General features: G+C 65.5%; 105 protein-coding genes and 1 tRNA gene (1 of these 106 cut by a window edge). 53 read left to right on the forward strand and 53 right to left on the reverse strand.

The annotated features are described in order from the left end of the window. The first annotated feature begins 33 nt into the window (after positions 1-33). On the forward strand, positions 34-3,651 hold the full coding sequence (locus tag GSH16_RS07335; RefSeq protein ID WP_160853568.1) for a hydantoinase B/oxoprolinase family protein: 3,618 nt from the start codon (positions 34-36) through the stop codon (positions 3,649-3,651). A gap of 2 nt (positions 3,652-3,653) precedes the next feature. Here the strand turns inward: GSH16_RS07335 and GSH16_RS07340 are convergent, their stop codons facing one another. Both GSH16_RS07340 and GSH16_RS07345 read right to left on the reverse strand, forming a co-directional pair. Next, entirely contained in the window at positions 3,654-4,742 is a 1,089-nt protein-coding gene (locus GSH16_RS07340; protein WP_160853570.1) for an ABC transporter ATP-binding protein, read from the reverse strand. A gap of 8 nt (positions 4,743-4,750) precedes the next feature. Beyond that, entirely contained in the window at positions 4,751-5,773 is a 1,023-nt protein-coding gene (locus tag GSH16_RS07345) for a substrate-binding domain-containing protein (protein WP_160853572.1), read from the reverse strand. Positions 5,774-5,942: 169 nt separating this feature from the next. On the opposite strand from GSH16_RS07345, the gene bglA reads away from it, so the two are divergent. From bglA to GSH16_RS07410, 13 genes are all read left to right on the forward strand, one after another. After that, entirely contained in the window at positions 5,943-7,613 is a 1,671-nt protein-coding gene (gene bglA, locus GSH16_RS07350; RefSeq protein ID WP_160853574.1) for a beta-galactosidase BglA, read from the forward strand. A 58-nt stretch (positions 7,614-7,671) separates the two neighbouring features. Continuing rightward, on the forward strand, positions 7,672-8,844 hold the full coding sequence (gene malE / locus GSH16_RS07355; RefSeq protein WP_160853576.1) for a maltose/maltodextrin ABC transporter substrate-binding protein MalE: 1,173 nt from the start codon (positions 7,672-7,674) through the stop codon (positions 8,842-8,844). A 58-nt stretch (positions 8,845-8,902) separates the two neighbouring features. Beyond that, a complete protein-coding gene (malF, locus tag GSH16_RS07360; RefSeq protein ID WP_160853578.1) occupies positions 8,903-10,468 on the forward strand; it encodes a maltose ABC transporter permease MalF in 1,566 nt (521 codons plus the stop codon). Then, positions 10,465-11,355 carry a maltose ABC transporter permease MalG gene (malG, locus tag GSH16_RS07365; protein WP_160853580.1) on the forward strand — a complete coding sequence of 297 codons (891 nt, stop codon included), beginning with the start codon at positions 10,465-10,467 and terminating at the stop codon, positions 11,353-11,355. The genes malF and malG overlap by 4 nt, the downstream gene beginning before the upstream one ends. A 120-nt stretch (positions 11,356-11,475) precedes the next feature. Continuing rightward, the gene (locus tag GSH16_RS07370; RefSeq protein ID WP_160853582.1) at positions 11,476-13,077 is read left to right on the forward strand and encodes an arylsulfatase; all 1,602 of its coding nucleotides are present in this window, start codon (positions 11,476-11,478) and stop codon (positions 13,075-13,077) included. Between the two features lie 67 nt (positions 13,078-13,144). Further along, positions 13,145-14,134: an HAD family hydrolase gene (locus GSH16_RS07375; RefSeq protein ID WP_160853584.1), complete on the forward strand. Its 990-nt coding sequence runs from the start codon at positions 13,145-13,147 to the stop codon at positions 14,132-14,134. After that, complete coding sequence (locus tag GSH16_RS07380) at positions 14,131-15,135, forward strand: AAA family ATPase (protein WP_160853586.1); 1,005 nt, start codon at positions 14,131-14,133, stop codon at positions 15,133-15,135. The genes GSH16_RS07375 and GSH16_RS07380 overlap by 4 nt, the downstream gene beginning before the upstream one ends. Before the next feature lie 41 nt (positions 15,136-15,176). Beyond that, positions 15,177-16,073 (forward strand): DUF58 domain-containing protein, encoded by an 897-nt coding sequence (locus GSH16_RS07385; protein WP_328803198.1) that lies wholly within the window; start codon positions 15,177-15,179, stop codon positions 16,071-16,073. After that, a complete protein-coding gene (locus GSH16_RS07390; protein ID WP_160853590.1) occupies positions 16,073-16,579 on the forward strand; it encodes a DUF4381 family protein in 507 nt (168 codons plus the stop codon). The genes GSH16_RS07385 and GSH16_RS07390 overlap by 1 nt, the downstream gene beginning before the upstream one ends. Next, the gene (locus tag GSH16_RS07395; RefSeq protein ID WP_160853592.1) at positions 16,576-17,547 is read left to right on the forward strand and encodes a VWA domain-containing protein; all 972 of its coding nucleotides are present in this window, start codon (positions 16,576-16,578) and stop codon (positions 17,545-17,547) included. The genes GSH16_RS07390 and GSH16_RS07395 overlap by 4 nt, the downstream gene beginning before the upstream one ends. After that, the gene (locus GSH16_RS07400) at positions 17,544-19,187 is read left to right on the forward strand and encodes a vWA domain-containing protein (RefSeq protein ID WP_160853594.1); all 1,644 of its coding nucleotides are present in this window, start codon (positions 17,544-17,546) and stop codon (positions 19,185-19,187) included. The genes GSH16_RS07395 and GSH16_RS07400 overlap by 4 nt, the downstream gene beginning before the upstream one ends. Continuing rightward, positions 19,184-20,482, forward strand: a complete 1,299-nt coding sequence (locus tag GSH16_RS07405) for a BatD family protein (protein ID WP_160853596.1) — start codon at positions 19,184-19,186, stop codon at positions 20,480-20,482. The genes GSH16_RS07400 and GSH16_RS07405 overlap by 4 nt, the downstream gene beginning before the upstream one ends. Then, positions 20,482-22,428 carry a multiheme c-type cytochrome gene (locus GSH16_RS07410; protein WP_235913076.1) on the forward strand — a complete coding sequence of 649 codons (1,947 nt, stop codon included), beginning with the start codon at positions 20,482-20,484 and terminating at the stop codon, positions 22,426-22,428. Before GSH16_RS07405 ends, GSH16_RS07410 begins: the two co-directional genes overlap by 1 nt. A 64-nt stretch (positions 22,429-22,492) precedes the next feature. On the opposite strand, the gene GSH16_RS07415 is transcribed toward GSH16_RS07410, so the two are convergent. Both GSH16_RS07415 and GSH16_RS07420 read right to left on the reverse strand, forming a co-directional pair. Continuing rightward, positions 22,493-22,873: a c-type cytochrome gene (locus GSH16_RS07415; RefSeq protein ID WP_160853598.1), complete on the reverse strand. Its 381-nt coding sequence runs from the start codon at positions 22,871-22,873 to the stop codon at positions 22,493-22,495. A gap of 243 nt (positions 22,874-23,116) precedes the next feature. Next, on the reverse strand, positions 23,117-23,641 hold the full coding sequence (locus GSH16_RS07420; protein WP_160853600.1) for a HugZ family pyridoxamine 5'-phosphate oxidase: 525 nt from the start codon (positions 23,639-23,641) through the stop codon (positions 23,117-23,119). Between the two features lie 256 nt (positions 23,642-23,897). Between GSH16_RS07420 and glmS the strand changes: the two genes are divergently transcribed. Together glmS and gndA are read left to right on the forward strand one after the other, a co-directional pair. Next, positions 23,898-25,721: a glutamine--fructose-6-phosphate transaminase (isomerizing) gene (gene glmS, locus GSH16_RS07425; RefSeq protein ID WP_160853602.1), complete on the forward strand. Its 1,824-nt coding sequence runs from the start codon at positions 23,898-23,900 to the stop codon at positions 25,719-25,721. A gap of 34 nt (positions 25,722-25,755) precedes the next feature. Beyond that, positions 25,756-27,174: an NADP-dependent phosphogluconate dehydrogenase gene (gene gndA / locus GSH16_RS07430; RefSeq protein WP_160853604.1), complete on the forward strand. Its 1,419-nt coding sequence runs from the start codon at positions 25,756-25,758 to the stop codon at positions 27,172-27,174. 4 nt (positions 27,175-27,178) lie between these two features. Here the strand turns inward: gndA and GSH16_RS07435 are convergent, their stop codons facing one another. Then, positions 27,179-28,126, reverse strand: coding sequence for an aldo/keto reductase (locus GSH16_RS07435; RefSeq protein WP_160853606.1), 948 nt, complete (start codon positions 28,124-28,126; stop codon positions 27,179-27,181). Positions 28,127-28,206: 80 nt separating this feature from the next. Here GSH16_RS07435 and GSH16_RS07440 point away from each other — a divergent pair, with 80 nt between their 5' ends. Next, a complete protein-coding gene (locus tag GSH16_RS07440) occupies positions 28,207-29,430 on the forward strand; it encodes a TCR/Tet family MFS transporter (protein ID WP_160853608.1) in 1,224 nt (407 codons plus the stop codon). Positions 29,431-29,482: 52 nt separating this feature from the next. Here GSH16_RS07440 and GSH16_RS07445 read toward each other — a convergent pair whose 3' ends face one another. From GSH16_RS07445 to uraH, 8 genes are all read right to left on the reverse strand, one after another. Continuing rightward, positions 29,483-30,562, reverse strand: a complete 1,080-nt coding sequence (locus tag GSH16_RS07445; protein ID WP_160853610.1) for a BMP family ABC transporter substrate-binding protein — start codon at positions 30,560-30,562, stop codon at positions 29,483-29,485. Positions 30,563-30,630: 68 nt separating this feature from the next. After that, positions 30,631-31,563, reverse strand: coding sequence for an ABC transporter permease (locus GSH16_RS07450; protein WP_160853612.1), 933 nt, complete (start codon positions 31,561-31,563; stop codon positions 30,631-30,633). Further along, positions 31,563-32,630 (reverse strand): ABC transporter permease, encoded by a 1,068-nt coding sequence (locus tag GSH16_RS07455; protein ID WP_160853614.1) that lies wholly within the window; start codon positions 32,628-32,630, stop codon positions 31,563-31,565. The genes GSH16_RS07450 and GSH16_RS07455 overlap by 1 nt, the downstream gene beginning before the upstream one ends. Continuing rightward, positions 32,617-34,128, reverse strand: coding sequence for an ABC transporter ATP-binding protein (locus tag GSH16_RS07460; RefSeq protein ID WP_407941063.1), 1,512 nt, complete (start codon positions 34,126-34,128; stop codon positions 32,617-32,619). Before GSH16_RS07460 ends, GSH16_RS07455 begins: the two co-directional genes overlap by 14 nt. After that, positions 34,115-35,083 carry a xanthine dehydrogenase accessory protein XdhC gene (xdhC, locus tag GSH16_RS07465; RefSeq protein WP_160853618.1) on the reverse strand — a complete coding sequence of 323 codons (969 nt, stop codon included), beginning with the start codon at positions 35,081-35,083 and terminating at the stop codon, positions 34,115-34,117. Before xdhC ends, GSH16_RS07460 begins: the two co-directional genes overlap by 14 nt. 47 nt (positions 35,084-35,130) lie before the next feature. Next, positions 35,131-37,425, reverse strand: coding sequence for a xanthine dehydrogenase molybdopterin binding subunit (gene xdhB, locus GSH16_RS07470; RefSeq protein ID WP_160853620.1), 2,295 nt, complete (start codon positions 37,423-37,425; stop codon positions 35,131-35,133). After that, entirely contained in the window at positions 37,422-38,837 is a 1,416-nt protein-coding gene (gene xdhA, locus GSH16_RS07475; protein WP_160853622.1) for a xanthine dehydrogenase small subunit, read from the reverse strand. The genes xdhB and xdhA overlap by 4 nt, the downstream gene beginning before the upstream one ends. Then, positions 38,837-39,184 carry a hydroxyisourate hydrolase gene (gene uraH, locus GSH16_RS07480; protein WP_160853624.1) on the reverse strand — a complete coding sequence of 116 codons (348 nt, stop codon included), beginning with the start codon at positions 39,182-39,184 and terminating at the stop codon, positions 38,837-38,839. Before uraH ends, xdhA begins: the two co-directional genes overlap by 1 nt. A gap of 126 nt (positions 39,185-39,310) precedes the next feature. On the opposite strand from uraH, the gene dnaE reads away from it, so the two are divergent. Continuing rightward, complete coding sequence (dnaE, locus tag GSH16_RS07485) at positions 39,311-42,763, forward strand: DNA polymerase III subunit alpha (protein ID WP_160853626.1); 3,453 nt, start codon at positions 39,311-39,313, stop codon at positions 42,761-42,763. 28 nt (positions 42,764-42,791) lie between these two features. Here the strand turns inward: dnaE and GSH16_RS07490 are convergent, their stop codons facing one another. Next, positions 42,792-43,010 (reverse strand): SlyX family protein, encoded by a 219-nt coding sequence (locus GSH16_RS07490; protein ID WP_160853628.1) that lies wholly within the window; start codon positions 43,008-43,010, stop codon positions 42,792-42,794. Next, on the reverse strand, positions 43,007-43,642 hold the full coding sequence (locus GSH16_RS07495; RefSeq protein WP_160853630.1) for a glutathione S-transferase N-terminal domain-containing protein: 636 nt from the start codon (positions 43,640-43,642) through the stop codon (positions 43,007-43,009). Before GSH16_RS07495 ends, GSH16_RS07490 begins: the two co-directional genes overlap by 4 nt. A 118-nt stretch (positions 43,643-43,760) precedes the next feature. Here GSH16_RS07495 and GSH16_RS07500 point away from each other — a divergent pair, with 118 nt between their 5' ends. The 5 genes from GSH16_RS07500 to panC all read left to right on the forward strand — a co-directional run bounded on the left by GSH16_RS07500 (position 43,761) and on the right by panC (position 48,597). Further along, positions 43,761-44,279: a flavin reductase family protein gene (locus GSH16_RS07500; RefSeq protein WP_160853632.1), complete on the forward strand. Its 519-nt coding sequence runs from the start codon at positions 43,761-43,763 to the stop codon at positions 44,277-44,279. Between the two features lie 75 nt (positions 44,280-44,354). Then, entirely contained in the window at positions 44,355-45,869 is a 1,515-nt protein-coding gene (gene hisS, locus GSH16_RS07505; RefSeq protein WP_160853634.1) for a histidine--tRNA ligase, read from the forward strand. Next, positions 45,853-47,019 (forward strand): ATP phosphoribosyltransferase regulatory subunit, encoded by a 1,167-nt coding sequence (locus GSH16_RS07510; RefSeq protein ID WP_160853637.1) that lies wholly within the window; start codon positions 45,853-45,855, stop codon positions 47,017-47,019. The genes hisS and GSH16_RS07510 overlap by 17 nt, the downstream gene beginning before the upstream one ends. After that, entirely contained in the window at positions 47,016-47,732 is a 717-nt protein-coding gene (gene hisG, locus GSH16_RS07515; protein WP_160853639.1) for an ATP phosphoribosyltransferase, read from the forward strand. The genes GSH16_RS07510 and hisG overlap by 4 nt, the downstream gene beginning before the upstream one ends. Next, entirely contained in the window at positions 47,725-48,597 is an 873-nt protein-coding gene (gene panC, locus GSH16_RS07520; RefSeq protein WP_160853641.1) for a pantoate--beta-alanine ligase, read from the forward strand. The genes hisG and panC overlap by 8 nt, the downstream gene beginning before the upstream one ends. Before the next feature lie 9 nt (positions 48,598-48,606). Here panC and GSH16_RS07525 read toward each other — a convergent pair whose 3' ends face one another. Further along, complete coding sequence (locus GSH16_RS07525) at positions 48,607-49,053, reverse strand: DUF1489 family protein (RefSeq protein WP_160853643.1); 447 nt, start codon at positions 49,051-49,053, stop codon at positions 48,607-48,609. 206 nt (positions 49,054-49,259) lie between these two features. Between GSH16_RS07525 and GSH16_RS07530 the strand changes: the two genes are divergently transcribed. Further along, the gene (locus tag GSH16_RS07530; RefSeq protein WP_160853645.1) at positions 49,260-51,542 is read left to right on the forward strand and encodes an adenosylcobalamin-dependent ribonucleoside-diphosphate reductase; all 2,283 of its coding nucleotides are present in this window, start codon (positions 49,260-49,262) and stop codon (positions 51,540-51,542) included. Positions 51,543-51,558: 16 nt separating this feature from the next. Further along, the gene (locus GSH16_RS07535; RefSeq protein WP_160853647.1) at positions 51,559-52,293 is read left to right on the forward strand and encodes a methyltransferase domain-containing protein; all 735 of its coding nucleotides are present in this window, start codon (positions 51,559-51,561) and stop codon (positions 52,291-52,293) included. Positions 52,294-52,302: 9 nt separating this feature from the next. Here GSH16_RS07535 and rlmJ read toward each other — a convergent pair whose 3' ends face one another. After that, complete coding sequence (gene rlmJ / locus GSH16_RS07540; protein WP_160853649.1) at positions 52,303-53,055, reverse strand: 23S rRNA (adenine(2030)-N(6))-methyltransferase RlmJ; 753 nt, start codon at positions 53,053-53,055, stop codon at positions 52,303-52,305. Between the two features lie 11 nt (positions 53,056-53,066). Next, entirely contained in the window at positions 53,067-53,660 is a 594-nt protein-coding gene (locus tag GSH16_RS07545; RefSeq protein WP_160853651.1) for a hypothetical protein, read from the reverse strand. Between the two features lie 241 nt (positions 53,661-53,901). Between GSH16_RS07545 and GSH16_RS07550 the strand changes: the two genes are divergently transcribed. The 3 genes from GSH16_RS07550 (at position 53,902) to GSH16_RS07560 (ending at position 55,882) form a co-directional block, all read left to right on the forward strand. Continuing rightward, entirely contained in the window at positions 53,902-54,450 is a 549-nt protein-coding gene (locus tag GSH16_RS07550; protein ID WP_160853653.1) for a peroxiredoxin, read from the forward strand. Between the two features lie 208 nt (positions 54,451-54,658). Then, complete coding sequence (rpsD, locus tag GSH16_RS07555) at positions 54,659-55,279, forward strand: 30S ribosomal protein S4 (protein WP_160853655.1); 621 nt, start codon at positions 54,659-54,661, stop codon at positions 55,277-55,279. A gap of 105 nt (positions 55,280-55,384) precedes the next feature. Continuing rightward, on the forward strand, positions 55,385-55,882 hold the full coding sequence (locus tag GSH16_RS07560; RefSeq protein WP_160853657.1) for an AAA family ATPase: 498 nt from the start codon (positions 55,385-55,387) through the stop codon (positions 55,880-55,882). A gap of 8 nt (positions 55,883-55,890) precedes the next feature. Here the strand turns inward: GSH16_RS07560 and GSH16_RS07565 are convergent, their stop codons facing one another. Continuing rightward, on the reverse strand, positions 55,891-56,535 hold the full coding sequence (locus GSH16_RS07565; RefSeq protein ID WP_160853659.1) for a class I SAM-dependent methyltransferase: 645 nt from the start codon (positions 56,533-56,535) through the stop codon (positions 55,891-55,893). A gap of 106 nt (positions 56,536-56,641) precedes the next feature. Here GSH16_RS07565 and GSH16_RS07570 point away from each other — a divergent pair, with 106 nt between their 5' ends. The 3 genes from GSH16_RS07570 (at position 56,642) to GSH16_RS07580 (ending at position 59,571) form a co-directional block, all read left to right on the forward strand. Then, positions 56,642-57,913: an MFS transporter gene (locus tag GSH16_RS07570; RefSeq protein ID WP_160853661.1), complete on the forward strand. Its 1,272-nt coding sequence runs from the start codon at positions 56,642-56,644 to the stop codon at positions 57,911-57,913. Between the two features lie 72 nt (positions 57,914-57,985). Next, positions 57,986-58,639, forward strand: a complete 654-nt coding sequence (gene msrA, locus GSH16_RS07575) for a peptide-methionine (S)-S-oxide reductase MsrA (protein WP_160853663.1) — start codon at positions 57,986-57,988, stop codon at positions 58,637-58,639. Between the two features lie 62 nt (positions 58,640-58,701). Then, complete coding sequence (locus tag GSH16_RS07580; protein WP_160853665.1) at positions 58,702-59,571, forward strand: 50S ribosomal protein L11 methyltransferase; 870 nt, start codon at positions 58,702-58,704, stop codon at positions 59,569-59,571. Positions 59,572-59,645: 74 nt separating this feature from the next. Here the strand turns inward: GSH16_RS07580 and GSH16_RS07585 are convergent, their stop codons facing one another. Further along, the gene (locus GSH16_RS07585; RefSeq protein ID WP_160853667.1) at positions 59,646-59,867 is read right to left on the reverse strand and encodes a DUF1127 domain-containing protein; all 222 of its coding nucleotides are present in this window, start codon (positions 59,865-59,867) and stop codon (positions 59,646-59,648) included. 259 nt (positions 59,868-60,126) lie between these two features. Between GSH16_RS07585 and ruvC the strand changes: the two genes are divergently transcribed. The 16 genes from ruvC to folD all read left to right on the forward strand — a co-directional run bounded on the left by ruvC (position 60,127) and on the right by folD (position 75,843). Continuing rightward, positions 60,127-60,639, forward strand: a complete 513-nt coding sequence (gene ruvC, locus GSH16_RS07590; RefSeq protein ID WP_160853669.1) for a crossover junction endodeoxyribonuclease RuvC — start codon at positions 60,127-60,129, stop codon at positions 60,637-60,639. Next, on the forward strand, positions 60,636-61,337 hold the full coding sequence (ruvA, locus tag GSH16_RS07595; protein WP_160853671.1) for a Holliday junction branch migration protein RuvA: 702 nt from the start codon (positions 60,636-60,638) through the stop codon (positions 61,335-61,337). Before ruvC ends, ruvA begins: the two co-directional genes overlap by 4 nt. A 16-nt stretch (positions 61,338-61,353) precedes the next feature. Next, on the forward strand, positions 61,354-62,388 hold the full coding sequence (ruvB, locus tag GSH16_RS07600) for a Holliday junction branch migration DNA helicase RuvB (protein WP_160853673.1): 1,035 nt from the start codon (positions 61,354-61,356) through the stop codon (positions 62,386-62,388). Then, positions 62,385-63,062, forward strand: a complete 678-nt coding sequence (locus GSH16_RS07605) for a hypothetical protein (protein WP_160853675.1) — start codon at positions 62,385-62,387, stop codon at positions 63,060-63,062. The genes ruvB and GSH16_RS07605 overlap by 4 nt, the downstream gene beginning before the upstream one ends. Beyond that, a complete protein-coding gene (gene ybgC / locus GSH16_RS07610; protein WP_160853677.1) occupies positions 63,059-63,460 on the forward strand; it encodes a tol-pal system-associated acyl-CoA thioesterase in 402 nt (133 codons plus the stop codon). Before GSH16_RS07605 ends, ybgC begins: the two co-directional genes overlap by 4 nt. 168 nt (positions 63,461-63,628) lie before the next feature. Further along, positions 63,629-64,333 (forward strand): protein TolQ, encoded by a 705-nt coding sequence (gene tolQ, locus GSH16_RS07615; RefSeq protein WP_160853679.1) that lies wholly within the window; start codon positions 63,629-63,631, stop codon positions 64,331-64,333. 1 nt (position 64,334) lies between these two features. After that, a complete protein-coding gene (gene tolR, locus GSH16_RS07620; RefSeq protein WP_160853681.1) occupies positions 64,335-64,808 on the forward strand; it encodes a protein TolR in 474 nt (157 codons plus the stop codon). An 11-nt stretch (positions 64,809-64,819) separates the two neighbouring features. Next, positions 64,820-66,019 (forward strand): hypothetical protein, encoded by a 1,200-nt coding sequence (locus GSH16_RS07625; RefSeq protein ID WP_160853683.1) that lies wholly within the window; start codon positions 64,820-64,822, stop codon positions 66,017-66,019. Beyond that, complete coding sequence (gene tolB, locus GSH16_RS07630; protein WP_160853685.1) at positions 66,019-67,365, forward strand: Tol-Pal system beta propeller repeat protein TolB; 1,347 nt, start codon at positions 66,019-66,021, stop codon at positions 67,363-67,365. The genes GSH16_RS07625 and tolB overlap by 1 nt, the downstream gene beginning before the upstream one ends. A gap of 78 nt (positions 67,366-67,443) precedes the next feature. Next, complete coding sequence (pal, locus tag GSH16_RS07635; RefSeq protein WP_160853687.1) at positions 67,444-67,953, forward strand: peptidoglycan-associated lipoprotein Pal; 510 nt, start codon at positions 67,444-67,446, stop codon at positions 67,951-67,953. Positions 67,954-68,006: 53 nt separating this feature from the next. Continuing rightward, entirely contained in the window at positions 68,007-68,936 is a 930-nt protein-coding gene (gene ybgF / locus GSH16_RS07640; RefSeq protein ID WP_235913077.1) for a tol-pal system protein YbgF, read from the forward strand. Further along, a complete protein-coding gene (tilS, locus tag GSH16_RS07645; RefSeq protein WP_160853689.1) occupies positions 68,927-70,243 on the forward strand; it encodes a tRNA lysidine(34) synthetase TilS in 1,317 nt (438 codons plus the stop codon). The genes ybgF and tilS overlap by 10 nt, the downstream gene beginning before the upstream one ends. Before the next feature lie 81 nt (positions 70,244-70,324). After that, positions 70,325-72,244: an ATP-dependent zinc metalloprotease FtsH gene (ftsH, locus tag GSH16_RS07650; RefSeq protein WP_160853691.1), complete on the forward strand. Its 1,920-nt coding sequence runs from the start codon at positions 70,325-70,327 to the stop codon at positions 72,242-72,244. A gap of 134 nt (positions 72,245-72,378) precedes the next feature. Further along, complete coding sequence (locus GSH16_RS07655; RefSeq protein WP_160853693.1) at positions 72,379-72,972, forward strand: MOSC domain-containing protein; 594 nt, start codon at positions 72,379-72,381, stop codon at positions 72,970-72,972. Between the two features lie 194 nt (positions 72,973-73,166). Next, the gene (locus tag GSH16_RS07660) at positions 73,167-74,843 is read left to right on the forward strand and encodes a formate--tetrahydrofolate ligase (protein ID WP_160853695.1); all 1,677 of its coding nucleotides are present in this window, start codon (positions 73,167-73,169) and stop codon (positions 74,841-74,843) included. Positions 74,844-74,949: 106 nt separating this feature from the next. Beyond that, positions 74,950-75,843: a bifunctional methylenetetrahydrofolate dehydrogenase/methenyltetrahydrofolate cyclohydrolase FolD gene (gene folD / locus GSH16_RS07665; RefSeq protein ID WP_160853697.1), complete on the forward strand. Its 894-nt coding sequence runs from the start codon at positions 74,950-74,952 to the stop codon at positions 75,841-75,843. A 2-nt stretch (positions 75,844-75,845) separates the two neighbouring features. On the opposite strand, the gene pdeM is transcribed toward folD, so the two are convergent. The 4 genes from pdeM to GSH16_RS07685 form a co-directional block, all read right to left on the reverse strand. After that, positions 75,846-76,520 carry a ligase-associated DNA damage response endonuclease PdeM gene (gene pdeM / locus GSH16_RS07670; RefSeq protein WP_160853699.1) on the reverse strand — a complete coding sequence of 225 codons (675 nt, stop codon included), beginning with the start codon at positions 76,518-76,520 and terminating at the stop codon, positions 75,846-75,848. 44 nt (positions 76,521-76,564) lie between these two features. Further along, positions 76,565-78,988, reverse strand: a complete 2,424-nt coding sequence (locus GSH16_RS07675; protein ID WP_160853701.1) for a ligase-associated DNA damage response DEXH box helicase — start codon at positions 78,986-78,988, stop codon at positions 76,565-76,567. A 48-nt stretch (positions 78,989-79,036) separates the two neighbouring features. Next, on the reverse strand, positions 79,037-79,831 hold the full coding sequence (locus GSH16_RS07680) for a crotonase/enoyl-CoA hydratase family protein (RefSeq protein WP_160853703.1): 795 nt from the start codon (positions 79,829-79,831) through the stop codon (positions 79,037-79,039). A gap of 75 nt (positions 79,832-79,906) precedes the next feature. Further along, positions 79,907-81,205, reverse strand: a complete 1,299-nt coding sequence (locus GSH16_RS07685; RefSeq protein ID WP_160853705.1) for an ATPase — start codon at positions 81,203-81,205, stop codon at positions 79,907-79,909. Between the two features lie 145 nt (positions 81,206-81,350). Here GSH16_RS07685 and GSH16_RS07690 point away from each other — a divergent pair, with 145 nt between their 5' ends. Beyond that, entirely contained in the window at positions 81,351-82,928 is a 1,578-nt protein-coding gene (locus GSH16_RS07690; protein ID WP_160853707.1) for a hypothetical protein, read from the forward strand. On the opposite strand, the gene GSH16_RS07695 is transcribed toward GSH16_RS07690, so the two are convergent. From GSH16_RS07695 to GSH16_RS07750, 12 genes are all read right to left on the reverse strand, one after another. Continuing rightward, the gene (locus GSH16_RS07695; protein WP_160853709.1) at positions 82,921-83,421 is read right to left on the reverse strand and encodes an A24 family peptidase; all 501 of its coding nucleotides are present in this window, start codon (positions 83,419-83,421) and stop codon (positions 82,921-82,923) included. The two genes, GSH16_RS07690 and GSH16_RS07695, sit on opposite strands and share 8 nt — an antisense overlap. A 10-nt stretch (positions 83,422-83,431) precedes the next feature. Next, complete coding sequence (locus tag GSH16_RS07700; RefSeq protein ID WP_160853711.1) at positions 83,432-84,301, reverse strand: tetratricopeptide repeat protein; 870 nt, start codon at positions 84,299-84,301, stop codon at positions 83,432-83,434. Between the two features lie 28 nt (positions 84,302-84,329). After that, positions 84,330-84,908 (reverse strand): tetratricopeptide repeat protein, encoded by a 579-nt coding sequence (locus GSH16_RS07705; protein ID WP_328803200.1) that lies wholly within the window; start codon positions 84,906-84,908, stop codon positions 84,330-84,332. Next, on the reverse strand, positions 84,905-85,885 hold the full coding sequence (locus GSH16_RS07710) for a type II secretion system F family protein (protein ID WP_160853713.1): 981 nt from the start codon (positions 85,883-85,885) through the stop codon (positions 84,905-84,907). The genes GSH16_RS07705 and GSH16_RS07710 overlap by 4 nt, the downstream gene beginning before the upstream one ends. Positions 85,886-85,897: 12 nt before the next feature. Then, complete coding sequence (locus tag GSH16_RS07715; RefSeq protein WP_160853715.1) at positions 85,898-86,860, reverse strand: type II secretion system F family protein; 963 nt, start codon at positions 86,858-86,860, stop codon at positions 85,898-85,900. Further along, positions 86,860-88,293 (reverse strand): CpaF family protein, encoded by a 1,434-nt coding sequence (locus tag GSH16_RS07720; protein WP_160853717.1) that lies wholly within the window; start codon positions 88,291-88,293, stop codon positions 86,860-86,862. The genes GSH16_RS07715 and GSH16_RS07720 overlap by 1 nt, the downstream gene beginning before the upstream one ends. A 20-nt stretch (positions 88,294-88,313) precedes the next feature. After that, entirely contained in the window at positions 88,314-89,540 is a 1,227-nt protein-coding gene (locus GSH16_RS07725) for an AAA family ATPase (protein WP_160853719.1), read from the reverse strand. A gap of 498 nt (positions 89,541-90,038) precedes the next feature. Then, the gene (locus tag GSH16_RS07730) at positions 90,039-90,668 is read right to left on the reverse strand and encodes an OmpA family protein (protein WP_235913079.1); all 630 of its coding nucleotides are present in this window, start codon (positions 90,666-90,668) and stop codon (positions 90,039-90,041) included. A gap of 6 nt (positions 90,669-90,674) precedes the next feature. After that, positions 90,675-92,093: a type II and III secretion system protein family protein gene (locus GSH16_RS07735; RefSeq protein ID WP_160853721.1), complete on the reverse strand. Its 1,419-nt coding sequence runs from the start codon at positions 92,091-92,093 to the stop codon at positions 90,675-90,677. A 162-nt stretch (positions 92,094-92,255) separates the two neighbouring features. Continuing rightward, the gene (gene cpaB, locus GSH16_RS07740) at positions 92,256-93,083 is read right to left on the reverse strand and encodes a Flp pilus assembly protein CpaB (protein WP_160853723.1); all 828 of its coding nucleotides are present in this window, start codon (positions 93,081-93,083) and stop codon (positions 92,256-92,258) included. Positions 93,084-93,184: 101 nt separating this feature from the next. Then, positions 93,185-93,385 (reverse strand): hypothetical protein, encoded by a 201-nt coding sequence (locus GSH16_RS07745; protein WP_160853725.1) that lies wholly within the window; start codon positions 93,383-93,385, stop codon positions 93,185-93,187. A gap of 101 nt (positions 93,386-93,486) precedes the next feature. Then, positions 93,487-93,690 (reverse strand): Flp family type IVb pilin, encoded by a 204-nt coding sequence (locus GSH16_RS07750; protein ID WP_160853727.1) that lies wholly within the window; start codon positions 93,688-93,690, stop codon positions 93,487-93,489. Positions 93,691-94,102: 412 nt separating this feature from the next. Here GSH16_RS07750 and GSH16_RS07755 point away from each other — a divergent pair, with 412 nt between their 5' ends. Continuing rightward, entirely contained in the window at positions 94,103-94,966 is an 864-nt protein-coding gene (locus GSH16_RS07755; protein WP_160853729.1) for a lytic transglycosylase domain-containing protein, read from the forward strand. Next, the gene (locus GSH16_RS07760; RefSeq protein WP_160853731.1) at positions 94,963-96,378 is read left to right on the forward strand and encodes a UbiA family prenyltransferase; all 1,416 of its coding nucleotides are present in this window, start codon (positions 94,963-94,965) and stop codon (positions 96,376-96,378) included. Before GSH16_RS07755 ends, GSH16_RS07760 begins: the two co-directional genes overlap by 4 nt. A gap of 12 nt (positions 96,379-96,390) precedes the next feature. On the opposite strand, the gene GSH16_RS07765 is transcribed toward GSH16_RS07760, so the two are convergent. From GSH16_RS07765 to GSH16_RS07795, 7 genes are all read right to left on the reverse strand, one after another. Then, positions 96,391-97,128, reverse strand: coding sequence for an SDR family NAD(P)-dependent oxidoreductase (locus tag GSH16_RS07765; RefSeq protein WP_160853733.1), 738 nt, complete (start codon positions 97,126-97,128; stop codon positions 96,391-96,393). Then, positions 97,125-98,399, reverse strand: coding sequence for an FAD-binding oxidoreductase (locus GSH16_RS07770; RefSeq protein ID WP_235913080.1), 1,275 nt, complete (start codon positions 98,397-98,399; stop codon positions 97,125-97,127). Before GSH16_RS07770 ends, GSH16_RS07765 begins: the two co-directional genes overlap by 4 nt. Before the next feature lie 28 nt (positions 98,400-98,427). Continuing rightward, on the reverse strand, positions 98,428-99,438 hold the full coding sequence (locus tag GSH16_RS07775; RefSeq protein ID WP_328803201.1) for a lysylphosphatidylglycerol synthase transmembrane domain-containing protein: 1,011 nt from the start codon (positions 99,436-99,438) through the stop codon (positions 98,428-98,430). Between the two features lie 42 nt (positions 99,439-99,480). After that, positions 99,481-100,110 (reverse strand): CoA transferase subunit B, encoded by a 630-nt coding sequence (locus tag GSH16_RS07780; RefSeq protein ID WP_160853737.1) that lies wholly within the window; start codon positions 100,108-100,110, stop codon positions 99,481-99,483. Between the two features lie 3 nt (positions 100,111-100,113). Further along, a complete protein-coding gene (locus tag GSH16_RS07785; protein WP_160853739.1) occupies positions 100,114-100,809 on the reverse strand; it encodes a CoA transferase subunit A in 696 nt (231 codons plus the stop codon). A gap of 92 nt (positions 100,810-100,901) precedes the next feature. Further along, complete coding sequence (locus tag GSH16_RS07790; protein WP_160853741.1) at positions 100,902-101,537, reverse strand: ParA family protein; 636 nt, start codon at positions 101,535-101,537, stop codon at positions 100,902-100,904. A 41-nt stretch (positions 101,538-101,578) separates the two neighbouring features. Further along, positions 101,579-102,937: an HTTM domain-containing protein gene (locus tag GSH16_RS07795; protein WP_160853743.1), complete on the reverse strand. Its 1,359-nt coding sequence runs from the start codon at positions 102,935-102,937 to the stop codon at positions 101,579-101,581. Positions 102,938-103,047: 110 nt separating this feature from the next. Between GSH16_RS07795 and GSH16_RS07800 the strand changes: the two genes are divergently transcribed. Both GSH16_RS07800 and GSH16_RS07805 read left to right on the forward strand, forming a co-directional pair. Then, positions 103,048-103,488, forward strand: a complete 441-nt coding sequence (locus tag GSH16_RS07800; protein ID WP_160853745.1) for a DCC1-like thiol-disulfide oxidoreductase family protein — start codon at positions 103,048-103,050, stop codon at positions 103,486-103,488. Next, positions 103,488-103,763 (forward strand): hypothetical protein, encoded by a 276-nt coding sequence (locus tag GSH16_RS07805; protein ID WP_160853747.1) that lies wholly within the window; start codon positions 103,488-103,490, stop codon positions 103,761-103,763. Before GSH16_RS07800 ends, GSH16_RS07805 begins: the two co-directional genes overlap by 1 nt. 6 nt (positions 103,764-103,769) lie before the next feature. On the opposite strand, the gene GSH16_RS07810 is transcribed toward GSH16_RS07805, so the two are convergent. The 4 genes from GSH16_RS07810 to GSH16_RS07825 all read right to left on the reverse strand — a co-directional run bounded on the left by GSH16_RS07810 (position 103,770) and on the right by GSH16_RS07825 (position 106,731). Beyond that, entirely contained in the window at positions 103,770-104,006 is a 237-nt protein-coding gene (locus tag GSH16_RS07810; protein WP_160853749.1) for a hypothetical protein, read from the reverse strand. Positions 104,007-104,075: 69 nt separating this feature from the next. After that, a complete protein-coding gene (gene rimO, locus GSH16_RS07815) occupies positions 104,076-105,458 on the reverse strand; it encodes a 30S ribosomal protein S12 methylthiotransferase RimO (protein WP_160853751.1) in 1,383 nt (460 codons plus the stop codon). Further along, positions 105,439-106,164, reverse strand: coding sequence for a sulfotransferase family 2 domain-containing protein (locus tag GSH16_RS07820; protein WP_160853753.1), 726 nt, complete (start codon positions 106,162-106,164; stop codon positions 105,439-105,441). Before GSH16_RS07820 ends, rimO begins: the two co-directional genes overlap by 20 nt. Before the next feature lie 108 nt (positions 106,165-106,272). After that, entirely contained in the window at positions 106,273-106,731 is a 459-nt protein-coding gene (locus GSH16_RS07825) for an Lrp/AsnC family transcriptional regulator (protein ID WP_160853755.1), read from the reverse strand. Positions 106,732-106,880: 149 nt separating this feature from the next. Here GSH16_RS07825 and hppD point away from each other — a divergent pair, with 149 nt between their 5' ends. Beyond that, positions 106,881-107,990 (forward strand): 4-hydroxyphenylpyruvate dioxygenase, encoded by a 1,110-nt coding sequence (gene hppD / locus GSH16_RS07830; protein WP_160853757.1) that lies wholly within the window; start codon positions 106,881-106,883, stop codon positions 107,988-107,990. Between the two features lie 39 nt (positions 107,991-108,029). Here the strand turns inward: hppD and GSH16_RS07835 are convergent, their stop codons facing one another. From GSH16_RS07835 to GSH16_RS07860, 6 genes are all read right to left on the reverse strand, one after another. Beyond that, on the reverse strand, positions 108,030-109,532 hold the full coding sequence (locus tag GSH16_RS07835) for a HoxN/HupN/NixA family nickel/cobalt transporter (RefSeq protein WP_160853759.1): 1,503 nt from the start codon (positions 109,530-109,532) through the stop codon (positions 108,030-108,032). A gap of 245 nt (positions 109,533-109,777) precedes the next feature. Further along, a tRNA-Glu gene (locus GSH16_RS07840) sits at positions 109,778-109,853 on the reverse strand. Between the two features lie 76 nt (positions 109,854-109,929). Continuing rightward, on the reverse strand, positions 109,930-111,681 hold the full coding sequence (gene recJ, locus GSH16_RS07845; RefSeq protein ID WP_160853761.1) for a single-stranded-DNA-specific exonuclease RecJ: 1,752 nt from the start codon (positions 111,679-111,681) through the stop codon (positions 109,930-109,932). Continuing rightward, positions 111,678-111,896, reverse strand: coding sequence for a hypothetical protein (locus GSH16_RS07850; protein WP_160853763.1), 219 nt, complete (start codon positions 111,894-111,896; stop codon positions 111,678-111,680). The genes recJ and GSH16_RS07850 overlap by 4 nt, the downstream gene beginning before the upstream one ends. Before the next feature lie 109 nt (positions 111,897-112,005). Further along, positions 112,006-112,971: a class II fructose-bisphosphatase gene (gene glpX / locus GSH16_RS07855; protein ID WP_160853765.1), complete on the reverse strand. Its 966-nt coding sequence runs from the start codon at positions 112,969-112,971 to the stop codon at positions 112,006-112,008. 53 nt (positions 112,972-113,024) lie between these two features. Beyond that, on the reverse strand, positions 113,025-113,915 hold the 3' portion of the coding sequence (locus tag GSH16_RS07860) for a homoserine dehydrogenase (protein WP_160853767.1). The gene runs 396 nt beyond the window's last position; 891 of the gene's 1,287 nt are visible here — the last part of the coding sequence; its start codon lies beyond the right edge, outside the window; the stop codon is at positions 113,025-113,027.

A 113,915-nucleotide genomic window follows, 5' to 3' on the forward strand; every position in this document is an offset into this window, starting at 1 on the left:
TAAAGCTGTGACCGTCACTAAAGGGAGCGAAACATGACGGCTTGGGATTTCTGGATCGACCGTGGCGGCACATTCACCGACATCGTGGCGCGCGATCCCGAAGGCCGGATATCAACGGCCAAGCTCCTGAGCGAAAATCCCGAGCTTTACGCCGATGCTGCCCTGCAGGGCATTCGTGACTTCCTGTCGCTCGATGCAGATGCGCCGATCCCGGCGGACCGGATCGGGGCGGTGAAAATGGGGACGACCGTGGCCACCAACGCGCTGCTGGAGCGCAAGGGTGAACCGCTGGCGCTCGTCATCACGTCCGGGCTTCGCGACCAGTTGCGGCTGGCCTATCAGGCGCGGCCCCGGCTCTTCGACCGGCAGATTGTTTTGCCCGAGATGCTCTATCGCGAGGTGATCGAGGCCGACGAGCGGCTTCGCGCCGACGGATCGGTGGAACGGCCCCTCGACGCGGACCGGTTGCGCACCGATCTGGAAGCGGCCCGCGCACGCGGGCTCGATGCCTGCGCGATCGTGTTCGTGCACGGCTATCGCCACACGGCGCATGAGGCAGAGGCCGCGCGGATCGCCCGCGAGATCGGTTTCGGGCAGGTCTCGGTCAGCCATGAAGTGTCGCCGCTGATGAAGATGGTGTCGCGCGGCGACACGACCGTGGTCGATGCCTATCTGACCCCGATCCTGAGGCGCTACATCGATCGCGTGGCGGCGGCCTTTGACGGGGACATGGGCGGCAAGCTCATGTTCATGCAGTCGAATGGCGGGCTGACCGACGCGGGCATGTTCCAGGGCAAGGACGCGATCCTGTCCGGCCCGGCCGGTGGCGTCGTGGGCTGCGTGCGCACCAGCCAGATCGCCGGCATGGACCGCGTGATCGGCTTCGACATGGGCGGCACCTCGACCGATGTGTGTCACTTCAACGGCGAATATGAGCGGGTGCTCAATACCGAAGTGGCCGGCGTGCGGATCACCGCCCCGATGATGAACATCCACACGGTCGCGGCCGGCGGCGGGTCGCTCCTGACCTATGACAATGGCCGATTGCAGGTCGGGCCGGAAAGCGCGGGCGCCGATCCCGGACCGGCGGCCTACGGGCGCGGCGGGCCGCTCGCAGTCACCGATGCGAACGTGCTGACCGGGCGGCTCGATCCGGATTTCTTCCCGGCGATTTTCGGCCCCGAAGGGGACCGGCCGCTTGATCTGGCCGCGACGCGGGCACGGTTCGACGCGCTCGCCCGAGAGGTCGGCAAATCGGCAGAGGAGATCGCCGAGGGCTACCTGACAATCGCGGTGGAAAACATGGCCAACGCGATCAAGACGATCAGCGTGCAGCGCGGCCATGACGTGACCGGCTATTGCCTGACCGTGTTCGGCGGCGCCGGCGCGCAATTCGCCTGCGCCATTGCCGACACGCTGGGGATGGAAACCTGCCTGATCCACCCGCATGCCTCGCTTCTGTCCGCCTACGGGATGGGGCTGGCCGATCTGCGCGCGTCCCGCGTCGAGGCGTTGGAGGAAGACCTGTCGGAGACGAGCCGGATGCGGGCAGCCGCGATCATCGACCGTCTGGGCTCGGCGGCGACGGACGAACTTGTCGCGCAGAATGTGGGTGAGGCCGACCAGACGCTGGTGCCGCGCCTGATGATCAAGGTCAAGGGCACGGACACGGCCCTGCCGATCCCCTTTGGCGACCTCGATGCGATGCGGGACGCGTTCGCGCAGGATCATCGCGCGCGGTTCGGGTTCGACCCGGGCGATGCGGCGCTGGTGGTGGAGAGCGTGTCCGTGGAAGCCGTCGGCGGGGCGGCCACGCTCGAAGAAGAGGTGGCGGACGAGATCGCGCGCGGTGAGGGCGACTACGCGGTGGCCAAATCCGCGCCCGTCTGGATTGATGGCGGCTGGGTCGAGACGCGGTTCATCCGCCGCGATGCCCTGCGACACGGCGACCGTGTCACCGGTCCGGCGGTGATCGTCGAGCCGCACACGTCCGTGCTGGTATCACCGGGCTGGCAGGCGCGGATCACCGGCCATGACCATGTGCTTTTGTCGCGGATCGAGGCGCGGCCAAGCCGCATGGCGCTCGGCACCGAAGCCGATCCCGTCATGCTTGAAGTGTTCAACAACCTCTACATGTCGATTGCCGAGCAGATGGGCGCGGTGCTGGAAAACACAGCAGCTTCCGTCACCATCAAGGAACGGCTCGATTTCAGCTGTGCCGTGTTCGACGCGTCCGGCGACCTGATCGCCAATGCGCCGCATATGCCGGTGCATCTGGGCTCCATGGGAGCGTCGGTGAAGACGGTGATCGCACAGAACCCGGGCATGGCACCGGGCGACGTGTTCATGCTGAACGCGCCCTACAATGGCGGCACGCATCTGCCCGACATCACCGTGGTTGCGCCAGTCTGGGACGATGCAGGGCAGGAGGTGCTCTTCTACACCGCTGCACGCGGGCACCATACGGATGTGGGCGGTCTGACGCCCGGATCCATGCCGCCCGACAGCCGCACCATCCATGATGAGGGCGCCTATATCGACAATTTCAAACTCGTCTCCGGCGGGCGGTTCCTGGAGGCGGAGACACGCGATCTGCTCCTGTCCGCCAGACATCCGGTGCGGGCGGTCGATGTGAATATTGCCGATCTGAAGGCGCAGGTGGCGAGCTGCGAGAAGGGCGCGCAGGAACTGCGCCGCATGGTCGGCCATTTCGGGCTCGATGTTGTCCGCGCCTATATGGCCCATGTGCAGGACAATGCGGAAGAATGTGTCCGCCGTGCCATCGAGACGCTGCATGATGCTGAGATCACCTATCAGATGGACCCGGATTTCGACGGCAACCCGCGCGAGATCCGGTTGAAGATCACGGTCGACCGCGCGGCGCGGCGTGCGACCATCGATTTCAGCGGCACCACGGGACAGCTTGCGACCAACTATAATGCGCCCGAACCGGTGACTCGCGCGGCGGTGCTCTACGTGTTCCGGCTGCTGGTGGACGACAATATCCCGATGAACGAGGGGGTGATGAAGCCGCTCGACGTCATCCTGCCGCGCGGCACCATGCTCTCGCCCGACTATCCGGCCGCTGTGATTGCCGGCAATGTCGAGACGAGCCAGGCCGTCACCTCGGCACTCCTGCTGGCGCTCGGTGTGCAGGCAGCGGCCCAGTCTACGATGAACAACACGACCTGGGGCAATGACCGCTACCAGTATTACGAGACCGTCTGCGGCGGATCGGGCGCGGGGCGGCTCGCGGACGGCTCGGGCCATCCGGGCACGGGCGGGGTCCACACCCACATGACCAACTCGCGGCTGACCGATCCAGAAGTGCTCGAATGGCGCTTCCCGGTGCTGCTGGAAGAATTCTCGATCCGGCAGGGCTCGGGCGGCGAAGGCGCGTTCCGCGGCGGCGACGGCACGCGGCGGCGCATCCGGTTCCTCGAACCCATGGTTCTGGCGATCCTGACGGGCCACCGCGTCGTGCCGCCGCCGGGGCTCGGGCAGGGCGGTCCGGGCGCGCTTGGCCGGTCGCGTGTCGTGCGGGCCGACGGCCGGGTAGACGAATTGCGCTCGGCCGACCAGACGCAGATGGCGGCCGGAGACCTCTACTGGCTCGATACACCGAGCGGCGGCGGCTACACGCCCGGCTAGGGTCAGATCCGTGCGCCGGTCTCGCTGTCGAAGAAGGCGAGGCCGCGCCGGTCCACCCGGAAACCCGCCTCGGCACCCGGCCGCAGTGCGGTCATCGGGTGCAGCCGCGCAATGAGTTTCGATGCCCCCTGCAGGGCGAGCGTCGCGAACAGGTCCGATCCGGTCTGCTCCACCTGCGTGACCGGCAGCGACAGGTCGCCCCCGTCCGGCGCATGATCGAGTGATTCCGGCCGCAGTCCGAGCTGGACCGGCCCGTCGGGCAGACGTGTCCCGGCGTCGAGCGCAATCTCGTGCGGGGCGCCGTCCGCGTCGGTCAGAATGGCGACCTGCGCGCCGCTGCGGCTCTCGATCCGCGCGGGCACGATGCCCATCGGCGGAGCACCCATGAAGCCGGCGACGAACGTATTGGCGGGATTGCGGTAGATCTCGTCGGGTGTGCCGACCTGCTGGACGAGCCCGCCGTTCAGCACGACGATCTTGGTCGCGAGGGTCATCGCCTCGATCTGGTCGTGGGTCACATAGACGATCGAGGCGCTGACCCGCTCGTGCAGCGCGCGGATCTCGGCCCGCATCTCGCCGCGCAGCCGCGCATCGAGGTTGGAGAGCGGTTCATCAAAGAGAAAGAGTTTCGGGTCGCGCACCAGCGCCCGCCCGATCGCGACGCGCTGCCGCTGGCCGCCTGACAAGGCGGCGGGCTTGCGGTCGACGAGCGGTTCGATCTGCAGGATGCGGGCGACTTCGGCCAGTTTCTCCGCCTGCGCGGCTTTACTCTCGCCGCGCACCTTCATCCCGAAGGTCACATTCTCGCCCACGGTCATGTTGGGATAGAGCGCGTAGCTCTGGAACACCATCGCGATGTCACGGTCCTTCGGGGCGACCGCGTTGACGCAGGCGCCGTCGATGCGGATCTCGCCATCGGTGACGGCTTCCAGCCCCGCGATACAGTTCAGAAGCGTCGATTTCCCGCAGCCCGACGGCCCAAGCAGCACCAGAAAGTCGCCCGGGTCGATGCTGACGGACACGTCATGCAGCACCTCCACGTCACCGTAACTTTTGCGCAGGCGGTCGATTTCCAGAATGGGCGTGGTCATGGCAGGGCTCACTTAACTGGCGGCGGCGCGGTCGAGCCGCGCACGATCAGGTCAACAGGTTCGAGATGGCGCAGCACCTGGTCCGGTTCGGCCACGAGGCGCTGCAGCATGTCGGCGATTTCAAGGCCCGCGCGGCGGATCGGCGCCCGGGTCACGGTCAGGGGCACGGAAAAATTCTCGGTCTTCAGCGACGACAGCCCGTCATCGTGGCTGATGACGGAGATGTCGCGTCCGATGGCAAGGCCGACATCGCGGATCGCGCGCTGCGCCCCCATGGCCAGAATCATTGACGAGCAGATGATACCGGTCGGCGGCGCGTCGGAGGCAAGCATGGCCTGCATCTCCGCATAGCCGGTTTCCTCGGTCATCGGGACCTGCACCAGCAGGCGCGGATCGTCCGGCAGGCCGGCAGCGCCGAGCGCATCGCGATAGGCGCGAAGCCTGTCGATGGCGAACATCGCGTCGGGCGTGCCGTTCAAAAACGCGATCCGCCGGTGGCCGAGTTGCAGGAGCAAGTCTGTCGCCTGCCGGAAGGCACCGTAATTGTCGATATCGTAGAAGCTGTAGGGCCGGTCGGACGCGCATTGCCCGTGAACGACAAAGGGGAAGGACAGGTCGAGCAGGGCCTCCACCCGCGGGTCGTGCTGCTTGGGCGCAGAGACGACAAACCCGTCCACCTTGCCGGTCTCGGCATAGCGGCGGAAGACACTGGCCTGCGCGTCCTGTGGTGCGGATGTCATGACCACATCGATCTCCGCCTCGGCAAGGCGGCGTGTCATGCCGGCCAGGAAATCCGCAAAATGCGGGTCGATCAGCATGTTGCGGTTGGCGGTCAGGATGATCCCCACGGCATCGGCGCGGCCGGTGGCCAGACGCCGCGCCGCGGTGTTGGGGCGGTAGTTCAGTTCCTGCGCGGCGGCGGCCACCCGTTCGCGGGTCCGCGCGCTCACCGTCTCATATCCGTTCAGCGCACGGCTGACGGTGGCCTGGCTGAGGCCCAGATGGTCGGCAAGGGTCTTGAGGTTGGTCACGCGGACATCCTTTCTGACCCGGCATTATGTAAAGCGCTTTCAATCCTGTCAAATGATCTGATCGGGCGATTTTTCGTCAGTAATTTATGGAAGGAAGCGGTTTGTCTCTGTTGACAGGTTTCGAATCCTGCGGCAAAAATTAAAGCGCTTTCAAAGAATCGGATGCCCCATGACGCAGCAGGACCGCCGCACGACGACCGTGACCCGCCAGGATGAAGACTGGTGGCGCGGCGCTGTCATCTACCAGATCTATCCGCGCTCCTATCAGGACAGCGACGATGACGGGATCGGTGACCTGAAAGGCATCACGCGGCGTCTGCCGCATGTCGCCTCGCTCGGCGTGGACGCGATCTGGATCTCGCCCTTCTTCGCCTCCCCGATGGACGATATGGGCTACGACGTGTCCGACTATTGCGATGTCGACCCGCTCTTCGGCACGCTTGAAGATTTCGACACGCTCGTGGCGGAGGCCCACCGGCTTGGCCTGAAGGTGATGATCGACCAGGTGCTGAGCCACAGTTCCGACCAGCACGCCTGGTTCAAGGAAAGCCGCGCCGACCGCACCAACCCGAAAGCCGACTGGTATGTCTGGGCCGATCCGAACCCTGACGGGACACCGCCCAACAACTGGCTGTCGGTCTTCGGCGGCCCGGCCTGGGAATGGGATGGCACGCGCAAGCAGTTCTATCTGCACAATTTCCTGGCCTCGCAGCCGGACCTGAACTTCCACAATGAAGAGGTGCAGGACGCGCTGCTCGACACGGTGCGCTTCTGGCTGGAACGCGGCGTGGACGGGTTCCGGCTCGACACGGTGAATTTCTATTTCCACGACCAGATGCTGCGCTCGAACCCGCCGCTCGACCGGTCCAATCAGGCGGGCGGAATCGGTGCGGATGCGCCCGACACCAACCCTTACGGCATGCAGGACCACCTCTATTCCAAATCGCGGCCGGAAAATATCGGCTTCCTGAAACGGTTCCGTGCGCTGCTCGACGAATATGATGCCCGCACGTCGGTGGGCGAGGTCGGAGACGGGTCCCGCGCGCTCGACATCGTGGCCGAATATACCGAAGGCGGCGACCGGCTGCACATGTGCTACACGTTCGACATGCTCGGCCCGCAATTCTCCGCGGCCCATTTCCGCGGCGCGGTGGAGCGGTTCGAACATGCGGTCAAGGACGGCTGGGTCTGCTGGGCCTTCTCCAACCATGACGTGATCCGCCATGTCTCGCGCTGGCTGCAGGAGGGCGACGACCGCGACCATCTGGCGGCGTTCGCGATCAACCTGCTGATCGCGCTGCGCGGGTCGCTCTGCATCTATCAGGGTGAGGAGCTGGGGCTCGAAGAGGCCGAATTGCAGTTCGAGGACCTGACCGATCCCTATGGCATCCGCTTCTGGCCGGCCTACAAGGGCCGCGACGGCTGCCGCACGCCGATGCCGTGGGAAGCGGGCGCCCCGTATGCAGGTTTTTCCGGCGCCAAACCGTGGCTTCCGGTCCCCGCGGACCATGCCGCCGCGGCTGTCGATGCGCAGGCAGGGGACGGCAGCGTCCTTGCGGCCTATCGCGACGCGCTCGCGTTCCGCGCCGCGCATCCGGCGCTTCGCGACGGCGATATCCGGTTTCTGCCCGAGGCGGGCGAGGTTCTGGCCTTCACCCGCGATACCGGTGCCGAACAATTGGTGCTGGCCTTCAACCTCGGACGGACACCGGCAACCTATGCGTTGCCCGACGATCTCGGCCCGCTCACCGACCTTGACCTGCCGGTTGGCGGCACGGTGCGGGACGGGCGGCAGATCACGCTTCAACCGCTCTCCGGCTGGGCCGCGCGCCGCGGCTGAGGGAGCGACAAAGACAGGCGGGGCCGCGCGGTCCCGCGGATGACCAAGGGAGGATAGAATGGTCAAATTCAAGACACTCGCCGCCGCACTCGCGACGGCCACGGCCCTCAGCGGCCCGGCACTGGCGCTCGAAGACGGCAAGCTGCTCGTCTGGATCAACGGCGACAAGGGCTATACAGGCCTGCAGGCCGTCGGGGACAAGTTTGCCGAGGAACTCGGCGTCGAGGTGGTCGTCGAGCATCCCGAGAACGTGACCGACAAGTTCCAGCAGGCTGCCGCCAACGGGCAGGGCCCCGATATCTTCATCTGGGCGCATGACCGGTTCGGCGAATGGGCCGCCGGCGGCCTGATTTCCCCGGTCGAGCCCAGCCAGGCCATTGTCGACAACACGTTCGACTTCACCTGGGATGCGGTCAGCGCGGACGGCAAGATCTGGGGCTATCCAATTGCCGTTGAAGCGGTGGGCCTGATCTACAACAAGGATCTGGTGCCGACCCCGCCCGCCACGATGGAAGAGATCGCCGAGATGGAGATCGACGGTGTCACGTCCAACATCATGTGGGACTATAACAATACCTACTTCACCTTCCCGCTCCTGATGGCCGGTGGCGGCTACGCGTTCGAGAAGAAGGACGGCAGCTACGATCCCAAGGATACTGGCGTCGCCAACGAGGGCGCGGTTGCGGGCGCCAGCCTGATCAAGTCCTTCATCGATGATGGCGTGATGCCGGCCGGCGTGGATTATGGCGTCATGGATGCCGCGATCAACAAGGGCGAGACCGCAATGGTCATCAACGGTCCCTGGGCCTGGTCGAACCTCGAGCAGTCGGGCATCAATTTCGGCGTGGCCCCGATCCCGTCGGTTGGCGGCAACCCGTCGAAACCGTTTGTCGGCGTGCTCGCCGCCACGATCAATGCCGCCAGCCCGAACAAGGACCTCGCCGTCGAGTTCATCGAGAATTACATGCTGACGGATGAAGGTCTGAAGACCGTCAACGACGATGTTGCACTCGGCGCCGTGGCGTCGGTGAGCTTCGCCGAACAGGTCGGCGGCAATGCCAACATCGCCGCAACGCTGGAAAATGCCATTGTCGGCGTGCCGATGCCCTCGATCCCCGAGATGGGCAAGTTCTGGGCCGCGATGGAACCCGCGCTGACCGCGATCACCACCGGCCAGTCCGATGTCGAAACGGCACTGAAGGGTGCCGAAGAGCGGATCCTGGCTGACTAAGCCGGGCGACCGGCCGGGTTTCCCACCACCCGGCCGGTCCTTTCCCTAAACGGACAGCATGACCGCCATCACCGATCATACAGACCCTACCGAGGTCACAGGCCCGCCGCATCAGGCATGGCGCCTCTGGATCGGGCGCGGGCTGCTGGCGGCGGTGGCGGCCGGCTTCCTCTATCTGGTCTTCGGGCTCTACCTGATCGGCGAGCCGGTGCTGGCCGTGATCGCCATGGCGACGGGACTGCTCGGCGTCACTTTTTTCGGCTTCCGCCGCTTCTATACGCTGCGCTTTGTCTATCCCGGCATCGCGGCGGTGTTTCTCTTCATCCTGCTGCCGGTCATCTACACATCGGCCATCGGCTTCACCAATTTCGGGGCGCGCAACCTGCTGACGCTCGACAGGGTGACGGCCTATCATCTCGACAAGGCCGAGGTTGATCCTGACAGCAAACGTCCCTTTGCCGGCGTTGCGGGGCCCGACGGGTTGCAGCTCTACTTCCCCGAGGATGCCGGCCGGCCTGCGCTTCTGACCGCCGCCGTCACCGGACCGGGTGAGGTCGCGGCCGAACCTGTCGAAGGTCCGGCGCCCGAGACGCTCCCGATGAAGGAGATGATCCAGAACCGCGCGCTTCTGTCGGAGGTGACGGTGACGACGCCCGACGGGCTTGGCCTGTCGATGGCGGGCCTGCGCGATTTTGCCGAGATCCAACCCGTCTATGCGCTGGCCGACGACGGCACGCTGGTCAGCCAGATCGACGGGCATGTGCTGGTCCCGAACCATGAGACCGGTTTTTTCGAGACCGAAGCGGGCGAACCGGTCGCGCCCGGCTGGCGGGTACAGGTCGGATTCGACAATTTTGCCCGGCTCTTCGCGACCGAGGGCATCAAGGAGCCGATGGTCAAGGTCTTCATCTGGACCTTCACATTCGCCTTCCTATCGATGGTGCTGACCTTCTCGGTCGGGCTGGGGCTGGCGGTGATCCTCGAATGGCCGCATCTGGCCTTCCGCGGGCTCTACCGCGTGCTTCTGATCCTGCCCTATGCAGTGCCGGGCTTCATCTCGATGCTCGTCTTCCGCGGGCTCTTCAACCAGAATTTCGGCGAGATCAACCTGATCCTCGAAAGTCTGTTCGGTGTTGCGCCGCCATGGTTCACCGACCCGTTCCTGTCCAAGGTCATGCTGCTGATCGTCAACACATGGCTCGGCTACCCGTATATGATGCTGCTCGCTGCGGGCTTCCTGCAGGCGATCCCGCGGGACCATTACAAGGCGGCGGCGCTCGAAGGGGCGGGGCCGGTGCGGTCCTTCTTTTCGATCACGCTGCCGCAGATCCTGCCGCCCTTCGTGCCGCTTATGATTGCGAATTTCGCCTTCAACTTCAACAATGTGGTCCTGATCCTGCTGCTGACGCGGGGCGGGCCGGACATGGCGGGCACCAAGGTGACCGTGGGCCATACCGACCTGCTCGGGTCTTTCACCTTCCGGCTGGCCTTCGAAAATTCGGCACAGGATTTTGGCCTCGCAGGCGCGATCTCGACGGTGATCTTCATCGTGACCGGCGCGATTGCCTATCTCAATTTCCGCGCGATGCAGTCCTATGCGAAGAAGAAGGGAGCGGGCGCATGATGATCGAGGACAAGGGCTCGCTCCGGCTGCGCAAGTTCTTGGCGCACGGGTTCATGCTGACCTTCATCGCGCTCATCATGTTTCCGTTCCTGATGGTGCTCTCCATCTCCTTCCGTCAGGGGAACTTCGCGACCGGCAGCCTCTGGCCCGACAATCCGACGCTGGAACATTGGGCGCTCGCCTTCGGGTTCGACTATACCCGCGCGGATGGCACGGTCGTCACACCGCCTTTTCCGGTGCTCCTGTGGCTGTGGAACTCGATCAAGGTCGGGCTGATCGCCTCCGCTGGCATCCTGCTCCTGTCGACCACATCCGCCTACGCGTTCGCGCGGATGAAATTCCGCGGGCGCGGCGCGATGCTCGACACGTTGCTCATCATCCAGATGTTCCCTGCCGCGCTGACCGTGATCGCGGTCTATGCGATTTTCGACGCACTGGGGCAGGTGGTGCCGTGGCTCGCCATCGACCACCACCCGGCACTGATCCTGACCTACCTGTCGGCGATCACGCTCCATATCTGGACGATCAAGGGCTATTTCGAGGGGATCGATCCGGCCATCGACAAGGCGGCGCAGATCGACGGCGCGTCGCCCTGGCAGACGTTCCGCTACATCTTCCTGCCCCTGTCGGTGCCCATCCTGGCGATTGTCTTCGTGCTCGCCTTCATCTTCCTCGTGAACGAGTATCCCGTCGCCTCGGTGCTTCTGCGCCAGACCGACCAGATGACGCTGGCGGTGGGCGCGCGACAGTATCTCTACGAGCAGCGCTACCTCTGGGGGGATTTTGCCGCCGCGGCGATCCTGTCGGGCCTGCCGATCACGGCGCTTTTCTTGCTCGCGCAGCGCTACCTGATCTCTGGCCTCAGCGACGGTGGCGTGAAGGGGTAACCCCCCGTTGTCACCTGTCTTTCACGTGAATGTTCCTGACGAATGGAACTTCTGCGTTATGCTCGCGTTGATTTTCAATTGCCTATTTGATTCGCGATAAAAACCAACGGGGAGACTATGATGACCAGATCATCACGGGCGACCGCCATAGGGGCGGCGCTGGTTGCCAGTTTTGCGCTGACAGGCGAAGTGCTGGCACAGGAAGCCGACAAGCCGAACATACTTGTCATCTGGGGGGACGATGTAGGCCAGTCCAACATTTCCGCCTACACGTTCGGCCTGATGGGTTACAAGACGCCCAATATCGACCGGATCGCCGCCGAAGGCATGATGTTCACCGACTATTATGGCGAACAGTCCTGCACCGCCGGCCGCTCCAGCTTCATCATGGGGCAGAGCGTGTTCCGCACCGGCCTGTCGAAGGTCGGCCTGCCGGGTGCCGAGGAAGGCATGCAGGTCGAGGATCCGACCATTGCCGGCCTCCTGAAAGCCGAGGGCTATGCAACCGGCCAGTTCGGCAAGAACCATCTGGGCGACCGGGACGAGCATCTGCCGACCAATCACGGGTTCGACGAATTCTTCGGCAACCTCTACCACCTCAACGCAGAGGAAGAGCCGGAGAATGAGGACTATCCCGGCGACATGGTCCTGCCGAGCGGCGAGACCTTCCGCGACCGCTATGGTCCGCGCGGCGTCATCAAATCTTCGGCTGACGGCACGATCGAGGATACCGGCCCGCTGACCCGCAAGCGCATGGAAACGGTGGATGATGAAACCGTGGCCGCCGCGCTCGACTTCATCGATCGCAAGACAGCCGAAGGCACGCCCTGGTTCGTCTGGTGGAGCGGAACGCGCATGCATTTCCGCACCCATGTGAAGGAAGAGATGCGCGCCGTCGCCGACGAGCTGACCATGGGCAAGGCGGACGAGTATCAGGCCGGCATGATCGAGCATGACATGCATATCGGCCAGTTCCTCGACAAGCTCGACGAGCTTGGCATCGAGGACAATACCATCGTCTTCTACTCGACCGACAACGGCCCGCACATGAACAGCTGGCCCGATGCCGCCATGACCCCCTTCTGGGGTGAGAAGAACACCCAGTGGGAAGGCGGCTGGCGCGTGCCGGCGATGGTCCGCTGGCCCGGCAAGATCCCTGAGGACACGATCTCCAACGAGATCGTCCACCATATGGACTGGCTGCCGACATTCCTGGCCGCAGCCGGCAACGAGACGGTCAAGGAAGACCTGCTTGAGGGGATCACCGTGGCCGAGGTCGGTGGCGGGCGGGACTACCGCGTCCATCTCGACGGGTACAACATCTTGCCGATGCTGACTGGAGAGACCGAGGAAAGCCCGCGGGAGGAAATCTTCTACTTCACCGATGACGGCGACCTTGCGGCGCTGCGGTACCGGAACTGGAAGATCACTTTCATGGAGCAGAAAGCTTGGGGCACGTTCCGCGCCTGGATGGAGCCGCTCACGCCGTTGCGCGTGCCGCTCATCTTCAATCTGCGGCGCGACCCGTATGAGCGCGGATACCGGACATCCAACACGTTTTACGACTGGATGATCGACCGCGCCTACATGCTGGTGCCTGCGCAGCAGTATGTGGCCCAGTTCCTGGAGACGTTCAAAGAGTATCCGCCGCGTCAGGAAGCGGCGAGCTTCAGCCTCGACAAGGTCATGGAGCAGCTCTCTGACGGGACTGGCCCGCACTGAGCCTGACCGTGCCAACAGGCCGCCCCGTGCCCGTCACGGGGCGGCCTTTTCATGAGAGGAGAGGACCATGACCGCACCCACCAGCCTGTCCACCGCTCTTGCCGTCGCGCTTGCCTGGCCCGCGCTTGTCACAGCCGATCCGCTTCCGTCGTGGAATGACGGCGACAGCAAGGCCCGGATCATCGAATTTGTCGAACGGGTCACGGACCCCGACACACAGGACTATGTGCCGCCCGCCGACCGGATCGCGGTTTTCGACAATGACGGCACGCTCTGGTCCGAACAGCCGCTCTATTTCCAGTTCTATTTCGCGCTGGACCAGCTGGCCGCACGGGCCGAGGCCGACCCGGCGCTTCTTGACGACCCGCTGCTGAAATCCGCCGTCGAGGGGGACATGGCCGCTATTGCGGAGGCCGGCACCGAGGGGCTTCTGAAGATCGTCATGGCCTCCTATGCCGACCAGAGCGTCGAGGATTTCATTGCCGATGCGCGCGCATGGCTGGCGACCGCGCGGCATCCCGAGACGGGCCTGGCCTACACCGACATGGTGTACCAGCCGATGCTGGAGCTTCTGCGCTACCTGCGGGATGAGGATTTCGAGACCTTCATCGTCTCGGGCGGCGGCATCCATTTCGTCCGCGCCTTCTCCGAATCCGCCTACAATATCCCACCGCAGAACGTGGTCGGCACGACCGGAGAGACGAGCTACAGCCTTGCCGATGGCGTGCCGACGGTCACCAAGGATCCGGGCATCCTTTTCATCGACGACAAGGCCGGCAAGCCGGTCGGGATCGACATGCATATCGGCCGCCGTCCGATCTTTGCCGCGGGCAATTCCGACGGCGATTTCGAGATGCTGGAATGGAGCACGGCGGGCGAAGGGCCGCGGCTCGGGCTGATCGTCCATCATACGGATGCTGAGCGCGAATGGGCCTACGATCGTGACAGCCATGTGGGCCAGCTGGTGCGCGGGCTCGACGAAGGACCGGATCGGGGCTGGGTCCTTGTCGACATGGCAGCCGACTGGGCGAAAATCTGGCCGAAAGAGCCGCAATGAGCCGCGCGCGCGACGGGATCGAGGCGCTCGGCGCCCGCGTCGGGGCCGATATCATCGGCCAGCGCGACGTGATCGAGCGGCTGCTCATCGGCCTTCTTGCCAATGGCAACCTGCTGATCGAGGGCTTGCCGGGGCTGGCCAAGACCCGCGCGGTGAAGTCGCTGGCAAAGAATCTCGATGCGGCCTTCAGCCGAATCCAGTTCACGCCGGACCTTCTACCCTCGGACGTGACCGGATCGGACATCTACGACGCTTCCACCGCCAGCTTCCGCTTCGAACCCGGCCCGATCTTCGCCAATATGGTGCTCGTCGATGAAATCAACCGTGCGCCGGCCAAGGTGCAAGCGGCGCTACTCGAAGCGATGGAGGAACGGCAGGTCACGATCGGGGGGACGACCCACAAGATGGACCCACTCTTTCAGGTGATGGCCACGCAGAACCCGATCGAGCAGGAAGGCACCTATCCGCTGCCCGAAGCGCAGAAGGACAGGTTCCTGATGCAGGTCAATGTCGTCTATCCGCCGATCGAGGACGAAAAATCCGTGATGGAACTCGTGCGGTCCGAGGAGCAGGCGGCCAATGCCCCGGCGATAGGCGCGGCGGATGGCAATGACGCCGCACGTCCGGCCAGACCGGAGCCGCTCGATCCGCAGATCGTCTTCGACGCACGGGCGGAGATCGCCATGCTCCACATGGACGAGACGGTCGCGCAATATATTGTCGATCTGGTGCAGGCGACCCGTACGCCCGACATGTATGATGCCGAACTGGCTGGCCAGATCGCGGTCGGTGTCTCGCCGCGCGCGTCGATCGGGTTCGATCGCGCATCCCGCGCCCGCGCGTGGCTCATGGGCCGCGATTTCGTGACGCCGGACGATGTGGCAGCCCTCGCCCCCGACATCCTGCGCCACCGTCTGACGCTGAGCTACAGCGCCGAAGGGGCCGGCGTCACCGCCGATCAGGTGGTCACCGGTCTGCTCGAGCGCGTCGCCGCACCGTGAGCGCCGGAGCCGGTGCCGCAGCGGAGGACCCGCGGGTCCGCGTGACCCTCTCGGGTCTGCTGGGGCTTGCGGGCGCGGCCCGCGGCCTGCCTGTCGGTCCGCCATTCACCAGCCGGTCCGCGCTCGAAGGCCGGCGCGGCTCGCGGCTGAGGGGGCGGGGGCTCGATTTCATCGAGTTGCGCGCCTACCAGCCGGGCGACGATGTGCGCACCATCGACTGGCGCGCCTCGGCCCGCAGCGGGGAAACACAGGTGCGGGTCTACCAGCAGGAGCGCGACCGACCGGTGCTGCTGGTTGTCGACCAGCGGATCGACATGTTCTTCGGATCGCAACTCAACATGAAATCGGTCACGGCGGCGGAAGTGGCGGCGCTTCTGGCGCTGCGGTTCCTGCAACAGGGTGACCGGGTGGGCGGGATCGTCCTGTCGGACAGCGGGGTGACCCGGCTGGCGCCGCAACGCAGCCGTGCGGCGCTGCGCCGGTTCCTGTCGGACCTGACCGATGCCAACCGCGCGCTCGACCCGTCGACGCGGGTGCCCGAGGGAGGACCGACGCTCGATGATGCGCTGGCCGAGGTGGAGCGGCTCGCCCATCACGATGTGACGGTCATCCTGCTGAGCGATTTTGCCGCCGCCGACGCGGCGCTTGCGAAACGGTTGGAACGGCTCGGGCGGCACAATGACGTGATCCTTGGCCTCGTCTATGACCCGATGGCGCAGGACCTGCCGCCGGGGGCCCGGGTCACGGCAACGGACGGGCGGCTTAGGCTCAATATCGACACCGGGCTCCAGGCCGACCGCGCGGCCGTCGAAGCGGCGACGCGCCGCCGGCTGGATGCGGTGCTGGCCTGGCCGGAGGAAATCGGCGTGCCGGTGCTCCCGCTCTCGGCCGCCGAGCCAAGCGCTGCGCAACTGTCGCGCCTGCTTGGGGGCGGTTGATGGAGGAGATCACCGCGCCGCCGAGCCTGTCAGAGCTGAACGACCAGCTTCTGCCCCCTGTCGAGCCGCCACCTGTTCCCTGGTGGCCGGCCACCGAAGCGTGGGCGGTGCTGGGCGGGCTGTTGCTGCTGATCCTGCTCGTCCTTCTGGCCCGCTGGCTGCTGCGCCGCCGCCGGAGCCGGTTCCTGCGCGGCCTGCGCGCGCGCGCTCGTTCCGCCGCTCCGGCCGAACTGCCTACACTCCTGCGTCGGGCCGCGCTTGACGCGGAGCCGCGCCGCAACGTTGCGGGCCTGCGCGGACCGGCATGGGTCGCGCATCTGGCCGAGCGGGCCGGACGCCCGGCCCCCCCTGATGCAGAGGGCTGGCTCTCGACAGACAGTTTTGCCCCTGACAGGCGGCGGGCGCACACGCTGGATGCCGACGCGGAAGCGGCGCTGCGCGACTTTTCGGACGCTTACCTTGCGGCGGCCATCACGGCGCGGCAGCGCGGGGCGGGTGCCGCATGATCGTGCTCGCAGCGCCCTGGTGGCTGGGGCTTTTGCCCCTGCCGGTCATCCTCTGGCGGGTGCTGCCCGCCTGGGGCGCGCCGGTGACGGGCTTGCGGCTGCCCTTCCTGCCCATGTTGGCCGAGGCGCTCGGCCGGCGCCCCGTGCGCGGGGCTGCCGTCGCGCGCCGCACCGTGCCGGGATGGGTGGCGATGGGGCTCATCTGGTGCGCGCTCGTTGTGGGTCTGGCCGACCCGCGCCTGCTCGGTGCGCCGCAGGAAAAGCTGACTGCCACGCGCGACCTGATGCTCTCCATCGACCTGTCCGCCTCGATGGACAAGGTCGATTTCGAGGGGCCGGACGGCGCGATGCAGTCCCGCCTGACCGGCGTGAAAGGCGTGGTGTCGCAGTTCCTGGACGCCCGTGACGGCGACCGTGTCGGCATGATCGTCTATGGCGACCGCGCATTCATCCAGGCCCCGTTCACGGAGGACCTGTCGGCGGTGGAAGAACTTCTCGCCGCGACGCAAGCCGGCATGGCCGGACCGAAAACCGCGCTGGGCGACAGTCTGGGGCTCGCCATCCGCGCCTTCGAGACGAGCCGGATGGAAAAGAAGGTTGTGATCCTTCTGACCGACGGGGCTGACACGGGCAGCCGCATGGCGCCCTTGCCAGCGGCGCGCATTGCATCGGACGCGGGGATTGTCGTCCATACGATCGGCGTTGGCGATCCCGACGGCACCGGCGAGGACCGGGTCGATTTCGACACGCTCCAGCAGATCGCAGAGATCACCGGCGGGCGTTTCTTCGAGGCGAGCGACACGGATGCGCTGGAAGAGGTCTATGCCGAGATCGACGCGCTCACCCCTGTGGAGCAGGCGCGCGAGGTCTATCGCCCCGAACAGCCAGTGCCGTTCTGGCCTGCGCTGGCAGTGCTCCTCGTGGCATTTGCCTTTCTCGCCCTTCCGCACAGGCGGTGGGCGCCATGACGTCCGTCCTCGCAGCCCTGTCGGCGTTCCACCTGATCCGGCCGGAGATGCTCCTGCTGCTCGCACCGGTGCTGGTCATCTGGTGGCGGTTGCGGCAGGCCCCAGGGGGTGAAACGGTCGAGGAGGCGCTCGACATTGCACCGCATTTGCGGGCGGCCCTGCAGGCCCGGCCTCCGGGGGGGCTGCTCGGCTGGTTGCGCCCGGCGGATACTTATCTGGCGGCGCTGGTCTTCACCGTGCTGGCGGCCGCCGGTCCGGCATGGGACCGGATCGCGGACCCGGATGCCGACGACGCGCTGCCGGTCGTCATCGTGCTGGAAACCGGGCTGTCGATGACCTCGAACGATATCGACCCGACTCGGCTTGCGCGCGCCAAGCTGAAAATCCGCGACCTGATCGACGGGGATACGAAGCCGCGCCGACGCGGGCTTGTCGCCTATGCCGGCACCGCGCACCGGGTGGTGCCGCTCTCCGACGATCCGGCGCTCCTGCGGATCTATCTCGATGCGATCGGACCGGCGACCATGCCGGAGCCGCACGATGCCCGTCCGGACATTGCGTTGGAACTGGCCGCGGCAGAAGTCGACCGCAGTGCGCGCCCCGCCGCAATCCTTTTGATGCTCGACGATCTGGCAAACGCGGATCGCGCCCGCATCGCGGCGGTCGCATCGGGGCTGCCCACATTCGCGATGATCTATGGCACGCCCGATGGCGGGCGGCAGATCGATCCGCGCAGCGGGGCGCCCGCCGATCCGGGGGCGCCGACCGACCCGGAGGCCATGGCGGCCGATTTGGCAGACCTGTCGATTGCATCCGTGCCCGCAAGTCGTGATGGATCGGACCTGCAGGCCTTCACGCGCTGGCTTGACCAGCGCAGTGCAGAAGCCGCACTCGGCGACGGTCCGTGGCGCGACCGCGGGCGGATATTCCTGTGGCCCGCCGCTTTCTTTCTGGCTTTCGGGTTCCGGCGCGGCTGGGTGGCGCAGCCGGCTCTGGCAGTTCTTTTGTTCCTCTGCTTCGGGGCCGTGGCGGACCCGCTCGCCGCGCAGGGCCAGTCCGATGTGAAGCGCGCTGCAACGGACCCGGCCGCCGACGCGCCCGGGCCGTTGCAGCGCCTGTTCCTGACGCCCGACCAGCAGGGGCGTCTGGCCTATCAGAACCGCCGTTTCGCAACGGCTGCGACCCGGTTCGAGGATCCGGCATGGAAGGCGCAGGCGCTCTATCGCGACGGGCAGTATCTGGCGGCGGGGGACCTTTGGGCCGCGCAGCCGGGCGCGCAGGCGCTGGCGCAGGCCGGAACGGCCTACGTGAAGGGGCGTGAGTATGATCGCGGCGTGGCGCTTCTCGAAGCGGCGGTGGAGGCCGACCCGACGCTCGATTATGCGGTGCAAAATCTGGAGACCGCGCGCGCCATCCGCGACACGGTCATGTCGAGCCGTCAGGCGGGTGCGACGGAAATCGGGGCGGATGAAATCCGCTATGACGCGTCGGCCGAAGTGTCGGAAGGCGCGCGGTCCCGGACCGTCGAGGGCCTGCCTGCGGATGCGGTGGAACAGTGGATGCGCACGGTCGACACCAGCATGTCGGATTTCCTGCGCAGCCGCTTCGCGCTGGAAGCGGCGCAAGGGGGCGGGCAATGAGCGGGGGGCTTTGCATTCGGGGGGCGGTGTCCGCCTGTGCCGTCCTGCTGGCGGGCGCGGCCTGGGCCGCCGATCCGGTGGTGGAGGTCGTGGCACCCGAAGGGCCGCTGACCGTTGGAACGCCCGCCACCCTGCGGATCACGGTCCTGTCGGACAGTTTCTTCCCCGCGCCACCGGTCTTCCCGGAATTTGACGAACCAAACCTTGTTGTCACGCTGCCGCCCAATGCATCTGGGCCGACCAGCAAACGGATCGACGGGGAGACATGGAGCGGCATTGCGCGGCGCTACAGTGTCACAGCTCTCGCGCCCGGAGATGTGACGCTTCAGGGCACGGATCTGCAGGTCACGGTGGGCGACGGGCCGAATGCGGCGCCCCGCACCGTTGCAGTGCCGATGCCGCCTGTCGACCTGTCGGCTATCGTGCCCGACGGTGCCGCAGCGCTCGATCCCTACCTAGCGGCGGATGCGCTGACGCTCACTGAAAGCTGGTCGGTGGAGGGCGAAAGCTTCGAGACCGGCGCGGCGCTCACCCGCAGCGTGATGGTGGAGGCCGGGAACACGCTCTCGATGTTCCTGCCGCCGCTCCTGCCGCCTGCGCCAAACGGCGTGGCCGTCTATCCGGAGGAGCCGTCGCTGTCCGACCGGCCGGGCGAACGGGGCAGAGGTCCGACCGCACGGCGGGAGGACAAGGCGACATATGTCTTCCAATCACCCGGGCAGGTCACCTTTCCGGCTGTGACGCTCGATTGGTGGAACGCCGATGCGGGGCAGGTGGACACGGCCCGCCTGCCGGAGCGCAAGATCAACGTCACCGGCGAACCCCTGTCGGAAAGTACCGACGCTCCCCCGGAGCCGGAGGCGCGTAGGTCGGAAGCCTTGCCTTGGATGGGCATTCTGCTCGTCCTGTCATGGGGCGGGCTGGCCGCTCTTGCTTTGCGCTTCTGGCGGCGCTGGCGGGCCAGCCCAGATGGGCGCGAATGGGCGGCATACCGGGACCTGCGGGCCGCGTGCGGGACCGGAGATGCCGCACGGATCGCCCGATGCCTCGACCGCTGGGCGCAGGCGGGCGGTGCAAGCCGGACGGAATTTGGCGCAGCGGGCAAAGGCGCGGCGGACGCGCTTCTGGCGCTCAACGCCAGCCGGTTCCGCCCCGACCGGCCTGCATTGCCGGGTGACGCGGGCGCCGCGATCGCGCAATCTGCGAGAGACTGGCGGCGGACCCGTCATCGGCGCAGGACACCGCTGCCCGATCTGTCCCTGAACCCGAGCCTGCCTGGAGCCGATACCGGATGATGCCTGACCTGACCGCACCGCCGCAGCGCATGCTCTTGCTCTTTGGCCTGCTCCTTTGGCCGTCTTTGCCCATGGCCCAGACGCCGGCCTATGTCGGATCGGACCAATGCGCGGACTGCCATGCGGAGGCCGCTGACGCTTGGGCCGGATCACATCATGATCTGGCGTGGACGCTTCCCGACGAGGGGCATCTGATCGGAGATTTCGACGGCGCCAGTTTCACCAAGGACGGGGTGACATCGACTTTCGACATGGTCGACGGGCAGCCGTCGATCCTGACCGACGGCCCCGACGGGATGGCCCGCTTCCCGATCACCGGTGTCGCCGGGATCGAACCGCTGCAGCAATATTTGGTGGAAACCGAACCGGGCCGGGTCCAGTCTCTCGACACGGTCTGGGACGCAGAGGAGGAACGCTGGTATCACCTCTATCCCGATCAGGAGCTTGCGGCAGGCGACGGGCTGCACTGGACCGGCCCCTACAAGAATTGGAATGCGCGCTGCGCGGAATGCCATGCGACCGGCTATGTGAAAGCCTATGACCCGCAGACCGACAGCTATGACAGCTGGCAGGCCGAAATCGGTGTCGGCTGCGAGGCCTGCCACGGTCCGGGCGAGGCGCATCTGCAATGGGCCGCAATGCCCGACGGGTTCGACCCGGCCCTCTGGTCGGCCGTGTCGGCGCTGGGGTTCACGGTCAGTTTCGGGGAAGAGGCGCGCGACGCGGAAGTGGAACAATGCGCCGGCTGTCATTCCCGCCGCGAGGCGCTCGGCGACGGGTCACCGTTGCCCGGCACGCCGTTCCACGATGCCTATCGTTTGGCGCTCCTGCGCGAGGGGCTCTACCATGCCGACGGGTCGATCCTGGAAGAGGTCTATGTCTACGGCTCGTTCCTGCAGTCGAAGATGAACACGGCGGGCGTGCGCTGCTCGGACTGCCACGACGTGCACACGGCGCGCGTAAAGGCGGAGGGGAACGGCCTTTGCACCCAGTGCCACAGCCCGGCCGGCAATGACCGGTTCCCGCAGCTTGCGAAGGCGGAGTATGACACGCCCGCGCATCATTTCCACACGCCGGGGACCGCGGGTGCCGAATGCAAGTCCTGCCACATGATCGAGCGCACCTATATGGGCATCGACGGGCGGCGGGACCACAGTTTCCGCGTGCCGCGGCCCGATCTCAGCCTTGCGACCGGATCGCCCAATGCGTGCAATGACTGCCACGCCGACAAGAGCGCGCGCTGGGCGGCCGAAGCGATTGCCGACAATGGCGGCACGCGCGGGGGCACGCCACATCCGGCCAACATCTTCGCCGCCGCGCGGCGGTTCGAGCCCGGCATGGCGGCCGCACTCGCCGATCTGGCGCTATATGACGGGCTGCCCGCGATCCTGCGGGCCACCGCGCTCGATGAGATGCAGCGATACAATGACCCCGAGCAGGCCAAGCGCGTAATGGTGTTGGCCGACGATCCCGACCCGCTCGTGCGGCAGGCGGTGCTGCCCGCGATCCGGCCGGTGCCGGGCACCGAGAGGGTGACGCCGATCCTGCCGCTACTGGCCGATCCGGTTCGCGCGGTCCGGCTCGCGGCCGCGCGGGAAATGCTGGCCCTGCCCATTGCGCGGCTGCCCGAGCCGCACAACAGCAATGCGCGAAACGCCTCGATGGAATGGCAGCGGAGCCTGCGCACCCGCGCCGATTTCCCCGAAACCCAGTTGGTGCTCGGCGGTGCGGCGCTGACGGCGCGCAATCTCGATGCAGCCAGCGCCGCTTTCGCGCGGGCGACCGAGATGGACCCCCAGCTTGTCGATGCCTGGGCAATGCAGGTGCGGTTGCGCGATGCGGTCGGGGACCGGGCCGGCGCGCAACGGCTGATGGATGCGGCTCTGGCGCTCAACCCGCTCGATCCGGTGCTGTTGCGCTGGCGCGACGAGCTGCGGCTCGACTAGGGGCGGCCCACGAAAAAGGCGCGCCCGGGCTGGGGCGCGCCTGTGTCGGACTTTCAGATCAGGCTTACTCGAAGGTCGCCAGATAGGCGATCACGTCGGCGCGATCTTCTTCCTTCTTCAGACCGGCAAAGGCCATCTTGGTGCCCTTGATCATCTTCTTGGGGTTTTCCAGATAGGTCGACAGGTTCTCGACATCCCAGACGAACCCTTCCTCCTTGAGCGCGAGGAACGGTTTGGAATAGCGGAAATCCTCCACCGAGGCGATTTCATTGTCGATGATGCCGTTCAACTGGGGGCCGACGCGGTTCTTCGCGCCATCGCCGACCATGTGGCAGGCCTTGCATTTCTTGAAGACATTTTCGCCGGCCGCGGCATCTCCGTCGGCATAGGCGGGGGCGAATGACAGCGCCAGCGCGGCGGCGGTCAGTGCAGCGAGTTTATTCATCGAATGCTCCATTCGTGACAGCGATTGACTACCCTCGTCTTTCCTTGACCATCTATCTAAGGGGTCGCGCCATCATTCGCCATGCGCCAAAGCGGCGCAAGCGCCCTCGCGCCGGACAGGAGATTGATTGTCCGGCGCGAGGGGTGGATCGGCTTGGGGCGTTGCCGTCTGTCCACGGTATCGAGATAGGGCCTGCGGGGCGGACCGCCTTTCGAGTTCGGGCCATTCGGTTCCGAGATCGGGTCAGGGGGCAGGCGACGTAACGTCACCTTCCGCGCCGTCCGGCAGAAGGTCCGGCGGCGACAGGATATGCGCCCGCCCGAACCCGCCATTGAGCGTCGCGCGCGTGATGTCCACACGCCAGAAAGCGAAGTCGGGAAAGTCGATATAGAGCGCGGATTTCGGGTGCCGCTCCAGAAAGGCGGCGCGGCGCGCCGGGTCGGGCGTGGTGCAGCGGGTGGCGCGGCCCGACAGCATCAGCCGGGCATGCGCGAGCGGATCGCCGCGCCCCTCGATGCCGACCATCAGCGCGCAACGCGGGTCGGCGGCGAGGGCCGCGAAATGCGGGGCAAGCTGCGACAGGAGCAGGACGGGCACCCCGTCCGTATCGCGGGCCATCAGGACGCGGCTCAGCTCCGGTGCGCCGTCCGGGTCGAGCGTGCCGAGCGCGGCCCACGGCGCCCCGTCGATGAGCGCCCGCGCCCGGTCCCGCACACTGTCGTCGACCGGCTGGAATAGCGAAGGTCCGGTCTTGTCTTCCTGCACCATCATCCTGTCCCTTGACCCCGAGCCCTGCCAATCCTGCCCGACCATCCCCGCGCTGCAAAGCGTGATTTGCTGAAGCGGCGATCACGATTGAACGGGCGCGGGGTCCGGCGTTTGACGCCCGCGCATGGCCCTGTCAAATTTCGTTTCAGGAACGTTACACGGCCCTCTTGTGGCTGGCAGGCGGCACCGCTTCTGTGGCAGATCGGTGCGATCCGGCGCGGACAGGCCCGCGCAACAGGAGGAAAAGGGGCACGACATGTGTGGAATCGTCGGCATCGTTGGACGGCCCGATGCGGCCAGCGACATTCTCGCGGCGCTCAAACGTCTGGAATATCGCGGCTATGACAGTGCGGGTATCGCCACGCTCGACAAGGGCCATGTCGAACGCCGCCGCGCTGTCGGTAAGCTCTCGGCCCTGACCGAGTTGCTCCGGCAGGACCCGCTGCACGGGCAGATCGGCATAGGCCATACGCGCTGGGCCACGCATGGCGCACCCAACGCCGAGAATGCCCATCCGCATCAGGCCGGACCTGTCGCGGTCGTCCATAACGGGATCGTTGAGAATTTCCGCGAGTTGCGCGCCGATCTGGAAGCCGGAGGCGCGACCTTCACATCCCAGACCGACACGGAAGTGGTCGCCCAGCTCTGCGCGTCCTTTCTGGCCCGCGGGCTCGGTCCGCAGGATGCGGCTGCGGCGACACTGGCACGGCTCAAGGGCGCATTCGCGCTCTGTTTCCTATTCGAGGGCGAGGACAATCTGATGATCGCCGCGCGGCGCGGATCACCGCTCGCGATCGGGCACGGGCAGGGGGAAATGTTCGTCGGTTCCGACGCTTTGGCGCTCGCCCCGCTGACCGACAGGATCACCTATCTCGAAGAAGGCGACTGGGCGGTTCTGACGCGCGACACTGTCGAGATCTATGACGCGATGGGCAATCTGGCCAACCGCGAGCAGCGGATCGTGTCGGTTGATGCGGTGCTGGTCGACAAGGGCACCCACCGGCATTTCATGGCCAAGGAAATCCACGAACAGCCCTCCGTGCTCGCCTATGCGCTGTCGCATTACCTCGATCCGGCCCGAAAGGCCGTGGACCTGCCCGGACCGGCGCCCGATTTCGCCGCGATGGACCGGCTGCTGCTGGTGGCCTGCGGCACGGCCTACTATGCCTGCCATGTCGCCAAATACTGGTTCGAGCAGATCGCCCGCATCCCGGTGGAGATCGACGTGGCATCCGAGTTCCGCTATCGCAACCCGCCGATAGGCGGGCGCGATGGGGCGATCTTCGTCTCCCAGTCGGGGGAAACCGCCGACACGCTCGCGGCCCTGCGCTATGTACGCGACGCGGGCGGCCATCCGATTGCCGTGGTCAATGTCGCGGAAAGCTCTATCGCCCGCGAGAGCGATCAGGCGTTCGAGATCAAGGCGGGGCCAGAAATCGGCGTGGCGTCCACCAAGGCGTTTACCTGCCAGCTGATCGTGCTGGCGGCCCTTGCCATCACGGCCGGCCGGCAACGCGGCACGATCGTCGCGGCCGAAGAAGAGCGGCTGGTGACGGCGCTGGCGCGCGTGCCTGCCCAGGTGGCCGACGCGCTGGGCGCGGAGGCGCATGTCTCGGAACTGGCGCGCGATCTGGCCAAGGCGCGCGACATCCTGTTCCTTGGCCGTGGCCCGATGTATCCGCTGGCGCTCGAAGGGGCGCTGAAGCTGAAGGAAATCAGCTACATCCATGCCGAGGGCTATGCGAGCGGCGAATTGAAACACGGGCCCATCGCACTCGTCGATGACAGCGTGCCGGTAATCTGTTTCGCGCCGATGGACCCGCTCTTCGACAAGACCGTGTCGAACATGCAGGAAGTGATGGCGCGCGGCGGACGGGTGCTTCTGGCTTCCGATACGGACGGTCTGGCAGAGGCCGCGGACGGGGCCTGGGCGACCCTGTCGATGCCGGCCTGCGATCCGGTCTGGGCGCCCATCGTCTATGCGGTGCCGGCGCAACTGCTCGCCTATCACACGGCGGTGGAGAAAGGCACGGACGTGGACCAGCCGCGAAATCTGGCCAAGAGCGTCACGGTCGAATAGACCTGTCTGGCAACATAGACGAGGGAGCGGTCGCATGGACGCGGATATCGGACTGATCGGGCTGGGCGTGATGGGCGCTAATCTGGCGCTCAACATTGCCGAGAAGGGGCACAGGATCGCGGTCTTCAACCGCACCACGTCGAAGACCCATGCTTTTGTCGAGGCTGCCGGCGATCTGGCCGACCGCATCGTGCCTTGCGAAACGCTGGAAGAGCTGGCCGCGGCCATCCGCCCGCCGCGGCCCGTCATCATCATGGTGCAGGCCGGCGACGCGGTGGACGACCAGATCGCCGCGCTGCGCCCGGTCCTGGCCGCGAACGACATCATCATCGACGCGGGCAACGCAAATTTCCACGACACGCGGCGGCGGTTCGGCGAGCTGGCCGACAGCGGCCTGACCTTCATCGGGATGGGTGTCTCCGGCGGGGCCGAGGGCGCCCGCCACGGACCGTCGATCATGGTGGGCGGCACGCAGGAGAGCTATGACCGCGTGTCGGACGTGCTGACCGCCATCTCCGCGAAATTCGAAGGCACGCCCTGCTGCGCCTATCTGGGCAGCGACGGGGCGGGGCATTTCGTCAAGACGATCCATAACGGGATCGAATATGGCGACATGCAGATGATTGCCGAGATCTACGGCGTCTTCCGCGACGGGATGGGCCTACAGGCCGCCCAGATCGCTCCCTATTTCGCAGCCTGGAACCAGGGACCGCTGGAAAGCTACCTGATCGAGATATCGGCGGCCGTGCTCGACGCGACGGACCCCGAGACGGGCAGCCCGATGGTGGACATGATCCTCGACCGCGCGGGCCAGAAGGGCACCGGCCGCTGGTCGGCGATCGAGGCGCAGACGCTCGGCATCCCGGCGACGACGATCGAAGCGGCCGTGTCGGCGCGGGCCCTGTCGTCAATGAAGGACGAACGGCTGGCCGCGGCCGGCGTCTACGCACACGGGCCGGAGCCGGTCGCGCTCGGCGATGCGCTGGTGGCCGATCTCGAACAGGCGCTCATCGCGGCGAAGATCGCGGCCTATGCGCAAGGGTTCGCGGTTCTGTCTGCCGCGTCGGACGAATATGGCTGGGACCTGCCGATGAGCACGATCGCCGAGGTCTGGCGCGAGGGCTGCATCATCCGGTCGCGCTTCCTGAACGCCATGTCTCAGGCTTTTGCAGCCGACCCGACGCCGGAAAACCTGCTCGTCGCGCCCGAGTTTGCCAAGCTGATGAAAGAGGCGCTGCCCGCGCTGCGCCGCACGGTGGCGCTCGGTGCGACCTCGGGCCTGCCGATGCCGGCCCTGTCGGCCGCGCTCGCCTATGTCAACCAGTACACGCAAGGACGCGGCACTGCGAACCTGTTGCAGGCGCAGCGCGACTTTTTCGGCGAACACGGGTTCGAGCGGATCGACCGCGAGGGCGGCGGCTTCCACGGGCCGTGGGTGCAGGGCGCGGGCTGACGCCTCAGCCCGCCTGTTCCTCCAGCCGGTCGGTCGCGGGCGGCGGTGTCGGCACCAGAGCCGAGATCCGCGCGTAAAGATCATCGTCAAGGTCCAGATGCATCGCAGCGAGCGCAGGCTCGATCTGCGCCGCACTGGTGCCGGAGATGATCGGCGCCGTGATGCCGGGATGTTTCGCCGTCCATGCAATCGCCGCCGTGATCGGGTGGATGCCCGCCTCGGCCGCCAGATCGGACAGGCCCACAGCCGCGTCATGCATCCAGTCAGGCGCATAGCGCGCGGCATACATCTTGTCATGGGTGAGGCGGCCGCCATCCCCGCCACGCGCATATTTGCCGGTCAGAAGCCCGCCGCCCAGCGGTGAATAATTGTAGACCTGCACACCTTCGGAGAGCGCCATGGGCAGGATTTCCACCTCGGCCTGCCGTTTGACGAGATTGTACATCGGCTGCAGCACCTCGGGCGGCCGGAACCCGTGGGCGCGGGCAATCGCAATCGATTTCACCACCTGCCACGCGGCGAAATTTGACACGCCCAAGTGGCTGAACCGCCCGTCATTATAGAGGCTGTTCATCGCCTCCAGCGTCACCTCAAGCGGCGTGTCGGGGTCCCAGCGGTGCAGGTAGAGCAGGTCCACATGGTCGAGTTTCAGCCGTTTCAGGCAGGAATCGAACTGTTGCACGATATTGGCCTGCCCCGATCCGCCGCTCGCCGCGACCTTGGTCGCGACGATGACCTGATCGCGCTCGGGGCGGACCAGATCGCCCAGGATCTCCTCCGACCGGCCGTCTGTATAGCTGTAGGCCGTGTCGAACATGGTGATGCCCGCGTCGCGGCAGGCGGCATAGATTTCGGCGCTGGCACGTGCATCGGCCTTGCCGCCGAACTGCATGGTCCCGAAGGTGAGTTTCGAGACGCGAACCCCGTTCGGTCCGAGCGTTGTATCTGACATTGTAAGCCTCCCTGGTCGCGGTGATCCTTGCGCGGCGATTGACGCTGGTCAAGGTCGGGGCAAGGCCGTAGCGTGCGCCCATGACGAACCGCAAATCATTGATCTTCATCATTGCCACGGTCACGATCGACGCGATCGGCATCGGGCTCATCCTGCCGGTCCTGCCGGAGCTGATCGCGATGCTCCTGACGGAGTCCATCTCCGCCGCCGCGCTCTGGGGCGGCTGGCTGATCTTCACCTATGCGCTGATGCAGTTCATCTTCGGGCCGGTTCTGGGCGGCCTGTCGGACCGTTTCGGACGGCGCCCGGTGCTGCTTGCCTCGCTCTTCGTCATGGGGCTCGACTATCTTCTGATGGCGGTGGCCGGATCGATCTGGCTCCTGTTCGTTGCGCGCACCATCAGCGGGATCGCGGGTGCGACGCATGCAACCGCCACCGCCTATCTGGCCGATATCACCCCGCCCGAGAAGCGCGCCGCCAATTTCGGGCTGGTCGGCGCGGCCTTCGGGATCGGGTTCATTGTCGGGCCGGCCATCGGCGGGCTGCTCGGCACGCTTGGGCCGCAGGCGCCGTTTCTGGCCGCCGCCCTTCTGGCTTTCGCCAATGCCACTTTCGGCTGGTTCGTGGCACCCGAAACGCTTGCGCCCGAGAAACGCCGCGCCTTCGACTGGCGCCGCGCCAACCCGTTCGGGGCGCTCCTGCGGGTGCGGCATTTCCCGGTGCTGGCGGGGCTGGTGCTGGTCTTCTTCCTGTTCAATCTCGCGCTCTTTGTCTATCCGGCGATCTGGGCCTATTTCACCATCGAGCGGTTCGCCTGGTCGACGGGCATGGTGGGGCTCAGCCTTGCGACTTACGGGCTCTTGGCGGCCTTCGTTCAGGGGTTCCTGATCCGGATCGTGCTGGCGAAACTCGGTGAGCGGCGGACGGCGATCTTCGGCCTTGTCATGGAAATCGTCGGCCTTGTGATCATCGCCTTCGTGACCAACGGCATCTGGATCTTCATCCTGATGCCGATCACCGCGCTCGGCAACCTCGCCGGTCCGGCGCTGCAGGGCATGATGTCGAACCGCGTGGGTGATGACGAACAGGGCGAGTTGCAGGGCTTGCTGGCCTCGGTGGCCTCGGTCGGTACGATCTTCAGCCCGCTGATGATGACCGGACTGTTCCGCATCTTCACCTATGAGGGCGCGGCCTATTACATGCCCGGCGCCCCGTTCCTGCTGGCGGCCTTCCTGACGGTCATCTGCCTCATGGTCCTGACGCGGATCAAGCGGCTGACCGACATCGTGACCGACAGCGCATGAAAAAACGGCCCGCCTGTGTAGGCGGGCCGTTCCAAGCGCTGGTCCGTCAGGATCAGTTGGGCAGTTCGCCCTCGATCCCTTCGACATAGAAGTTCATGCCGAGCAGCGTGCCGTCATCGGCGGTTTCGCCTTCGGCAAGCCACGGCGTGCCGTCCTGCTTGTTGATCGGACCGGTGAAGGAATGCAGTTCGCCGGCAACGATCGCGTCCTTGATGGCGGTCGCTTCAGCCTGCACGTCGGCGGGGATCTTGTCGGAGAACTCGCCGATCTCGGTCAGACCGGGTGCGATCCCGTCCCAGGTGTCGGTGCTTTCCCATGTGCCGTCCATGACCGCCTGCACGCGGGACACATAGTAGGGGCCCCAATTGTCGATGATCGAGGAGAGCCGTGCGTTCGGGCCGAACTCTTTCATGTCCGACGCCTGGCCGAAGGCATAGATGCCCTTTTCCTCGGCGATGGTCATCGCAGCCGGGCTGTCCGTGTGCTGCATGATCACGTCGACGCCCTGTTCGATGAGCGCGTTGGCCGCATCGGCTTCCTTGCCCGGGTCAAACCAAGTGGAGACCCAGACGATCTTGAATTCGACGTCGGGGTTGGCTTTCTTGGCGGCCAGATAGGCCGCGTTGATGCCGCGCACGACTTCCGGGATCGGGAAGGAGGCAATGTAGCCGATCTTGTTCGTCTCGGTCATCTTGCCGGCAATATGGCCGATGACGGTCCGGCCCTCGTAGAAACGGCCGGAATAGGTGGAGACATTGTCCGCCCGCTGGTAGCCGGTCGCATGTTCGAACTTCACGTCCGGGAACTGCTTGGCCACCTTGATGGTCGGGTTCATGTAGCCGAACGAGGTGGTGAAGATCAGGTCATGGCCGCTCTGGGCCATCTGGCGGATGACGCGCTCGGCATCCGGGCCTTCCGGAACGCTTTCCACGTAAGTGGTTTCGACCTTGTCGCCGAAGGCTTCGACGACCGCCTTGCGGCCCTGGTCATGCTCGTAGGACCAGCCGAAGTCGCCCACGGGGCCGACATAGATGAAGCCGACCTTGGTCTTCTCGTGACCGTCGGCGAATGCCGCGCCGGTCAGACCGACGGCGGCGGTGGCCGCCACGGCCAGGGTTTTGACGAAGTTCATTGAAACTCTCCTTGTTGTCATCGTCACGGGATGGATATCCCCCCGAATGTCTTTCGTTCCGGATTGTGTCACCCGGTTTTGTGGAACACGCGGCCGAGCGAGGCCGGTGCGTTCAGAGCGGCACGACTGCGGTCGGCCGACATGATGACCAGCACAATAATCGTGACCAGATAGGGTGTCATGGACAAATACTGCGACTGGATGGAGATGCCGAGCGCCTGCAGGTTCAGCTGCAGGATCGTGACCCCGCCGAACAGGTAGGCGCCGAGCAGGACGCGCCACGGTTTCCAGCTGGCGAAGACCACGATGGCCAGCGCGATCCAGCCGGCACCGGCGGTCATGCCCTCGGTCCATTGCGGCACGCGGATGAGCGACAGATAGGCGCCGCCCAGTCCCGCACAGGCGCCGCCGAAGGCGATGGCGGCCAGACGGATCAGGATCACGTTGTAGCCCAGCGAATGGGCCGCGTCATGGTTCTCGCCCACCGCGCGCAGTACCAGCCCGGCGCGGCTTCGGGTCAGGAAGAGCCAGATCCCGACCGTCAGCGCCAGCGAGACATAGACCATGTAGTCATACTGGAAGAGGAGCGGCCCGATCACCGGCAGGTCCGACAGGACCGGCAGGTCGAGCTTGGGGAAGCTCGGCGGCTTGATCCCGGCATAGGGCTGCCCGATGAGCGCGGCGAGCCCCAGCCCGAACATGGTCAGCGCCAGTCCCGTTGCCACCTGGTTCGACAGGAGCACCTGCGTCAGCACCCCGAAGATGAGCGAAATGAGCGCGCCGCCGATCGCGGCGGCCACGAGGCCGAGCCAGGGCGACCCGCTCTCGACCGAGATCGCGAAACCGCAGATCGCGCCGAAGATCATCATCCCCTCGACACCGAGGTTCAGCACACCGGATTTTTCGGTCACAAGCTCGCCGAGGGCGGCAAACAGAAGCGGCGTGGCGGCCACGACAAGGCTGGCCACGAGCGCGATCGGGTTCAGTGCGGAAAAGTCCATCAGGCGACCTCCGTCCGGCGGATGCGGACGCGATAGGTGATCAGAATATCCATGGCGAGCAGGAAGAAGAGCAGCATGCCCTGAAAGACGCTGATCGCGGCAGCGGGCAGGGACAGGGTCAACTGCGCGGTCTCGCCGCCGATATAGGTCAGCGCCATGACACCGCCCGCGAGCAGGATCCCGATCGGGTTGAGCCGCCCGAGGAACGCCACGATAATGGCTGTGAACCCATAGCCGACGGGCAGGGCCGGGACGAGCTGTCCCACGGGACCGGCGGCTTCGAACATGCCCGCAAGTCCTGCGAGCGCGCCCGATGTGCCAAGGCAGATCGCGATGATCCGGTTGGCGTTGACCCCGGCAAAGGCGGCGGCCTTCGGCGCCTGCCCGGTCAGCTTGATCTGGTAGCCGAGCACATGGCGGTTCAGAAGCACGTAAGCAATGACGACCGAGGCGAGCGCCACGAGGACACCGGCATGGGCGCGCGAGCCCGATATGATGATCGGCAGTGTTGCGCTGTCATGGAAGAGCCGGCTTTCGGGGAAGTTGAACCCGTCGGGATCGCGCAGCGGACCGGACACAAGCGCCGACAGGAGCAGGATCGCGACATAGACCAGCATCAGGCTGACAAGGATCTCGTTGGCATTGAAGCGGATTTTCAGGAAGGCCGGGATCATCGCCCAGGCAAATCCGCCCGCCGCACCGGCGATGGCCATGACGGGCAGGATCCAGATGCCTTCCATTGGATAGAAGGCCAGACCGGTTGCCCCGCCGGCCAGCGCGCCGATGACAAATTGCCCCTCTGCGCCGATGTTCCAGATATTGGCGCGGAAGCCGAGGGACAGGCCGATCGCGATGAGCACGAGCGGCGCGCCCTTGACCAGCAGTTCTGTGCGCGAGAACGGGTCAAGAAACGGGTCGATGAAGATGATCCGGATCGCTTCGACCGGGTTTTTGCCGAGGATCGCGAACAGGATGCCGCCCGCGATCATGGTCGCGATGACCGCCAGAACCGGCGTCAGACCGAGCATCAGTTTCGACGGCCGCCGCCGTGGTTCAAGCCTCAGCATGGTCGGCCTCCTCTGCCAGGTTGCCGCCCATCATCAGTCCGATCTTTTCCACCGACAGGCCCGCGGCGGGCTGTGGCACCGACAGGGCGCCGCCGGCCAGCACGGCGAACGTGTCGGAAATTTCCATCAGTTCGTCGAGATCCTGCGAGATCACGACCACCGCCGACCCTTGGGCGGCCAGATCGCGGATCGACTGCCTGATCGCGGCCGCGGCGGCGGCATCGACGCCCCATGTGGGCTGGTTGACGACGAGCGCGGCAGGCTTTTGCAGCACCTCGCGCCCGATCACATATTTCTGCAGGTTGCCGCCCGACAGCGCCTGCGCGGGCGTGGCTGCGCCCGGCGTGCGCACGTCGAACCGCTCGATGATGGCGCGGGCGAAGCTGCGCGTGCTCTCGCGGTTGACGAAGCCCAGACTGTCGAGCTTCTGGCGCGACCGTCCGGTCAGAAAGGCGTTTTCTGTCAGAGACATGGCGGGTGCGGCCGCATGGCCGAGACGTTGTTCAGGCGCGGTCAGGAGCCCGAGAATCCGGCGCCGGTCCGGTCCGGTCCGCCCGATATGGCGCCCGCTCAGCACGATCATTTCCTCAGCCACCGCGCGTTCGCCTGTGAGCGCCGCCATCAACTCGTCCTGCCCGTTGCCCGCAACGCCACCGATGCCGAGGATCTCGCCCGCGCGGACCTGGAAGGTGATCCGGTCGAGATCGGTGCCGAACGGTGTCTGCGACGGCAGGCTCAGTTCCATCACCCGCAGGATCGGCTCCCCGGGCGAGAAGCTGCGCGCCTTCGGCATCGCCAGTTCACCGCCGATCATCATCTCGGCCAGCGAACGGGCGGTCTCGTCAGCCGGCGTGCATTCGGCCACGACCTTGCCGCCGCGCAGCACCGTGGCGCGCTGGCAGAGCGTGCGGATCTCGTCGAGCTTGTGGGAGATATAGAGGATCGCCACGCCTTCGGCGGACAGTTTGCGCAAGGTCTGGAAGAGCGTGTCCACCTCCTGCGGGGTCAGGACGGAGGTCGGCTCGTCCATGATCAGAAGCCGCGGGTTCTGCAGCAGGCAGCGCACGATCTCTACCCGCTGGCGCTCGCCCACCGACAGATCACCGACCAGCCGGTCGGGGTCTAGGGGCAAGCCATATTCCTGGCTCACATCGCGGATGCGGGCGGACAATTCGGCACGCGGTGGCGCGTTTTCCATGCCCAACGTGATGTTCTCGGCCACGGTCAGCGCTTCGAAGAGCGAGAAATGCTGGAACACCATCGAGACGCCGGCGGCGCGTGCCTCGCCCGGTTTGTGCGGGGCGAACGGGTGGCCGTGCAGCGCCATCCGGCCGCTGTCGGGCCGCACCAGACCATAGATCATCTTCACAAGTGTGGATTTGCCGGCGCCATTTTCGCCGAGCAACGCGTGGATCTCACCCGGTTCAATGGTGAAAGAGACGTGATCGTTCGCCAGAACGCCCGGATAGGCCTTGGTCAGCCCCTCAATCGTGAGCAGGGTCAAGCAGCGTCTCCTTCACGGATTCTTGTTCTTGTAAGCCGATCTTTTGTTGCATTGCCAAAAGCTCTGCGGCAACCCCTATCGCGATGGCCATGGGGCGTTTGCCAAGGTTTTTTTGACCGATCGGGCAAATAAGTCGCGCAATTGCGGTTTCATCATGCCCCAGATCGCGCAGCCGTTTCTCGAACCGGGCGCGTTTCGTGGCTGATCCGATCAGCCCGACGGACGCCGTCTTGCGCCCCAGCAGCCTGTGGCAGAGTTCCAGATCCATGCCGTGGCTATAGGTCATGATCAGGTGATGCGCCGTATCGGGCGCAAGGGCTGCGGCATCGGCCGGGTCGTGGGCGACCAGTTGCGTTGCATGGGCGGGAACAAGGGCGGGGAAGCGCGCCTTGGCATCATCCACCCATGTGACAGCGAAGGGCAGGTCGCTCAGGCAATGGACAAGGGCGCGGCCGACATGGCCCGCGCCATAGATCCAGACCGGCACCGCCCCGTCCGCCACGGATTCGCTGAATTGCCCGTCGGCGCGGTGCGGCAGCGGTCCGTCCGGTGCCTGCTGCGGGTCAGGCGGCCCAGAAACCAGTTGCCGCGTGAACACACCGTCTGCCGGCAGGTCCGGCAACTCGTCCGCCGTGAACCGCTCCAGGAGCACCCGCACCGATCCGCCGCAGCACTGGCCGAGCGCGGGGCCGAGCGGCTGGCTCAGTTCCTGCCGCGCCCAGGCGCCGCCTTCGCGGATCATCTGCCGCGCGCGGTCGGTCACGTCGAGTTCCAGCGCGCCACCGCCGATCGTGCCGGATTGCCCGTCTGCCCAGACGATCATGGCCGCGCCCACGCCGCGCGGTGCGGAACCGGCGACACTGGTGATGACCGCCCGGACGACGGTGCCGTTGCGGAACACGAGGTCCCGCAGGGGCTGGGTGTCGAACGGGTTGGCGTCGCGTGTCATCGGGTCTCAGCCTTGCCGCCGGGCGGCGCGGGGCGTCCTTGGGTGCGTCATGGTGCGGTCAGCGCGGTCAGCAGCCGTTCCGCCGTTGCCGGTGCGTCGAGCGCCGGATAGCGATCTGACCGCGCCTGTGCGAGCGCGTCCGACAGGGCAAGGAACGCCGAAGTGCCGAGCATGAAGGGCGGCTCCCCGACCGCCTTGGAACGGTAGATCGTCTCTTCGCGGTTGCGCCCCTTGTCCCAGAGCCGGACGGTGAAGCTTTTCGGACGGTCCGAGCAGGCCGGGATCTTGTAGGTCGACGGCGCGTGGGTGCGCAGGCGTCCCTGATCGTCCCAGACCAGTTCCTCGGTCGTCAGCCAGCCGGCACCCTGCACATATCCGCCCTCCACCTGACCGATGTCGATGGCCGGGTTCAGGCTCCGGCCCACATCATGCAGGATATCGGCCTGCAGGATGCGGTTCTCGCCGGTCAGCGTGTCGACAATCACCTCGGTAACAGCCGCGCCATAGGCAAAATAGAAGAAGGGCCGGCCCTGTCCCTTGAACCGGTCCCACTTGATCTTGGGCGTGGCATAGAAGCCGGTTGCGGAGAGCTGAATGCGCGCCTGATAGGCAGACTGCACCAGTTCGGCGAAGGGCAGGGTTTCCGATCCGATCGTCACCATGCCGCCCGCATAGGCGATCTGGTCGGGCTGCACCTGCCAGCGTTCGGCGGCAAAGGCGTTCAACCGGTCGCGGATCGTGTCGCAGGCGGCTTTCGCGGCCATGCCGTTCAGGTCCGAACCGGAGGAGGCTGCGGTGGCCGACGTGTTGGGCACCTTGCCCGTGTCGGTTGCGGTGATGCGCACGGCGTCGAGCGGCTGGCCGAATGCCTCGGCCGCGACCTGCGCGACCTTGGTGTTGAGCCCCTGACCCATTTCCGTCCCGCCATGGTTCAGGTGGATCGACCCGTCCGTGTAGACATGAACGAGCGCCCCGGCCTGATTGAGGTGCGACAGGGTGAAGGAGATGCCGAATTTCACCGGTGTAAGGGCGATCCCGCGTTTCAGGATGGGACTGCCGGCATTGTAGTCGGCGATCTCCTTGCGCCGCGCCGCATAGTCGGAGGATGCGGCCAGTTCCTCCACCATGTCGGCGATGACGCAATCCTCGACCTCCATATGGTAGGGGGTCGTGACCCGGTCCTTCGATCCGGGCGGGCCGTAGAAATTGACCCGTCGCACGTTGAGCGGGTCGCGCCCCAGTTCGGCGGCGATATGGTCGATGATCCGTTCCATCCCGACGAGCCCTTGTGGCCCACCGAACCCGCGAAAGGCTGTGGCCGATTGGGTGTTGGTGCGCAGCCGGTGCGACCGGATGCGGACATTGGGCAGGTAATAGGCATTGTCGGCATGCAGCATCGCCCGGTCCGCCACCGGCAGGGACAGGTCCTGCGCCCAGCCGCACCGCACGAAATGTTCCACGTCGAGCGCCTCGATCCGGCCCTCCGCGTCGAAGCCGACCTCGTAGGCGATGCGCAGGTCGTGGCGCTTGCCCGTGATGACCATGTCATCGTCGCGATCATAGCGCATCTTGCAGGGCCGCCCCGTGGCGCGCGCGGCCACGGCACAGGCCACGGCAAGCGCGTTGCCCTGGCTTTCCTTGCCGCCGAACCCGCCGCCCATCCGGCGCACCGAGACGCGAACGGTGTTGAACGGCTGGCCAAGCGCTTCGGCCACCTTGTGCTGGATCTCGCTCGGATGCTGGGTGGAGGAGTGGACGAGCATGTCGCCATCCTCGCCCGGTTCGGCGGCGGCGGCCTGACCCTCAAGGTAGAAATGTTCCTGCCCGCCAATTTCCATCGTGCCCGATAGCCGGTGCGTGGCCTTCGACAGGGCCAGCTCCGCCGCGCCGCGCGCGAAGGTCAGCGGCGCCTCGAACTGGCTTCCGGCCGCGAGCGCCGCGTCGATGGTCAGGAGCGCGGGCAGGGGCGTGATGTCGACCCGTCCGAGCGTTGCCGCCTTGCGTGCCGCCAGATGGCTCGTCGCCACGACCAGAAAGACAGGCTGGCCGACATAATGGACTGTGCCGTCCGCCAGAAGCGGTTCGTCATGCACCGACGGGGACACGTCATTGGCGGCGGGCAGATCGTCCACCGTCAGCACGGCCACAACGCCGGGCGCTTCTTTCACAGCCTCCAGATCAAGCTTCGTGATCGTGCCATGCGCGACCTCTGACAGGCCGAAGGCCAGATGCAGGCAGCCTGCCGGAAGGGGCAGGTCGTCTGTATAGCGCGCCGTGCCGGTGACATGGCCGACGGCACTGTCGTGGCGGGTCGGTGCGCCGACATGCACTGTCTCGCTCATGCTGCCCCCCGTCCGACGATGCGGGTCTGGCTGAGGGGCAGGCTGTCTTCCAGCCAGTAGCGTTTCAGCAGGTTTGCCGCCGCCTGCGCGCGGTAGCCGGCAGAGGCCCGCATGTCGCTGATGGGTGTGAAATCCTCCTGCATCGCCTGCATGGCTTTTTGCACGGTCTCTTCGGACCAACGCGCGCCCACGAGCGCCGCTTCGGTGGCCGCCGCACGTTTCGGCGTCGCCGCCATGCCGCCGAAGGCCACGCGTGCGGCGGTGACGGTGCCGTCCTCGACCGTGACCGAGAAACAGCCGCAGATCGCGGAAATGTCCTGATCGAACCGCTTGGAAATCTTGTAGCACCGCAACCGGTCGGGCTGGGCGGGGATGAAGATGCTCTCCACGAACTCGCCCGGGCGACGGTCCTGCTTGCCATAGTCAACGAAGAACGTTTCGAGCGGCATGTCGCGCGTCTCCGCCCCATGGCGAAGCCGCAGCGTTGCGCCGAGCGCGATGAGCGCGGGCGGCCCGTCCCCGATCGGCGAGCCGTTCGCGATGTTCCCGCCGATTGTTGCGGCGTTGCGCACCTGCGTCGACCCGTAGCGGCGGATCAGTTCGGCGAAATCGGGGTGCCGGTCGACAATGGCGCCGCGCAGTCGGGACAGGGTGACGCCGGCGCCGACGCGCAAACCGTCCTCCGTTGCGGTGATGGATTGCAGGTCCGTCAACCGGTGCAGGAACACCACCGGTGCGAGCTTGCGCAACTGCTTGGTGACCCATAGGCCGACATCGGTCGCGCCACCCACGATCACCGCATCAGGATTGTCGGCATACCAGTTGGCGAAACTGTCGACCGAGGCCGGCAGGAACGCCCCGTCGAGCGCAATGTCTGACCGGTCTTCGGCGGCGTCCGCCAGCCATGCGGCTTCGTCCCACTCCCAGTCCGGTGCGGGCTGGTCGGCCGCGACACGCGCGGCCCGAATGATCGGCGCATAGCCCGTGCAGCGGCAGAGATTGCCCGCGAGCACATCATCGAAATCCTGACGGCCGTCACGATGCGCGGTGTAGAGCGACATGGTGATCCCGGGCGTGCAGAAACCGCACTGGCTGCCATGTTCGGTCACCATGGCCTCCTGCACCGGATGCAGGCGCCCATCATCCGCGGCCAGCCCCTCGACCGTGCGCACGGCCTTTCCGTGCAGCTGCGGCAGGAAGAGGATGCAGGCATTCATCGCGCGATGCACGAGCCGGCCGTCTTCCAGCGCCGAAACCGTCACCGTGCAGGCCCCGCAATCGCCTTCGTTGCAGCCTTCCTTGGTCCCGGTGAGGGATTCCGTCTCGCGCAGATAGTCGAGCAGCGTTTCGGTCGGATCGGCAGGCGCCAGCCGCCGTTCGGTGCCGTTCAGCAGAAATCGGATCTCTCCCATCAGCTGCCCCGATAGGTCGAATAGCCGAAGGGCGAGATCAGGAGCGGCACATGGTAGTGGCTGTCCTCGGCCATGCCGAAGCGCAGCGGGATATCGTCGAGGAATTTCGGCTCCGGCAGATTGCCCGCGGCACTGTCGAGATAGGCGCCCGCATGGAACAATAGCTCGTATCGGCCGGGCGCCCAGCTCTCCGCCGTCAGCAGCGGTGCATCGCAGCGCCCGTCCGCATTGGTCACATGCTCCGACAGGAGTTTCCGTTCCCCGTCAATCTGATAGAGCGAGATCTTCAGGCCCTCGGCCGGTCGTCCGCTGCTCGTGTCCAGCACATGTGTCGTCAGGCTGCCCATTGTTTCCCCGTTTGATTCTCAAGCCATCTATCAGGCACCCTCGCGGCGCGCAGTTCAAGGGCGGGCGGTGCCCAATCGCGCAAAATCCGCGTTTCCCTTGGACCCGCGGCGCGATAGTTTGGACGCATGAGCAGCCCTGTCCGATTCATCCATTTGCGCACCCATACCGCCTATTCGCTTCTGGAAGGGGCGATACAGGTGAAGGCGCTTCCGAAACTCTGCGAAAAGGACGGGATGCCGGCCGTCGCGGTGACCGACAGCGGCAACCTCTTTGCGGCGCTCGAATTTTCGACCGTCGCGGCGGAGGCCGGCATCCAGCCGATCGTGGGCTGCGAGTTGAGCCTTGCCTACGAGCAGCCCGAGCCGGGCAAGCCGCCACGTCTTGCTCCCATTGTCCTCCTCGCGCAGAACGAGGCCGGCTATGCGCATCTGATGAAGCTCAACAGCTGCAATTTTCTGGAGGACCGGGACCAGATCCCGCATGTCACGCTCGACCATCTGGCGAAACATCATGAGGGGCTCATCTGCCTGACGGGCGGCGCCGAGGGGCCGGTGGGGCGGTTCCTGCAGGACGGCCAGTCCGAAAAGGCCCGTGGTTTGATGCAGCGGCTGCAGGCGCTCTTTGGCGACCGGCTCTATGTCGAGGTCCAGCGCCATCCGGGCGACGGCACGCGCCGGACGCCGGCTGAGGCCGCGACCGAGCCGGGGCTGGTGGCGCTGGCCTATGACCTCGGCCTGCCGCTGGTGGCGACCAACAATGTCCATTTTCCTGTCCGCGACATGTATGACGCGCATGATGCGCTGATCTGCATTGCCGATGGTGCCTATGTCGACCAGCAGGAACCGCGCCGCCGCCTGACGCCTGAGCATTTTTTCAAGACGCAGGAGGAAATGGTCGCGCTGTTCGACGATCTGCCGGAGGCCATTGCCAATACAGTCGAGATCGCGCGCCGCTGTGCTTTCAAGGCCGAGATGCGCGACCCGATCCTGCCGAAATTTGCAGATGACGAGGTGGAGGAATTGCGGCGGCAGGCGCAAGAAGGGTTGAAGGCGCGGCTCGCCGTCATTCCCCATGCGGCACCGGTCGAGGATTATGAAAAGCGGCTCGAATTCGAGCTCGGTATCATCGAGGGCATGGGATTTCCGGGCTATTTCCTGATCGTTGCCGATTTCATCAAATGGGCCAAGGACAACAGCATCCCGGTCGGTCCCGGTCGCGGGTCGGGTGCCGGTTCCCTCGTGGCCTATGCGCTGACGATCACCGATCTGGACCCGCTGCGCTATTCGCTGCTGTTCGAGCGGTTCCTCAACCCCGAACGTGTCTCCATGCCCGATTTCGACATCGATTTCTGCATGGACCGCCGCGAGGAGGTGATCGCCTACGTTCAGGAAAAATACGGGCGTGATCGCGTGGCCCAGATCATCACCTTCGGCGCGCTCCTGTCGAAGGCCGCGGTGCGCGATGTGGGCCGGGTGCTGCAGATGCCCTACGGGCAGGTCGACCGCCTGTCCAAGATGATCCCCGTGGAGGGGGTAAAGCCCGTTTCCATCACCCAGGCGCTGGCCGACGAGCCGCGCCTGCGCGAGGAAGCAAGGGCGGAAGAAGTGGTCGGGCGGATGCTCGATTATGCCGAGAAGCTCGAAGGGCTTCTGCGCAACGCTTCCACCCATGCCGCGGGCGTCGTGATCGGGGACCGGCCGCTCGACGAGCTTGTGCCGCTCTATCAGGACCCGCGCTCCGACATGCCGGCGACCCAGTTCAACATGAAATGGGTCGAACCGGCGGGGCTGGTGAAATTCGACTTCCTCGGCCTGAAGACCCTGACCGTGATCCAGAACGCGCTCGATCTTCTGGCGCAGCGCGGGGTGGAGGTCGATATCGGGGCGATCCCGCTCGACGACAAGCCGACCTATGACCTCTATGCCTCGGCCAAGACCGTGGCCGTGTTCCAGGTGGAGAGCTCGGGCATGCAGGACGCGCTGAGGCAGATGAAGCCCACCTGTATCGAGGATATCGTCGCCCTCGTGGCGCTCTACCGGCCCGGCCCGATGGAGAATATCCCGAAATATTGCAAGGTGAAGAACGGGCAGGAGGAGCTGGAGAGCATCCACCCGCTGATCGACCATATCCTTGAGGAAACGCAGGGCATCATCGTCTATCAGGAGCAGGTGATGCAGATCGCGCAGGTCATGGCAGGCTATTCGCTCGGCGGCGCCGACCTGCTGCGCCGCGCCATGGGCAAGAAGATCAAGGCCGCGATGGATGCGGAGCGGCCGAAATTCGTAAAAGGCGCGCAGGAGAACGGGGTCGATCAGGCGAAGGCCACCGAAGTGTTCGACCTGCTGGAGAAATTCGCCAATTACGGGTTCAACAAGTCGCACGCGGCGGCTTACGCGGTGGTCAGCTATCAGACCGGCTGGCTGAAGGCGAACCATCCGGTCGAGTTCATGGCCGCGGTGATGAATTGCGATATCCACCTGACCGACAAGCTGAACGTCTACAAGCGGGAGGTGGACCGGCTGGAGATCGACCTCGTGCCGCCCTGCGTCAACCGGTCGGAGGCCATGTTCTCGGTCCGCGACGGCAAGATTGTCTATGCGCTGGGCGCGCTGAAGAATGTCGGGGTGGAGGCGATGCGCCTCATCACTGACGCGCGGGCCGACGGGGGGCCGTTTGTCGACCTGTTCGATTTTGCGCGGCGGGTGGACCTCAAGAAGATCGGCAAGCGCCCGCTGGAGATGCTGGCGCGCGCCGGCGCGTTCGACCAGCTTGACGGCAACCGTTGCAAGGTGATGCGCAGCCTCGACCAGCTTGTCGCCTATTCCACCGCCACGCATGAGGATCGCAGTTCCGCGCAGACGAGCCTCTTCGGGGATGGCGGAGAGGACCTGCCCGCCCCGCGCCTGCCGATGCCCGAGGACTGGCTGCCGACCGAACGGCTGTCCGAAGAGCATCAGGCGATCGGTTTCTACCTGTCGGGCCATCCGCTGGACGATTATCTGGGGCCGCTGAAGCGGCAGCGTCCGCCGGTGATGACCCTGACGGAACTGACACAGGCCGCGGCCGGCGGTCCGCTCGCCGCCAAGATCGCGGGGTCGGTCGCGTCGAAACAAGAACGCAAATCCGCCCGCGGCAACCGGTATGCGTTCGTGCAACTGTCAGACCCGACGGGCCTTTACGAGGTCACGGTCTTTTCGGACACGCTGGAAGCGGCACGCGACCGGCTGGAGCCGGGCCAGAATGTCGTGCTCTATGTGGAGGCCAATCTCGAAGGGGACCAGTTGAAGCTGCTCGCACGCTCGGTGCAGCCGGTCGACGAAGCTGTGCAGGATGCCGCGGCGGCGGGCCTGCGCGTCTTCCTCAACGATGAAAATGCGGTGCCATCGCTGCACCGCCGGCTCACCGATCCGTCCATCGTCGGTACCGTGCGCACCAAGGGCCCCGTAGACGTGATCCTGATGCATCCCGACCTGCCAGGCGACGTGTGGCTGGCCCTGCCGGAGGAATATCCGATCAATCCGCAGGTGAAGGGCGCGATCAAGCACATTGCCGGCGTCGCCCATATCGAGGATTTCTGAACCTGCGGACGCGCTGCGCCGCTCCTGCCTACCAGTGCGGCGGTTTCTGGTCCGCAAGCGGGATCGAACCCGGTGTGTCGGCCTCCTGCGCGGCGGCGCGTTCCACCAAAAGCGCGATGCGTCGCTCCATCCGCGCGATCGTCTCGGCCTGCGCGGTCACCACCTCGTTCAGCTCGTCCACCGTACGGGCCATATGGGCCAGCTGGATTTCCAGATCGTCGATGCGGCTGGTCGGGTTGGTGCTCATGCGGCCTCCGGGAAAATCGGTTCGGGCGCGCCGGGGCGCCACGGGTCATATTTGTCCATCACCGCCAGAAACCAGGGCGCCGCGAGCCCGCGATCGAGCCAGCTCACCAGCGCAGCGGGGGCGGACGCGTCGAACCACGGACGGTCGACCATCGCAAACTGCCGGACAAAGGGAAGGATCATCAGGTCGGTGATGCCGGGCGCGGTGCCTGACAGCCAGTCCCTTGTCTCCAGCCTGTTTGCCAGTTCGGCAAGATAGGGCGCCGCCGCCGCCCGTGCGGCCTGTGACCTGTCCGGCGCGTCGTGAAACCGGTATTTGTAGGTATCGAGATGCGGCTTGAACTCCGTGTCGATCCGGTCCGTCAGCGCCTCGTCCCATGTGGCGCGAAAGGCGGTGTCGCCGGATCGGGCCAGCGCCCAGTCCACGACGTCGCGGCTTTCCTCGATCACCGTGCCGTCCGGCAACACCAGCACCGGAACCGTGCCCTTGGGCGAGGCATCCAGCATCGCCGCCGGTTTGTCCCGCAGCCGGACCTCTCGCAGTGCCACGCGCGCCCCGCAGGCGGAGAGCGCCAGACGGGCCCGCATCGCATAGGGGCAGCGGCGGAAGGAGTAGAGGATCGGCAGGGTCATGGCTTGGGCATAAACCGCGCCGCGCCGTGCGGCAAGCGCTCTCGGGCGGTGGCGCGGGGGCGTTGGTGCGTGGTCCGCGGGGGAAATTCCCGTTGGTCCGCATCGACATCCGGTCCGTATGCAGGCTAAGTGTCCCGGCACAGGACAGGATGACAGGTCGGAGGAACGGGTGACGTTCGATCAGCGGGAATTGCGCAATGCGCTCGGCCGGTTCGCGACCGGGGTCACCATCGTGACCACGATGACCGATGACGGCCCGCTTGGCATCACGGCCAACAGTTTTGCCTCCGTGTCGCTTGACCCGGCGCTGGTGCTCTGGTCGCCGGCGCGCAAGTCGGCCCGTTTCCCCGCGTTCGAGGCGGCCGACTATTTCGCCATCCATATCCTTGCCGCCGACCAGCGCGACCTGTCGGAGCGGTTCGCACGTTCGGGCGACGCGTTCCATGATCTCGATTTCGGACGCGGCTTGGGCGATGCGCCGCTGCTTGACGGTTGTGCCGCGCGGTTCGAGTGCAAACATGCGGCGGGTCATGATGGCGGCGATCATCTGATCGTTGTGGGTGAGGTGCAGCGCATTCAGGAAGCCGATCGCGCGCCGCTCATCTACCATCGCGGTGCCTATGCCGGACTGGCCTGATCCGCGCCTCCGGCTTGCCCCGTTCCCGCCCTTGGGGTAGGAGACCCCCGATCAAGGCTCGCAACAGGTTTTCCCATGGCTCGCAACAAGAAGCAGAAGGTCCGGCGCCCCCGCGCGGAGACGCCCAAAGGGTTCCGCGACTATTTTGGCGCGGACGTGACCGAGCGTGCCGCGATGCTGCGCGACATTACCGACATCTACACGCGCTACGGCTTCGATCCGCTGGAAAGCTCTGCCGTGGAAACCGTGGAGGCGCTGGGCAAGTTTCTGCCCGATGTGGACCGCCCGAACGAAGGGGTTTTCGCCTGGCAGGACGAGGATGAGAGCTGGATGGCGCTGCGCTACGACCTGACGGCGCCGCTGGCGCGCGTCTATGCGCAGCACCGCAACAGCCTGCCGAGCCCCTATCGCCGCTATGCGGTCGGCCCGGTTTGGCGCAACGAGAAGCCGGGTCCGGGGCGCTACCGCCAGTTTTACCAGTGCGATGCAGACACGGTCGGCACGCCGACGGTGGCCGCCGACAGCGAGATTTGTGCCATGCTGTCCGACACGCTGGAGGCTGTGGGCATCCCGCGCGGCGACTATGTGGTGCGGGTCAACAACCGCAAGGTTCTGAACGGCGTGATGGAAGTGGCGGGGCTTGTCGATCCCGACGACGCAGACGCTTTTGCCCATGAACGCGGCATCGTCATGCGCGCCATCGACAAGATCGACCGGCTGGGCGAGGAGGGCGTGCGTGCGCTCATCGGGGCAGGCCGCAAGGATGCTTCGGGCGATTATACCGACGGGGCCGGCCTGTCCGATGAGCAGGCCGATATCATCATGGACTTCATGTCGGCGCGCCGCGACAGCGGGGCCGCGACCTGTGCGCGGCTTGGTGAACTGGTCGGCGGCAGCACCGCCGGGCAGGAGGGCGTGCGCGAGTTGGAAACTATCGCGGAACTGCTCGACGCGCAGGGCTATGGGCCCGACCGTATCCTGATCGACCCGTCCGTTGTGCGCGGCCTTGGCTATTACACCGGCCCCGTCTTCGAGGCCGAACTGACCTTCGACATTCTCGACGAGAAGGGCCGCAAGCGGCAGTTCGGTTCGGTGGCCGGCGGCGGGCGCTATGACGATCTGGTCAAGCGCTTCACCGGTCAGGACGTGCCGGCCACAGGCGTCTCCATCGGGGTCGATCGGCTGCTCGCAGCCCTGCGGGAAACCGGCCGGATCGGCAGCAGCGTGGCCGGACCGGTGATCGTGACCGTCATGGACCGCGACCGGATGGCCGACTACCAGACGATGGTGGCCGATCTGCGCAATGCGGGTCTGCGGGCGGAAATGTATCTCGGCAATCCGAAGGATATGGGCCGCCAGCTCAAATATGCCGACCAGCGCGAAGCACCGGTCGCGGTCATCCAGGGCGGCGACGAGGCCGCGCGGGGCACCGTTCAGCTCAAGGACCTCGCTCTGGGGGCGCGCCTCGCCGCCGAGATCGAGACCAACGAGGAATGGAAGGCCCAACCCGCGCAGGTGGAAGTGCCGCGCGACGCGCTGGTGGCCGAGGTGCGGGCGATGATCGCGCGTGCCGATGGCGGCGGGGTCTGAGCCGGTGCAGACGGGGCGCGCCTATCTCGATGACGGACGGCTGGGCGAGTCGCTCGGTGCGCTCAGGGCCGAGGTCGGGCGCTGCCTGATGCATTTCGTGCAGGCCGGCGCGGAACAGGTGGAGCCGGCCGCGCTGCTGCCTGCCGACATCCTCATCGACCTCTATGGCGAGGATTTGCGCGCGCGGGCCTATACGACGCAGGACCCGGTGCTGGGCGAATTCATGTTGCGTCCCGATTTCACGGTGCCGGTCGTGCAGTTGCACACCGAACTGGGCATGGAGCCGGCCCGCTATGCCTATGCCGGATCGGTCTGGCGGCGGCGCCAGCCCGGCACGTCGAGCCCGACCGAATATCTGCAGGCGGGCTTCGAACTGTTCGACGGCAGCGATCCGGCTGCCGCCGATGCCGAAGTTTTCGCCACCATTGCAGGCGCGCTGGGTGATCTGCCGGTCCAGCCGGTGACCGGCGACATGGGTCTGGTGCGGGCCGCGATTGACGCGCTCGATACATCGGAGCGGCGCAAGAAGGCGCTGCGCCGCCACCTCTGGCGGCCGGAGCGGTTCCGCAGGCTGATCGAGCGCTTTTCCCGCCCGGGCGGTGCTGCGGCCGATCATGGCGCGTTGCTCGACGATGCTGCGAAACGTGGCGCGGCGGCGGTCATTGCCGATGCGGGGGCCGGGATCGGGCTGCGCACGGCCGAGGATATCGCGGCGCGGCTCGATGCTCTGGCCGAGGACCGCGCAACACCGCCGCTTGCCGCCGCTGATCTGGACCTGATCGGTGCGGTTCTGGACCTGCGCGGCAGCATGGCCGATGCGGTGCGCGGCATGGCGGCCATCGCCGCTGAGCGGAGCGCCTTGCAGCCCGCTGCCGACATGCTCGCGGCCCGTGCAGAGGCATTGGCGGCCCAGAAGCTCGATCCGGCGGCTCTGGCCTTCGAGGCCGGGTTCGGCCGGACCACACTGGAATATTATGACGGGTTCGTCTTCGGCTTCAGCGCACCCGATGCGCCCGACCTGCCGCAGATCGCGCAGGGCGGCCGCTATGATGCGCTGACCCGCGTGCTCGGGCAGGGCGCGGGCATTCCGGCGGTGGGCGGGATCATCCGGCCCGAGGCGCTTCTGGCCCTGCAACGGAGGCTTGGATGAGCGTGAAACTCGGACTGCCCTCCAAGGGCCGGTTGCAGGACAAGGCCATCGACTGGTTCGCGGCCCGCGGCATCCATGTGAATCGCAGCGGTTCGGGCCGCGAATATGCAGGCCGCGTCGAGGGGATCGACAATGTCGAACTCGTGCTTCTGTCCGCGGGCGAGATTCCGCGTGAACTGGCGGCAGGGCGCATCCATCTGGGCCTGACCGGGCAGGACCTTGTGCGGGAGAAAATCCCCGGCTGGTCGGACCGGGTGGTCGAAATGGTCGAAACCGGCTTCGGATTCGCCGATCTGGTGCTCGCCGTGCCCTCGGCTTGGGTCGACGTGGACGGGCTTGATGATTTCGACGCGGTGGCCGCAAGCTTCCGCGAGCGCCACGGGTTCCGTCTGCGGATCGCCACCAAATACCATGTGCTGACGCGGGAGTTCCTGCGCCGCCACGGCGTGGCCGACTACCAGCTTGTCGACAGTCAGGGCGCCACCGAGGGCACGGTGAAGAACCTGACGGCCGAGGCGATTTGCGACATCACTTCATCGGGCGAGACACTGTCCGCCAACCACCTTAAAATCCTGCGCGACGGGTTGATCCTGCGCTCGCAGGCGACGCTCTTTGCCGCGCGTGGCGCGGACTGGACAGGTGCCGCGGAGGACGCCCGGCAGGCGCTGGCCGAGCGGCTCGGGACAGAAATTCCGGTCGGCCCCTATGCCTGAGGGCCGGCCGCGCCCCGCAACCGTGCGGACCGTGGCCGACCTGCGCGCCCGCGTGGCTGGCTGGCGGGCCGGGGGCGCCCGCGTCGGACTGGTGCCCACAATGGGGGCGCTCCATGACGGCCACCGCGCGCTTGTCGAGGCCGCGCGGAAGGAAAATGACCGCGTGATCACCACGGTGTTCGTCAATCCGACCCAGTTCGGCCCGACCGAGGACTTCGACGCCTATCCGGCAGACCTTGATGCCGATCTCGACCTGCTGGCCGACGCGGGGGCCGACCTTCTGTTCGCTCCGCAGGTCACGGAAGTCTATCCGCACGGGTTCGCGACAGAGGTGCGCGTGGCATCGCCCATGGTGTCGGTGCTCTGCGGCGCGCGCCGTCCCGGCCATTTCGACGGGGTCACGCAGGTGGTCGCAAAACTCCTCAACATGGCGCAGGCCGATCGCGCCTATTTCGGCGAGAAGGACTGGCAGCAGCTGGCTGTTGTCCGGCAGATGGTGCGCGACCTGAACCTTCCCGTCGATATCCGGTCGGTGCCGACGGTGCGGGCGGCGGACGGGCTCGCACTTTCGTCCCGCAACGCCTATCTCGATCCGGCCGAGCGTGCGGTTGCGCCACAGTTGAACGCGACATTGCGGGCGGTGGCCAAGGCGATCCGGTCCGGCACCGCACCCGCGGCGGCAACGGCATCCGGCGCGCAATCGCTGCGCGATGCAGGCTTTGCACATGTAGACTATCTCGATTGCCGGGACGAGATCACGTTGGAGCCTGTTGACGGAGTGCCTGCACCTCGGGGTGCACGGCTCTTCGTTGCAGCCCATCTGGGACGCGCGCGTCTCATCGACAACTGGCCTGTTGCGGACTGATCCTTCCGCCTAGCGCAGGCCGAGGTCGCTCAAGGCCCGGTCAAGCTCTTCGGGCAGGTCACTGTCGCCGTCCCGGCGCTTTGGCAGATCGCGCGGCGCATCTTCGGGTTTCAGGTAGCGCCAGCCCTGAAAAGCGCGGCGCGGTGCAGCTTCCGTGAGCACGAGGTCGGGGTCGAAAATGATCTCGCAACGGCGGATGCCGTCCGAGCCGAACACCTCTTCCAGCCCAAGAATCCGCTGACGCGCCAGAATCACGCCCTTGAAGACCCAGTAGAGCGACCCGCCGTCGAGCAGCTCGTCCGCCCGTTTCGGCCACATGCGCGTCACATGGCTCGGACGCCAGTCGAGGCCAGCCGCCCGCGCCGCATCGGCCCGCGCAACGCGCCAGCGCAGAAGGTCGTCGGGACTGTCCGTTCCGACGCAGAGTTTGACGAGATGGAGCGGTCCCTTGGCCATGCCTCAATCCTGAAATCCGGGTCGCCCAGAGCTAGCAAAGCGGGCGGGCGGGCGAAAGGGGCGATCCGGTCCTCGGGCGCCGGGGCCTTTGTTGACCGGACGGGGCCGCCGGGCCTATTGTGGGTGCCCCGCCGGAACAGGCCGGTCCGCAGGCCGGACCGGTGCCCCGGGAAACGGGACCGCAGGCCGGATAGCAGGAGTGGGTCATGGAGCGCTTTGCCGCACCGATCTCGGAAACCATCTGGGACATGAAATACCGGTTCAAGGAACCGGGCGGTGTGCCTATCGACGCCACGGTCGAGGATAGCTGGCGCCGCGTGGCCCGGTCGCTCGCCGCCGTGGAAGAGCCCGGCGCACGCGACGATTGGGAAGCGCGGTTCTATGACGCGCTGGAGGATTTCAAGTTCCTGCCGGCCGGCCGTATCCTTGCCGGCGCCGGAACCGGGCGGGCGGTGACGCTCTTCAACTGTTTCGTGATGGGCACCATCCCCGACAGTATGGGCGGCATTTTCGACAATCTGAAAGAGGCGGCGCTGACCATGCAGCAGGGCGGCGGGATCGGGTATGATTTTTCCACCATCCGGCCCAAGGGCGCGGCGGTGCACGGTGTCGGGGCGGACGCGTCGGGACCGCTCAGCTTCATGGATGTCTGGGATGCGATGTGCCGCACCATCATGTCGGCCGGGTCGCGCCGGGGCGCGATGATGGCCACCCTGCGCTGCGATCATCCCGATATCGAGGATTTCATCGCCGCCAAGCAGGATGCGGCGCGGTTGCGCATGTTCAACCTGTCGGTTCTGGTCACCGATCCGTTCATGGATGCGGTCAAGGCGGACGGTCCCTGGGATCTTGTTTTCGAGGGCCGTGTCTACCGCACGGTGCAGGCGCGCGACCTGTGGAACCGGATCATGCGCGCGACGTATGACTATGCCGAGCCGGGGGTGATTTTCATCGACCGGATCAACCAGCGCAACAACCTCCACTATGCGGAAACGATCAGCGCGACCAACCCGTGCGGCGAGCAGCCCCTGCCGCCTTACGGTGCCTGCCTGCTCGGGTCGATCAACCTCGCGCGGCTGGTCGATGACCCGTTCGGTGCGGCGGCCGGCATCGACGAGGCACGGCTTGACGACCTTGTCGGCACGGCGGTCCGGATGATGGACAATGTGGTCGACGCGTCGCGCTTCCCGCTGCCCGAGCAGGCCGCCGAGGCACAGGCCAAGCGGCGGATCGGGCTTGGTGTGACCGGCTTGGCGGATGCGCTCCTGATGATGGGGCTGCGCTATGGCGCGCCGGAAGCCGCGCGCCAGGCCTCGCGCTGGTTGCACCGCATCGCCCGCGCGGCCTATCTGGCCTCGGCGCGTCTGGCAGCCGAGAAGGGATCCTTTCCGCTCTATGAGGAAGCGCCGTTTCTGGCGTCGGACATGATGCAGCGGCTGGGGCCGGAGGTGCAGGACGCGGTGCGCGAAAACGGGATCCGCAACGCGCTTCTGACCTCGATCGCGCCCACCGGCACGATCAGCCTCTATGCGGGCAATGTGTCGAGCGGGATCGAACCGGTCTTTGCCTATGCCTACAAGCGCAAGGTGCTGCAGCCCGATGGCAGCCGTGTCGAGGAGGAGGTCGTCGACCATGCGGTGCAGCTTTGGCGCGCTTTGCACGCGGACGCACCGTTGCCCGACCATTTTGTCGACTCCCAGTCGTTGACGCCTGCCGACCATGTGGCGATGCAGGCGGCGGCACAGGATTGGGTCGACAGTTCGATATCCAAGACCATCAACTGCCCCGAGGATATCTCCTTCGAGGCGTTCAAGGATGTCTACATGGCGGCCTGGGATCAGGGCTGCAAGGGCTGCACCACCTACCGCCCGAACGCCGTCACCGGCTCGGTGCTGAGCGTATCGGAGAAGAGTGAGGACGCACCGCAGGCCGATCAGGGCGCGGACGTGGTCTATATTGCCGAACCGCTCGACCGGCCGGAGGCGCTCGAGGGCAACACTTACAAGATCAAATGGCCAGAAACCGAACATGCGATCTACATCACGATCAATGATGTGGTGACGGGCGGCACCCGCCGGCCGTTCGAGGTGTTCATCAATTCCAAGAATATGGAGCATTTCGCCTGGACTGTGGCGCTGACGCGGATGATATCTGCCGTGTTCCGGCGCGGGGGCGATGTGAGCTTCGTGGTTGAGGAACTGAAAGCCGTTTTCGACCCGCGCGGCGGCGCGTGGATGGAGGGGCGGTACGTGCCCTCGATCCTGGCCGCGATCGGCGGGGTGATCGAACGGCACATGATCGAGATCGGGTTTCTGGCGGGCGAGGGGCTCGGCCTCAAGTCCGACCCCCATGCCGCGCCGGAGGCCGAGGTCAAGGCCGTGGGCGAGGCACCGCGCGGACCGGCCTGTCCGAACTGCGGCCAGTATGCGCTGCAGATGGTCGAGGGCTGCATGACCTGCATGGAGTGCGGACACAGCAAATGCGGGTAGCAGGCAGCAGACGGGCATGAGCCGCGACGGCCATTTCGACGCGGAAATTGCGCGCGACTATGACCGGCTGCACGGGCCGGCCAAACCTTCCGATCTGGACCCAATGATCAATCTGCTGGTCACGCTGGCGGGCGATGGAGCGGCGCTGGAATTTGCGATCGGCACCGGCCGCGTCGCGCTGCCGCTGGCGGCCCGCGGTGTGCAGGTCTCGGGGATTGAGATGTCGCAGCCCATGGTGGACCGGTTGCGCGAAAAACCGGGTGGCGACGCGATCGACGTCAAGATCGGCGACATGGTGGCGGCGCGCAAGGGCAGCGGCTATGCACTTGTCTATCTGGTCTACAACACGATCGACAATCTGGTGACCCAGAGTGGCCAGTTGGCCTGTTTCACAAATGCCGCGCGGCATCTGGCGCCGGGCGGTCGGTTTCTGGTCGAAACGCTGGTGCCGCCGCTGCGCGATCTGCCGCGCGGGCAGACGGAACGGGCTTTCAGCCACGGCCACGGGCACTGGGGCATCGACCGGTTTGACCTCGTGACCCAGCGCTATACGTCGACCCATTTCCGCGAAGACCCGCAAGGCATCCGCCGCACCACCATTCCGTTCCGCTATGCGTGGCCATCGGAACTGGACCTGATGGCGTTGATGGCCGGATTGGAACTGGAACAGAGGTGGGCCGGCTGGGACCGCAGCCCGTTCACCGAAGACAGCCGCCAGCATGTGTCCGTGTGGCGCAAGCGGCAGGCGTGACGCGGCCCGTCAGTCGAACAGCGTCTCTGCCGCCGCGACGATCTCCCGCGATCCGAAGGGCGCATTGACGAGCGCCATGCCGCTGCCGGTCATCCCGCGTCCCTTGCCCATGTCGAACCCCACTTCCGACACCAGGGGCCGGAGCGGGCGCAGACCGGCTAGAAGCGCCGTGTGCCGCGCCTCCGGCAAGATCGGATACCAGATTGCGAGGCTGGCCTCGGGCCATTTCCGCACCAGCTTCAGTGCGAATGCTGCCGCACTCTCATATTCGGATTTGATCTCGTAGCTCGGGTCCACGAGCACCAGCCCCTTGCGCGGCCGGGGCGGCGACAGGGCCAGCACACCCTCATATCCGTCGCGGCGATGCACTTCCGCGCCGAGCGGGCCAAGGGCACGTTTCAGCGCGGCATTCTCGGCCGGATGAAGCTCCATCAGGGCGATCCGGTCGTCGGGCCGCAGGATCTGCCGCGCGATCATCGGAGAACCGGGATAGGCTGAAGGCCCGTGCCTGTCGCGCACCGTGTCCACGGCATCTTTCAGCGGACCGTCCGGCAGAGCGACGCGCCCGATGCCGGTTGCCGCTTCGCCGGTCTTCAGCGCCTCGGGAGCGGACAAATCATAGAGCCCGCGCCCGGCATGGGTTTCGAGATAGCTGATCGCCCGGGGCTTGCGCGTCAGACGCGCGAGCAGTCCCGCAAGGATCATGTGCTTGTGCAGGTCCGCCGGATTCCCGGCATGATAGCCATGTTGATAGGACAGCATGGCCCAAGCGGCTAACCGATCCCGTCTTCCTGTGCCAGCATTTTCGGATCCTGCAGCGCGTAGGACCGCCAGACGCGCCCGCCAGACTCGCCCCATGTGACGGTCACGAGGAAGAGCCGGTCGGCACTGATGCCCAGAAGCAGGACCGCGACCGGCTGGCCGGCTGCGGCTTCCGTGCCGGTTCCGGCAAATTGCGGCAGGCGGCTCATCGCGCAATCCATACGCGCGCCGAGCGCGGGATCGTCGCCGGGGTCGAAACCGTCTGGAAGGTCGGCCCATGCCTCGTCGCGGGCATCCGCGGGCAGGGCGGCAAGGGTCACGGGCGCGGCAAGGTCGGGCAGGGCAAGCCGCAAGCCGTCCGCGCCGTCCGCCGCGATCGCAAGCGGTTGCGCCGCACCCGGCGGCAGCGGCATCGCCTGGTTGCCCATCTCGAGTTGCGCGGCACGCGGTTGCAAGGTCCATTCGGCCGCCAGGCGCGGCAGAAGGTCGGGCAGTGCGGCCGCGTCGCCATAGGCACAGAGGCTCTCGCGCGGGCCTTGCGCGGCCGCGGCGGTGGTCAGGCCGGCCAGCAGGAGCGGCACGGCAATGAAAGTGGTCAGTCGCATGGTTGGGGGCCCTTGCGTGATCGGGGCCGCGAGCCGATCCCGCGGCGCAGCACCCCAGATCAAGCACTTTGGCGAAGGGATTGGAATGGCAGGGCACTGTTCTTTGCTGCAGTGCGACAAGGCGCCGCGCCGGAAGCGCAGCGGCAGCGGGTGAATTCGTCGGTCTGCTGGCTTAGGTCATGGGCCGAGGCGGCGCGTCCGCGCCGTGCACAGCATACATGCCCCAAGAAGGAGAGAGCCTATGAAAACCGGCTACAAACTGCCCGAGGTCACATTCCACACCCGCGTTCGCGACGAGAGCATCGAAGGCCCGAACCCGTTCCGCTGGGAGGACAAGACCACGTCCGACTATTTCAAGGGCAAGCGGGTCATCCTCTTCTCCCTGCCGGGCGCCTTCACGCCGACTTGCTCGACCTACCAGTTGCCGGGCTTCGAGAAGGGCTTTGCCGAGTTCCAGGCCGAAGGGATCGACGCGATCTACTGCATGTCCGTGAACGACAGTTTCGTCATGAACAAATGGGCGCAGGACCAGAAACTGGAAAATGTCGGCGTCATACCCGACGGATCGGGCGAGTTCACCCGCCGCGTCGGCATGCTCGTGCGCAAGGACAATCTGGGTTTCGGCCTGCGGTCCTGGCGCTATGCGGCCATCGTCAATGACGGTGTGGTCGAGGCATGGTTCGAGGAGCCGGGCCTGTGTGACAATCACAGCGAAGACCCTTACGGCGAGAGCGCGCCGGAAACCCTGCTGGCCTGGCTGAAAGAGGCGAATGCCGAACAGGCCGCCTGAGGCTTCCGGTGCCTGCGCCCGCGCGGGTGCGGGCCTGACCGTCGCCGGCCATTGACAGCCGGCGGCGAATCCCTATAACCGCGCACTTCGGTGCCTTGCGCCGCATTTATTGGTGTTTGTGGCCCCCGCGAGGGGATGCCTGTCGCCCAAGGGCAAATTGGCCTGCGGGAAAGGAAAGCACCTTTCATAGTGATGAAAGGATCCAGCCGTGACCAAACGCACGTCTGCCAAGTACAAGATCGACCGCCGCATGGGCGAAAACATCTGGGGCCGTCCGAAGTCCCCGGTGAACCGCCGCGAATACGGCCCGGGCCAGCACGGCCAGCGCCGCAAGGGCAAACTGTCCGATTTCGGTATCCAGCTGCGCGCCAAACAGAAGCTGAAAGGCTACTATGGCGACCTGACCGAGAAACAGTTCCGCCGCATCTATGCCGAAGCCGAGCGTCTGCGCGGCGACACCGGTGAGAACCTCGTCGGCCTGCTCGAGCGCCGCCTCGACGCCGTGGTCTACCGCGCCAAGTTCGTGCCGACCGTCTTCGCCGCCCGCCAGTTCGTGAACCACGGCCATGTGCTGGTGAACGGCAAGCGCGTGAACATTCCGTCCTACCGCGTCAACGAAGGCGACGTGATCGAGATCCGCGACCGCTCCAAGCAGCTGGCCGTTGTCCTCGAAGCCGTTGGCCTCGCCGAGCGTGACACGCCGGACTATATCAACGTGGACACGTCCAAGATGACCGCCGAGTTCGTGCGCACCCCGTCGCTGGGTGATGTGCCTTACCCGGTGATGATGGAACCGAACCTCGTCGTCGAATTCTACGCCAAGAACTGATCCGGTTCTGGCAACCCGATACGAAGGGGCCGTTCCTGCGGGAGCGGCCCTTTTCTTTTGCGCCGCCCCGCATGGATCCGTCCCCGCACCTGTGGAGCGCAAGCAATGACCCGATCCAGACCCGTTCTTCATCTTTTCTGCGGCAAGGCCGCATCGGGAAAGTCGACACTGGCCGCCCGCATTGCGGCAAGGGAGGGCGCCCTTCTGGTGTCGGAGGATGGCTGGCTTCACACGCTTTTCGGGCCGGACATGCGGAGCCTCGACGATTACGTCGCCCGTGTTGCGCGGCTGCGTGCGGTTCTGGGGCCGCATCTGGCGGACCTGCTGGGGGCAGGTCAGTCTGTCGTCCTTGATGCGCCGGCCAACACCGTCGCCACGCGGGACTGGATGCGCGGCCTACTGGACGCCAGCGGCGCGGATCACATGCTCCATGTGATCGACGTTCCGGACGATGTTTGTCTGGCGCGGCTTCGGGCGCGAAACGCGTCCGGCAACCATCCGTTCACGCTGTCTGAGACACAGTTCAAGCGGCTATCGCAGCATTTCGTGCCGCCTGCCGCCAGCGAAGGGTTCAAGGTCGAGCAGCATAATGTAACCGGCTAGCCGGTTCGTCAGGCGCTCCGGGCGATATAGCCCATACTCGTTCGACTGGGTGGTCCGGACGCAAATGGATGCACCGTCACATCTGAAAACCCCGCCGCGCCAAGCTCTGCAACCAGATCATCGGGGCGCAGTGTCCGGTGCTGCCAGCGCATCCAGACAAGTGCATTGCACCAGTGCGGCTTGCTGGCGACCAGAAGCAATGTTCCACCGGGGTGCAGGAGCATCCGCAGATGCCGCAGGGCCGCGCCGGTGTCGGGCAGATGCTCGATCACATGGGCGCAAAGGAGCGTATCGAACCCTGCGCTCCCGACCCATCCGTCGCCGAGCGCACCCTGCCGGCAGGTGACCGGCAGCGCGCAGGCCGACAGGGTGGCGCGGGCCTGATCGAGCATCGGTCGGGACGGGTCGACGAGCGTCAGCGGTCCCGGCCGAGCGGCCTGTTGCGCATAGGCGAGCGCGAAATCGCCCGCGCCCGTCCCGATATCGGCCACCGCGCCGCCCGGCGCGAGCGCACCCGCCCGGTCGGCGGCCGAGACGAATTGCCCGTAAGCCCGCGCATAGCCCAGCCGCGTGACCGTGCGCCGCCACGCATCGGCGGCGCGGTCGTAGCGGCGCACCAGTCGCGGGTGGGCAGGCAGGGCCGGATCGCTCATGGCCCAAAGCGTCCCACAGCGGCGGCCATGCAGGCAAGGGGAAGAAACGCACAGGCTCGCGGCTTTCGCGCTGGCCCCAGCACGCGATCTTGGGTAGGAGCGGCGCATGGCCCTTTTCCCGACTTTCGCGCCTGTTCCCGTCACAGACGCCCATCTTCTGCCGCGCTGGCGCCGGCCGGAAACGCTGTTGGTGCTCATGTCGATCGCGGTGCCGCTTGCCTTCTCCACGTGGCTGGCGCTCCTGAACAATTTCGTCATCGAGCGGGCGGCGTTCGACGGGGTGAAGATCGGCTGGCTACAGACCGTGCGCGAGATCCCGGGCTTCCTGGCGGTGGGCGTGATCTACCTGCTGCTCTTCATGCGCGAGCAGACACTCGCGATGGCCACGCTCCTGATGCTCGGCGCAGCGGTGGCGGTGACCGGCTGGTTCCCGAGCTTCCAGGGCCTGTTGCTGACCACGCTCGTCTCCTCCATCGGGTTTCACTATTTCGAAACGGTCAACCAGTCGCTGCAATTGCAATGGGTCTCCAAGGCGCGGGCGCCGCAACTGATGGGCTGGCTGGTCGCAGCCGGGTCCGGCGCCTCGCTCGTCGTCTATGGTGCGCTGGTGCTCGCCTGGCCGCGGCTCGGGCTCGACTATGACAGTTTCTACCTGATGGGTGGCGGGGCGACCGTGCTCATCACGCTTTACTGCATGATCGTCTTCCCGAAATTCGAGAGCCCCGATGTGCAGCGCAAGGAGATCGTCCTGCGTCGCCGCTACTGGCTCTATTACGCGCTGCAATTCATGTCCGGCGCGCGGCGGCAGATCTTCGTCGTCTTCGCCGCCTTCATGATGGTCGAGCGGTTCGGCTTCCATGTGCATGAGGTCACGGCGCTGTTCCTGATCAACTATGTGGCCAACATGATCTTCGCGCCGCTCATGGGCAAGGCGGTCAGCCTCTTCGGCGAGCGGCGGGCGCTCGTGTTCGAATATGCGGGCCTGACGCTGGTTTTCCTCGCCTATGGGGGGATATACTATTTCGGCTGGGGCGTGGTTCTGGCGGCGGTGCTCTATGTGGTGGACCATCTGTTCTTCGCGCTCGCCTTCGCGATGAAGACCTATTTCCAGAAGATCGCGGACCCTTCGGACATTGCGCCGACAAGTGCCGTGGCCTTCACGATCAACCATATCGCCGCCGTGTTCCTGCCGGCAGGGCTGGGCTATCTGTGGGTCACCTCGCCCGGGGCCGTGTTCGGTCTGGCGGCCGCGATGGCGGTCGGTTCGCTCATCCTGTCGCTGATGATCCCGCGCCATCCAGAGCCGGGACGGGAGACGGTCTTTTCCCGGAAACCCGTATCGCTGACTTCTCAGCGCCCGGGCATCACCGAAGGGTGACAAGCTGACACCTTGGATCGGGGGCGCGGCGGGCTTATCTTCCCTCTGACGCCAACCCAACCAAGGATCATCATGCTCTTCGACCGATTCCGCCCGGCAACCCTGCCTTCCGCGGAGCAGGCCCTTCCCGGCCGACCCGACCCCATCCCCACCGCCGAGACGCATTTCGTCAATGGACGCCCCCTGAAAGGGCCGTTTCCGGAAGGGCTCGAGGTCGCGTTGTTCGGCATGGGCTGTTTCTGGGGCGTGGAGCGGATCTTCTGGCAGCTGGACGGTGTTTGGATGACGGCCGTGGGCTATGCCGCCGGTGTCACGCCGAACCCGACCTACAAGGAGGTCTGCACCGGCCAGACCGGCCACAACGAGGTGGTGCTCGTCCATTACGACCCCGCGAAGATCGGCTATGACGAGCTACTGCGCCATTTCTGGGAGGGCCACGACCCGACGCAGGGCATGCGGCAGGGCAATGACCGCGGCACCCAGTACCGGTCCGGTATCTACACGTTCACGCCCGCGCAGGCCGCCGAAGCCGCCGACACGAAGGCTGCCTATCAGAAAGGCCTGACCGGCGCCGGCCACGGCACCATCACAACCGAGATCCTGCCCGCGGGTCCGTTCTTCTATGCCGAGGATTACCACCAGCAATATCTGGCCAAGAATCCGGACGGCTATTGCGGGATCGGCGGCACTGGCGTGACCTGTCCGATCGGGCTTGGCGGCCGTTAATCCTTGACCGGTGGCGCGGTGGGGGCTATCGCCGCGCCTCAGACCCCGCAAGGAGCAGACGCGTGCCGACTTACACAGCCCTGACCACACTTCCCGGACAAGCGGCCGCCGAGGCGCTGGCCGAAACGCTTGAACGGCTGGAGCCGGAACCGACCGGCATCGGCGTCTTCGAGGTGGAGGACGGGTCCGGCACTTGGGAAGTGGGCGGCTATTTCACCGAAAAACCGGATGTGGCCGGACTGGCGCTTCTGGCAACCATGGCGGGCGCCAAGCCCTTCGTTGTCAGTCGGGTCGAGGATCGCGACTGGGTCGCTCAGGTCCGGCGCGAACTGACGCCCGTGCATGCCGGGCGCTTCGTCGTCTATGGCAGCCATGACCGCGATGCGGTCCCGGCCGAGAAGATCGGGCTGGAGATCGACGCGGCGATGGCGTTCGGCACCGGCCATCACGGCACGACGCAAGGCTGCCTCGAAGCTCTGAGCGATCTGGACCGTGCGGGCCTGCGCGCCTCGAACATCGCAGATATCGGCTGCGGGACCGGCGTGCTCGCGATGGGCGCGGTGAAGCTGTGGAACGCGGCTGCCATCGCCAGCGACATCGACCCTGTGGCTGTCGACACAGCCCGCGCCAACATGGCGGCCAACGGGCTGCGAGGACGGGTGGCCTGTGTGACCGCGCCGGGGTTCCGCCATGACCGTTTGCGCCGCGCCGCCCCCTATGACCTTGTCTTTGCCAATATCCTTGCCGGTCCGCTGAAGCGGCTGGCCGGTGACATGGCCCGCCATGTCGCGCCGGGCGGGGCGATCATCCTGTCGGGCATCCTGAACCGGCAGGCTGTGTCGGTCGAACGGGTCTATGAGGGCCACGGCTTCACCCGCATGGACCTGCGCCGCATCGGGGAATGGACCACCTTCACGCTTCGCCGCACCTGACGTATCGCCGAAACGAAAAACGCCGCCAGCCCCAAAGGGCGGCGGCGTTACCTGTTTCCGCTATGCGGCGCGGTTCAGCGCAGGCCGCAGATCCGCTTGGACACAGTGTCGATGTCGGCACGCTCCAGCCCGATGTCGGACAGGTCGCGGTCGGTCAGCGCGTGCAGCTTGCGGGCCGTGCGGTAGGCAAGGATCCGGGTGCGCAGGCGGACCGGCAGATCCTCGACAAGACTGATGGCGCGGAAGATCGATACGGCCCCCATGGGCACCGGGCGAGTGGCGATAGATTGCGTCATGGCGCTCTCCTGAAAGAATGTGGTTGGGACCGAAATCGTCTCGGTTGACGGGCAGGTAAAGCGCGCTGCAGGCCCCGACAAGCCCGTCTAAGTGCATATCTGACATGCGCTTTTCGCAATTCTCCGCAACGGGGTCCAAACCCGACCGGCGGGAGCGCAAAAGCGTCATATCCGGCCCTCGCGCCGCTTTTTCCGTGACGCGTGTTCCTGTTTCGTGCTATCCGGTGGATACAAGAAAAATGAAGGGCAGGGCAGTGCCATGCGGGTTTTGGGCATCGATCCGGGATTGCAGCGGATGGGTTGGGGCATCGTCGACGTGGCGGGCAGCCGTCTGACCCATGTCGCAAACGGTGTCTGCCGGGGCGTGGGTCAGGATCTGGCCGGCCGCCTGACCGCACTCTTCGAACAGCTTGAAACGGTGGTCGCGGCCCATGCGCCCGACACGGCCGCTGTGGAGCATACATTCGTCAACAAGGATGCCGCGGGCACGCTGAAGCTCGGGCAGGCCCGGGCCGTGGCGCTTCTGGTGCCGGCCCGCGCCGGTTTGCCGGTCGCGGAATATGCGCCCAATGCGATCAAGAAGGTCGTGGTGGGCGTCGGCCATGCGGACAAGAAACAGGTGGAACATATGGTGCGGATGCAATTGCCGCAGGCCCAGATCGCGGGACCGGATGCGGCCGACGCGCTGGCCATTGCGCTCTGTCACGCGCATCACGCGCGGTTTGCCAGCCGGCTCGACCGCGCCGTGGCCGCGGCGGAGGCCCGCCCGTGATCGGCAAAGTGTCAGGCCGGATCGACCATCGCGGCGCGGATCACGTGCTGATCGACACGGGCGGGGTCGGATATATCGTCTATTGCAGCAGCCGGACGCTGGCGCAATTGCCCGACGTGGGCGGCACGGCGGCGCTATATACCGAACTTGTCGTGCGCGAGGACCTGCTGCAGCTTTACGGGTTCCCGACGCTGGCCGAACGCGAATGGCACCTGCTCCTGACATCGGTGCAGGGCGTGGGGGCGAAGGCGGCGCTCTCTGTGCTCGGCACGCTTGGCACCGACGGGGTGAGCCGGGCGATTACCCTCGGGGATGCGACGGCAATCAAGGCCGCGCCCGGGGTCGGTCCGAAGATTGCGAGCCGTGTGGTTCTGGAATTGAAAGACAAGGCTCCGGCCGTCATGGCACTGGGTGCGGCGGGCGCGCGCCGCGCGAGCGGCGCGGCCCCTGTTGCCGTGATCGACACTGGCGACACCGTGGCTGACGCACCGGACGGGGCACCGTCCGGCGGGCCGGATGCCGCCGGCGCCGGCGCAGCCGCGCAGGCGGATGCCCTTTCGGCGCTCCTCAATCTCGGCTATGGGCAGGGAGAGGCCGCCGCCGCCGTGGCGGAGGCCGCCGGAGCCGCGTCCGAGGATGCGGCCGACGCGGCGGACCTGATCCGCGCGGCATTGAAACTGTTGGCCCCGAAAGGCTGATCTGAGAGGCGGGAAGATGGACGAGCCGGACCCGACATTGCGCCCCGAGCCGCGGCCCGAGGATGCCGACCGTGCCCTGCGTCCGCAGTCGCTGGGCGAGTTTGTCGGCCAGAAAGAGGCGCGCGCCAACCTCGCCGTTTTCATCGAGAGTGCGCGCCAGCGCGGCAGCGCCATGGATCACACGCTCTTCTACGGGCCGCCGGGGCTGGGCAAGACGACGCTGGCGCAGATCATGGCGCGCGAGTTGGGCGTGAATTTCCGCATGACCTCTGGCCCGGTGCTGGCGAAAGCCGGTGATCTCGCGGCGATCCTGACCAATCTCGACGAGCGGGACGTGCTTTTCATTGACGAGATCCACCGCCTCAATCCGGTGGTGGAAGAAGTGCTCTATCCGGCGATGGAGGATTTCGAGCTTGATCTGGTGATCGGGGAGGGGCCCGCCGCGCGTACCGTGCGTATCGACCTGCAACCGTTCACGCTTGTGGGCGCGACGACCCGGCTCGGCCTTCTGACGACCCCCTTGCGCGACCGGTTCGGCATCCCGACCCGGCTTGAATTCTATACCGTGGACGAACTGGTGCGGATCGTGACGCGGGGGGCCGGCCTTTTGGGCGCCCGCATCACCGATGACGGCGCGACCGAGATTGCCCGCCGCGCGCGCGGCACGCCGCGCATTGCCGGGCGGCTGTTGCGCCGCGTCGTCGATTTCGCGCTGGTGGAGGGTGACGGAGAGGTCAATCAGGCGCTGGCCGATATGGCGCTCAGACGGCTCGGCGTCGATGATCTGGGGCTCGACGGGGCCGACCGGCGCTACCTGCGCCTGCTGGCCGAACATTATGGCGGCGGGCCGGTCGGAGTGGAGACGATTGCCGCCGCCCTGTCGGAGGCCCGCGACGCGATCGAGGAAGTGATCGAGCCGTTCCTGCTGCAACAGGGGCTGATCCAGCGCACGCCGCGCGGGCGGATGCTCGGCGCCCGCGCCTGGACCCATCTCGGCCTGACCGCGCCGCGACCTGTCGATCAGGCGGACCTGTTCGGGGGGCAGGCATGAGTGCCGCCGCGCCCTCCGGCCCCGACCGCGCGCCCGATGCAGCGGAAATCGAGGCGATGTTCACCCAGAGCGACGGCAGCTTCCGGTTCGCCCGCTGGGGCCGTCCGGTCGCGCCGGTTGTCTTCGGCACCGATGACGCGACGCTCACCGCATTCAAGGACGGGTTCGCCGAGGTTGCGCGACTGACCGGTCAAGCACTGGCCGAGACGGACCCCGAGATGGGCGCGAACCTGATGGTCTTTGTTTGCCCCGACTGGGCAGAGCTGCGCGGCGTGCCGGACCTCGACCGTCTGCTTCCCGGTCTCGACGACCTGATCCCGCGGCTTGACGCGGCGGCGGCCAACCAGTTCCGCAGCTTTTCCTTCGAGCCGGACGGTGCGATCCGCTTCTCCACCGTGCTCCTGCGCATGGACGACAGCCTTGCCGCCGAGCCCGCGCTCGATCTGGCGATGCGCCAGATGGTGCTGACGAGCCTGCTTTGGGGGCCTTCTGCCTTCCGGTCCCGCGCACCCGTGGGCCATGTGGGGCCGCAAAAAGCCCCGCTCGTGCCGCCGGCCGTGGCCGCGCTCATCCGCGCGGCCTATGATCCGGTGCTGCCCGCTGCCGCGACGGACGCGTCACACAGTTTGCGGCTGGCCGCGCGCACGGCCCTTCTGATGGAGGGTCTGCAATGACCCACACGCACGATCTGCGGGTCTATTACGAAGATACGGACATGGCGGGCATCGTCTATTACGCCAACTATCTGCGCTTTCTGGAGCGCGGCCGCTCGGAACTCGTCCGCGATGCCGGCCTCGACCAGCTGGCGATGCGCGACGATCTGGGGATCGTGTTCGCCGTCCGCCGGGTGGAGGTCGATTATCTGCGCCCGGCGCGGTTCGACGATGTCCTGACGGTTCATACCGAAACGTCCGAACTCGGCGCGGCCTCGCTCACCATGTCCCAGAGGATCACCCGTGGCGCGGAAGAAATCCTGCGCGCCGAGGTGCGGGTGGCGGTCATGTCGCTCGGTGGAAAGCCCGTCCGCCTGCCGGCAGAAATCCGCCAACGGCTTCAAAATACGAAGGTTTGATCGCCCGACTCTGGACAGAGCGCGGGAAATTCGACACAACGATTGCGAAATGGCGTATGATGTCCGCAAGTCGTGGCAAACAGCGGCGCACAATTCGGACAAGTAAGGCAAACGCTTACAGGCAAACCCTTTTCGGCAACCCAGAGCAGGTCCCCTCAGAGCAGGTCAATGGAAGCAGAAACACTCGCCGCTGCGCAGGAAATCGATTTTTCGATTCTTGCCCTCTTTCTCCGCGCGACCATCACGGTCAAGATCGTCATGATCGTGCTCCTCGTGGCCTCCTTCTGGTCCTGGGCCATCATCGTCCAGAAAATGATCAACTACCGCCGCGCGAAATCGGACACGGAAATGTTCGAGGAAGCTTTCTGGTCGGGGGAGCCGCTCGACCAGCTTTATGGCCGGATCGGCAAGACGCCGCACAGCGCGATGGAACGTATTTTTGCCTCCGGCATGTCGGAGTGGCGCCGGTCGCATCGCCCGGGCGGGGCGCTCATCGCCGGCGCGCAGTCGCGCATCGACCGTGCAATGAACGTGGCGCTCGGCCGCGAGAGCGAGGAGTTGAGCGCCGGGCTCACCTTCCTGGCCACCGTCGGGTCGATTTCGCCCTTTGTCGGGCTGTTCGGCACGGTCTGGGGCATCAAGCACTCGTTCGAGGAAATCGCCGCCCAGCAGAGCACGAACCTTGCCGTTGTCGCACCCGGCATTGCCGAGGCGCTGGTGGCAACCGCGCTCGGCCTGCTCGCCGCGATCCCGGCCGTGATCTTCTACAACAAGCTGTCGTCCGACAGTGACAAGCTCACCAGCGATTTCGAGGATTTCGCAGACGAGTTCTCGATGATCCTGTCGCGCCAGCTCGACCGGGCGGAGGACTGACATGGGCGCGGGCGTCATGGCACGGGGCAAGGGTGGCGGCGGCCGGCGGCGGTCGCGGGCTGGCCACAAGCCCATGTCTGAGATCAACGTCACGCCCTTCGTGGACGTAATGCTCGTGCTTCTGATCATCTTCATGGTCGCGGCCCCGCTGCTGACCGTCGGCGTGCCGATCGAACTGCCGAAAACCGCGGCGCCGCCCTTGCCCACCGAGCAGGAGGAGCCGCTGACCATCGCGCTCACCGCCGAAGGGCAGGTGGTGATCCAGAAAACCGAAATCCCGATGCAGGAACTGGTGCCGAAACTGCGCGCCATTGCGGGCGAGCGCAGCTCGAAAAAGGTGTTCCTGCGGGCTGACGGCGCGGTCCGCTACGAGACCGTGATGCAGGTCATGGGCGCCCTCAATGCGGGCGGATTCAACGATGTCGGCCTTGTGACCGAAAGCGGCGGGCCGACGCTGGACGGGCCGGAAGAATAGGCCCTGCATAGATGAAAACCGGCGCGACCATATCCGGAACGGCGCATCTGCTTCTCGTGCTTCTGGCGCTCCTCTGGGGGCCGCTTTTCGAGCATGACGGCGAGGAGCGGGTCACCGTGTCCAACGTCTCGATCATTTCGGCATCGGAATTCGATGCTGCCGTGTCGGCCGCGCCCGAAGCTCCCCGCACCGATCTGGCCGCACCTGTCGCACCGGCGATCAGCGAACCGGATGCGCTGACACCCGCCATCCCGCGCCCCGAAGACCTTGTGACGACGGCAGATTCGGATCGGCCCGAGGACCCGGAGGCCGCCGACGAAGAGGCCGATCTGAGCGATCTTTTGACCCAGAATCGCCCTGTGGATGTCGCCACGCCAGACGTGCCGCAGACCATGGCACCTGATGTGCCGCAGGGTGCCGAGATCGTCGCCCCGCAGGCCGAGGGGCTCGACCGGCCCGATGCCAGCGACACGACGAGCCGCACCGTCGCCCTCGCGCCGCCACCGCCGCGTGACGCGCCGCGCATCGACAGCCAGTCCGCGCCGCGCCCGCCGCAGGATGCAAAACCGTCCGAGGAGACCGTGGCCGACAGCCGCCCCGAGGAAAGCGAGACGCCGGTCGAGGAGGCAGAGACGCCCGAGGCGCCCGAAGAATCGACCACCGAAATCCCTCTCGACCGGGTGGAGGAAAGCGACGAGAGCGGCGCGCTGATCGCGGCTGGCCGTCCGAAACCGCGGCCCGCAAGCATCACCGAGGCGATCGAGACGGCGGAACGCACCGAGATCGCCGCGCTCGCCGCGCAGGCCGCAGCGGAAAGCGAAACCCCGGCCGCGCCCGCGGAAACACCCGATGCCACGGAGACCGGCGCCGGACCTGCCGAAACGTCGCTGCCTGTCGGCCCGCCACTGACGCGCGGCGAGAAGGACGGGCTGCGGCTTGCGGTGGAGCGCTGCTGGAACCCGCCGGCAGGCGTGCGCGATGCGTCCGATCTGGTTGTGATCGTCGATTTCGAGCTCAACATTGACGGGCAGCTCGTGGGCGATGTCGGCCTTGTGGAACCCTCGGGTTCGCTCGACAGCGTGTATCGGGCCGCCTATGAGGCCGCGCGACGCGCGATCAAACGCTGTGCCCCGTACGAGATGCCGGCTGAAAAGTTTGAGCAATGGCGTCGGATCGAAGTAAAGTTCAATCCCCGAAATGTGGTGATGTGATGAGATTTGGAAAACTTGGCCGGATCGTGACCCTTATCTGCCTTGGTCTGGCGCCTCTGGCCGCGCAGGCCCAGTCGGACGGGACCGCGGACAGGGGGCCGTTGCGGATCGAGATCACCGACGGGGTGATCGAGCCGATGCCGATCGCCATTCCCGGTTTCGTGCCCGCCAACAGCCTGTCGGGCGATCTGGCGCGCGACATTACCGATGTCATCACCGCCGATCTGGTCAATTCCGGCCTGTTCCGAAAAATTCAGGAAGACGCCTATATCGCACGGGTGACGAGCTTCGAGGCGCCGGTCCAGTTTGCCGACTGGAAAGCGATCAACGCGCAGGCGCTCATCACCGGCTCGGCCGAAGTGACGGGAGACGGGCGCTATGTCGTCAAGTTCCGGCTCTGGGACGTGTTCGCGCAGGCGCCTCTGGGAGAGGGGCTGCAATTTGTCGGCGGTCAGGACAATTGGCGCCGTCTGGCGCACAAGGTGGCGGATGCGGTCTATTCCCGCCTGACCGGCGAAAGCGGCTATTTCGACAGCCGGATCGTCTATGTCTCCGAACAGGGGCCGAAGAATGCGCGACTGAAGCAGCTGGCGATCATGGATCAGGACGGCGCGAACCACCGTGCACTGACCGGCACCGAGCATATCGTCATCGCGCCGCGTTTCTCGCCCAACAATGACCAGATCCTTTACACGAGCTACGAGAGCGGCCTGCCGCGGGTCTATCTGCTCGACGTGAACACGCTGCAGCGCTACACGCTCGACGATCTGCCGGGCATGACCTTCTCGCCGCGTTTCGCGCCGGACGGCAACAGTGTGCTTCTGTCCCTGTCGGATGGCGGCAACACGGATATCTATTCGGTCGATCTGGTGAGCAAGCAGCGCGTCAAGCTGACCGACAGCAATGCGATCGACACTGCGCCGAGCTATTCGCCGGACGGTTCCCAGATCGTTTTCGAGAGCGACCGCGGCGGCTCGCAACAGCTTTACGTGATGCCCGCAACCGGTGGCGAGGCGACCCGGATCAGCTTCGGCAACGGGCGCTACGGCACGCCGGTCTGGTCGCCGCGCGGTGACCTGATCGCCTTTACCAAGATCCAGCAGGGCCGGTTCCATATCGGCGTGATGCGGGTGGATGGCAGCGACGAGCGGCTGCTGACAGCAAGCTTCCTCGACGAGGCGCCAACCTGGTCGCCCAATGGCCGTGTCATCATGTTCTTCCGAGAAAGCGCAGGCGCCAACGGCGCGCCACAGCTCTATTCGGTCGACATTACCGGCCAGAACCTGCGCCGCGTGCCGACACCGGAATTCGGGTCCGATCCGAGCTGGTCGGGGCTTCTGCGCTGATCGCGCGTTTGCCCCGGACGCACAAACTGATAGAGTCGCCCCGAAACAGGCCGACAGGGCCGGAACAGAGGTAGAGAAATGAACGCAGGGAAATTGAGCATTCTGGCCATGGCAGGCTTTCTGGCCGCATGCAGCAACCAGTCCGGTGTCGGAGGTGGCGGTGCGGGCGGCGTTGGCGGCGCAGGCGGCACCGGGGTCGGGGCAGGCGATATCGAGGAAAGCTCGATTGCCTATTTCCAGACCGCCGTGGGCGACCGCGTCCTGTTCGAGGTCGATCAGGCCACGCTCAATGATGCGGCCATTTCCACGCTCAACGGCCAGGCCCGCTGGCTGACGCAGAATCCGAGCCTGCCGGTCCTGATCGAAGGCCATGCGGACGAGCAGGGCACGCGGGAATATAACCTCGCGCTTGGGGCGCGGCGCGCGAGCGCGGTGCGCGACTATCTGGTCAGCCAGGGCGTGCTTGAAAGCCGCATCCGCATCGTGACCTACGGCAAGGAGCGTCCGCTGGAGATATGCTCCGAGGAAGCCTGCTGGGCCCGCAACCGCCGCGCTGTCACTGTCGTCAGCGCAGGCGCGACGAGCTGATATCCCGGCGCCCCGGCTTTGGTCCGGGGCACCGGCCCCTAGAAAGAGCTGCCATGATCCCGATGTTCCGCCGCACCCTGCCGCTTCTTCTTGCCGCCGGACTGATGGTCCTGCCCGTCAAGGTGCAGGCGCAGAGCGCCGATGCGCAGACGCTTGCGGATATCCGAGCGGAACTGACCGACCTTTACAACCAGATCGGCAGCCTGCGCCGCGAATTGGTGCAGAACCCCGGTCCGGCTGCGGGCACCGATGGCGGCACGGTCAACACCGGCCCGGCGTTGCAGCGGCTCGACGTGCTGGAGGCCGATCTCCGCCAGATCAACGGCCGTGTCGAGGAATTGCAGAACCGGATCACGCAGATTGTCGAGGACGGGACCAACCGGATCGGCGATCTGGAATTCCGCCTTGTGGAACTTGAAGGCGGCGACACGTCGCTTCTGGGCGATACGCCCACGCTAGGCGGCGATGCTGTGACCGCGACGCCGCTCGCACCCGTGGACGGGCAGGGCGGCACGGTGGCAAGCGGTGGGATCGTCGAGAATTCGACCGGCGGCACGGCGGGCGGGCAGGCGGGCGGCGAAGCCGTGGCGATGGCCGTCGGCGAGCAGGCCGAATTCGACCGTGCGCGTGCGGCCTATGAGGCCGGTGACTATGCGCAGGCTGCGGAACTCTTCTCCCGCTTCTCGGAGACCTATCCCGGCGGTCCGCTCAGCGTCGAGGCGCAGTTCCTGAAAGCCGAAGCCCTGTCGGCTGCGGGCGACTGGGCCAACGCGGCGCGGGCCTATCTCGGCATCGTCAGCGGCGGCCCCTCGGGCGATTATGCGCCGATGTCGATGTACAAGCTCGGTGTCAGCCTTGCGCGGCTCGGGCGGCGGGACGAGGCCTGCCTGACCTTCGATGAGGTGCAGAACCGCTATCCGGGCGCGCCGTCGCAGGTCCTGTCGGACACGCTGTTGCAAAAACAGAATCTCGGATGCCGCTGAGCGGCGATCTGGACACCCCCACCCCACCGGAGAGTGACCTTCCGGACCTGTCTGCCGCGCTGGACGGTCTGGAGCCGCGCGACCTGCTGCTGGCCGTCTCGGGCGGGAGCGACAGCCGCGCCATGCTTGAACTCGTGCGCGACTGGGCAGGCGACGCGGCGGGCGATCTGCTGGTGGCGACCGTCGATCACGGGTTGAGGCCCGGCAGCGCGGCCGAGGCGCGGTGCGTCGCCGCGACATGCGCGGGGCTCGGCATCGCTCACCGCATCCTGACATGGACCGGCTGGACCGGGGAGGGCAACCTGCAGGCGGCGGCCCGCGCAGCCCGGCGCGACCTGCTGTCGGAGCTTGCACGGCAGGAGGGCCGCTCGGCGATCCTTCTGGGCCATACGCGCGACGATCAGGCCGAGACGGTGCTGATGCGGCTCGGTCGCGGTGCGGGCGTGGACGGGCTGTCGGCCATGGCGGTCAGGCAACGGCAGGCGGGTTGCCTCTGGATCCGGCCGCTCCTCGGCCAGCGGCGCGACCGATTGCGGCACATGCTGCAGGCGCGCGAAATCAGCTGGATCGAGGATCCGTCGAACGAGGATGACCGGTTCCTGCGCATCCGGCTGCGGCAGGCCGGCGCGGCGCTCGACGCGCTCGGCCTCACGGTCGACGGGCTCGCGGACAGTGCCGCGGCGCTCGGTTCTGCGCGCGAGGTGCTGGAGGATGCCGCGCTGGCGCTTGGTCATGCCTGCCTGTCCGAGACCGTGCGCGGCGAGGTGCGCCTCGCCCATGACAGCTATTCGGCCGCGCGCACCGACAGCCGCCTGCGGGTCCTGTCCGCGGCGCTGCGCACGGTGGGCGGCGCTGCCTATCGCCCGCGGCAGGAGGATTTGGCACGGCTCGACGCGGCACTCCTGAGCGGCGGCCCGGCATTGCCGGCCCGCACGCTCGCCGGCTGTCTGGTGCGCGGCCGCGGCGGCCAGGTGGAGATCCTGCGCGAACCCGCGCGCCTGCCCGATCCCGCGCCTGCCGACCAGTGGTGGGACGGGCGCTGGCGGCTCGCCGACCGGCCCGAAGACGCCCCTGACAGGCTTGTGATCGGGGCGTTGACGGCGGCCGGGTGGCGCGATTTCGCGCCCGACATGCCGTCCGGACCCGACTGCGACCGGTTGGCGCTGGAGGTTGCCCCGGCAATCTGGCACGATGGGAAGGTCATCGCCGCGCCCTTCCTCGCGGAGGCGGCCGGTCAGCCGACACCGTGGCAGATCGTTGCCCATCCGCGGCGCAGCAGCGTGTTTTTGCGGCTGACCCCACGTTGAAAGCCTGATAACAGGCGCTATGTAAAGTCACTGGACGGCCGGAGCCGGAGCGCTGCTCTGTGCCGCAACTGGGAGACCAAAGTGAACAACACGAAAAACATCGCGTTCTGGGTGATCCTGTTCCTGCTGGTCGTTGCCTTGTTCAACGTCTTCAGTTCAGGCGGGTCGCAGACCTCTGCACGCGATACGAGCTTCTCGAGCTTCCTCGACCAGGTCGAGGCCGATCAGGTCACCTCTGTCCGGATGGACGGGGAAACCGTCTATTTCACGACGCAATCGGGAAGCAACCTCAAGACGATCCAGCCGGCGGACGCCAATCTGGTGGAGGTGCTGCGCGAGCATAATGTGGAAATCGTCGCCGCGCCGCAGGAACAGTCGGGCTTCGTCTCGACGCTCAGCCTCTGGCTGCCCTTCCTGCTGCTGATCGGCGTCTGGATCTTCTTCATGAACCGGATGCAGGGCGGCGGACGCGGCGGCGCGATGGGCTTTGGCAAGTCCAAGGCAAAACTGCTGACCGAACGCGCCGGACGGGTGACGTTCGACGATGTGGCCGGCATCGACGAAGCCAAGGAAGAGCTGGAAGAGATTGTCGAGTTCCTGCGCGACAGCCAGAAATTCTCCCGCCTTGGCGGCAAGATCCCCAAAGGCGCGCTGCTCGTCGGCCCGCCGGGCACCGGTAAGACGCTGCTCGCCCGTGCCATTGCCGGCGAGGCAGGCGTGCCCTTCTTCACCATTTCGGGCTCCGACTTTGTCGAGATGTTCGTGGGCGTCGGCGCCAGCCGCGTGCGCGACATGTTCGAGCAGGCCAAGAAGAACGCGCCCTGCATCGTCTTCATCGACGAGATCGACGCAGTCGGGCGCCATCGCGGCGCCGGCTATGGCGGCGGCAATGACGAGCGCGAACAGACGCTGAACCAGCTTCTGGTGGAGATGGACGGGTTCGAGGCGAACGAGGGTGTGATCCTTCTGGCCGCCACCAACCGGCCCGATGTGCTCGACCCCGCGCTTCTGCGCCCCGGCCGGTTCGACCGGCAGGTGCAAGTGCCGAACCCCGACATCAAGGGCCGTCAGAAGATCCTTGACGTGCATGCCCGCAAGGTGCCTCTCGGCCCCGATGTGGACCTGCGCATCATCGCACGCGGCACGCCCGGCTTCTCCGGTGCTGATCTGGCCAACCTCGTGAACGAGGCGGCGCTGATGGCCGCGCGGACCGGCAAGCGGTTCGTGACGATGGAAGATTTCGAGAATGCCAAGGACAAGGTGATGATGGGGGCGGAGCGCCGCTCCATGGTCATGACCGAGGACGAGAAGCGCTTGACCGCCTATCACGAGGCCGGTCATGCGGTTGTCGGGCTGAACGTGCCGCAGCATGATCCGATCCACAAGGCGACGATCATCCCGCGCGGGCGGGCGCTTGGGCTTGTGCTCTCGCTTCCCGAGCGCGACCAGCTGTCGGTCACGATGACCAAGTACAAGTCGAAGATCGCGATGGCGATGGGCGGCAAGGTGGCCGAGGAGCTGATCTTCGGGCCGGAGAATGTGACTTCCGGCGCGGCGTCGGACATCCAGCAGGTGACCAAGATCGCCCGCGCGATGGTGACCCAGTTCGGCATGTCCTCCACGCTCGGCAATATCGACTATTCCAACGAGCAGATGACCTATCTCGGCCCGCAGGGCGGGGGCGTCAATGCCGGCCCCGAAACCCAGGAGCAGATCGACGCCGAAGTGCGCCGTCTGGTCGATGAGGGCTACGAGACCGCGAAACGCATCCTGACCGAGAAGCATCAGGAGCTGGAGAATCTCGCCAACGGGCTGCTGGAATATGAAACGCTCACCGGACCCGAGATCACCAAGGTGATTGCAGGCGAGCCGCTCAACCGCGGTGGTGACGATGATGACCTGCCGACGGGCGGCACGCCGAGCGTGATCTCGATCCCGAAGGCGGGCAAGCCGAAGCCCCAACCGCCGATCGTTGACGGCGATCCCGAACCGACGACCTGATCGCCGGATCACGGTTTGAACATTTGAAACCCCGCGGGTGCATACCGCGGGGTTTTTCGCATCTTTCGGGTTCCGTGATCGGGCGCGAGCCGTTAGCGTGCCCGCAACGCCATCTGCCAGGAAGGACAGCGCGCATGCCCATCGTCTCGCCCACCGACATTACCGGCACCGTGGATTGGCTCGGCCTTGTGGCGGACCGGGAGGTGACGCTCTGCGCCGATCCGGTCACGGAGGTGGAGGTCACCTATGCGGGCTTCACCGGCGAATATCACGGCGGGCTGACGCGGGGCTCCTGCTCGCGGGTGCTGGCACAATATCCCGAACGCGGCACCGAGATCCGCAACACCCGGCAGATCACCATCCTGTCGGCCGAGGAACTGGCCGATATTGCCGCGGCAATGGAGCTTGAAAGCGTCAATCCAGAATGGGTCGGCGCCAATCTGGTGCTGCGCGGCATTCCCGACCTGACGCAGATGCCGCCTGCATCCCGCCTCGTGTTCGAGGGCGGCGTGACCATCACGGTGGATGTGGAGAACGGCCCTTGCCAGTTCCCTGCGCAAGTGATCGAGAAAATCCATCCCGGCCACGGCAAGCGGTTCAAGTCCGCCGCGGAAGGCCGGCGCGGTGTAACGGCCTGGGTGGAGCGTGAAGGGCGCATCACACTGGGCGAGACCGTCCGGCTTCATGTGCCGCCCCAGCGCATCTACCGCCACGCAGCACAGGGCTGACAACAGTCCTTTCGCGCCGATCCGCCTGCCTGCGCCACCGACGCGGGCGCAGGGTTCCGATCCGATACGCGGGTTTCCCGCACGCAGGGCCCGCGTGTCGCCTTCGACCGGCCAGCGGTCGAAAACCGCTTGGCACGGCACGGAAAAAGCTTTGAGTGTGGCGCGAGAGAGCCAAGCCAGGCAGGGAGACGGCCATGACAGTTGCATCCGATATCGAAATCGCCCGCGCGGCAAAAAAGAAACCGATCCGGGAGATCGGCGACCGTCTGGGCATCCCCGAAGATGCGTTGCTGCCCTTCGGCCATGACAAGGCGAAAATCTCGGCCGAGTTCATAGACGGGCTGAAGGACCGTCCGAACGGCAAGCTCATTCTTGTGACCGCGATCAACCCGACGCCTGCGGGCGAGGGCAAGACCACGACCACGGTCGGGCTTGGTGACGGGTTGAACGCGATCGGCAAGAAGGCCGCAATCTGTATCCGGGAGGCCTCTCTCGGACCGTGCTTCGGGATGAAGGGGGGCGCGGCCGGCGGCGGTTACGCGCAGGTCGTCCCGATGGAGGATATGAACCTCCATTTCACTGGCGATTTCCACGCGATCACCTCGGCGCACAACCTGCTCTCGGCGATGATCGACAATCACATTTACTGGGGCAACGAGCTGGAGATCGACCAGCGCCGCGTCGTCTGGCGGCGGGTCATGGACATGAACGACCGGGCGCTGCGCGACGTGGTGACCTCGCTCGGCGGCGTGGCGAACGGCTTTCCGCGGCAGGGCGGTTTCGACATCACCGTGGCGTCCGAGGTCATGGCGATCCTGTGCCTCGCGACCGATCTGGCGGACCTGCAGCGGCGGCTCGGGGACATCATCGTCGCCTATCGTCGTGACCGCACGGCAATCACCTGCCGCGAGATCAAGGCCGACGGGGCGATGACGGTGCTCCTTCAGCAGGCGATGCAGCCCAATATCGTCCAGACGCTGGAAAACAATCCCGCTTTCGTGCATGGCGGGCCGTTCGCGAACATTGCCCATGGCTGCAACTCGGTCATTGCGACCACGACCGCGCTGAAACTGGCCGACTATGTGGTGACGGAGGCCGGGTTCGGCGCCGACCTCGGGGCCGAGAAATTTATGAACATCAAGTGCCGCAAGGCGGGCCTGTCGCCTGATTGCGTGGTGCTCGTCGCGACGATCCGCGCGATGAAGATGAACGGTGGCGTGACCAAGGACAATCTGGGCAGCGAGAATGTCGATGCGGTCCGTGACGGGTGCGAGAATCTGGGCCGCCATATCGGCAACCTCAAATCCTTCGGTGTGCCGGTCGTCGTTGCGATCAACCATTTCATCTCCGACACGGAGGCCGAGGTCGCGGCGGTGAAGGACTATGTGGCCAGCCAGGGGGCGGAGGCCTATCTCTGCAAGCATTGGGCCGACGGCTCGGCCGGCATCACCGAACTGGCCACGCGCGTGGCGCAGGTGGCCGACAGCGGCGTCTCGCAATTCGCGCCGCTCTATCGCGACGAGTTGCCGCTCTTCGAGAAGATCGAGGCGATCGCGAAACGCATCTACCGCGCCGACGAGGTGCTCGCCGACAAGAAAATCCGCGACCAGCTCCGCCAGTGGGAAGCGGACGGGTTCGGCGACCTGCCGATCTGCATGGCCAAGACGCAATACAGTTTCACCACCGATCCGAACCTGCGCGGCGCGCCGCGCGGCCATTCGGTGCCGGTGCGGGAGGTGCGGCTGTCCGCCGGTGCGGGCTTCGTCGTGGTGATCTGCGGCGAGATCATGACCATGCCGGGCCTGCCGCGCGTCCCGTCGGCCGAGGCGATCGGCCTGAATGATGCAGGCCAGATCGAGGGGCTCTTCTGAACCGCGGCGACAGGGCGCGTGCCTGCCCCCTTGCAGTGGTTAGCGGATGGCGTATGAAAGCTGGCATCCGGCCATGCGCCGCACACGGCACGAGGGGAGACACACCGTGACAGCCCAGATCATCGACGGAAAGGCCCGGGCTGCCGCCCTGCGCGCCGATATCGCCACCCATGTCGCACGCCTGTCGCAGGATCATGGTGTCACGCCGGGGCTCGCCGTGGTGCTGGTGGGCGAGGACCCGGCCAGCCAGGTCTATGTGCGCTCCAAAGGCCGCCAGACGGTCGAGGCAGGCATGGAAAGCTTCGAGCACAAGCTGCCCGCCGACACGTCCGAAGACGCGCTGCTCGCGCTCATTGACGATCTGAACAAGGACCCGCAGGTGCATGGCATCCTTGTGCAATTGCCTTTGCCGGATCATCTCGACAGCGATCTTGTCATCAATGCGATCGACCCGGCCAAGGATGTGGACGGATTCCATATCTCCAATGTCGGCCTGCTCGGCACCGGGCAGGATGCGATGGTGCCCTGCACGCCGCTCGGGTGCCTGATGCTGCTGCGCGAAACGCTCGGCGACCTGAGCGGGATGGACGCCGTGGTTATCGGGCGTTCGAACATCGTCGGCAAACCGATGGCGCATCTGCTGCTGGGCGACAGTTGCACGGTGACCATTGCCCACAGCCGCACCCGCGATCTGCCCGCCCGCGTCGCGGCAGCCGATATTGTGGTGGCCGCCGTCGGGCGCCCGCAGATGGTGAAGGGCGACTGGATCAAGCCCGGGGCCACCGTCATCGATGTGGGCATCAACCGGATCGACAAGCCCGAGGGCGGCACGCGCCTTGTCGGGGATGTGGATTTCGACAGTGTGGCCCCTGTGGCTGGCGCGATCACGCCGGTGCCGGGGGGGGTCGGGCCAATGACCATTGCCTGCCTTCTGGCCAACACGCTCACCGCCTGTTGCCGCATCCACGGGCTGCCGGTGCCCGAGGGGCTGACCGCCTGAGGTCAGGCGAGCGCCCGGTCGAGCGGGACCGGCACGGCACGGCGCCCCAGCATGACCGCGACCGCGCCCGGTTTCAGGAGCGCATCGAGCGGGGCCTTGGTGCAGGACAGGCCGCCCGTGTAGCAGCCGAAAGCCGGCAGGATTGCGCGGGCACCCGAGATCAGGAAACAGCGCCGGACCTGCCGCCCGGCGCGTGTCGCCACCCCATGTTTGGGGTGGTAATGGCCGGACAGTTCCGGCCCGGTTTCCGACGGATCGGCAATGTGGCGCAGCGTGACCGGCCCGACGGTGGCGCGGTCGCGGTGGCTGCCGCCCAATGCGATCGGCGCGGGATCGTGGTTGCCCGCGATCCAGACCCATTCCCGGCCCGCCATCAGCCCGGTCAGCCCGTCCTCGATATCCGGCGGCAGTGCCAGACCGGCCGCGTCGTCGTCGAAACTGTCGCCCAGACAGTAGACGGTCGCCGGGTTGCAGGCGCGGACCGCATCTGCCAGACGGATCAGCGTCTCGGTGCTGTCATAGGGCGGCAGCAGCGACCCGCCGCGCCGCGCCATCCGTTCCGACTTGCCGAAATGGAGGTCCGCGACGCAAAGCGCGCGGGCCTCGGGCAGCCAGAGCGTGCCATCGGCACGGGCCTGCATGGATGTGCCGGACAGGGAAAATTCATAGGCGGTCATGGCGATACAAAACGCGAACACGAGTGATTTGGCAAGCCATGACCTCAGGGCGCGTCGAGACCGGCCTCGGCCATCATCTGCGCCGCTTCCTCCTCCAGCGCATCATCCTGCGCCAGCCCTTTGATCGGGACCTTGCCCACTTCGAGCAGCAACGGCGCGGCCATGGGTGTCACATGCGGCGCGCGGCGATGGTCGATCCGCCCGTCCGTGCGGGCGAGCATTTCGTCGATCCGCTCGAAACTGACGAGACCATGCATCGCTTCGCGCCGGGTGATTTCCATCATCAGATGGTCGGGATCGAAGCGGCGCAGCGTGTCGTAGAGAATGTCGGAGGAAAAGGTCGCCTGCCGCCCCGACTTGCGTTGCCCCGGCAGGTTGCGTTCCAGTAGCCCGCCAATGGTCGCCACCGTCCGGAAAGTGCGCTTCATCACGGCATTTTCGCCCAGCCAGTCCTGCCAGCCCTGTTTCAAGGGGCCGGAGGCCAGCAATTCCGCGGGGTCCGCAACCTCGGTCAGCCCCCAGATCAGCAGCGCGTAATCGTTGGAGACAAAGCCCACGGGCGCGAGGTTCAGGCTCTCCATCCGGCGGGTCAGGAGCAAGCCCAGTGTCTGCATCGCGTTCTTGCCGGCAAAACCGTAGAGGCAGAGATAGGACCGGTTCTTGCGGGTGAAGGTCTCCACCAGCAGCCGGTCATGCGCGGGCAGGGCGGAAATGTCTTCCTGCAGGTCGAGCCAGTCACGCGTATGTGCCGGCAGGCGGTGCCGGGCTGCTGCATCATTCACCAGTTCGAGATAGCGTTCCGACAGGCGCGTCGAGCAGGCCAGCTTGGTGCCCTGAAACACCGCGATCCGCGGCTCGCGCGAGGGCGACCGGCTGACCATGACGGTCATTTCCTTCAACGTGTCATAGCGGACCACCTGACCGCCGATCAGAAACGTATCGCCGGGCGTGAGCGAAGCGACGAAGCTTTCCTCCACCTCCCCCAGACCCGGTCCGCCGCGCAGACGCACTTTCAGCGTCTCCGTATCGACAATGGTGCCCGCGTTCATGCGCAGCATCGAGGCGCGGCGCGGGTCGCGTAATTGCCAGAGCCCGTCCGGCCGCTGCATCAGGCGCTGCCAGCGGTCATAGGCGCGCAGCGCATATCCGCCGGTGGCACAATAGTCGAGGCAACGGTCGTAATCGGCGCGAGGCAGGCGGCGGTAGGGGCCGGCACTGCGCACTTCGCCGAACAGCGCATCCGCGTCGAAGGGCGCGGCACAGGCCGACAGCAGGATATGTTGGCAGAGCACGTCGAGCGGCCCGTCGGCGCGGCGCTCGCCGTCCAGATCGCGCGCGGCCACCGCGTCGAGCGCGGCGCGGCATTCGATCACCTCGAACCGGTTGGCCGGCACCAGCAACGCGCGGGACGGCGCATTGTAGCGATGGTTGGCGCGGCCGATCCGCTGCACCAGCCGTTTCACGTTCTTCGGTGCGCCGACTTGGATCACCAGATCGACATTGCCCCAGTCGATCCCCAGATCGAGCGACCCGGTGCAGACCACCGCCCGCAAGTCCCCCGCGACCATTGCCGCCTCGACCCGGGCGCGTGCATCGCGTGACAGCGAGCCGTGATGCAGCCCGATCGGCAAATTGGCGTCATTCACCTGCCAGAGCGCCTGAAAGAAGAGTTCCGCCTGCGCGCGCGTGTTGATGAAGACCAGCGTTGTGCGTGCGGCCGCGATGGCGTCCATCACCTCGTGCACCGCATAGCGCCCGCCCATGCCCGACCAGGGCGGCGGGTGGGCCGTGTCGAGGATGGCGATGTCCGGGGCCGGTCCCGGGTCGGCATGGATGATCCGGCAGGCACCGGCACCCTCCGGCGGGCCAGGCGCCATGAAATCGGCCAGTGCGGGCGGGTCTTCCACCGTGGCCGACAGGCCCACGCGCGCGGCATCGGGGGCCAGCGTTGCCAGCCGGGACAGGGCCAGCATCAGCTGGTCGCCGCGCTTGCTCTCGGCCAGGGCATGGATTTCGTCCAGAACGATCCGTTTCAGGCCGGCGAAGATCTGTGGCGCCTCGGGATAGGAGAGCAGAAGCGCGAGCGATTCCGGCGTTGTGAGCAGGATATGCGGCGGGTCCACCCGTTGGCGTTTGCGTTGTGCCTGTCCCGTGTCACCGGTCCGGTCCTCGATCCGGATCTTCAGCCCGAGCGCGTCGGCCGGGTGCCGCAGGTTGCGCGCGATGTCATTGGCCAGCGCCTTCAGGGGCGAGACATAGAGCGTGTGCATCCCCGGGCCTGCACCGCCGGACAGGTCAACGAGCGTTGGCAGGAATCCCGCCAGCGTCTTGCCGCCGCCCGTGGGTGCGATCAGGAGCGTCGCCGGTGCATCCCGCGCTTCAAGGAGCGCCAACTGGTGCGGATGCGGGGTCCAGCCCTGTCGGGCGAACCAGTTCTGAAACGCTGCGGGCAGACGGGTGCGGGTCATGGCGCCAAGATGGGGCAGCCGGTGCGCCGGGTCCAGCCGCGCTGTGGCTCAGTCGCGAAAGACCGGATCACGTTTCTGCAGGTTGGCCATCACTGCTTCGATCTGGTTCGGCTGGCCCACCAGACCGGCCTGCGCCGCGGATTCGGCGGCCAGCACGTCTGCCCTGTCCGCGCCGAGGCTGCGGGTGATGAGCGCTTTGGCCGTGCGCACCGCATCGGGGCTGCGCGCCGCGACCTGCGCAGCAAGTTCGCGGGCGCGGGCCAGCGGATCATCCGCCAGTTCGGTGACAAAGCCCCAGTCGCGCGCGTCCGGCGCTTCGAATGTCTCTGCCGTGTAGGTCAGGCGCCGGATCACATCCTCCCGCGCGAGGCTTGGCATCAGCACCAGCCCGCCCATGTCGGGCACAAGGCCCCAGCGGCCCTCCATGATCGAGAAGCGGCAATCGGGTGCGGCCACGCGGATATCCGCGCCCAGCATGATCTGGAACCCGCCGCCAAGCGCGAACCCGTGCAAAACCGCGATGACCGGTACCGGCAGGTCGCGCCAGACAAGAGCCGCGGCCTGAAAGAGGTTCCCATCCCCGTGCGTGCGGTTGTTGATCATCTGCGGCGAGACCTTGCCGGAGACAAATTCGCCAAAGCCGGTGAAATCGAGGCCGGCACAGAACCCGTCGCCCGCGCCGTGCAGCACGACCGTGCGCAGACCGTCCGCATCGGCCAGCGCGTCCGCGGTAGTGACCAGTGCCTCCAGCAGATCGGGCGTGAGCGCGTTGCGCTTCTCGGGGCGGTTCAGGCAGACCTCGGCGATACCGCCGGTCTGGGTAAGAGTGACAAGTTCGGACATTGGACCTCCGGTCGGGATGGACGCGTTGCGCCCACCCTATCAGGAACCGGCCCGTCCGCAGACACCGCCGTGGCGTCAGCTTTCGTCGACGAAAAGGTTTTCCCAGGCGCGATCCACAAGCGGGATGGTCATTTTCCGCTCGAGATTTTCATAGTCGATGATGGACAGCATCTGATCGATCAGGAACGGCGCGTGGTAGGAGGCGAAACTGTTGTTCACCTCGGGGTATTTGGTCTTGAGCAGGTGCGCGAGCACCTCCTCCTCGGGCGGGAACTTGAAGGCTCGCGCCGTCTTGATGAAGATCTTGATGAAGTCGTCGCGGCTCGGATTGTCGACCTTGATCTTGTAGTAGATACGCCGGAGTGCGGCGCCATCGAACATTTCCGACGGTGCGAAGTTGGTCGAGAAGACGACAAGCGTGTCGAACGGCACCATGAATTTCTGGCCCGACTGCAGCGACAGGATGTCGAAGCTCGATTCCATCGGAACGATCCAGCGGTTGATGAGCGCCTGCGGCGGTTCGGACTGGCGGCCCAAATCGTCGACGATGAAGACGCCGCCGGTGGCCTTGAGCTGCAGCGGTGCCTGATAGGTGCGGCTGACCGGGTTGTAGTTGAGGTCGAGCATCTCGAGCGTCAATTCACCACCGGTCATCACGGTCGGACGGCGGCAAAGCAGGTAGCGCTGGTCGAACTGGGCGCCGGAGCGGCGCAGCGCGCTCGTATCCTCTTCCTCGCCCTTGGCGAGCGTGTGCACGATCGGATCGTAGACCGAGATCACCTGCCCGCCATATTCGAGGAAGCGCGGCACATAGATATTGTCCCCCAGCGCGTCGCGGATGCCGTTGGAGATGGAGGATTTGCCGTTGCCCGGCGGTCCGTACATCAGCACCGAACGCCCCGAGTTCACGGCCGGACCAAGCTGGTCGAGCATCCCTTCGGGCAGGACCAGATGCTGCATCGCGCCCTCGAGCTTCTCGCGGGTGATGACGGCATCGCCGATCGCCTGTTTGGCCGTCTGCTTCCAGTAATCGGGCAGGGGGACCGGCAGGGCGCCGAAATATTCGGACTGCGCCAGTGCATCGAGCGCGCGGGCCTTGCCGCTGTCGGTCAGCTGGTAGCGCAGTTCCGACGTGGTCGAGGCGCCGATGGCCCCGAGCGTCTCGATCAGGTTCTGCGTGCGGCACATGTCGATCAGTTCCTGTGCGATCGGAACGGATACGCAGAGCGTGCGGGAGATTTCCGACACGTTGGACAGGTTTCGCCGGAACATGGTCTTGAGCATGATGTCGCGCATCATGATGTCTTCCAGTCCGGTATCGGACATGTTGACGGGCGCCTTGGGCGCGAAGGAAGTGTGAATCGGTTCGCTCATGTCCGGATCCTGTTCAAAGCACGTGACGCGGCGCCGCATCACCTGCGACCCGCTTACCACATGGCGACAGTATCGCCCGATCAGGGCATTTTTTTGACCGTGAAAGCAGGTAGAACAATCCGAACTGATCCGATGTGAGGCTTTCATGCAACGAGTATCCTCGCCGCTGGTATTGGCGATCCTGCAGGCATCCCTGATTGCACTGGCCGGTCTGGCGACATTGCATACGGGCAATCTCTATATCGACACTCATGAAATCGATCTGTTCCATGTTGTTGATATCGTGAATAGAATGGCGGCCGGCTTGCGGCCCCATGTCGACTTCATGACCCCGCTGGGGGCACTGTCCTTTTGGCCTTTTCTTGCGTTGCAGACGGTCACGGATTCTGTCGGTCCGATGCTTCAGGGCGGGCAGATTCTGGTTGCCGCCCTGTCCGCACCGGTCATCCTCTATGTCGGCCTGACGCGCCTGAAAGGCATCCCGCGGATCACGTTCGTTCTGCTCTGCACGGCGATGCCGCTTGCGCTCGTACCGTCCGGTCTCGTCTCCGGTCCGTCCATATCGAATTTCTACAACCGGTGGGGCTGGTGCTGGGCGTCGGCGCTCCTGCTCCTGCTCCTCCTTCCCAACCGACGGCTTGAGGGCGAGCATGCCGCCAACGGATGGGATGCAACCGTCGCCGCACTTCTCATGTGCGCGCTGGCCATGTTGAAAGCGACGTTCTTCGTGGGGCTCGCGCCTGCGGTTTTGCTCTGGGTCATCCGAGAACGTGCCTGGTTGTTTCTTGCCGTCTCCGGGTCCGTCTTTCTGGGCCTGACGCTGTTGCTGGGCGGCTTTGACTATTGGATCGCCTATGTGGGTGACGTTTTTGACATGGTGGGGGTGGATACGCTGAAACGGGCCAATGGCGGCATCTTCGGCATGCTGGTCGAGCCCATGGCGCTACCGGTTTTCGGTCTCGTCCTGTTGGCAATCGTGGCAACCAGACAGCGTGAGGCCTACCTGCATATCGGCGTGATGCTTCTCGTCCTGTTGCCGGGTCTGGCCTTCATCCAGTATCAGTCCTGGGGACATGATCCGATCTGGGCGCTTGCCGTTGGCCTCGTCCTGATTGCCGCTTTCCCGTCGCGCTCGCGGATCCGCACGCTCGGCGTCGGTGTGGTGGCTTTGTCCCTGCCGGCGCAGATCAACTATCTTGGATCGATTGCCAACGCTGTTGCGATCAATGATGCAGCTCATCGCGCTGCGCTGGAAACCGGACCGTTCGAGTCCGTTCGCGTCGAGGCTGGCAAAAAGAACCAGAACATCGTCTACAAGCAGGAAGAGCCGTTCGGTGGCGCAGGTTACGATTATGAGGGTCTCGACGTCACGTTCCTCGGCGAAACCGTCTCGGTCTGCTTCCGGCGCGCCGGTCTGTTTGGCCAGTATGAGACGATCGCGGCCCAATTGCCCGGACTCGGGGTCGAAAAGGACGACCGGCTGATCTCCGGCGAGGGGATCAACCTCTACTGGGCTTATGGGTTCAGGCAGCCGGATGATCTGGCGCCCTGGTACTATCTCGGCACAGATGGGTTCGCGGCGGCAGACTGGCTCGTCGTGCACACTTGTCCTGATCGGCCGGATCAGGCCCGCTACGTATTGCAGGCCGTTGAAAGCGTATCAACCGACTGGGAACAGATCCATCAGGACGATCTGTTCCGGCTCTACCGTCGCGTCAGGTGAGCAGAACCCAGAGTTGGTAGAAGATGAGTGACCCGGCCAGGGCGAGGCCCATCGGGAAATATTTCTTCTCCGACCAGGATTTCCAGTTTTCCGCCACATGGCCGGTGGTCAGCGTGCGCACGAACATCCGGTGGGTGAATACTGCCGCTAGTGTCGTGACACAGGCCATCAGCAGGAACGGGCCGTAGTCGCCGGGCGCCACAAACGGGATCATGGCGGTGACGAATTTCGCGTCGCCGCCGCCAACCAGCCCGCCCATGTTGAGCAGGAAACCGATCACCAGCGCCACGGCGGCCGCGATGAGCCGCACGCCGAACGCGCCCCAGGGCAGGATCAGGATCGCGCAGACGCAGAAAGCCACGAACATCCACAGGCAGAGCCGGTTCGGGATCTTCATCACCGACAGGTCGGAATAGGCCGCCCAGAGGCAGAAGGGCAGGGCGGCGAGGAAGAAGATCAGCGCCGCATAGGGCTGGAGGATGTCGAGTGCCATGTGCCTCTCCTCAGCCGCTCATCTCGCCACGTAGGCGGTTGAGGTTGTTCTGCGCTTCCTCGAAGAATTGCGGATGGCGGTCGATCGCCTCCTCATAGAGGCCGAGCGCCTCCTGTCGGTCGCCATTCTGCTCCGCCAGCTGCCCCAGATTGTTCAGAAGGATCGCTTCCTCGGTCTCTGTCAGCCGCACCGACGGCAGGCGGTAATTGCCCTGCTGCCCGCGCGCGATGGCGAGGTTGTTCTTCGGATTGAAGAGCTTGTCGTCATAGGTAATCGACTCGAGGAACAGCTGCTCGGCGCGCGGATAGTTGCCGCGGCTGAGGTTCGAGATCCCCCAGTTGTTGAGGATGTTCGCAGGCCGCGTCGTCAGCCCGCGCGCGATCTCGTAGAAACTGTCGGCCTTCTTCCAGTCGCGGTTCCGGTCGGCCATGATGGCTTCCAGCCGGTAGCGGTCATAGGTCTCGTAAGTCGGCGGGATGGAGTCGAGCGTCGCCTTGGCCGTGTCCCAGTCGCCCTTGCGGATCAGCGCCTCCGCATAGGCCAGACGGTCATCATTGTTGGCCTTGCCGGAACTCAGGAGCTGTTTGTAGACGACAGTCGCCTCGTCATCGCGCCGCGCGCGGGACAGCGATTTTGCATAACCGCGGGTGAATTCCAGGTTGCCCGGATTCTTTTCCAGCGCCGCCTTGAAATAGATGACGGCCTCGTTTGGATCGGCGGAACTGAGATAGATTTCGTTGAGCGATGGGGCCAGATCCTCGAACTCGCCCTCTTCGATCAGTTCCGCTTTCTTCTCGTCGGTGATCTCGCCGGTGCAGCCTGCGAGAATCAGTGCACCGACCAGACCGGTGAAGGCCGGACCGAACCGATGTGCCTGCATGTTCTGCTTCCTCGTTTTTTGTCGCCGCTTATTCGTCGGCGCTCACCAAAAGGTAGCGCCCATTGCCCTGCCGGACCAGCATGAAATCGGAATCGATCTCCTCGTCGCGCGAGAGTGCGGCAATATTGTCCTCGGCGCGGATCAGGTTCTGACGGATATCCTCGGTCGCGCCATTGTCGAGCGCGAAGGCCACGCGGAAGGCTTCGCGCGCCTCGTAATATTCGCCAAGCGCACTCAGCGCGATGCCCAGATTGTTCCAGGCCGGCACGAACGTGTCGTCCTGATCGAGCGCCTTGCGCAGATAGTGGCTGGCCTGCGAGGCCCGGCCCAGTTTCAGGTTCGCGGTGCCGATCGAACTCAGAACCTCGCTGTTGAGCCCGTGTTCGGGGATCGCGCGGGTATAGGCCTGCAGCGCAAGTTCATATTCCTGCGCCTCCATCAGCCGGTGGCCAACAATGAGTGGATCGACCGACTGGCCGCGCGCGACGCCGGTCGGCGCGTTCGGGCCGGAGGTGATCGGGCTCAGCCTGTTCGTGTCCTCACAGGCGGGCAGGGCAAGGAGACAGGCGGTCAGGAGGAGGGGCGGGCCGATGCGGCGCGCCGTCACTGGCCACCGCCCAGAAGGTTGACATAGATGTCGTACATCGACGGTCCCACAAGGATGATGAGCAGCGGCGGAACGGTGAACATCATGGTGCCGAGCGTCAGTTTCGTCGGCAGCTTGTTGGCCTTTTCCTCCGCCCGCATCACGCGTTTGTCGCGCATCTCGGACGCGTAGACGCGCAGCGCGTCGGCAATCGAGGTCCCGAAGGTTGCGGACTGTACGAGCACGGTGACGAAGGCGCTGATATCGGCCACGCCGCAGCGTTCGCCCATGTCGCGCAGCACGGTGACACGGTCCTTACCGGCGCGCATCTCGTGGCTGACGATTTCGAACTCCTCGGCCAGTGTCGGATAGCCGCCGCGGATTTCCTGGCTCACGCGCAGGATCGCCTGATCGAGAGACTGGCCGGCCTCGACGCAGACGAGCATCAGGTCGAGCGCGTCGGGGAAGCCGTTGGTCACATCCTCCTGGCGCTGCTGGCGGCGGCGCTCCACCCAATAGTTGGGCGCGAAATAGCCGATGGCGCCAGGCACGAGCACCGAGATGATGACCGAGGCCAGACCGGGTTCGTCAGAGCGCAGGAAGACCGAGATAAGGCCCAGCATCAGAAGGCTGAGACCGAGCACCAGACGGATGAAGTTGAACGTGGTGACTGCCGAACGTGTCCGGTAGCCCGCCTGAATCATCTTCATCCGCGTGTCGGAAAATTCCTTCTGGTCCTGCGGTTCCAGATAGGGGGCGAACTTGTCGAGGCTGCTCTTGCCGCTGTCGAACCGCAGGCGGACCGGGCTTTCCTGCACATTCTGCCGGGTGACCTTGCCGCCGGCCAAACCGTCAAGCCGGTCGAGCGGATCGGGTTCCTTTTTGAAGAGGATCGGCAGCGACAGGAGCACGAGCACGGCCCCCAGCACACCCAGCACCATGAACGGCCCCATGGGACCGAACGCGGCGATGATGAATTCCCAGCCCTGGCTGAACATGGTGGCCCCCGGCTAGACTTTGATGTCGACCATCATCTTCATGAAGATGATGTTCACGACAAGGAAGATGGCAACGACAACGGCGGCGGGCACGAAGAAGGGGCTGCCCTGCACATCGTCATAATAGCCCGGCTGCATCACGTTGATAAGGATCAGCGCGGCAATCGGAAAGACCGACAGAAACCAGCCGGACCAACGCGCTTCGGCGGTGATCGCCTGCACCCGGCGGAAGAGCTTGAAGCGCGCGCGGATCACCTTGGCCAGACCGTCGAGAATTTCGGCAAGGTTACCACCCGACTGGCTCTGGATCGACACGGCCACGGACAGGAATTTCACGTCCTGCACATCAATCCGCTGGGCCATCTTGTCGAGCGATTCCATGACGCTCATGCCGTAGGTGCTCTCATCCGCGATGATGCCGAATTCGGTCCCGAGCGGGTCGGGCATTTCCTGGGCCACGATGTTGATCGCCGAGGATACCGGATGGCCGACGCGCAGCGAGCGGACCATCAGTTCCACAGCGTCGGGCAGCTGTTCCTCGAACAGGCCCATGCGTTTCTTGGCCTTGTTGTTGAGCCATGTGAAGATCGCGAAATACCCCATCACCACGGAGACGCCGATGCGGATCGCCATGCCGGCGGAGGTGAAGAGCGTCAGCCCGATGAAGCTGACCACGCCGACCAGCACCATCATGATCAACAGGCCCGTGGGCGAGAAGGCGATATTGGCCTGTGCGGCCTTTTCGGCCAGAACCGACAGGACGGGCAGGGACCGACTTTCGCGATGCTGCTCGCGCTCGCGGCGGAGCGTCTCCAGCACCTCTTCGGGGTCTTCGCCCTGTTCCAGCAGTGCCAGCCGGCGGTTGACCCGCGATTGCAGCCGGACCGACTTGCCGAAGATCAGAAGGTAGACCCCTTCGACCATGAAGAGGACGGCCACGAAGATCAGGGCATAGATGAGTGGCTCGAAGCTCATTATTGCTGTCCCCCATGCGCCTGAACGGTGTAGAGCGAGGTGGGCAGCTCGAAGCCCCACTGCTTGAACCGTTCGGAATAATGCGAGCGGAGGCCGGTGGGGACGAACCGCCCGAGGATCTTGCCCTCTTCGGTCAGGCCTTCGCGTTGGAATTTGAAGATTTCCTGCATGGAGATGATCTCACCCTCCATGCCGGTCACCTCGGTGATCGAGACCATGCGGCGCGAGCCGTCCTGCAGGCGGCTGACCTGCACGATCAGGTTCACAGCCGACGCGATCTGAGCGCGCGATGCCTTGATCGGCATCTCCACCCCGGTCATCGCGATCATGTTCTCCAGTCGGGATACGGCGTCGCGGGCCGAGTTGGCGTGGATCGTGGTCATCGACCCGTCATGGCCGGTGTTCATGGCCTGCAGCATGTCGATGACTTCCTCGCCGCGCGTCTCACCGACGATGATGCGGTCTGGACGCATACGCAGCGCGTTGCGAAGCAGGTCACGCTGGCTGACCTCGCCCTTGCCCTCGACGTTGGGCGGGCGGCTTTCCATCCGGCCGATATGGGTCTGCTGGAGCTGGAGTTCGGCCGTATCCTCGATCGTCACGATACGCTCGGCATTGTCGATGAAACTCGACAGGGCGTTGAGCGTGGTCGTCTTACCCGAACCGGTCCCGCCCGAGACGATGATGTTGAGCCGGGTCGACACGGCGGCCTGCAGATAGGCGGCCATGCCTTCGGTGAAAGCGCCGAAGGTGATCAGGTCATCGACCTTCAGCTTTTCCTTCTTGAATTTACGGATGGAGACGAGCGAGCCGTCGACCGCACAGGGCGGCACCATCGCGTTGAAACGCGAGCCGTCCTGCAGACGGGCATCGACATAGGGGTGGCTTTCATCGACGCGGCGGCCCACGGCGGAGACGATCTTGTCGATGATCCGCAGCAGGTGGCGCTCATCCTTGAATTTCACATTGGTGAGCTGCAGCTTGCCGTCGCGTTCCACGAAGACCTGCTGCGAGCCGTTCACCAGAATATCGTTGACCGTATCGTCGCGCAGGAGCGGTTCCAGCGGGCCGAGGCCGGTGACCTCGTAGATCAGGTCCTGGTTGAGCAGGTCCACTTCGGCATTGTTGAGCACAACGCCCAGATCGCGCAGCGTTTCGCGCGCGATCGTGTTGATCTCGCGCTTCAGGTCATTCTCGTCGGCTTTCTCGATTGCGGCGAGGTTCAGCGTTTCCAGAAGTTTCTTGTGAACCGACATGCGCACTTCGAGGATCCGCTCGCGGCGCTTTTCCTCACGCTCGCGCTCGGCCACCAGCGCCGGATCTTCCTGTGCCTCGACGCCGCGCTTCATCAACGCGCGTGTCTTCTCCGCAGCCTCGACATCGATGGACGGCGCGGCGGGGACGACTTCATCCTTTTTGTAGCGTCGGAACATGGGCAGTCCTCATTTCATCTTCAGGTCGCGACAGCGGCCTTGTCCGCCTCGACCTGCTCCAGCAGGGCTTCGGCAATCTTGCGCACTTCCTTGCGCAGGGGGTTCTTTGCGGCCACCTCCGAGAGCGGCAGGCCCTGGTCACAGGCCTGCGCCACCGGCTTGCCGCCATCGGGCAGGAGCACGTCGAGCGACACGCCAAGGCTCTCGCCCAGTCGTTTCACCCGGGCCTTGCCGGACATGTCGGTGAAGCCGGGCGCACGGTTGAGGATGAATTGCACCTTTTCGAAGGGCAGTTCCTCGGCCTTCAGCGCGCGCAGGAACCGCAGCGTGTTCTGCGCCGAGCGCATGTCGATCTCCAGCACGGTGAAATAGGTCTCCGCCGCCTTCAGCACATTGTCCGACCAGTGGACGAGCGCCTGCGGCATGTCGATGATGATGAAATCATAGCTGTCGCGCGCAATATCGATCAGCTTCTGCACATCCTCAGGCGCGATAATGTCGAGCGGCAACGCATCCATCGGCGAGGTCAGCACCGCAAGGCGCGACTTGAACGAGGTCAGGGCCTGCGCCAGTGCGTCATGGTCCATCGAGGCCGGATCGGAAATCAGCTCGTAGATGGCTTCCCGCCGGGGCAGGTCGAGATAGGTCGCGACCGAGCCGAACTGGAAGTTGAAATCAAGCAGCGCCACGCGCTTGTCGCTTTTGCGCGACGCGGTGGCCAGTTCCCAGGCCAGGTTCACGGCGAATGTGGAGGCACCAACGCCCCCGGCCACACCATAGACCGGCAGCACGAACCCGTGGCGGCGCTTCTTGCGCTTTTCCTCGGGCTCGGCATTGTTGACCTTGCGGTCGCGCAGGTTGACGAAACTGTCGCGCAGCGCACCGTCGGGGATCGGGTAGGGGATGAAATCATCCGCGCCGAGCCGCATCAGCTGGTGCAGGGCAGCGGGGTTCACGTCCTTGACGACAAGCACCACGGGCAGGCCGATGCGCTTGGCCTTCAGGATATATTCCGTGACGATGTTGAGATTCTGTTCGTCCGCGGCGGAGACACCGACCACGGCAAATTCGAGCACCTCGGACTTGCCCTCATCGAGAACAGCCAGACCACTGTCGAAGTCGAGCGGCTGCCAGCTGTCATTGAACTCATTGTCGAGTTCTTCGACCAACTGGTTGAATTCGGTCATGTCACGCATGACCGCATAGGCTTCAACCGCTTTGTTTTTTGCTTTCAGAAGCAGAGCCATGCGAGCTACCTACTTTAAACAGTCAGAATACTACGGAAACACTTACACCAGCGCGCAATCCGGGCAGTACACCGCTCCAATTTGTCGAAAGTAAGGCACCCGCTCCGCTGGCGGCGCCGGGAAGCGCCATTCGCGTCGAGTGTTTCGACGGAGCCACAACGCGGCTCTGGAGAGATGGACCGAATGTACGCGACAACTTACGCTTCCTTCCAAGCTAGCAATATAGAAACAAAGAGGAAACGGAAGAATCCGGCAAATTCCCGAAATTTGATCCTGTTGCCGACAGGTCACCACGCGTGATCGGTCCCTGAAGGCGCGGCGGGCGGGCAGGGACGCGGCGAACCCCCTGGCGACGGACGTAAAAAAGGGGATCGCGGCGCGATCCCCAAAAATGGTTACCTGATGCTATAGGGCGGGCTGCGGCTGGAAATCGATCACTCGTCACGCTTCCAGGAGGCACCACAGCCGCCCGAACCGGCCCGAAGGCCGGACCTGTTCTTACTCGATGCCCTCGACATTGACCTCGGCGGTCGTGCCGGCGGCATAGTCGTTGTAGATGCGGTTCGCGACCTTGCCGTCGAAATCCGCACCGCGGCCGCGGACGAAGCCCGAGATCTCGGTCACCGTGCGGCGGTTGAGCCGCTCGCGGTTGGGCGTGTTGATCAGCGGGCGGGTCTCGCCGAAGGAGGCGACAGCGTCCATCCGGCTGCGGCTGACGCCACGTGCCACCAGATAGTTGACCGCCGACTGGGCGCGCCGCTGGCCGAGCGCCTGGTTGTAGCCCGGGGAACCGACGGCATCGGTGTGGCCGTAGATCCGGATCCGGACCGCGCCATTGGCCCGCAGCCAGGCGGCCTGCTTGTCGAGCGCCGCGCGGGCGTCGGGACCAAGCGCCGAGCTGTTGAAGTCGAAGTTGATCATATGCGGTGCCGCGGCCCGGAACTGCGCGTTGATCGAGTGGAGCGCTGCGGGGTCAACCCCGTAGGCCTGCTGGATCAGCTCGTTCTGCGTCACGGAGTTTCCGAACGCGCCCTCGTTCTTGAAGGCGCTGTCGCCCGCTTCGGTGGTGCAGCCGGCGACGGCCAGTGCCAGGACGGCGGCTGCGGATTTCAGTGCGATCGTGTTCATGGATCCTTACTCCAAAACGTAGCCGTATGCGCCCTGGAAATTCTGCTGCGCGACAGTCTGCGCAGGACCAGAGCCTTCGATTTGGCCGTTCAGGAACAGGGCGGCCTCACTGGGAATACGCATCCGATCGGTCGGCAGGCTCAGCGCCTGGCCGTCGGTCGGCACAACGAGATGCGGGGTCACGATGATCACCAGTTCGCTCTGGCGGCGCGTGAATTCGGCGCTGCGGAAGAGCGTGCCCAGGATCGGAACGTCACCGATCCACGGAACCTGGTTGGCCTGATCGACGAAATCGTCCTGCAGAAGACCCGCGATGGCGAAGCTCTGCCCGTCGCGCATCTCGACCGTGGTGTTGGCCCGCCGTGTGGTGAAGGCGAAGACGTCATCCTCACCCGCGATCACGGAAGTGGACGTGTCGAGCGCCGATACTTCCGCGCCGATGTCGAGGTTGATCAGGTCGCCATCGATGACCGTCGGCGTGAAGCCGAGCATGACGCCGAAGGGCTTGTATTCAATGGTAATTCCGCGATCACCATTGTCCACCGGGATGGGATATTCACCACCCGCGAGGAACTCGGCGGTCTCGCCGGAGATGGCGACGAGGTTCGGTTCCGCCAGCGTGCGGACCATACCCTTGCCTTCAAGCGCCTGGATCAGCAGGTCGACGGCCAGACCGCCCACCCCGAAGGAGAAGCCGATCGCGCCACCGCCATTGACGGTTTCCTGAAGGATGTTGCCGTTGAAGTTGTAGACACCGCCACCGGGGGAGGAGACGGCCTGACCGGCATCGGTGATGGCCGGGAGTGTTTCGCCCAGAAGACCGGCGATGCCGACGCTGGAGCTGAGGCTCTTGGATACGGCGCGCTGCATTTCTGCGAACCGCACCTTCAGGAGCACCTGCTGGGCGCCGCCGACCATCATCAGGTTGGTGACACGGCCCGGCGCGTAGCGTTCGGCCAGTTCCAGCGCGCGGGATACCTTGCGCGAGGAGGAAACACGGCCCGACAGGACGATCCCGTCATTGGCGGTGCGGATCTCGATCGGCTCCTTGGGAAGGATCTCCGAGAGACGCTCCTTGAATTCGGCGATATCGGGCGCAACCCGCACATCGACGTTGGAAATCAGGTTTCCGTCCGGTCCGAGCAATGTCAGCGTCGTGCGACCGGGTGCCTTGCCGAGCACGTAGATCGTGCGGTCCGACAGCGTCGCGATGTCCGCGATGCCGGGGTTCGCGACCGACAGCTCCGCGAAGACGCGGTCGCTTTCCATCACGATGGCCCGGTTGACAGCCACCGAGATGGCGCCGGAACTCGATCCGTTCAGAATTTTAAGTACACTGGCGTCCTGTGCCTGCGCTTGCACGGCAAAGGAACCAGTCAGCGCGAGGCCGATGAGCCCCCCGCACATCAGGTTTTTCAATGTCATGTGATCCTGCCTCTCAAAACCACGTTTCTTTTATAGGGCCGCCTATTCCTGGCAGCTTCCGTGGCTCAAGACTGTTGCAGGGTCTGATTAAAAACAAGAATCAATACGTTACCGGACGGAATTGACCTAAACGCGTGGCCAATTCGCAACCATTGCGTCTGATCACTCCTGGCAGGGGGTCGGGATTTGCTCGCGTTTTCCGGCCCGGACAACGGTCAGGAAGCAGCGCTTTTCTTCGACCACAACCCGTTCAATTTCCCCGGTAATATCCTTCTGGTCGACCTCGACCTCGCCCACTTCCTCGGAGTCCGAGAGGCCGCGCAGCGACAGGGACAATCGGCCGGAGCCCTGAGCCTGTGCCAATTCTGCAACGCGGCGCGGCGAGACCTCGACAGTCACCGTACGAGCCACGATCGGGCGCGACAGGTCCTGGTCGGAGATCTGGTCAACGGCGATGATTTCAACATCTTCAAGCAGCAGCTTGGTGATGGTCTTGTCCGACTGGCGGCCGGTCCAGTAAATGTCGATCCGGTCGCCCGGCTGGATGAAACCGGACACACCCGTGGCCACATCGACGCGCAGCGTGAAAGCGCGCATGCCTTTGGACAGGCGGGCCCGCAGGCCGGCATCCTGGCCGAATTTCGTGACCTTGGAGATCAGGATCGGTTCGTGCCGTTCCATCTGGCGCAGGATCGCGCGCGGATCGGTGCCTTCGGGACCGAACAGATCATCGAGCGAGGTGAAAGCGCCTTCGGGCACATACTCCGCTGGCCACTCGATCTCCACTGCATCTTCGCGGTCGAGCGCCTTGCCGAAGGGCAGGGGCTTTTCGGCAACGACGACTGTCGTGAGCTCAATGGCCGGGGTCGCGTTGGCCTGCAGGGCAGCCATGCGGATCTCGTAATCCTCGAACTGTTGCATCACCATATAAACAGCGAAACCGGCCAATCCGAGGCCGGCGAGCAGTACGAGAATGAAAATGCCGCGCATTGAGAATTCCTTGCCTTTACCGTCCGGCCATTTCTACAAGCTTGCCGGACCTGCGCAACGGGAAATCCCTGCCGGTTTCTTAACTTCCCGGCAACTGTGACTTAATCGCTCGTCACGAGAGCTTTCAGCGAGTGGGCTGTCGAAACGGTGTCGTCAGCGTTGTTGGCCTGGACGTTGATCCCCTCGGACACGATGACGATGACCGGAATGGCGATGCCGACCAGTGCGGCGGTAAGTACAACCCAGTCGACGGTAACCGCTCCGGATGTGTCATCCAGGAATGCAGCGAAATGTTTGGACATGGGGAACCTCTTTCGCAAATCAGTGTGTGTGGAGCCTACGCGATAACAAAAAGGGGGCCGACGGTTTGCCCGTCCGCCCCCTCAAACCTTGATCCGAGCGATTAGTTGCTCGTGATGCCGTAGGTGGACGTGTTCGCCGACTCGAGTTCGTCGGAGATTGCGTTGGACGCGGTGTTGATGCCGCCGGAGACAACGGTCAGAACGGCGATCGCGATGCCCACGATGGCAGCGGTCAGAACAACCCAGTCAACAGTCACGGCACCGGATTCGTCAGCGATGAATTTTTTCAGGTCGAACAGTTTCATTGTGTATCCCTCCAAGGATTTTGAGCAGTCAATTGCAGTTTCAAGACCCCAACATGGGGCGTTACGCCAGATGGAAGCCGGGGACCGAAGGGGCTGTGCCTTTGAGCCGGCCCTGGCTCCTACCATTCATGTCGATCAGTCTTGACCGAACGCCCTCAATACACTCCCGAAATCGGGCAGAAATTGGACAAGGGTTTGGAAAATGCAGAAAATTTGGTGAACCGAAAATTAATCCGTTTAAAATCAGTGGCTTGCACTGATTGCGAGGCGACTTAACTCCGGTAATCCCGATCCCCAGCTGTCGTTTCTGTGGTCATTTGGCCACGATTGCGGCGGCTAGAGAGCGGAAATGATTGCGGGATTCGGGATGTGCCGTAGAATCGAGCCCGAGGCAGATAAAAAAGAGCAGCACATGGCAATCACGGGAATCAGGTCCGGCCTGGTCTTCGGGCTGGCACTCTCGGTCGTGCTGGCCAGCGGGGCCGGCGCGGAAAGCAGCTTCACCTTCAAGCGGATCAAGCCGCCCGGTGGCGCGACAGGCAAGCGGATCAACATCCAGGTGGACCCGACGCCGGCGGAACAGCCGGCGATCGATCCGCGCGTGATGTTGCCGATGCCCCAGCCAGACGCCAATATTCCCGTGCCGGACCGTGCCCCGCCGCCCACGGCCGTGGCCAAGCCCGGCAGCGCATTTTGGGAAGCCTTCTCGCCCGCCATCGCAGCCGCCGACGACCGCCGCTTGGCGGAAGCGGCCGATTTCGTCGGCGCCAGTGACGGCGCGCAGAATTTCGACGCGGCGCGGCGCCGGATGGAGCGGCTGGCGGTCAAATTCGGACCCGAGATCATCAAATCGACCATCGGCACGAAAGTGTCCCCGGCGCTGGTGCTGGCCGTCATCGGCGTGGAATCGGCCGGCCGTCCGGAGGCCAAGAGCCATGCGGGCGCTGTCGGACTGATGCAGCTCATGCCCGCGACGGCGAAACGGTTCGGGGTCAGCGACCGCACCGATCCGGCGCAGAACATCCGCGGCGGCACGGCCTATCTCGACTGGCTGCTGGCCGAGTTCGGCCGAGACCCGCTTCTGGCGCTGGCCGGCTACAATGCCGGCGAAGGGGCCGTGAAGGCCTATGAGGGCATCCCGCCCTATGCGGAGACCCGAGACTATGTGCCGAAGGTCGTGGCGGCGTGGCGCGTGGCGCGCACGCTGTGCATGACCCCGCCCATTTATGCCGATGACGGCTGCGTCTTCATGCGACAGGCGGCCCTGAGCGAATGAGCGGCGCCACGTGCCCGCTCGTCGTCGATGTGGACGGCACGCTCCTGCGCACCGACCTGCTGCAGGAAAGCTTTCTGGCCGCCATGGGCCGCGCGCCCGTCGCAGCAGCATCCTTCACCGCAAAACACCTGTCGAACCGTCCGGCTCTGAAACTCGGTTTGGCCGATCAGGCCGGGCTTGATTCGGACCTCCTGCCGCTCAACGAGGCTGTGCTCGGCCTGATCGAGGAGGCCAAGTCCGAGGGGCGGCCTATCGTGCTCGCCTCGGGCGGCGCGGAGCCGCTGGTGCAAGCCCTCGCTGACCGGATCGGCGGCGTCGACCGCGTCATGGGCACCGTTGATGGCACGAACCTGACCGCGGGGCGCAAAGCGGCCGCGCTTGTCGATGCCTATGGCGAGAACGGGTTCGATTATGTCGGCGACTCGATGGCCGATCTGCCGGTCTGGGCCGTCGCCCGACGCGCCTATCTGACCGCGCCACGGGCCCGCGTCGAGGCCGGTCTGCGCCGCGCGGGCATCGATTTCGAGATCCTCTCCCCCCATTGGCGGCTGCGGGACATGGTGCGCGGCATCCGCCCGCACCAGTGGATCAAGAACAGCCTGATGTTCCTGCCGCTGATCGCGGCCCATGTCAGCGATCCGGCGGCCTGGCTTCTTGTGTTCCTCGGCGCCGTCGCCTTTTCGCTCGGTGCATCCAGCATCTATATCGTCAACGACCTGCTCGACCTGTCGGCCGACCGCCGTCACGCCACAAAGCACAAGCGGCCCTTCGCCGCCGGGGCTGTGCCGCTAAGGATCGGGGCGGCGGCATCTGTCCTGCTCGCGACAATGGCCATTGTGCTCGGAATCAGCCTGCATCTGCATTTCCTGGCGGTGCTCCTCGTCTATATCTGCCTGTCGCTGGCCTATTCGCTGAAGCTGAAACGGTTGCGCTGGGTCGATATTGCCGTTCTGGCCACGCTCTATTCGCTGCGCGTGCTCGCAGGGGCCGAGATCGTGTCGGTCGATGTGACAGGCTGGCTGCTCGGGTTCATCTTCCCGTCCTTCCTCGCGCTCGGCTGCGTCAAGCGGCTAACCGAACTGGCCAAGGCCAAGAGCGATGACCGTCTGCCCGGTCGCGGCTACGGGCGCGCGGATATGGGGGATCTGACGAATGTGGCCGTGGTGGGCGCTGTGGCGGCGCTGATCGTGCTCGGCTTCTACATTCATTCAGGTCAGGCGCAGGCGCTCTACACCCGACACTGGGTCCTGTGGCTTGCCGTGCCTTTTGTCGCGCTCTGGTTCGAGCGGATGATCCGTACCGGACGGCAGGGGCTGCAACAATATGACCCGATCGTCTTTGCGCTGCGCGACCCGAAAGGGGTCGCGCTGATCGCAGTCTCGCTCTTCTGGTTCGTGCTCGCCAGTTTCTGACGGCCCGTGCCGTCAGATCGAGAGTTTCTTGAAGATCGGCTCCGGTACGTGCCGGATGATGAGCATGATCAGGAACCAGAAGCCCGGCACGTAGATCACGTTCCGGCCCTTGTGGACGGCAGCCCAGAGCCTCTCGGCCACGTCCTCGGGCGCGGCCACCAGAAAGAGCCCGTCGAGCCCCCATGTCATCGCCGTGTCCACGAAACCGGGCTTCACCGTCATCACATGCACACCCTTGCGGCCCATGCGGTTGCGGAAACCTGCAAGGAAAGTCGTGAACCCGGCCTTGGTAGCGCCGTAGACATAATTGCCAACCCGCCCGCGATCGCCCGCGACCGACGAGATGCCGATGACCCGCCCCGCCTCGCGCGCTTCCATCACCGGTGCCAGTTGCAGGAGCAGGTCTGCCGGACCAGACAGCCCGTCCTGGATGCAGCCATTGGCCAGATCAGGGTCCGCGTCGATGTCGGCCTGTTCGGGCATGGAACTTGCAAACAGGGCGACGTTGACCGCGCCGTCCTGCGCTGCGGCCCAGTCGACGATCGGCCCGAATGTGTCCCGCTTGCGGCTGTCATAGGCGAGCGTGTCGGCCGAGGGCGCGCCGCGCAGGCGCAGATCGGCCGACATGGCGTCGAGGTCCGCCATATCGCGGCCCGTCAGGAGCAGCCGTGCGCCTTCGGATGCCGCCTTGCGTGCAAAGGCACGCGCCATGGCCGAGGAGGCCCCGATAATGATCCAGTTCTGGTTCATGCCGTCCCCCTGAGGTTGAGCCGCCGCGACAGGTCGGTCTCGAACAAACCGTCCGGATCGAGCCGCGACACGGTTTTGCGGAACCGGTCGAGGTCGGGATACATGTCGGGCAGGAGCGCCGCGTCGAGACAACTGTCCTTGGCGAGGTAGATCCGCCCGCCGGCTTCGGCAGTCAGCCTGTGCAAGCGGTCCATGAGCGGCATCGTGCCGTCACGGTTCGGAATGTCGACCGCGAGCGTGAAGCCCGGCATCGGGAAGGAGAGCGGTCCGGCCGCGCCCTTGCCGAGTTTCTTCAGCACGGCGAGCGGCGAGGCGAGGCCGCTGGCGGTGATCTCCTCCAGCATGGTCTGGAGCGTGCCTGCGGCGCTCTCCTCGGGCAGCACGCACTGGAACTGCCGGAAGCCCGTCTTGCCGTAGAACCGATTCCAGTCATGCAGCCGGTCGAGCGGGAAGAAGAAATCCTGCAGCGGGCGGTCGCGCTCCTGTCCGGTCTCGCGGATGCGGTGGAAATAGAAAGCATTGAAGGTGCGCACGATCGGCCGCGACAGCGCGAAACGCGGCGCGTCGAACGGCACGGTGCGGCCGGGTTTCAACCGGTCGTGCCCGTCCGCGGTCGCGGGGGCGAACTCGGCTTCCTCCAGCACGCCGCGCCCGAGACCCGACCCGGTCGCGGCGAGGTCGATCCAGCCGACGGTGAAACTTGCGCGCGACCCGTCGAGCAGGGTCAGGAATGGCTCCAGCCCGTCGACGCGGCGTTCGGTGACGCGCATCGTGCCCGACGGGCAGGGAGCAAGGCGGATTTTTGCGGAGCGGATCACGCCGGTCTGGCCCGCACCGCCCAGCGTTGCGTGGAACGTGCCGGCCTCGGTCTGGCGGGACACGGTGCGGCAGGTGCCGTCCGCGCCGATCAGGTCGATGCTCTCGACATGTTCGGCGAAACTGCCCGCACTATGGTGGTTTTTGCCATGCACATCATGGGCAATGGCGCCGCCGATCGTGGCAAATCCGGTGCCCGGCATCACGGCCGGCATGAAGCCCTGCGGCGCAAAGACGGACAGGATCTGCGAGATGGTCGCGCCGGCCTCCACGTCGAGCACGCCGCTCTGAGCGTCGAAGCTGCGCAGCCGGTCGAGCCGTACGGTCCGGATCGCCTTGCCGTCGCTGTTCAGCCCTGCATCCCCGTAGGAGCGCAGATTGCCCTGCGCCGGAGCGGGCGTGTCCGCCATCAGACCGTCGAGCGTGGCAAGTTTCTCGGGGCGGGCGACGTCCATCTGGGCAGGCGTTGACCGCCCCCAACCGTCAAAGGTCCCCGTTTTCCAAAGCATAAGCGCCCTTTCTTGACAGCCTGTTTGCCACCGGGAATACCGCGAAACCGACGAGGATGGCAAACCAAAGGCTGACCAGCCGGATCAGCGCGGTTGCGGTGACCGCCTGATCGAAGGGCATGCCCTGCAGGAGCAGCAGTCCGATCATCGCGCCCTCGGCCCCGCCAAGCCCGCCCGGTGCGCCTGTGGCCCCGCCCGTCAGCATCGAGAAGACAAAGATCGCCACCGCGGTCCAGAGCCCGATATCGCTGCCCATCCACCCCAGGAGCAGACCGAACGCAGCCCCTTCGGCGAACCAGCCGGCGACGCTCAGCGCCATGGCGGGCAGCGCGATGCGCCAGTCGGAAAAACGGCTCAGGTCGCGCACCGCGCGGCGCAGGCGGGCGAAGAAACGTGCGCCGCGCCCGATGAGGCGGTAGGCCCATCCGGTAAGTGTGGCGAGCAGGTTCGGCCGGGTGAAAACCCAGGCCATGACGAGCGCCAGCACGGCCACGATCCCGCCGCCGGCAATGCCCGTTGTCGACAGGGCGAGCGCCAGTGCCAGCAGGATGCCGTTCCCCGCGAGGTCGCTCGCCCGGTCCATCAGGGCCATGGGAGCGGAGCCGGCGAGCGGCACGCCGGTCTCGCGGTAGATCCAGCGCATCCGCACCAGCTCGCCCAGCCGCGCGGGGGTGACGGTCAGCGCGAAGCCGCCGAGGAAATGGCGCATGTTCTGCATCAACGATGTGCCAAGTCCCATCCGCGTCGCAAACAGGTGCCAGCGCAGGCCGCGAAACGTGTAATTGACGAGCGACAGCGCCAGCAGGAGCGCCAGTTTCGGCCCGTCGACCGTGCCGAGCAGCGCCATCACGTCCACATCGCCGGTGGTCGATATCAATCCGGCCAGCCCCAGCACGAACAGCACAAACAGGCCGAGCGATATCCAAAGGTCGCGCCGCTGCCAGATACGCCGGCGCGCAGGGTGCATGCCGGCGGTGCCGGTCACGCCGGCGCGCCCCGTGTGCGGAGCGCGCCTGCTGTCTGCATGTCAGTCGACAAGCGCCGCCTCGGTCTTGGCGCGGATCTCGTCCATCGTGACATCAGGGGCCGTCTCGACCACCTTCAGGCCGCCCTCGACCACGTCGAACACGCCGAGATTGGTGATGATCCGGTGCACGACCTTCTGGCCGGTCAGGGGCAGGGTGCAGGCTTTGAGAAGCTTCGTTTCACCCGCCTTGTTGGTGTGGTCCATGATGACCACCACGCGGCGCACGCCGGCCACGAGGTCCATCGCGCCGCCCATGCCCTTCACCAGCTTGCCGGGGATCATCCAGTTGGCGAGATCGCCTTCCTCGGACACTTCCATCGCGCCGAGGATCGCCATGGCAATATGCCCGCCCCGGATCATCGAAAAACTGTCGGCGGAGGAGAAATAGCTCGTCCGGTCCAGTTCGGTGATGGTCTGCTTGCCCGCGTTGATCAGGTCGGCGTCGATCTCGGCTTCGGTGGGGAAGGGCCCCATGCCGAGCATCCCGTTCTCCGACTGGAGCGTGACGTCGATCCCCTCGGGGATATAGTTGGACACGAGTGTCGGAATGCCGATGCCAAGATTGACATACATGCCGTCTTCGAGTTCCTGCGCGGCCCGTGCGGCCATCTGGTTGCGGTCCCATGCCATGGCTCAGCCCTCCCGGATCGTGCGTTGTTCGATGCGTTTCTCGTGATCGCCCTGAATGATGCGATCGACGAAAATGCCCGGCGTGTGGATCTGGTCGGGGTCAAGGCTGCCGACCGGCACGATCTCCTCCACCTCGGCGATGCAGACCTTGCCGCAGGTCGCGGCGTTCGGATTGAAATTCCGCGCTGTCTTCCGGTAGATCAGGTTGCCCTGCGTGTCGCCTTTCCAGGCTTTCACGATCGACAGGTCGGCGAAAATTCCCTCTTCGAGGATATAGGTCTCGCCGTTGAAATCCTTGTGCTCTTTGCCTTCGGCGATCACCGTTCCGACACCGGTCTTGGTGTAGAAGCCCGGAATACCGGCGCCGCCGGCGCGCATCCGCTCCGCCAGAGTGCCCTGCGGGTTGAATTCGAGCTCCAGTTCGCCCGACAGATACTGCCGCATGAATTCGGCATTTTCCCCGACATAGGAGGAGATCATCTTTTTCACCTGGCGCGTCTGCAGGAGGAGGCCAAGGCCGAAATCATCGACACCGGCATTGTTGGACGCAACGGTCAGATCCTTGGTGCCGGCATCGCGGATCGCGGAGATCAGGTTTTCGGGAATGCCGCAAAGGCCGAAGCCCCCGGCTGCGATATACATGCCGTCGAACAGCACGCCTTCGAGCGCGGCTTGCGCGGTCGGGTAGACTTTCTTCATGTACTCCTCCGGAACGGGGCGCGTCGGGCGCGCCGCTTGCCGTCTTTATCCACTTGTTGCAGGTGCGAAATCAATAGGTGGAAATACGGACCTCATGCTGCGTCGAGTGCCTTCAGGAGCCGGTCGAGTTCCTTGCGGAGCGCCACCGTTTCGTCCGTTGCGGTTGACGTGCGCGACAGGTTGAACGCGGTCAGACCGTCGAAAATGCCCGCCGCGAAGGCCACCCGGTTGCCCAGCCGCGATTTCAGGATGTCGGCCCCGGCGTCTTTCAGCTTGGCGATGGTCAGGTCTGTCGCCTTGCCGCGCGGCGGCACACGGTTGAGAAGCACCCGGTGCGGCGTGCCTTCCTTCCGGCAGGTCTCGATGATCGTCTGCGTGGCCCAGATATCGAGTGCCGTCGGCTGGCAGGGCGACAGGACAAGATCGCTTTCCCGTATGGCCGTGTGCAGCAGGAGGTCGGCATTGCCCGGGCAGTCGACAAGGATGATGTCATGCGCCTTGCGCGCGTCGCGAATGTCGAGCCCCGCCCGCCAGTCGCGCGATTCCAGAAGCGTCAGCCCTTTCTCCTCGGCCCGCTGTTCGGCCCAGCGGGTGAGCGAGCGTTGCGGGTCCAGATCGATGATCGCCACATCCTTCTTCGCATTGAGCCAGGCCTGCGCCAGATGGCTCGCGACGGTGGTCTTGCCGGCGCCGCCTTTCTGCTGGGCGAGGGTGATCACATGTCCCATTCACGAAGGCTCCTTAGGTGGGTCGTGGCGGCGCGGGCGGCCTATTGCGGCTTGAGGGGGGTGGTCAGTTCCCGCACCCAAGGGTCGGGCGCAAAGAGATTGTATTCGGCTTCGGTCAGATCGACTTCGGGGTCGATGAATTCCTGATAGGGCCGGCCGTTGAAGGCCATCTGCATGACGGCGTAGACTTCCACGTCGTCATGGCCTTTCTCCGCCCAAAGCTCTTCGAGGTGCAGCGCGAACTGGCGCACCATGTCGGGACGGGTGAAGACTCTGTGCAGCTGCCGGTTCGACAGATAGTCCTCCGGCTGCACCATCCAGCTTTCACCCGAGGCCGCATCGCGCACCACGTAATGCCCCTTGCCGTGCCGGTTGAAGATCCGCATCCGCCAGGAGAACCGGTGCCCGTCGCCCGTCCAGCCCGGATCGTTGGGGAAGAAATAGGCGCGCACGGGCAGGGCCAGTTGCACCGCGAACCAGACGATCATGATCGCAATGGCTGGCTTTTTGACCGGCGCGACATAAGCCGCGCTCAGATCCGGCAGCGGCGGCAGGTCGTGATAGCGGCTGTGCCACCAGCGATAGAGCTGGCCCGGCCAGTTCGGGTCGAAGAAGATGAGCGTGACGGCGATCGTCAGCCACGGGAAGATCCCGATCGGGAAGACGGCGGCGTTCGTCATGTGGAAGACACAGTAGATCAGGAAGATCCAGAGCCGCGTGCTTCGGAAATAGAGGAGCGGGGCGCCGAAGGAATGGAGGATCACCACCAGCCAGCAGGTCAGAACGATGATCCAGTCATGGTCGAACAGGAATCCGAAAGGCACCGCATCCTTGGCATTGCGCAGCCACAAGATCAGCGGATAGCCCTGCAGCCAGTCGCTCGTGATCTTCACGATGCCCGAATAGATGAGGATGATTTCGGTCTGCAGGCGCAGAACGAAGACCGGCCAGTAGGAAATGGCGAGCGACCGGTCGACCAGCCCCAGTTTCGCGTCCAGCGAATAGGCCCGGTTCGCGGGCATGAAGCTCATCAGGATCCCGTAGAGGATCACCATGTAGAAGTGGTTGAGGTACTCGGCTTTGTCGAGCAGGAAGAAATAGGCGAAAATCGCGGTCATCGAGACGATCGCGACGCGGTAGAAAAGCCCCAGCGCCACGAAGAGCGCGGAGACACCCATCAGACACCACAGGATGTAGATCCATGGCGCCGGCAGCGGCTCCAGGAAGCTGAAGGCGCGATAGGTGAAATGGAAATCCGGTTCTACGAAGAAGAGCCCGATCCGGTCATAGGCCAGGACATTCAGGCATTCCCAGACCAGAAGCGCACCGAATGCGATGCGGGTCGCCGCCAGCGACTGGATGCTGACCGGCTTGGACAGCAGGGCTTGGAACCTTGACATTGTCGACATCTGCTCTGACATTTTTGTCCAAGGGCTCTTGGCGTCGCGCGTTCCTTTCGCACTTGCGGCAAGTGTCGAACGAAAGCGCGTTTTCAGGCAAGGATTTTTTCATGGCTGCGGCAAAGGATGCCGAAATCGCTGCAAATCAGGCTGCCCGGGGCGGGATCGACATCGTCTATGACGGTGAATGCCCCTTCTGCTCGGCCTATGTGCGGATGGTGCGTCTGCGCGACGCGGTCGGCCCGGTCCGGCTGATCGACGCGCGCAGCGATGACCCGCTCGTGCAGGAACTGAAAGCGGCCGGCTATGATCTGGACGAGGGTATGGCCGTGCGGCTCGACGGACGCATCTATCACGGCGATGAATGCATGCATCTGCTCGCGATGATGACGACGCGGTCGGGGCTCTTCAACCGGGCGCTGCGCGTGGCCTTCCGGTCGGAACGCGCGGCGCGCATCCTCTATCCGCCGCTGGTGCTCGGCCGGAACACGACCCTGCGGCTGCTCGGGCGCTCGAAAATCGGCGCGGACGCGTCGGCGGAGGTGCGATGATGCGGATGTTGCTACTTGCCCTGCCGCTCGGCCTGATGGCCTGCGCGCAACCCGATCCGTCCACGATCCTGTCGCCCACGGGCTACCGCGGCAGCGACGATCCGTGCCGGAAGGTCACGTCGGGCTTCATCCTCAACCAGTATGGCCGGACCGGGACGGACCTCGTGGCCTGTCCGCTCGGCTATGACGGGGTTGCGGACCTGCGGGACCGCTATGGCGCAACACTTGTCATCAGCGGTGACGGCAATGCCATCTACCGCGTGCCGCGCGGCTGACGGGCGCTATTTCTCGCGTCTGATCCGGTAGGTGCCTTCGGGCAGTTCCAGCGCCGCGCGCAGGTCGCGCAGCTGCGCCAGCGACAGAGTCACCGTATGGGTGCGGTCGGTCTGGCTGTTATGCTGGTTGATCGTGACGCAATTGTCGAAACTGTTGATGGTCACATCATCCTCGAGCGGCGCTGGCCCCTCGTCGACAAGCGTGATCACGGTGGCGTCGAATTCGTGCTCGATTGTAAACATGGCACCGATGCTATGCCCCGCCGCCGCGGAAGAAAAGAGCCGATCGCGGGCGCCGCATGATGCTGCGCGTCAGAGTGTTCCCCACAGGTCGTATTCGCTGGCTTCATCCACCGTCACGGAGACGATGTCGCCCGGCGTCAGGGCTTCGAACCCCTCGTCGATGAAGAGGTTGCCGTCGATCTCGGGCGCATCGGCCTTGGTGCGGCAGACCGCGCCGTCACCGTCGACACTGTCCACGATCACCTCGATCCGGCTGCCGACCTTGGCATCGAGTTTCGCGGCGGAAATGGCCTGCGCCTTTTCCATGAACCGCTCCCAGCGGTCCTGTTTCACGTCCGGCGCCACATGGTCGGGCAGGGCGTTCGACCGCGCTCCGGCGACATTTTCATACTGGAAACAGCCGACGCGATCGAGCTGCGCCTCGTCGAGCCAGTCGAGCAGGGTCTGGAACTCGGCCTCGGTTTCGCCCGGATAGCCCACGATGAAGGTCGAGCGCAGAGTGATGTCGGGGCAAACCGCGCGCCACGCCGCGATCTCGTCGAGCGTGCGCGACGCGGCTGCAGGGCGCGCCATGCGCTTCAGCACGTCCGGATGCGCATGCTGGAAGGGAATGTCGAGATAGGGCAGAACGCCGCCGTCCGCCATCAGCGGGATCAACTCGCGCACATGCGGGTAGGGGTAGACATAGTGGAGCCGCACCCACGCGCCCAGCTGGCCCAGTTCGCGCGACAGGTCGGTGATGTGGCTGCGCACCTCGCGGTCCTTCCACGGGTGCGTGTCATAGCGGCGGTCGAGCCCGTAGGCGGACGTGTCCTGGCTGATGACGAGGAGTTCCTTCACGCCCGCATCCACCAGCTTCTCGGCCTCCCGCAGGACCGCATGGACGGGACGGGACTGCAGTTTCCCGCGCATGTCGGGGATGATGCAGAACTTGCACTTGTGATTGCAGCCTTCCGAAATCTTCAGATAGCTGTAATGGCGCGGTGTCAGCGATACGCCGCTGGCGGGCAGAAGGTCCACGAACGGGTCGGGTGCGGGCGGCACAGCGGCATGCACCGCGTCGAGCACTTGTTCATACTGGTGTGGCCCGGTGACGGCGAGCACGGACGGGTGCGCGCCGCGGATATAGTCCTCTTCCGCGCCGAGGCAGCCGGTGACGATCACCTTGCCGTTTTCCTTCAGCGCCTCGCCGATCGCCTCCAGGCTTTCGGCCTTGGCACTGTCGAGGAACCCGCACGTGTTCACGATGACCGAATCAGCATCGCCATAGTCGGGCGAGATCGCATAGCCTTCGGCCCGGAGGCGGGTCAGGATGCGTTCGCTGTCGACCAGTGCTTTCGGGCAGCCGAGGCTGACCATGCCGATCTTCGGCTGGTCGGGACGTGCGGCGGCGTCACCCTCGACGCGGGCGCGGGCAAGATCGGGGCGGAGATCAGGCGGGTTCTGGCTCATCCGCGCGCTCATACAGGGAATCGCGCGTCTGTGAAAGGGCGGGCAGGGCCGGATCGAATGTGAAGCCGAACGCGTCGATCTCGCGCCGGTACCAGTCGCTCACGATCCGGCGGCTGGCGTCGGAATAGTGATCGCGATAATCCGTGTCGCGGTCCCGGAAGCCCGAATTGAGCAACTGCATCCGGATCGGCACGGAGATGCCGACGCGATCCCAGACCTCCTGCAGCCCGGCCTCCAGTTCGTGGTACATCACCACCTTGTCGGCCACGATCCGGTCGCCGATCGCATATTTGGACCAGTTGTCGAGCCGGACATGGCGGAACGTGCGGAACATCCAGCTGCGCATGTCGCGGTCGAAGTCGAGATCGTCCGGCTTCCGCCGCCGCTGGCGCTGGAAATAGAGCGAGACCTGGCGTTCCCACGGGTTCCGCTCGACGGCGAACTTGAAATAGCTGTCGAAGATCTCCGGCCCGTAGACGCGGCGCACTTGCGCGGCCGTGGCATGGGGATGCAGGCCGAACCGCTCCGGCCATGCGCGTTTGAGCGAGCCTTCGCCCAGCTTGCGGAACCGGCGGGTCTTGTCGCGATAGGTGCGGGCGATGATCGCGTCCTCGCCGAGCGCGTCGCGCATCGCTGCCGACAGGGATGTGCTGGCGGTCTTCTCGGTGCGCAGGAAGATCAGCTTGTACTTGTGCGAAATGAGCATCCGGGGGTCCAACCGTATGAATGGCGGTGAAGCATTTCCGGATAAACGTGAAGCAAATACAGGTGGTTCAATCAAAGTGGCGTGAGGTCGCAGTGAGGTCGCCAATTGTCAGAGGGGCAGCGGCGCGTCGGGTTTGACCCGTTCCATGACGATCTGGCTCTGGACCCGCGCCACGGCCGGATGCGGCAGGAGCACCGACTGCACAAGATCGTTCAGTCCGGCGAGATCGCGGCAATAAACCCGCAGAAGGTAGTCGGCCTCTCCGGTCAGGGTCCAGACCGCAACAATATCGTCGCGCCGCCGCGTCATGGCCACGAAATCAGCGGCATTGGCGGCCGTATGGGCCGCCATGGACACCTGGATGAAGGCCTGTACGCCAAGCCCCAGCCGTACTGGATCGAGGCTCGCGCGGTAACTGTCGATCAGGCCGCTTTCCTCCAGCCGCTGGCGCCGGCGCCCCGCCTGGCTTGGCGAAAGATTGAGGATCTGGCCCAGATCCTGAGCGGTCAGGCGTGCGTCGCGTTGCAAAGCACGCAGCAAGCGCCGGTCGATGGAATCGAGTGTCATTTTCTCAGTGTCTGCAATATTTCCGCGCATTGCAATTCCTCGATGCGTGATATGCGCACCAATCCAGCCGATTAGGCGACAGAATGCGGCCTGCCCGCATGGCGTCCGCGATACACTCGCGCCCAACTGGATTTCCGAAGGAGAGAAACATGGGACCCTTCCCGCATGACGCCCCGCGCGCCGAGATCACCGACGCCAACCCCGCCGGCACGGACGGGTTCGAGTTTGTCGAATTCGCGCATGAAAACCCTGAAGAACTGGAAACGCTCTTCACCCGCATGGGATATGCCCCCGTGGCCCGCCATCGCACGAAGAACATCACGCTGTGGCGGCAGGGCGACATCACCTATGTGGTCAATGCCGAGCCGGGCAGCTTCGGGATGCGCTTCGTGGCGGAACACGGCCCCTGCGCGCCTTCGATGGCCTGGCGGGTCGTCGACGCGCAGCACGCGTTCGACCATGCGGTTGCGAAAGGCGCGGAGCCTTATCTGGGCGATGACAAGGTGCTCGACGTGCCCGCGATCCAGGGCATCGGCGGCAGCCTGATCTATTTTGTCGATACTTATGGCGAGCGTGGCTCGGCCTATGATGCGGAATATGACTGGCTCGGCGACCATGACCCGAAACCGCGCGGGGTCGGCTTCTACTATCTCGACCATCTGACGCACAATGTCCGCCGCGGCAACATGGACACCTGGTTCGATTTCTATGCCAGGATCTTCAATTTCCGCCAGATCCGGTTCTTCGATATCGAAGGCAAGCTGACCGGACTTTTCAGCCGCGCGCTCACCTCGCCTTGCGGCCGGATCCGCATCCCGATCAACGAGAGCGCGGACGAGAAAAGCCAGATCGAGGAATATCTGCGCCGCTACAAGGGCGAGGGCATCCAGCATATCGCGGTCGGAACCGAAGATATTTACGGCGCCACCGACGAGATTGCCGAACGCGGGCTGAAATTCATGCCGAAGCCGCCCGAGACCTACTATGCCATGTCGCACGAGCGCGTCACCGGCCATGAGGAACCGATCGACCAGATGCAGAAACACGGCATCCTGATCGACGGGGAAGGGGTCGTGGATGGCGGCGAGACCCGCATCCTCTTGCAGATCTTCTCCAAGACCGTGATCGGGCCGATCTTCTTCGAATTCATCCAGCGCAAGGGTGATGACGGGTTCGGCGAAGGCAATTTCAAGGCGCTCTTCGAGAGCATCGAAGCCGACCAGATCGCCCGCGGCGTCTTGAGCGACGACGCGGCCTGATGCGCTCGGTTGGCCTGCGCCCTGCGGGGCGCGGGCGCGCTATTGCGTCCGCATCGCAAGTTCGGCGGTCGGCACGACGGGCACCGGCTGGAAGGTCAGCGTCAGGCCGAAGAGCGTCAGCCCGATTGCCAGCACGCAGGCAGCCCCGGCCAGACGGGCGCCAAGGGCAAACCGCTCGCGCTGGCCGTCGCTGCTGCCGATGCGGCCCTCGACCCAGTTCCGGCTCCAGATCGCGGCGATGCCGATGGCCGACATGGCCACGGCCATACCGGCTGAAATCGCCACCACCATCACGATGGCGGGCCAGATCAGGTCATTGGCCAGCCCGAACAGCATGATGATCAGCGCGCCGGTACAGGGCACGATTCCGACCGAAGCGGCCAGCCAGCCGCCGCCCTTGGGGGCGGCTGCAGCGGCGCAGGCGGCACAGCCGGAATGGGCATGCGTGTGGTCGTGATGATGCTCGGGCCCGTGGGTGTGGCCGTGCTCATGGTGGTCATGCGCATGATGGTCATGATCATGGTGATGCGCGTCTGACACATGCGTATGGTCGTGGTCGTGCGCAACGGTGCCTGACGCAGCGGCGTTGCGCCGGCTGGAGCGATAGGCGCGGATGGCGGCCAGCGCCTGCCAGAGCATCACCGAGCCGATTGCGATGATCAACCCGTAGCTTGCAAGCCGGACAGCCCGGAAGTCCGACGGCGCGCCGCCGGTCGTCTGCCGCACCGTGAAGTCGAACAGGAACACGATCGCGATGGCGGAGAAGACATGGAACACCGCGATCCGCACACCCATGGTCACGCCACGGCGCAGGCTGCCGCCGGTGCCGACAAAATAGGAGATGACCACCGTCTTGCCGTGGCCGGGGCCAAGCGTGTGGAACGCGCCATAGCCGAAGGACAGGAGGAGCGCGAAGAGAAGGGCGCGGGTCGAGCCGCCTTGCCCGAGTGCCGTCATGCTGTCAGTGAAGAGCGAATTCACCCAGATCTGCGCGCGGGTCACGAACGGCACATCGCTTGCTGAACGTGCGAAAACCCGACCGGGCGTGCCCGCAAGGACCGCATCTTCCAGCACATAGGACGTCTCGACCGGCCGGCTGCCATCCACATGGAAGAGCATCTGTTCGGCCGGTTCATGGCGCAACGTGCCGGCGATGCGCGCCGGCTCATAGGGTTTGGCAAGGTCGATCCCGCCCGGATAGGTGACGGTGATCATCTGGTTCGGCGGCGGGGCCGGCGTGTGGATGCAGGCCCCGACCCATGGCACCAGCAGGAAGTCGACCACCCGCCCATGCTCCCAGGCAAGCGGCAGCACATAGCCGTCGATCAGGATGTCCGTGCCGACCAGTCCGGCGGCAACAGTGTTTGCCGTGGCGCCGTCGGCGGCGGTTGACATTGCGCCAGCCTCGACCGGCGCGAGCACGTCCCAGGACACGAGCGTCCGGTCCGACGCCGCAACGGCAGAGGCGTAGCAGAAGAGGACGGTCGTCAGCACGGCAGCCGCGACCGAAGCCCAGATTTTCCAGAAACCTGCTAGACGCATCCTGTTGCTCCTTCTGCTCATGGGACCAAACTGCAGCATCACGGCCCGTCGTCAAGCGCTGGCCGGGTTGGATGTCGTTCGCCGGCGCCTGTCCGCCCAACGCCGTGCGTCGCGCCACTGTGCCAGCTTGTCCGCCACTTGGCGACCGCAAACCGGGTGCGCATCATCCGCGACAGATCACAATTTTTTCTGTGTAGACCGGCGCAAAACGAAAAAAGGCACCCCGGAGGGTGCCTTGTTTCAGATGGTACGCCCTACGGGACTCGAACCCGTGTTTCCGCCGTGAAAGGGCGGCGTCCTAGACCACTAGACGAAGGGCGCTCCGTCTCTGTGAGGCGTGATTTACTGGCAGCGGCGACCGGGTGCAAGAGGCTTTTCGCCCGATTGCGAACTTTTTTCAGCCTGCCGCTGCGGCATCCTCAAGACGCAGCTTCACCTTGCGGCGACCCTGCCATGTGTCGATCTCGATCCGGCCCGCGACATGAAAGACGCCACCGCCATGGGCCACCAGTGCGGGGCCCAGATCACCCTGCATGGCGCGGAAGGCGATGGCGTCGATCCGGCCGCCCTCGGCATCGGAAAAGGTCACCTGCAAGTGCCCGTCACCCACCTCCCGCGTGAAGCGGATCCGCATGTCCGACAGGGCGACGCGCGGGGCAGGGGCGCCTGCGCCGAAAGGGCCTGCCGTGTCGAGCGCCTCGACCAGTTCCGGCGTTGCCGCGCGGGCCGCCAGCAGCCCGTCGAGCCGCAGATCCTGCGGGCCAGCGCGGTCCGCGCCCTGCCGCGCCAAAAGCGCGCCAAGCCGGTCCATCGCCGGCTCCAGTTGGTCGCGTGCCACGGTCAGCCCGGCCGCCATCTTGTGGCCACCGCCTTTCAGGAGCACGCCCTCGCGCGCGCAGGCGGCTATGGCGCTGCCAAGATCCACGCCGGAGATCGAACGGCCCGATCCCTTGCCCTCGTCGCCGTCCAGTCCGATGACCACGGCAGGGCGGTTGGTGGCTTCCTTCAGGCGCGCCGCCACGATCCCGACAACGCCGGGATGCCAGCCCTCTCCGGCCGCCCAGACAAGCGGTCCGGACGTGCCGCGGTCTTCAGCCTGCATGAGCGCGGCGTCGAGCACGGCCGCCTCTATGTCGCGCCGTTCGCGGTTGAGCCGGTCCAGTTCTTCGGCCAGAGCCTGCGCCTCGTGCAGATCGTCCGTGGCCAGAAGGCGGGCGCCGAGGTCAGCCTTGCCGATCCGTCCGCCTGCGTTGATCCGCGGGCCGAGCAGGAAGCCCAGATGATAGGCCGCGGGCGCGCTGTTCATCTTCGCGAGATCGGCCAGTGCCACGAGGCCCGGACGCCCCCTTCCGGCCATCACCTTCAACCCCTGCCGCACGAACACCCGGTTGAGGCCGCGCAGCGGCGCGACATCGGCCACGGTGGCCAACGCGACAAGATCGAGCAGGCCCAGCAGGTCCGGCCCGTCCGTGCCGGCGGCTCTGAGCGCGCGGTTGGCCGAGACGAGGAGCAGGAACACCACGCCCGCCGCGCAGAGATAGTCCAGTTCGCCATCCGCGTCCTGCCGGTTCGGGTTCACCACGGCGCAGGCGTCGGGCAGATGTTCGCCGCCCAGATGATGGTCGAGGATGATGACATCCGCACCGGCCGCCCGCGCAGCCGCCACCGGTGCGATCGACAGCGTGCCGCAATCGACGCAGATGATCAGGTCGTGATCCGCGCCGAGCGCCGCCATCGCGGGCTCGTTCGGGCCATAGCCCTCGTCGATCCGGTCGGGCACATAAAGCGTCGGTGTCAGGCCGAAATGGCGCAGCCAGCGGAGAAGCAGCGCCGACGAGGCGCCGCCGTCCACGTCATAGTCGCCGAACACGGCCACCCGTTCGCGGCCCTTGAGCGCCGCCACCAGCCGCTCGGTCGCGGCATCCATGTCGCGCAACCGGCTCGGATCGGGCATTTCCGTTCGAAGCTTGGGGTCGAGGAAAGCAGGCACTTCGGTCGCCGGCACGTCGAGCCGTGCCAGCACCCGCGCCAGCATGTCGGGCAGGTCGTGCTGCTGCCGCAGGCTCTGGGCCAGCCGGTCCTCCTGATCCGTCGGACCGACCCAGCGCCGCCCGGTCAGCGACTGTTCCACACCGAGATAGGCCGTCATGATCCGTCCTGCCCATCGTGATCCGAGCCGGTGACGCGGATCATCCGCAGGACCGCGCGCAGGAAGAGCACACCGGCCCCCAGCACCCAGAGGATCGCGAAAACCAGCGCGGCGCTCATGCCGTCACCGGCCAGCCGTGCGGCGAGCGCCAGCCCGATGCCGAGCATCACCAGCATGGCAAGAACCGGCACGATCGCGGCCCTGCCGCGGTGCATCCGCGGCGCGTGCGCGCCGTCCGGGCGCGCCGCCGTGGCTTGCGTGGTGCGCTTCTGCGGGGGGGCCGTCCTGTGGCTGCGATCCGTCACGATGTCCGGCTGTGGCGGGTCAGTTGTTGTTCTGGCGATAGTAGAGCCGCCGCACGGAGCCGGTCTTGGAGCGCATCAGGATCGTTTCGGTTTCCAGAAAATCGCCGTCGCGTTTCGCGCCGGTCACGATCGACCCGTCGGTGACGCCGGTGGCCGCGAAGATCACATGCTGGGTCACCATCTCGTCGCGGGTATAGATCCGGTCGAGGTCGGTGATGCCGGCCTTGGCGGCGCGGGCGCGTTCATCGTCGTTGCGGAAGGTCAGGCGGCCCTGGATCTGGCCGCCCATGCATTTCATTGCCGCGGCCGCCAGCACGCCTTCAGGCGCGCCGCCCGACCCCATATACATGTCGACGCCGGTCTTGCGGGTCTCGGCGCAATGGATGACGCCCGCCACGTCGCCATCGGTGATCAGCCGGATACGGGCGCCGGTGGCCCGGATTTCCTCAACCAGTGCCTGATGGCGGGGGCGTTCCAGAACGCAGACCATCAGGTCGCTCGGGTCGCAGCCCTTGGCGCGGGCGAGCGTCTCGATCCGCTCCGTCGGGCTCATGTCGAGCGTGACGAGCCCTTCCTCGTAGCCCGGTCCGATGGCGAGCTTGTCCATATAGACGTCGGGCGCATGTAGCATCGAGCCGCGCGGGCCCATGGCAATGACGGCCAGCGCATTGGGCATGTCCTTGGCGGTCAACGTCGTGCCTTCCAGCGGGTCGAGGGCAATGTCCACGCCCGGTCCGTTGCCGGTGCCGACCTCCTCGCCGATGTAAAGCATCGGGGCCTCGTCGCGCTCGCCCTCACCGATCACGACCACGCCGGAAATGTCGAGCATGTTGAGCTGGCGGCGCATCGCGTCAACGGCGGCCTGGTCGGCAGCCTTTTCATCGCCCGAGCCGATCAGCCGCGCCGAAGCGATGGCCGCGGCTTCGGAGACCCGCGCGAGCCCAAGCGAGAGCATCCGGTCGGAGAAGATCGTGTCATCCTGCATCGGTCGGTTTCCTTGTCCCTGTTCTGTTGCCTTCCGCAGCCTAGCGCGGAAGATCAAACGTTTTCGATACGGATCGCCACTGGCTGCGACCGGTTGACGGGCAGGGCGGCAATCTGTTCGAGCGCCGCATCAAGCGCCGCGCGGTCGGTTTCATGGGTCACGATGAGCACCGGCGCCTCGTCGGCCTGATGGTCATACTGGCGCATCCGGTTGATCGAGATGCCCTGCGCGCCAAGGGCCTGCGCGACACTGGCGAGCGCGCCCGGCTTGTCGTGGAGCGAAAAGCGCAAATAGAAGGCCGATGCCGGACCAGAGCCGCCCTCGACAGGGGCCACGAGGCTGGCGGCCGGACGGCCGAAGACCGGAATGACAAGTCCGCGGGCAATGTCGACCACGTCGCCCATGATCGCGCTGGCGGTCGGTCCTTCGCCGGCACCCGGACCCTGATAGACGGTCTGGCCGACGAAATCGCCCTCGACCACGACCATGTTGGTCACGCCTTCCAGTTGCCCCAGCGGCGAAGCTTCGGGGACGAGGCAGGGCTGCATCCGCTGTTCCAGCCGCCCGTCGCGATGGGTGGCCACCCCAAGGAGCTTGATCCGGTAGCCCATGTCCCGCGCATGTTCGATGTCGGTCAGGCTGATATGGTCGATCCCCTCGATCGCCACCGCGCCGAAATCGACCCGGGTGCCGAAAGCCGCGGCAGACAGGAGCGCCAGCTTGTGCGCGGCATCGATCCCGCCCACATCGACGCTCGGGTCGGCTTCGGCATAGCCGAGCGCCTGCGCATCGGCGAGCACATCGGCATAGTCCGCGCCGGTCGATTCCATTTCCGTCAGGATGTAGTTGCAGGTCCCGTTCATCACGCCCATGACGCGGTGGATCGCGTTGGCAGCGAGCCCTTCGGTCAGGGCCTTCACGATCGGAATGCCGCCCGCAACCGC

The organism is Oceanomicrobium pacificus (genome assembly GCF_009833495.1).
GTDB classification, from domain to species: Bacteria; Pseudomonadota; Alphaproteobacteria; order Rhodobacterales; family Rhodobacteraceae; genus Oceanomicrobium; species Oceanomicrobium pacificus.

Bases quoted from the DNA above. Each gene is read 5' to 3' on its own strand.
- GSH16_RS07335 (WP_160853568.1), top strand. From the start codon at position 34: ATGACGGCTTGGGATTTCTGGATCGACCGTGGCGGCACATTCACCGAC.
- GSH16_RS07340 (WP_160853570.1), bottom strand. From the start codon at position 4,742: ATGACCACGCCCATTCTGGAAATCGACCGCCTGCGCAAAAGTTACGGT.
- bglA (WP_160853574.1), top strand. From the start codon at position 5,943: ATGACGCAGCAGGACCGCCGCACGACGACCGTGACCCGCCAGGATGAA.
- malE (WP_160853576.1), top strand. From the start codon at position 7,672: ATGGTCAAATTCAAGACACTCGCCGCCGCACTCGCGACGGCCACGGCC.
- malF (WP_160853578.1), top strand. From the start codon at position 8,903: ATGACCGCCATCACCGATCATACAGACCCTACCGAGGTCACAGGCCCG.
- malG (WP_160853580.1), top strand. From the start codon at position 10,465: ATGATGATCGAGGACAAGGGCTCGCTCCGGCTGCGCAAGTTCTTGGCG.
- GSH16_RS07370 (WP_160853582.1), top strand. From the start codon at position 11,476: ATGACCAGATCATCACGGGCGACCGCCATAGGGGCGGCGCTGGTTGCC.
- GSH16_RS07375 (WP_160853584.1), top strand. From the start codon at position 13,145: ATGACCGCACCCACCAGCCTGTCCACCGCTCTTGCCGTCGCGCTTGCC.
- GSH16_RS07380 (WP_160853586.1), top strand. From the start codon at position 14,131: ATGAGCCGCGCGCGCGACGGGATCGAGGCGCTCGGCGCCCGCGTCGGG.
- GSH16_RS07390 (WP_160853590.1), top strand. From the start codon at position 16,073: ATGGAGGAGATCACCGCGCCGCCGAGCCTGTCAGAGCTGAACGACCAG.
- GSH16_RS07395 (WP_160853592.1), top strand. From the start codon at position 16,576: ATGATCGTGCTCGCAGCGCCCTGGTGGCTGGGGCTTTTGCCCCTGCCG.
- GSH16_RS07400 (WP_160853594.1), top strand. From the start codon at position 17,544: ATGACGTCCGTCCTCGCAGCCCTGTCGGCGTTCCACCTGATCCGGCCG.
- GSH16_RS07405 (WP_160853596.1), top strand. From the start codon at position 19,184: ATGAGCGGGGGGCTTTGCATTCGGGGGGCGGTGTCCGCCTGTGCCGTC.
- GSH16_RS07410 (WP_235913076.1), top strand. From the start codon at position 20,482: ATGCCTGACCTGACCGCACCGCCGCAGCGCATGCTCTTGCTCTTTGGC.
- GSH16_RS07415 (WP_160853598.1), bottom strand. From the start codon at position 22,873: ATGAATAAACTCGCTGCACTGACCGCCGCCGCGCTGGCGCTGTCATTC.
- GSH16_RS07420 (WP_160853600.1), bottom strand. From the start codon at position 23,641: ATGGTGCAGGAAGACAAGACCGGACCTTCGCTATTCCAGCCGGTCGAC.
- glmS (WP_160853602.1), top strand. From the start codon at position 23,898: ATGTGTGGAATCGTCGGCATCGTTGGACGGCCCGATGCGGCCAGCGAC.
- gndA (WP_160853604.1), top strand. From the start codon at position 25,756: ATGGACGCGGATATCGGACTGATCGGGCTGGGCGTGATGGGCGCTAAT.
- GSH16_RS07435 (WP_160853606.1), bottom strand. From the start codon at position 28,126: ATGTCAGATACAACGCTCGGACCGAACGGGGTTCGCGTCTCGAAACTC.
- GSH16_RS07440 (WP_160853608.1), top strand. From the start codon at position 28,207: ATGACGAACCGCAAATCATTGATCTTCATCATTGCCACGGTCACGATC.
- GSH16_RS07445 (WP_160853610.1), bottom strand. From the start codon at position 30,562: ATGAACTTCGTCAAAACCCTGGCCGTGGCGGCCACCGCCGCCGTCGGT.
- GSH16_RS07450 (WP_160853612.1), bottom strand. From the start codon at position 31,563: ATGGACTTTTCCGCACTGAACCCGATCGCGCTCGTGGCCAGCCTTGTC.
- GSH16_RS07455 (WP_160853614.1), bottom strand. From the start codon at position 32,630: ATGCTGAGGCTTGAACCACGGCGGCGGCCGTCGAAACTGATGCTCGGT.
- xdhC (WP_160853618.1), bottom strand. From the start codon at position 35,083: ATGACACGCGACGCCAACCCGTTCGACACCCAGCCCCTGCGGGACCTC.
- xdhB (WP_160853620.1), bottom strand. From the start codon at position 37,425: ATGAGCGAGACAGTGCATGTCGGCGCACCGACCCGCCACGACAGTGCC.
- xdhA (WP_160853622.1), bottom strand. From the start codon at position 38,837: ATGGGAGAGATCCGATTTCTGCTGAACGGCACCGAACGGCGGCTGGCG.
- uraH (WP_160853624.1), bottom strand. From the start codon at position 39,184: ATGGGCAGCCTGACGACACATGTGCTGGACACGAGCAGCGGACGACCG.
- dnaE (WP_160853626.1), top strand. From the start codon at position 39,311: ATGAGCAGCCCTGTCCGATTCATCCATTTGCGCACCCATACCGCCTAT.
- GSH16_RS07490 (WP_160853628.1), bottom strand. From the start codon at position 43,010: ATGAGCACCAACCCGACCAGCCGCATCGACGATCTGGAAATCCAGCTG.
- GSH16_RS07495 (WP_160853630.1), bottom strand. From the start codon at position 43,642: ATGACCCTGCCGATCCTCTACTCCTTCCGCCGCTGCCCCTATGCGATG.
- GSH16_RS07500 (WP_160853632.1), top strand. From the start codon at position 43,761: ATGCAGGCTAAGTGTCCCGGCACAGGACAGGATGACAGGTCGGAGGAA.
- hisS (WP_160853634.1), top strand. From the start codon at position 44,355: ATGGCTCGCAACAAGAAGCAGAAGGTCCGGCGCCCCCGCGCGGAGACG.
- GSH16_RS07510 (WP_160853637.1), top strand. From the start codon at position 45,853: ATGGCGGCGGGGTCTGAGCCGGTGCAGACGGGGCGCGCCTATCTCGAT.
- hisG (WP_160853639.1), top strand. From the start codon at position 47,016: ATGAGCGTGAAACTCGGACTGCCCTCCAAGGGCCGGTTGCAGGACAAG.
- panC (WP_160853641.1), top strand. From the start codon at position 47,725: ATGCCTGAGGGCCGGCCGCGCCCCGCAACCGTGCGGACCGTGGCCGAC.
- GSH16_RS07525 (WP_160853643.1), bottom strand. From the start codon at position 49,053: ATGGCCAAGGGACCGCTCCATCTCGTCAAACTCTGCGTCGGAACGGAC.
- GSH16_RS07530 (WP_160853645.1), top strand. From the start codon at position 49,260: ATGGAGCGCTTTGCCGCACCGATCTCGGAAACCATCTGGGACATGAAA.
- GSH16_RS07535 (WP_160853647.1), top strand. From the start codon at position 51,559: ATGAGCCGCGACGGCCATTTCGACGCGGAAATTGCGCGCGACTATGAC.
- rlmJ (WP_160853649.1), bottom strand. From the start codon at position 53,055: ATGCTGTCCTATCAACATGGCTATCATGCCGGGAATCCGGCGGACCTG.
- GSH16_RS07545 (WP_160853651.1), bottom strand. From the start codon at position 53,660: ATGCGACTGACCACTTTCATTGCCGTGCCGCTCCTGCTGGCCGGCCTG.
- GSH16_RS07550 (WP_160853653.1), top strand. From the start codon at position 53,902: ATGAAAACCGGCTACAAACTGCCCGAGGTCACATTCCACACCCGCGTT.
- GSH16_RS07560 (WP_160853657.1), top strand. From the start codon at position 55,385: ATGACCCGATCCAGACCCGTTCTTCATCTTTTCTGCGGCAAGGCCGCA.
- GSH16_RS07565 (WP_160853659.1), bottom strand. From the start codon at position 56,535: ATGAGCGATCCGGCCCTGCCTGCCCACCCGCGACTGGTGCGCCGCTAC.
- GSH16_RS07570 (WP_160853661.1), top strand. From the start codon at position 56,642: ATGGCCCTTTTCCCGACTTTCGCGCCTGTTCCCGTCACAGACGCCCAT.
- msrA (WP_160853663.1), top strand. From the start codon at position 57,986: ATGCTCTTCGACCGATTCCGCCCGGCAACCCTGCCTTCCGCGGAGCAG.
- GSH16_RS07585 (WP_160853667.1), bottom strand. From the start codon at position 59,867: ATGACGCAATCTATCGCCACTCGCCCGGTGCCCATGGGGGCCGTATCG.
- ruvC (WP_160853669.1), top strand. From the start codon at position 60,127: ATGCGGGTTTTGGGCATCGATCCGGGATTGCAGCGGATGGGTTGGGGC.
- ruvB (WP_160853673.1), top strand. From the start codon at position 61,354: ATGGACGAGCCGGACCCGACATTGCGCCCCGAGCCGCGGCCCGAGGAT.
- GSH16_RS07605 (WP_160853675.1), top strand. From the start codon at position 62,385: ATGAGTGCCGCCGCGCCCTCCGGCCCCGACCGCGCGCCCGATGCAGCG.
- ybgC (WP_160853677.1), top strand. From the start codon at position 63,059: ATGACCCACACGCACGATCTGCGGGTCTATTACGAAGATACGGACATG.
- tolQ (WP_160853679.1), top strand. From the start codon at position 63,629: ATGGAAGCAGAAACACTCGCCGCTGCGCAGGAAATCGATTTTTCGATT.
- tolR (WP_160853681.1), top strand. From the start codon at position 64,335: ATGGGCGCGGGCGTCATGGCACGGGGCAAGGGTGGCGGCGGCCGGCGG.
- GSH16_RS07625 (WP_160853683.1), top strand. From the start codon at position 64,820: ATGAAAACCGGCGCGACCATATCCGGAACGGCGCATCTGCTTCTCGTG.
- tolB (WP_160853685.1), top strand. From the start codon at position 66,019: ATGAGATTTGGAAAACTTGGCCGGATCGTGACCCTTATCTGCCTTGGT.
- pal (WP_160853687.1), top strand. From the start codon at position 67,444: ATGAACGCAGGGAAATTGAGCATTCTGGCCATGGCAGGCTTTCTGGCC.
- ybgF (WP_235913077.1), top strand. From the start codon at position 68,007: ATGATCCCGATGTTCCGCCGCACCCTGCCGCTTCTTCTTGCCGCCGGA.
- tilS (WP_160853689.1), top strand. From the start codon at position 68,927: ATGCCGCTGAGCGGCGATCTGGACACCCCCACCCCACCGGAGAGTGAC.
- GSH16_RS07655 (WP_160853693.1), top strand. From the start codon at position 72,379: ATGCCCATCGTCTCGCCCACCGACATTACCGGCACCGTGGATTGGCTC.
- GSH16_RS07660 (WP_160853695.1), top strand. From the start codon at position 73,167: ATGACAGTTGCATCCGATATCGAAATCGCCCGCGCGGCAAAAAAGAAA.
- pdeM (WP_160853699.1), bottom strand. From the start codon at position 76,520: ATGACCGCCTATGAATTTTCCCTGTCCGGCACATCCATGCAGGCCCGT.
- GSH16_RS07675 (WP_160853701.1), bottom strand. From the start codon at position 78,988: ATGACCCGCACCCGTCTGCCCGCAGCGTTTCAGAACTGGTTCGCCCGA.
- GSH16_RS07680 (WP_160853703.1), bottom strand. From the start codon at position 79,831: ATGTCCGAACTTGTCACTCTTACCCAGACCGGCGGTATCGCCGAGGTC.
- GSH16_RS07685 (WP_160853705.1), bottom strand. From the start codon at position 81,205: ATGAGCGAACCGATTCACACTTCCTTCGCGCCCAAGGCGCCCGTCAAC.
- GSH16_RS07690 (WP_160853707.1), top strand. From the start codon at position 81,351: ATGCAACGAGTATCCTCGCCGCTGGTATTGGCGATCCTGCAGGCATCC.
- GSH16_RS07695 (WP_160853709.1), bottom strand. From the start codon at position 83,421: ATGGCACTCGACATCCTCCAGCCCTATGCGGCGCTGATCTTCTTCCTC.
- GSH16_RS07700 (WP_160853711.1), bottom strand. From the start codon at position 84,301: ATGCAGGCACATCGGTTCGGTCCGGCCTTCACCGGTCTGGTCGGTGCA.
- GSH16_RS07710 (WP_160853713.1), bottom strand. From the start codon at position 85,885: ATGTTCAGCCAGGGCTGGGAATTCATCATCGCCGCGTTCGGTCCCATG.
- GSH16_RS07715 (WP_160853715.1), bottom strand. From the start codon at position 86,860: ATGAGCTTCGAGCCACTCATCTATGCCCTGATCTTCGTGGCCGTCCTC.
- GSH16_RS07720 (WP_160853717.1), bottom strand. From the start codon at position 88,293: ATGTTCCGACGCTACAAAAAGGATGAAGTCGTCCCCGCCGCGCCGTCC.
- GSH16_RS07725 (WP_160853719.1), bottom strand. From the start codon at position 89,540: ATGGCTCTGCTTCTGAAAGCAAAAAACAAAGCGGTTGAAGCCTATGCG.
- GSH16_RS07730 (WP_235913079.1), bottom strand. From the start codon at position 90,668: ATGAACACGATCGCACTGAAATCCGCAGCCGCCGTCCTGGCACTGGCC.
- GSH16_RS07735 (WP_160853721.1), bottom strand. From the start codon at position 92,093: ATGACATTGAAAAACCTGATGTGCGGGGGGCTCATCGGCCTCGCGCTG.
- cpaB (WP_160853723.1), bottom strand. From the start codon at position 93,083: ATGCGCGGCATTTTCATTCTCGTACTGCTCGCCGGCCTCGGATTGGCC.
- GSH16_RS07745 (WP_160853725.1), bottom strand. From the start codon at position 93,385: ATGTCCAAACATTTCGCTGCATTCCTGGATGACACATCCGGAGCGGTT.
- GSH16_RS07750 (WP_160853727.1), bottom strand. From the start codon at position 93,690: ATGAAACTGTTCGACCTGAAAAAATTCATCGCTGACGAATCCGGTGCC.
- GSH16_RS07755 (WP_160853729.1), top strand. From the start codon at position 94,103: ATGGCAATCACGGGAATCAGGTCCGGCCTGGTCTTCGGGCTGGCACTC.
- GSH16_RS07760 (WP_160853731.1), top strand. From the start codon at position 94,963: ATGAGCGGCGCCACGTGCCCGCTCGTCGTCGATGTGGACGGCACGCTC.
- GSH16_RS07765 (WP_160853733.1), bottom strand. From the start codon at position 97,128: ATGAACCAGAACTGGATCATTATCGGGGCCTCCTCGGCCATGGCGCGT.
- GSH16_RS07770 (WP_235913080.1), bottom strand. From the start codon at position 98,399: ATGGACGTCGCCCGCCCCGAGAAACTTGCCACGCTCGACGGTCTGATG.
- GSH16_RS07780 (WP_160853737.1), bottom strand. From the start codon at position 100,110: ATGGCATGGGACCGCAACCAGATGGCCGCACGGGCCGCGCAGGAACTC.
- GSH16_RS07785 (WP_160853739.1), bottom strand. From the start codon at position 100,809: ATGAAGAAAGTCTACCCGACCGCGCAAGCCGCGCTCGAAGGCGTGCTG.
- GSH16_RS07790 (WP_160853741.1), bottom strand. From the start codon at position 101,537: ATGGGACATGTGATCACCCTCGCCCAGCAGAAAGGCGGCGCCGGCAAG.
- GSH16_RS07795 (WP_160853743.1), bottom strand. From the start codon at position 102,937: ATGTCAAGGTTCCAAGCCCTGCTGTCCAAGCCGGTCAGCATCCAGTCG.
- GSH16_RS07800 (WP_160853745.1), top strand. From the start codon at position 103,048: ATGGCTGCGGCAAAGGATGCCGAAATCGCTGCAAATCAGGCTGCCCGG.
- GSH16_RS07805 (WP_160853747.1), top strand. From the start codon at position 103,488: ATGCGGATGTTGCTACTTGCCCTGCCGCTCGGCCTGATGGCCTGCGCG.
- GSH16_RS07810 (WP_160853749.1), bottom strand. From the start codon at position 104,006: ATGTTTACAATCGAGCACGAATTCGACGCCACCGTGATCACGCTTGTC.
- rimO (WP_160853751.1), bottom strand. From the start codon at position 105,458: ATGAGCCAGAACCCGCCTGATCTCCGCCCCGATCTTGCCCGCGCCCGC.
- GSH16_RS07820 (WP_160853753.1), bottom strand. From the start codon at position 106,164: ATGCTCATTTCGCACAAGTACAAGCTGATCTTCCTGCGCACCGAGAAG.
- GSH16_RS07825 (WP_160853755.1), bottom strand. From the start codon at position 106,731: ATGACACTCGATTCCATCGACCGGCGCTTGCTGCGTGCTTTGCAACGC.
- hppD (WP_160853757.1), top strand. From the start codon at position 106,881: ATGGGACCCTTCCCGCATGACGCCCCGCGCGCCGAGATCACCGACGCC.
- GSH16_RS07835 (WP_160853759.1), bottom strand. From the start codon at position 109,532: ATGCGTCTAGCAGGTTTCTGGAAAATCTGGGCTTCGGTCGCGGCTGCC.
- recJ (WP_160853761.1), bottom strand. From the start codon at position 111,681: ATGACGGCCTATCTCGGTGTGGAACAGTCGCTGACCGGGCGGCGCTGG.
- GSH16_RS07850 (WP_160853763.1), bottom strand. From the start codon at position 111,896: ATGCACCGCGGCAGGGCCGCGATCGTGCCGGTTCTTGCCATGCTGGTG.
- glpX (WP_160853765.1), bottom strand. From the start codon at position 112,971: ATGCAGGATGACACGATCTTCTCCGACCGGATGCTCTCGCTTGGGCTC.